General features: G+C 62.5%; 102 protein-coding genes, 1 tRNA gene, 1 other RNA gene and 1 pseudogene (1 of these 105 running past the window's edge). 42 read left to right on the top strand and 63 right to left on the bottom strand.

Going from position 1 to position 113735, the window contains the following annotated elements:
* A protein-coding gene (gene purB, locus P3T20_RS07715) for an adenylosuccinate lyase (RefSeq protein ID WP_429286600.1) crosses the window boundary here: on the bottom strand, window positions 1–912 show its 5' portion. It extends 477 nt beyond the left edge of the window; 912 of the gene's 1389 nt are visible here — the first part of the coding sequence; its start codon is at window positions 910–912; its stop codon lies beyond the left edge, outside the window.
* Between the two features lie 187 nt (window positions 913–1099).
* Between purB and P3T20_RS07710 the strand changes: the two genes are divergently transcribed.
* The 5 genes and pseudogenes from P3T20_RS07710 (at window position 1100) to P3T20_RS07690 (ending at window position 5644) form a co-directional block, all read left to right on the top strand.
* Window positions 1100–2056 carry a LysR family transcriptional regulator gene (locus P3T20_RS07710; RefSeq protein WP_429286599.1) on the top strand — a complete coding sequence of 319 codons (957 nt, stop codon included), beginning with the start codon at window positions 1100–1102 and terminating at the stop codon, window positions 2054–2056.
* Window positions 2057–2258: 202 nt separating this feature from the next.
* The gene (locus tag P3T20_RS07705; protein WP_429286598.1) at window positions 2259–3563 is read left to right on the top strand and encodes a Glu/Leu/Phe/Val family dehydrogenase; all 1305 of its coding nucleotides are present in this window, start codon (window positions 2259–2261) and stop codon (window positions 3561–3563) included.
* 291 nt (window positions 3564–3854) lie between these two features.
* The gene (locus tag P3T20_RS07700; protein ID WP_429286597.1) at window positions 3855–4748 is read left to right on the top strand and encodes a glutamate/aspartate ABC transporter substrate-binding protein; all 894 of its coding nucleotides are present in this window, start codon (window positions 3855–3857) and stop codon (window positions 4746–4748) included.
* A 36-nt stretch (window positions 4749–4784) separates the two neighbouring features.
* Window positions 4785–4922, top strand: a pseudogene (locus P3T20_RS07695) (amino acid ABC transporter permease); the annotation flags it as partial.
* Window positions 4919–5644: an amino acid ABC transporter ATP-binding protein gene (locus tag P3T20_RS07690; protein WP_074262456.1), complete on the top strand. Its 726-nt coding sequence runs from the start codon at window positions 4919–4921 to the stop codon at window positions 5642–5644. The pseudogene P3T20_RS07695 and the gene P3T20_RS07690, both read left to right, overlap by 4 nt.
* A gap of 42 nt (window positions 5645–5686) precedes the next feature.
* Here the strand turns inward: P3T20_RS07690 and P3T20_RS07685 are convergent, their stop codons facing one another.
* Entirely contained in the window at window positions 5687–6622 is a 936-nt protein-coding gene (locus P3T20_RS07685) for a class II glutamine amidotransferase (RefSeq protein WP_074262455.1), read from the bottom strand.
* Between the two features lie 164 nt (window positions 6623–6786).
* Here P3T20_RS07685 and pyrC point away from each other — a divergent pair, with 164 nt between their 5' ends.
* The 3 genes from pyrC to rnpB all read left to right on the top strand — a co-directional run bounded on the left by pyrC (window position 6787) and on the right by rnpB (window position 9274).
* Window positions 6787–7857 (top strand): dihydroorotase, encoded by a 1071-nt coding sequence (gene pyrC / locus P3T20_RS07680; protein WP_429286596.1) that lies wholly within the window; start codon window positions 6787–6789, stop codon window positions 7855–7857.
* Between the two features lie 22 nt (window positions 7858–7879).
* Window positions 7880–8737, top strand: coding sequence for a DUF3025 domain-containing protein (locus P3T20_RS07675; protein WP_429286678.1), 858 nt, complete (start codon window positions 7880–7882; stop codon window positions 8735–8737).
* 125 nt (window positions 8738–8862) lie between these two features.
* An RNA gene (gene rnpB, locus P3T20_RS07670) (RNase P RNA component class A) lies at window positions 8863–9274 on the top strand.
* 81 nt (window positions 9275–9355) lie between these two features.
* Here the strand turns inward: rnpB and P3T20_RS07665 are convergent.
* Entirely contained in the window at window positions 9356–9778 is a 423-nt protein-coding gene (locus P3T20_RS07665; RefSeq protein ID WP_074265838.1) for an OsmC family protein, read from the bottom strand.
* A 602-nt stretch (window positions 9779–10380) separates the two neighbouring features.
* Here P3T20_RS07665 and rplM point away from each other — a divergent pair.
* The 3 genes from rplM to erpA all read left to right on the top strand — a co-directional run bounded on the left by rplM (window position 10381) and on the right by erpA (window position 11779).
* Window positions 10381–10809: a 50S ribosomal protein L13 gene (rplM, locus tag P3T20_RS07660; protein ID WP_074262452.1), complete on the top strand. Its 429-nt coding sequence runs from the start codon at window positions 10381–10383 to the stop codon at window positions 10807–10809.
* Window positions 10810–10820: 11 nt separating this feature from the next.
* Window positions 10821–11213 carry a 30S ribosomal protein S9 gene (gene rpsI / locus P3T20_RS07655; RefSeq protein ID WP_074262451.1) on the top strand — a complete coding sequence of 131 codons (393 nt, stop codon included), beginning with the start codon at window positions 10821–10823 and terminating at the stop codon, window positions 11211–11213.
* A 200-nt stretch (window positions 11214–11413) separates the two neighbouring features.
* Window positions 11414–11779, top strand: a complete 366-nt coding sequence (gene erpA, locus P3T20_RS07650) for an iron-sulfur cluster insertion protein ErpA (RefSeq protein ID WP_074262450.1) — start codon at window positions 11414–11416, stop codon at window positions 11777–11779.
* 85 nt (window positions 11780–11864) lie between these two features.
* On the opposite strand, the gene P3T20_RS07645 is transcribed toward erpA, so the two are convergent.
* Window positions 11865–12998 (bottom strand): anhydro-N-acetylmuramic acid kinase, encoded by a 1134-nt coding sequence (locus tag P3T20_RS07645; protein ID WP_429286595.1) that lies wholly within the window; start codon window positions 12996–12998, stop codon window positions 11865–11867.
* 167 nt (window positions 12999–13165) lie between these two features.
* On the opposite strand from P3T20_RS07645, the gene tyrS reads away from it, so the two are divergent.
* The 3 genes from tyrS to P3T20_RS07630 all read left to right on the top strand — a co-directional run bounded on the left by tyrS (window position 13166) and on the right by P3T20_RS07630 (window position 15645).
* Entirely contained in the window at window positions 13166–14413 is a 1248-nt protein-coding gene (gene tyrS, locus P3T20_RS07640; RefSeq protein ID WP_429286677.1) for a tyrosine--tRNA ligase, read from the top strand.
* A 13-nt stretch (window positions 14414–14426) separates the two neighbouring features.
* Window positions 14427–14891 (top strand): D-aminoacyl-tRNA deacylase, encoded by a 465-nt coding sequence (gene dtd / locus P3T20_RS07635; protein ID WP_074262448.1) that lies wholly within the window; start codon window positions 14427–14429, stop codon window positions 14889–14891.
* 82 nt (window positions 14892–14973) lie between these two features.
* Entirely contained in the window at window positions 14974–15645 is a 672-nt protein-coding gene (locus tag P3T20_RS07630; protein WP_074262447.1) for a histidine phosphatase family protein, read from the top strand.
* Window positions 15646–15812: 167 nt separating this feature from the next.
* Here P3T20_RS07630 and ruvB read toward each other — a convergent pair whose 3' ends face one another.
* From ruvB to ruvC, 3 genes are all read right to left on the bottom strand, one after another.
* On the bottom strand, window positions 15813–16877 hold the full coding sequence (gene ruvB / locus P3T20_RS07625; protein WP_074262446.1) for a Holliday junction branch migration DNA helicase RuvB: 1065 nt from the start codon (window positions 16875–16877) through the stop codon (window positions 15813–15815).
* A gap of 210 nt (window positions 16878–17087) precedes the next feature.
* A complete protein-coding gene (ruvA, locus tag P3T20_RS07620; protein WP_429286594.1) occupies window positions 17088–17669 on the bottom strand; it encodes a Holliday junction branch migration protein RuvA in 582 nt (193 codons plus the stop codon).
* 90 nt (window positions 17670–17759) lie between these two features.
* On the bottom strand, window positions 17760–18302 hold the full coding sequence (ruvC, locus tag P3T20_RS07615; protein ID WP_429286593.1) for a crossover junction endodeoxyribonuclease RuvC: 543 nt from the start codon (window positions 18300–18302) through the stop codon (window positions 17760–17762).
* Between the two features lie 159 nt (window positions 18303–18461).
* Between ruvC and P3T20_RS07610 the strand changes: the two genes are divergently transcribed.
* Window positions 18462–18701: a hypothetical protein gene (locus P3T20_RS07610; RefSeq protein ID WP_074262443.1), complete on the top strand. Its 240-nt coding sequence runs from the start codon at window positions 18462–18464 to the stop codon at window positions 18699–18701.
* A gap of 157 nt (window positions 18702–18858) precedes the next feature.
* Here the strand turns inward: P3T20_RS07610 and purH are convergent, their stop codons facing one another.
* From purH to P3T20_RS07585, 5 genes are all read right to left on the bottom strand, one after another.
* Window positions 18859–20424 carry a bifunctional phosphoribosylaminoimidazolecarboxamide formyltransferase/IMP cyclohydrolase gene (purH, locus tag P3T20_RS07605; protein ID WP_429286592.1) on the bottom strand — a complete coding sequence of 522 codons (1566 nt, stop codon included), beginning with the start codon at window positions 20422–20424 and terminating at the stop codon, window positions 18859–18861.
* 57 nt (window positions 20425–20481) lie between these two features.
* Window positions 20482–20715, bottom strand: a complete 234-nt coding sequence (locus P3T20_RS07600; protein ID WP_007180440.1) for a Fis family transcriptional regulator — start codon at window positions 20713–20715, stop codon at window positions 20482–20484.
* Window positions 20712–21776 (bottom strand): tRNA dihydrouridine synthase DusB, encoded by a 1065-nt coding sequence (dusB, locus tag P3T20_RS07595; protein WP_429286591.1) that lies wholly within the window; start codon window positions 21774–21776, stop codon window positions 20712–20714. Before dusB ends, P3T20_RS07600 begins: the two co-directional genes overlap by 4 nt.
* A gap of 245 nt (window positions 21777–22021) precedes the next feature.
* Window positions 22022–23269 (bottom strand): UbiH/UbiF/VisC/COQ6 family ubiquinone biosynthesis hydroxylase, encoded by a 1248-nt coding sequence (locus tag P3T20_RS07590; RefSeq protein ID WP_429286590.1) that lies wholly within the window; start codon window positions 23267–23269, stop codon window positions 22022–22024.
* Between the two features lie 19 nt (window positions 23270–23288).
* The gene (locus P3T20_RS07585; RefSeq protein ID WP_429286589.1) at window positions 23289–24701 is read right to left on the bottom strand and encodes an aminopeptidase P N-terminal domain-containing protein; all 1413 of its coding nucleotides are present in this window, start codon (window positions 24699–24701) and stop codon (window positions 23289–23291) included.
* A gap of 198 nt (window positions 24702–24899) precedes the next feature.
* Here P3T20_RS07585 and P3T20_RS07580 point away from each other — a divergent pair, with 198 nt between their 5' ends.
* On the top strand, window positions 24900–25520 hold the full coding sequence (locus tag P3T20_RS07580; RefSeq protein ID WP_429286588.1) for a glutathione S-transferase C-terminal domain-containing protein: 621 nt from the start codon (window positions 24900–24902) through the stop codon (window positions 25518–25520).
* Between the two features lie 64 nt (window positions 25521–25584).
* Here P3T20_RS07580 and P3T20_RS07575 read toward each other — a convergent pair whose 3' ends face one another.
* The 3 genes from P3T20_RS07575 to P3T20_RS07565 all read right to left on the bottom strand — a co-directional run bounded on the left by P3T20_RS07575 (window position 25585) and on the right by P3T20_RS07565 (window position 28952).
* Window positions 25585–27195, bottom strand: coding sequence for an FMN-binding glutamate synthase family protein (locus tag P3T20_RS07575; RefSeq protein ID WP_429286587.1), 1611 nt, complete (start codon window positions 27193–27195; stop codon window positions 25585–25587).
* A 66-nt stretch (window positions 27196–27261) separates the two neighbouring features.
* Complete coding sequence (gene mnmA / locus P3T20_RS07570; protein WP_429286586.1) at window positions 27262–28407, bottom strand: tRNA 2-thiouridine(34) synthase MnmA; 1146 nt, start codon at window positions 28405–28407, stop codon at window positions 27262–27264.
* The gene (locus P3T20_RS07565) at window positions 28404–28952 is read right to left on the bottom strand and encodes an NUDIX hydrolase (protein WP_429286585.1); all 549 of its coding nucleotides are present in this window, start codon (window positions 28950–28952) and stop codon (window positions 28404–28406) included. The genes mnmA and P3T20_RS07565 overlap by 4 nt, the downstream gene beginning before the upstream one ends.
* A 187-nt stretch (window positions 28953–29139) precedes the next feature.
* On the opposite strand from P3T20_RS07565, the gene P3T20_RS07560 reads away from it, so the two are divergent.
* The 3 genes from P3T20_RS07560 to P3T20_RS07550 are packed head-to-tail and all read left to right on the top strand — an operon-like array spanning window position 29140 to window position 32075.
* On the top strand, window positions 29140–30282 hold the full coding sequence (locus P3T20_RS07560) for a Re/Si-specific NAD(P)(+) transhydrogenase subunit alpha (RefSeq protein ID WP_429286584.1): 1143 nt from the start codon (window positions 29140–29142) through the stop codon (window positions 30280–30282).
* A gap of 12 nt (window positions 30283–30294) precedes the next feature.
* Window positions 30295–30624, top strand: a complete 330-nt coding sequence (locus tag P3T20_RS07555; protein ID WP_074262435.1) for an NAD(P) transhydrogenase subunit alpha — start codon at window positions 30295–30297, stop codon at window positions 30622–30624.
* Window positions 30621–32075, top strand: a complete 1455-nt coding sequence (locus P3T20_RS07550; RefSeq protein ID WP_429286583.1) for an NAD(P)(+) transhydrogenase (Re/Si-specific) subunit beta — start codon at window positions 30621–30623, stop codon at window positions 32073–32075. Before P3T20_RS07555 ends, P3T20_RS07550 begins: the two co-directional genes overlap by 4 nt.
* A gap of 46 nt (window positions 32076–32121) precedes the next feature.
* On the opposite strand, the gene P3T20_RS07545 is transcribed toward P3T20_RS07550, so the two are convergent.
* From P3T20_RS07545 to P3T20_RS07510, 8 genes are all read right to left on the bottom strand, one after another.
* Window positions 32122–32808: a helix-turn-helix transcriptional regulator gene (locus P3T20_RS07545; protein WP_074262433.1), complete on the bottom strand. Its 687-nt coding sequence runs from the start codon at window positions 32806–32808 to the stop codon at window positions 32122–32124.
* A gap of 182 nt (window positions 32809–32990) precedes the next feature.
* On the bottom strand, window positions 32991–33377 hold the full coding sequence (locus P3T20_RS07540; protein ID WP_074262432.1) for a VOC family protein: 387 nt from the start codon (window positions 33375–33377) through the stop codon (window positions 32991–32993).
* A 140-nt stretch (window positions 33378–33517) separates the two neighbouring features.
* Window positions 33518–34804 (bottom strand): THUMP domain-containing class I SAM-dependent RNA methyltransferase, encoded by a 1287-nt coding sequence (locus P3T20_RS07535; RefSeq protein ID WP_429286582.1) that lies wholly within the window; start codon window positions 34802–34804, stop codon window positions 33518–33520.
* Window positions 34805–34875: 71 nt separating this feature from the next.
* A complete protein-coding gene (locus P3T20_RS07530; protein ID WP_429286581.1) occupies window positions 34876–36987 on the bottom strand; it encodes a site-specific recombinase in 2112 nt (703 codons plus the stop codon).
* 148 nt (window positions 36988–37135) lie between these two features.
* A complete protein-coding gene (locus tag P3T20_RS07525) occupies window positions 37136–37903 on the bottom strand; it encodes a PqiC family protein (RefSeq protein ID WP_429286580.1) in 768 nt (255 codons plus the stop codon).
* Window positions 37900–39558, bottom strand: coding sequence for an intermembrane transport protein PqiB (locus P3T20_RS07520; RefSeq protein ID WP_429286579.1), 1659 nt, complete (start codon window positions 39556–39558; stop codon window positions 37900–37902). The genes P3T20_RS07525 and P3T20_RS07520 overlap by 4 nt, the downstream gene beginning before the upstream one ends.
* Window positions 39555–40262: a paraquat-inducible protein A gene (locus P3T20_RS07515; protein ID WP_429286578.1), complete on the bottom strand. Its 708-nt coding sequence runs from the start codon at window positions 40260–40262 to the stop codon at window positions 39555–39557. Before P3T20_RS07515 ends, P3T20_RS07520 begins: the two co-directional genes overlap by 4 nt.
* Before the next feature lie 6 nt (window positions 40263–40268).
* On the bottom strand, window positions 40269–40976 hold the full coding sequence (locus P3T20_RS07510; RefSeq protein WP_429286577.1) for a paraquat-inducible protein A: 708 nt from the start codon (window positions 40974–40976) through the stop codon (window positions 40269–40271).
* Window positions 40977–41389: 413 nt separating this feature from the next.
* Between P3T20_RS07510 and P3T20_RS07505 the strand changes: the two genes are divergently transcribed.
* Window positions 41390–41950, top strand: coding sequence for a cytochrome b (locus tag P3T20_RS07505; protein ID WP_074262425.1), 561 nt, complete (start codon window positions 41390–41392; stop codon window positions 41948–41950).
* An 8-nt stretch (window positions 41951–41958) separates the two neighbouring features.
* Window positions 41959–42522, top strand: a complete 564-nt coding sequence (locus P3T20_RS07500; RefSeq protein WP_429286576.1) for a YceI family protein — start codon at window positions 41959–41961, stop codon at window positions 42520–42522.
* A gap of 128 nt (window positions 42523–42650) precedes the next feature.
* Here the strand turns inward: P3T20_RS07500 and secF are convergent, their stop codons facing one another.
* From secF to queA, 5 genes are all read right to left on the bottom strand, one after another.
* Complete coding sequence (secF, locus tag P3T20_RS07495) at window positions 42651–43601, bottom strand: protein translocase subunit SecF (RefSeq protein ID WP_074262423.1); 951 nt, start codon at window positions 43599–43601, stop codon at window positions 42651–42653.
* 18 nt (window positions 43602–43619) lie between these two features.
* Window positions 43620–45665: a protein translocase subunit SecD gene (secD, locus tag P3T20_RS07490; protein ID WP_429286575.1), complete on the bottom strand. Its 2046-nt coding sequence runs from the start codon at window positions 45663–45665 to the stop codon at window positions 43620–43622.
* A gap of 145 nt (window positions 45666–45810) precedes the next feature.
* Window positions 45811–46134, bottom strand: a complete 324-nt coding sequence (yajC, locus tag P3T20_RS07485) for a preprotein translocase subunit YajC (RefSeq protein WP_074262421.1) — start codon at window positions 46132–46134, stop codon at window positions 45811–45813.
* Between the two features lie 289 nt (window positions 46135–46423).
* Window positions 46424–47659, bottom strand: a complete 1236-nt coding sequence (gene tgt / locus P3T20_RS07480; RefSeq protein WP_429286574.1) for a tRNA guanosine(34) transglycosylase Tgt — start codon at window positions 47657–47659, stop codon at window positions 46424–46426.
* Between the two features lie 174 nt (window positions 47660–47833).
* Window positions 47834–48883: a tRNA preQ1(34) S-adenosylmethionine ribosyltransferase-isomerase QueA gene (gene queA, locus P3T20_RS07475; protein WP_429286573.1), complete on the bottom strand. Its 1050-nt coding sequence runs from the start codon at window positions 48881–48883 to the stop codon at window positions 47834–47836.
* 155 nt (window positions 48884–49038) lie between these two features.
* Here queA and recG point away from each other — a divergent pair, with 155 nt between their 5' ends.
* From recG to ubiA, 8 genes are all read left to right on the top strand, one after another.
* Entirely contained in the window at window positions 49039–51330 is a 2292-nt protein-coding gene (gene recG / locus P3T20_RS07470) for an ATP-dependent DNA helicase RecG (protein ID WP_429286572.1), read from the top strand.
* Between the two features lie 146 nt (window positions 51331–51476).
* The gene (locus P3T20_RS07465) at window positions 51477–52436 is read left to right on the top strand and encodes a LysR substrate-binding domain-containing protein (RefSeq protein WP_074265836.1); all 960 of its coding nucleotides are present in this window, start codon (window positions 51477–51479) and stop codon (window positions 52434–52436) included.
* 180 nt (window positions 52437–52616) lie between these two features.
* The gene (locus P3T20_RS07460; protein ID WP_167379403.1) at window positions 52617–52754 is read left to right on the top strand and encodes a hypothetical protein; all 138 of its coding nucleotides are present in this window, start codon (window positions 52617–52619) and stop codon (window positions 52752–52754) included.
* A 99-nt stretch (window positions 52755–52853) separates the two neighbouring features.
* Window positions 52854–54305, top strand: a complete 1452-nt coding sequence (locus tag P3T20_RS07455) for a catalase (RefSeq protein WP_429286571.1) — start codon at window positions 52854–52856, stop codon at window positions 54303–54305.
* 146 nt (window positions 54306–54451) lie between these two features.
* On the top strand, window positions 54452–54610 hold the full coding sequence (locus P3T20_RS07450; RefSeq protein ID WP_429286570.1) for a hypothetical protein: 159 nt from the start codon (window positions 54452–54454) through the stop codon (window positions 54608–54610).
* 67 nt (window positions 54611–54677) lie between these two features.
* Window positions 54678–55163 (top strand): DNA starvation/stationary phase protection protein Dps, encoded by a 486-nt coding sequence (gene dps / locus P3T20_RS07445; protein ID WP_429286569.1) that lies wholly within the window; start codon window positions 54678–54680, stop codon window positions 55161–55163.
* Between the two features lie 127 nt (window positions 55164–55290).
* On the top strand, window positions 55291–55779 hold the full coding sequence (locus P3T20_RS07440; RefSeq protein ID WP_074265833.1) for a Dps family protein: 489 nt from the start codon (window positions 55291–55293) through the stop codon (window positions 55777–55779).
* A 181-nt stretch (window positions 55780–55960) separates the two neighbouring features.
* A complete protein-coding gene (ubiA, locus tag P3T20_RS07435; protein ID WP_429286568.1) occupies window positions 55961–56824 on the top strand; it encodes a 4-hydroxybenzoate octaprenyltransferase in 864 nt (287 codons plus the stop codon).
* A gap of 132 nt (window positions 56825–56956) precedes the next feature.
* Here the strand turns inward: ubiA and proC are convergent, their stop codons facing one another.
* The 6 genes from proC to P3T20_RS07405 all read right to left on the bottom strand — a co-directional run bounded on the left by proC (window position 56957) and on the right by P3T20_RS07405 (window position 64083).
* A complete protein-coding gene (gene proC / locus P3T20_RS07430; protein WP_429286567.1) occupies window positions 56957–57772 on the bottom strand; it encodes a pyrroline-5-carboxylate reductase in 816 nt (271 codons plus the stop codon).
* Window positions 57773–57788: 16 nt separating this feature from the next.
* Window positions 57789–58487: a YggS family pyridoxal phosphate-dependent enzyme gene (locus tag P3T20_RS07425; protein ID WP_429286566.1), complete on the bottom strand. Its 699-nt coding sequence runs from the start codon at window positions 58485–58487 to the stop codon at window positions 57789–57791.
* 74 nt (window positions 58488–58561) lie between these two features.
* Window positions 58562–59788, bottom strand: coding sequence for a glycolate oxidase subunit GlcF (gene glcF / locus P3T20_RS07420; RefSeq protein ID WP_074265829.1), 1227 nt, complete (start codon window positions 59786–59788; stop codon window positions 58562–58564).
* Window positions 59789–59795: 7 nt separating this feature from the next.
* Window positions 59796–60884 carry a glycolate oxidase subunit GlcE gene (gene glcE / locus P3T20_RS07415; protein WP_074265828.1) on the bottom strand — a complete coding sequence of 363 codons (1089 nt, stop codon included), beginning with the start codon at window positions 60882–60884 and terminating at the stop codon, window positions 59796–59798.
* Window positions 60885–61072: 188 nt separating this feature from the next.
* Window positions 61073–62566, bottom strand: a complete 1494-nt coding sequence (locus P3T20_RS07410) for an FAD-linked oxidase C-terminal domain-containing protein (protein WP_429286565.1) — start codon at window positions 62564–62566, stop codon at window positions 61073–61075.
* A gap of 101 nt (window positions 62567–62667) precedes the next feature.
* Window positions 62668–64083 (bottom strand): FAD-binding oxidoreductase, encoded by a 1416-nt coding sequence (locus P3T20_RS07405; protein ID WP_429286564.1) that lies wholly within the window; start codon window positions 64081–64083, stop codon window positions 62668–62670.
* Between the two features lie 184 nt (window positions 64084–64267).
* On the opposite strand from P3T20_RS07405, the gene P3T20_RS07400 reads away from it, so the two are divergent.
* Window positions 64268–64822, top strand: coding sequence for a cob(I)yrinic acid a,c-diamide adenosyltransferase (locus P3T20_RS07400; protein WP_429286563.1), 555 nt, complete (start codon window positions 64268–64270; stop codon window positions 64820–64822).
* Between the two features lie 59 nt (window positions 64823–64881).
* Here the strand turns inward: P3T20_RS07400 and P3T20_RS07395 are convergent, their stop codons facing one another.
* The 6 genes from P3T20_RS07395 to P3T20_RS07370 all read right to left on the bottom strand — a co-directional run bounded on the left by P3T20_RS07395 (window position 64882) and on the right by P3T20_RS07370 (window position 73912).
* Window positions 64882–65214 (bottom strand): helix-turn-helix domain-containing protein, encoded by a 333-nt coding sequence (locus P3T20_RS07395; RefSeq protein ID WP_074265824.1) that lies wholly within the window; start codon window positions 65212–65214, stop codon window positions 64882–64884.
* Complete coding sequence (locus P3T20_RS07390; RefSeq protein ID WP_429286562.1) at window positions 65211–65555, bottom strand: type II toxin-antitoxin system RelE/ParE family toxin; 345 nt, start codon at window positions 65553–65555, stop codon at window positions 65211–65213. The genes P3T20_RS07395 and P3T20_RS07390 overlap by 4 nt, the downstream gene beginning before the upstream one ends.
* Before the next feature lie 235 nt (window positions 65556–65790).
* On the bottom strand, window positions 65791–66864 hold the full coding sequence (gene aroG / locus P3T20_RS07385) for a 3-deoxy-7-phosphoheptulonate synthase AroG (RefSeq protein WP_074265822.1): 1074 nt from the start codon (window positions 66862–66864) through the stop codon (window positions 65791–65793).
* A gap of 319 nt (window positions 66865–67183) precedes the next feature.
* Window positions 67184–68650, bottom strand: coding sequence for a metalloprotease TldD (gene tldD / locus P3T20_RS07380; protein WP_429286561.1), 1467 nt, complete (start codon window positions 68648–68650; stop codon window positions 67184–67186).
* Between the two features lie 97 nt (window positions 68651–68747).
* The gene (locus P3T20_RS07375) at window positions 68748–69590 is read right to left on the bottom strand and encodes a carbon-nitrogen hydrolase family protein (protein ID WP_429286560.1); all 843 of its coding nucleotides are present in this window, start codon (window positions 69588–69590) and stop codon (window positions 68748–68750) included.
* Between the two features lie 128 nt (window positions 69591–69718).
* Window positions 69719–73912, bottom strand: coding sequence for a YhdP family protein (locus tag P3T20_RS07370; protein WP_429286559.1), 4194 nt, complete (start codon window positions 73910–73912; stop codon window positions 69719–69721).
* 175 nt (window positions 73913–74087) lie between these two features.
* Here P3T20_RS07370 and glnE point away from each other — a divergent pair, with 175 nt between their 5' ends.
* Entirely contained in the window at window positions 74088–76880 is a 2793-nt protein-coding gene (gene glnE / locus P3T20_RS07365; protein WP_429286558.1) for a bifunctional [glutamate--ammonia ligase]-adenylyl-L-tyrosine phosphorylase/[glutamate--ammonia-ligase] adenylyltransferase, read from the top strand.
* A 33-nt stretch (window positions 76881–76913) separates the two neighbouring features.
* Here the strand turns inward: glnE and recN are convergent, their stop codons facing one another.
* A complete protein-coding gene (gene recN, locus P3T20_RS07360) occupies window positions 76914–78611 on the bottom strand; it encodes a DNA repair protein RecN (RefSeq protein WP_074265817.1) in 1698 nt (565 codons plus the stop codon).
* A 101-nt stretch (window positions 78612–78712) separates the two neighbouring features.
* Window positions 78713–79615, bottom strand: coding sequence for an NAD kinase (locus P3T20_RS07355; protein ID WP_074265816.1), 903 nt, complete (start codon window positions 79613–79615; stop codon window positions 78713–78715).
* Between the two features lie 308 nt (window positions 79616–79923).
* Between P3T20_RS07355 and hrcA the strand changes: the two genes are divergently transcribed.
* The 8 genes from hrcA to P3T20_RS07315 all read left to right on the top strand — a co-directional run bounded on the left by hrcA (window position 79924) and on the right by P3T20_RS07315 (window position 89867).
* Window positions 79924–80943 carry a heat-inducible transcriptional repressor HrcA gene (hrcA, locus tag P3T20_RS07350; protein ID WP_074265815.1) on the top strand — a complete coding sequence of 340 codons (1020 nt, stop codon included), beginning with the start codon at window positions 79924–79926 and terminating at the stop codon, window positions 80941–80943.
* Window positions 80944–81155: 212 nt separating this feature from the next.
* Window positions 81156–82226: a ferrochelatase gene (gene hemH, locus P3T20_RS07345; protein WP_429286557.1), complete on the top strand. Its 1071-nt coding sequence runs from the start codon at window positions 81156–81158 to the stop codon at window positions 82224–82226.
* A gap of 81 nt (window positions 82227–82307) precedes the next feature.
* Window positions 82308–82715 carry an RNA-binding S4 domain-containing protein gene (locus P3T20_RS07340; protein ID WP_429286556.1) on the top strand — a complete coding sequence of 136 codons (408 nt, stop codon included), beginning with the start codon at window positions 82308–82310 and terminating at the stop codon, window positions 82713–82715.
* Window positions 82716–83187: 472 nt separating this feature from the next.
* The gene (gene grpE, locus P3T20_RS07335) at window positions 83188–83766 is read left to right on the top strand and encodes a nucleotide exchange factor GrpE (RefSeq protein ID WP_074266210.1); all 579 of its coding nucleotides are present in this window, start codon (window positions 83188–83190) and stop codon (window positions 83764–83766) included.
* A 56-nt stretch (window positions 83767–83822) separates the two neighbouring features.
* A complete protein-coding gene (locus P3T20_RS07330) occupies window positions 83823–84248 on the top strand; it encodes a thioredoxin family protein (RefSeq protein ID WP_429286555.1) in 426 nt (141 codons plus the stop codon).
* A 214-nt stretch (window positions 84249–84462) separates the two neighbouring features.
* Window positions 84463–86424: a molecular chaperone DnaK gene (dnaK, locus tag P3T20_RS07325; protein WP_074265811.1), complete on the top strand. Its 1962-nt coding sequence runs from the start codon at window positions 84463–84465 to the stop codon at window positions 86422–86424.
* Window positions 86425–86692: 268 nt separating this feature from the next.
* Complete coding sequence (gene dnaJ / locus P3T20_RS07320) at window positions 86693–87832, top strand: molecular chaperone DnaJ (RefSeq protein ID WP_429286554.1); 1140 nt, start codon at window positions 86693–86695, stop codon at window positions 87830–87832.
* 28 nt (window positions 87833–87860) lie between these two features.
* Window positions 87861–89867, top strand: a complete 2007-nt coding sequence (locus P3T20_RS07315; RefSeq protein ID WP_429286553.1) for a chorismate-binding protein — start codon at window positions 87861–87863, stop codon at window positions 89865–89867.
* 369 nt (window positions 89868–90236) lie between these two features.
* Here P3T20_RS07315 and panB read toward each other — a convergent pair whose 3' ends face one another.
* The 7 genes from panB to P3T20_RS07280 form a co-directional block, all read right to left on the bottom strand.
* Window positions 90237–91052, bottom strand: coding sequence for a 3-methyl-2-oxobutanoate hydroxymethyltransferase (panB, locus tag P3T20_RS07310; protein WP_429286552.1), 816 nt, complete (start codon window positions 91050–91052; stop codon window positions 90237–90239).
* Window positions 91053–91089: 37 nt separating this feature from the next.
* Window positions 91090–91806 carry a deoxynucleoside kinase gene (locus P3T20_RS07305; protein WP_074265808.1) on the bottom strand — a complete coding sequence of 239 codons (717 nt, stop codon included), beginning with the start codon at window positions 91804–91806 and terminating at the stop codon, window positions 91090–91092.
* Entirely contained in the window at window positions 91803–92372 is a 570-nt protein-coding gene (gene folK / locus P3T20_RS07300; RefSeq protein WP_074265807.1) for a 2-amino-4-hydroxy-6-hydroxymethyldihydropteridine diphosphokinase, read from the bottom strand. Before folK ends, P3T20_RS07305 begins: the two co-directional genes overlap by 4 nt.
* Before the next feature lie 48 nt (window positions 92373–92420).
* Complete coding sequence (gene pcnB, locus P3T20_RS07295; RefSeq protein ID WP_429286551.1) at window positions 92421–94025, bottom strand: polynucleotide adenylyltransferase PcnB; 1605 nt, start codon at window positions 94023–94025, stop codon at window positions 92421–92423.
* Window positions 94022–94708 carry an HAD family hydrolase gene (locus tag P3T20_RS07290; protein WP_074265805.1) on the bottom strand — a complete coding sequence of 229 codons (687 nt, stop codon included), beginning with the start codon at window positions 94706–94708 and terminating at the stop codon, window positions 94022–94024. The genes pcnB and P3T20_RS07290 overlap by 4 nt, the downstream gene beginning before the upstream one ends.
* Entirely contained in the window at window positions 94701–95453 is a 753-nt protein-coding gene (hda, locus tag P3T20_RS07285; protein WP_074265804.1) for a DnaA regulatory inactivator Hda, read from the bottom strand. The genes P3T20_RS07290 and hda overlap by 8 nt, the downstream gene beginning before the upstream one ends.
* Before the next feature lie 68 nt (window positions 95454–95521).
* Complete coding sequence (locus P3T20_RS07280; protein ID WP_429286550.1) at window positions 95522–96598, bottom strand: AI-2E family transporter; 1077 nt, start codon at window positions 96596–96598, stop codon at window positions 95522–95524.
* Between the two features lie 145 nt (window positions 96599–96743).
* Here P3T20_RS07280 and purM point away from each other — a divergent pair, with 145 nt between their 5' ends.
* Window positions 96744–97799: a phosphoribosylformylglycinamidine cyclo-ligase gene (gene purM, locus P3T20_RS07275; RefSeq protein ID WP_429286549.1), complete on the top strand. Its 1056-nt coding sequence runs from the start codon at window positions 96744–96746 to the stop codon at window positions 97797–97799.
* A 193-nt stretch (window positions 97800–97992) separates the two neighbouring features.
* On the opposite strand, the gene miaA is transcribed toward purM, so the two are convergent.
* Both miaA and mutL read right to left on the bottom strand, forming a co-directional pair.
* Window positions 97993–98946: a tRNA (adenosine(37)-N6)-dimethylallyltransferase MiaA gene (gene miaA / locus P3T20_RS07270; protein ID WP_429286548.1), complete on the bottom strand. Its 954-nt coding sequence runs from the start codon at window positions 98944–98946 to the stop codon at window positions 97993–97995.
* A gap of 55 nt (window positions 98947–99001) precedes the next feature.
* Window positions 99002–101077 carry a DNA mismatch repair endonuclease MutL gene (gene mutL, locus P3T20_RS07265; protein WP_429286547.1) on the bottom strand — a complete coding sequence of 692 codons (2076 nt, stop codon included), beginning with the start codon at window positions 101075–101077 and terminating at the stop codon, window positions 99002–99004.
* Window positions 101078–101334: 257 nt separating this feature from the next.
* Between mutL and P3T20_RS07260 the strand changes: the two genes are divergently transcribed.
* Window positions 101335–102006: a VTT domain-containing protein gene (locus tag P3T20_RS07260; protein WP_074265799.1), complete on the top strand. Its 672-nt coding sequence runs from the start codon at window positions 101335–101337 to the stop codon at window positions 102004–102006.
* Between the two features lie 40 nt (window positions 102007–102046).
* Here P3T20_RS07260 and P3T20_RS07255 read toward each other — a convergent pair whose 3' ends face one another.
* Window positions 102047–102859, bottom strand: coding sequence for a mechanosensitive ion channel family protein (locus P3T20_RS07255; protein WP_074265798.1), 813 nt, complete (start codon window positions 102857–102859; stop codon window positions 102047–102049).
* Window positions 102860–103131: 272 nt separating this feature from the next.
* On the opposite strand from P3T20_RS07255, the gene P3T20_RS07250 reads away from it, so the two are divergent.
* A complete protein-coding gene (locus tag P3T20_RS07250; RefSeq protein ID WP_074265797.1) occupies window positions 103132–103752 on the top strand; it encodes a ParB-like protein in 621 nt (206 codons plus the stop codon).
* A 39-nt stretch (window positions 103753–103791) separates the two neighbouring features.
* Here the strand turns inward: P3T20_RS07250 and P3T20_RS07245 are convergent, their stop codons facing one another.
* The 11 genes from P3T20_RS07245 to tolQ all read right to left on the bottom strand — a co-directional run bounded on the left by P3T20_RS07245 (window position 103792) and on the right by tolQ (window position 113676).
* The gene (locus tag P3T20_RS07245) at window positions 103792–104163 is read right to left on the bottom strand and encodes a hypothetical protein (protein WP_429286546.1); all 372 of its coding nucleotides are present in this window, start codon (window positions 104161–104163) and stop codon (window positions 103792–103794) included.
* A gap of 278 nt (window positions 104164–104441) precedes the next feature.
* On the bottom strand, window positions 104442–105578 hold the full coding sequence (locus tag P3T20_RS07240) for a glycosyltransferase (RefSeq protein ID WP_429286545.1): 1137 nt from the start codon (window positions 105576–105578) through the stop codon (window positions 104442–104444).
* Window positions 105579–105997: 419 nt separating this feature from the next.
* Complete coding sequence (locus P3T20_RS07235) at window positions 105998–106351, bottom strand: hypothetical protein (protein ID WP_429286544.1); 354 nt, start codon at window positions 106349–106351, stop codon at window positions 105998–106000.
* A 595-nt stretch (window positions 106352–106946) separates the two neighbouring features.
* Complete coding sequence (locus P3T20_RS07230) at window positions 106947–108335, bottom strand: GGDEF domain-containing protein (protein ID WP_429286543.1); 1389 nt, start codon at window positions 108333–108335, stop codon at window positions 106947–106949.
* Window positions 108336–108594: 259 nt separating this feature from the next.
* A tRNA-Lys gene (locus P3T20_RS07225) sits at window positions 108595–108670 on the bottom strand.
* 161 nt (window positions 108671–108831) lie between these two features.
* Entirely contained in the window at window positions 108832–109581 is a 750-nt protein-coding gene (gene ybgF, locus P3T20_RS07220) for a tol-pal system protein YbgF (RefSeq protein WP_429286542.1), read from the bottom strand.
* A 15-nt stretch (window positions 109582–109596) separates the two neighbouring features.
* Entirely contained in the window at window positions 109597–110106 is a 510-nt protein-coding gene (gene pal, locus P3T20_RS07215; RefSeq protein ID WP_074265794.1) for a peptidoglycan-associated lipoprotein Pal, read from the bottom strand.
* Between the two features lie 18 nt (window positions 110107–110124).
* Window positions 110125–111417, bottom strand: a complete 1293-nt coding sequence (tolB, locus tag P3T20_RS07210; protein ID WP_074265793.1) for a Tol-Pal system beta propeller repeat protein TolB — start codon at window positions 111415–111417, stop codon at window positions 110125–110127.
* A 114-nt stretch (window positions 111418–111531) separates the two neighbouring features.
* The gene (tolA, locus tag P3T20_RS07205) at window positions 111532–112539 is read right to left on the bottom strand and encodes a cell envelope integrity protein TolA (RefSeq protein ID WP_429286541.1); all 1008 of its coding nucleotides are present in this window, start codon (window positions 112537–112539) and stop codon (window positions 111532–111534) included.
* Complete coding sequence (tolR, locus tag P3T20_RS07200; RefSeq protein ID WP_074265791.1) at window positions 112536–112988, bottom strand: protein TolR; 453 nt, start codon at window positions 112986–112988, stop codon at window positions 112536–112538. The genes tolA and tolR overlap by 4 nt, the downstream gene beginning before the upstream one ends.
* A gap of 10 nt (window positions 112989–112998) precedes the next feature.
* Window positions 112999–113676: a protein TolQ gene (tolQ, locus tag P3T20_RS07195; protein WP_074265790.1), complete on the bottom strand. Its 678-nt coding sequence runs from the start codon at window positions 113674–113676 to the stop codon at window positions 112999–113001.
* Window positions 113677–113735: the final 59 nt, after the last annotated feature.

The raw sequence follows: 113735 nt of genomic DNA, 5'->3' as shown, positions 1-113735 counted from the left end.
CATCGTCGACGAACCGATCTCGCCAGCCTTCAGACGTTGCTTGAAGTAGCCGAGCGAGATATAGCCCCACACGTCGCGGTCAAGATCCAGCAGGATCGTGTTGGCGCGCGAGACGGCGTCGAACAGTTCGGCCATATAGTCGTGCGGTTCGATCTGGATCGTGTACGGATTGAACTTGAGCTTCAGACGCTTCTCGACCACTTCGCGCGAAAACGCTTCCCAGTCGAACTCAGGATAGGCGGACAAATGCGCATTGAAGTTGCCCACCGCGCCGTTCATCTTGCCGAGCAGTTCAACGTTTTCGATACGCTCGATCGCGCGCGAGAGACGCGCCGCAACGTTGGCGATTTCCTTGCCGAGTGTGGTCGGGCTGGCTGGTTGACCGTGCGTGCGCGACAGCAGCGGTTGCGCGGCTTGCGCATGCGCGAGCGCGACGAGACGCGCGTGCACCGAACGCAGCGCCGGCACGATTACGTGCTCACGCGCACCCGCGAGCATCAGGCCGTGCGACGTGTTGTTGATGTCTTCCGAGGTGCAGGCGAAGTGGATGAACTCGCTCGCGCGTTCCAGTTCCGGCTGACCCTTCACCGATTCCTTGAGCCAGTATTCGACGGCCTTCACGTCATGGTTGGTGACGCGCTCGATTTCCTTGATGCGAGCGGCGTCGTGCGCGGTGAAGCGCTCGGCCAGTTGCAGCAGGAATTGCTCGGACGCCGCGGAGAAGCGGGGCACTTCAGCGAAACCGGCCTGCGACAGCGCGATCAGCCAATGGATTTCGACCGTCACGCGATGGCGCATGAACGCGGCTTCCGAAAGCCATTCGCGTAGGGCTTCGGTTTTCGACGCGTAGCGGCCGTCGAGCGGGGAGAGCGCGGTGAGCGCGAACAGGGTATCGGGGCGGGTGTCGGACATGATGGAGGCGTGAGCGCTCGGTGAGCAGATCGGAACGGAGGGAACCCGGAATTTTACCACCGGACGGGCATGCTCCTGATTCGCCGGCCTATTGCCGCTAACACCGGCTATTGCGTCAAACGTCGCGGCGCTGGCATCGCCCCGCTAGAATGCTGACTTCTCCTCCCCTGCCGGCCGCACGCTCCGCATGGAACTGAAATGGCTCGAAGACTTCGTTTCGCTTGCGGAAACCCGCAGCTTTAGCCGCTCTGCGGAGTTGCGGCACGTCACGCAACCCGCGTTTTCACGCCGTATTCAGGCGCTCGAAGCGTGGCTCGGAACGGAACTGATCGATCGTTCGGTTTATCCGACGCGGCTCACGGCCGCGGGCCAGGTGTTCTACGAGCAGGCCTTGGCGATGCTCTCGCAGTTCCACGAAGCACGTACGCTGTTGCGCGGACACACGGCGACGCCTGCTGCGACGATCGAGTTCGCGGTGCCGCATACGCTCTCGCTCACGTATTTTCCGCGCTGGTTGCAACGCATCGAGGCGCAGTTAGGCCCCGTGCATACCCGCCTGCGCGCGCTCAACGTGCACGACGCGGTGCTCTCGCTGGTGGAAGGCGGCTGCGATCTGGTGATGGGCTACCATCATCCGAGCCATCCCGTAGCGCTTGACCCCGCGCGTTACGACATGCTCACGCTTGGCATCGAGCCGATCAGTCCGTTCTCCGCTCCGGGCCGTGCGGGTCGTCCGCGCTACACGTTGCCGGGCACACCTGACGAGCCAGCACCGTATCTGTCGTACACGCCGAACGCGTACCTTGGCCGCATGACGGAGGTGATCATCGCCAATGCGCCGACGCGTCTGTCGCTGGACCGTCTTTACGAAACCGACATGGCCGAGGGACTCAAGGCGATGGCGCTGGCTGGCCACGGCATTGCCTTTTTGCCGCATAGTGCGGTGGAAGATGCAGTTGCCGAGGGCAAGCTGATCCGCCTCGACCGTGCAACGCGCGGCACAGTGGAAGGACAGTTCACATTGACCATGGAGATTCGTCTGTATCGCGACAAGCTCGCGGTGCAGGGCGACGATGCGCGTCACGTGCTGGCGCGCAAGCTTTGGGACACGGTCACCGGCGAACTCGCTCAGGACGCGGTGTAAGCTCGCCGCAAGCCCATTATGTGCGCTATATGCGGAGAGACGGTCGTCATTGCGACGGCGTATTGTTACGCTCTGCGCGACAGGTTTTTGCGGAATTTCAACGTTATGCACGAAAGACATAACGGGATGACCAAACGGCATTGGATTTCAAATTGGCGTTTTTCGACAATGTCGTCATTCGGTCAAAACGCTTGGAGCGTTCATGTCATCCCAACCGCAGTCCGCATCGTCGTTGCAATCCGTCCCGTCCTATCTGAATAGCGATAACCTCGGCCCCTGGGGCAACTATCTTCGCCAGGTCGACCGCGTCGCACCGTATCTCGGCTCGCTGTCGCGCTGGCTCGAAACCCTCAAGCGTCCGAAGCGCATTCTTATCGTCGATGTACCTATCGAACTCGATAACGGCACCGTGGCTCACTTCGAAGGCTATCGCGTGCAGCACAACGTGTCGCGCGGTCCGGGTAAGGGTGGTGTGCGTTATCACCAGGACGTGACGCTGTCGGAAGTGATGGCACTGTCCGCGTGGATGTCGGTCAAGAACGCAGCTGTGAACGTGCCGTACGGCGGCGCCAAGGGTGGTATCCGTGTCGATCCACGCACGCTCTCGCGTGGTGAGCTCGAGCGCGTCACGCGCCGCTATACCAGCGAAATCGGCATCATCATCGGACCGAATACCGACATCCCCGCGCCGGACGTGAACACGAACGAGCAGATCATGGCGTGGATGATGGACACGTACTCCATGAACCAGGGCCAAACGGCCACCGGCGTCGTGACCGGCAAGCCGATCGCGCTCGGCGGTTCGCTGGGCCGGCGTGAAGCAACGGGTCGCGGTGTGTTCGTGGTCGCTGCGGAAGCGGCACGCCGTATCGGTGTCGACATTGAAGGCGCACGCATCGCCGTGCAGGGCTTCGGTAATGTGGGCGGCATCGCCGCACGCCTGTTCCAGGAAGCCGGCGCGAAGGTCGTGGCGGTGCAGGATCACACGGGCACGATCTTCAAATCGACGGGTATCGACGCCGTGGCGCTGTTTGCGTACGTGGCGAAGAATGGCGGCGTGGGTGGCTTCCCTGAAGCGGACACGATCGCGAACGAAGATTTCTGGACCGTTGAGTCGGACATCCTGATCCCGGCCGCTTTGGAAAACCAGATCACCGAGAAGAACGCCGGCAAGATCAAGACGAAGATCGTCGTGGAAGGTGCAAACGGCCCGACCACCACCGCGGCGGACGACATCCTGCACGACAAGGGCATCCTCGTGATCCCGGACGTGGTGGCGAATGCCGGCGGCGTGACCGTGTCGTACTTCGAATGGGTGCAGGATTTCTCGAGCTTCTTCTGGACCGAAGACGAGATCAACCAGCGCCTCGAGCGCGTGATGCGCGAAGCGTTTGCCGCGGTGTGGCAAGTGTCGAGCGAGCAGAAGGTTTCGGTGCGTACGGCAGCGTTTATTGTCGCCTGTAAGCGCATCCTCGAAGCACGCGAACTGCGTGGCCTGTATCCCTGATCGGACAGTATCCCTTTCCCCTGTCACGCGGCCGATGCACACGGCCGCGGGTCTTCTCGACGGGCGGCATCGTAACGATGCCGTCCGTTTTTTTTTCGTTGATGCATTGCACTGGCGCATGCAACCGGGTACGCCCGAAGGGCCTGGCAAGGTACCCTGTAATGCCTTGTGCTACAGGAATAGTGTCAATTCAATTACAGTTGAACAGATACGGTTCTTTGCCGGGCTTTGCAGGGGACCGGAGTAAGCTAGGCGCGAAAAGCGCTAGCTCTGGTCGAGAGGAGATCACCTATGAAGGTCAGGAAGGCTGCGCTGCTGGTCGCGACACTCGGACTGTTCGCAGGGGGCGCGCACGCTCAGGAGGCCGGTACATTAAAGAAGATCAAGGATACGGGCGTCATTTCTCTCGGGTACCGCGAATCGTCGATTCCGTTTTCGTACTACGACGAACAGCAGAACGTCATTGGTTACTCGCACGAATTCATGATGAAGATCGTGGACGCGGTCAAGCAGAAACTCAAGACACCTGACCTGAAGACCCGGCTGACTCCGGTCACGCCGCAAAACCGTATCCCGCTGGTGCAGAACGGCACCGTCGATCTCGAATGCGGCTCGACCACCAACAACGTGGAACGCGAGCAGCAGGTCACGTTTTCAAACACCATCTTCGTGATCGGAACCCGCCTGATGACCCGCAAGGATTCGGGCATCAAGGACTGGCTGGACCTCAAGGGCAAGACGGTTGTGACGACGGCTGGCACCACCTCCGAACGGCTCTTGCGCAGGATGAACCAGGACAAGGGCATGGGCATGAATATCATCAGCGCGAAGGATCACGAGGAGGCGTTTCAGGCGCTCGCCAGCGGCCGTGCTTCCGCGTTCATGATGGACGACGCGCTGCTCGCCGGTGAGCGCGCGAAGTCGGGCCATCCAACTGAATTCGTGATCCTCGGCGCGCCGCAGTCGGAAGAAGCGTACGGCTGCATGATGCGCAAGAACGACCCCGACTTCAAGAAAGTGGTGGACGGAGCAATTGCGAAGATAGAGACCTCGGGCGAGGCGGACCAGATCTACCAGAAGTGGTTCGAATCGCCGATTCCACCCAAAGGCCTGAACCTGAACTTCCCCGAAAGCGACGCCATCAGGGCGCTTTTCAAAAGTCCGAACGACAAGCCTATCGACTAGCCGGGCATCCGTGCCGGGATGGCATCCCCCAGCCTTTTCCTTACGAACGCGAATATTGGCGACCGTGACGGCATGAATGTCGAAATGGTACTGTTCCCGGGTGCGCGTTATTCTGCGGTCCGTGGGACCGCGTCGAGCCTCGTCAAAGGTCTACAGAAAAAGGTTGCGAGATGATTTCTATCAAAGACGTTTCGAAGTGGTACGGTCAGTTCCAGGTACTGACCAACTGCTCGACGGAAGTCAAAAAGGGTGAAGTGGTGGTGGTGTGCGGCCCGTCGGGCTCGGGCAAATCGACGCTGATCAAGACGGTCAACGGCCTCGAACCGTTCCAGAAAGGCGAGATCACCATTGACGGTCAATCGGTCGGCGACAAGAAGACCAATCTGTCGAAGCTGCGCGCGAAAGTCGGCATGGTGTTCCAGCATTTCGAACTGTTCCCGCATCTCTCGATCACAGAAAATCTGACGCTCGCGCAGATCAAGGTGCTGGGCCGCTCGAAAGACGAAGCGGCCGCGAAGGCGTTGAAGCTGCTGGAGCGTGTCGGACTGCGCGCGCATGCGGACAAGTTTCCGGGGCAATTGTCGGGCGGTCAGCAGCAGCGTGTGGCGATTGCCCGCGCGCTCTCAATGGACCCGATCGCGATGCTGTTCGACGAACCCACCTCGGCGCTCGACCCCGAGATGATCAACGAAGTGCTCGACGTGATGGTCGAGCTTGCGCAGGAAGGCATGACGATGATGTGCGTCACGCACGAAATGGGCTTCGCCAAGAAGGTCGCGCACCGCGTGATCTTCATGGACAAGGGCTTGATCGTCGAAGACGATCGTAAGGAGGACTTCTTTGCCAATCCGAAGTCGGATCGGGCGAAGGATTTTCTGGCGAAGATCCTGCACTGATGCGCTGAGCGCGAGCGCCGGTTAAACGGCTGCTCGTTTGGTTCAGGACTCGAACGCTGCGGCGTCGTCTGCGGCTTCGACGTCGAGCGTAACGGATTCGAGCGATGGCGTGGGATGGATGGACGCAGTCGCCATCGCTGCCGAAGCCGACGCATCCAGCGCCGGATTGCGCAGCTTCTCGAGCACACACGGCGGTACCGGCACATTCACGCGGCCCACGACTTCGCCGTGCTGGAACATCAGCAGATCGCCGGGCTTGAACGCGGTCCACACTTCGTTGTCGGTCAGCGGCGCGGTGGCGATGACCGCGACGCGGTCTTCCGGCGTGGTGTACTTGGCGAAATCAATCGACACGTCCGCGTCGACGAGATGCGCGGTTGAGAACGGCCAGCGGCGCACGATGTAGTGCAGGTTAGTCGAGCAATGCGCGAACAAAGCCTGTCCGTTGGACATCAAAAAGTTAAATACCCCGAACTGTGTAATCTCGCGCGTAAGCGTGCCGAGCGCTTCAAACAGTTCGTTGAGCGGAGGCTGGGTGCTCGGGAAAGCCTTACGCAATCCTTGCAGCAACGCGCAGAAGGCGAGTTCGCTGTCGGTGGTGCCGACCGGCTGGTAGACGCCGGTCAGAAACGGCGAATAATTATTCAGGTCGCCGTTGTGCGCGAAGATCCAGTGACGGCCCCACAGTTCGCGCATGAACGGGTGGCAGTTCTCCAGCTGGATATGGCCTTGCGTCGCTTTGCGAATATGCGCGATGGTGTTCTTCGATTTGATCGGGTAGCGCTTGACCATCTCGGCGATCGGCGAGGTGGCCGACGATTGATGGTCGATGAAGAGCCGGCAAGCCTTGTCTTCGAAGAAGGCGATGCCCCAGCCGTCCGCGTGATGATCCGTGACGCCGCCGCGCGCGGCAAAGCCGGTGAACGAGAACGTAACGTCCGTCGGCGCGGCGCAGTTCATTCCGAGGAGTTGGCACATAGTACTGAAGCGGAGCGTCTTAACGGGGTGAACCGTTACAATGATGATTTCCAAGCATATCACCGAGCCAGGCGCGTCAAATAGCTAAATTGATCTATGTATAGGCCGTAACTTGCGGTTTGTTCACGTCAATCCTGTTGCGCCGGGCAGGTCAACTTCACGCCATGACTGCCTCCTCAGCCTCTTCTGCTTCCCCCGATTCCCTGACGCTCGCCCGTCCCGACGACTGGCATCTGCATGTGCGCGACGGCGCGATGCTGGCAGCGGTCCTGCCGCACACCGCACGCCAGTTCGGCCGCGCGATCATCATGCCGAACCTGAAGCCGCCCGTGACGACCACGGCGATGGCGCAGGCCTATCGCGAGCGTATCGTCGCGGCGATTCCGGCCGGCGTGAAGTTCGAGCCGCTAATGACGCTGTACCTCACCGACAACACCCCGCCCGACGAGATCCGCCGCGCGCGTGAAAGCGGCTTCGTGCATGGTGTGAAGCTGTATCCGGCGGGTGCTACAACGAATTCGGATGCGGGCGTGACCGACATCATGAAGTGCGCGAAGACGCTCGAAGTCATGCAGGAAACCGGCATGCCGCTGCTGGTGCATGGCGAAGTGACGGATTCGTCGATTGATCTGTTTGACCGCGAGAAGGTGTTTATCGATCGCGTGATGACGCCGCTGCGCCGTGCGTTTCCGGCGCTGAAGGTGGTGTTCGAGCACATCACGACGAAAGACGCAGTGGACTACATCCGCGAGGCTGGCGTGGCGCCGGGGTTGCTGGGTGCGACGATTACCGCGCATCATCTGCTGTACAACCGCAACGCGATCTTCCAGGGCGGTATTCGTCCGCATTACTACTGTCTGCCGGTGCTCAAGCGCGAGACGCATCGCGTGGCGCTGGTTGAGGCGGCGACGTCGGGTAATCCGCGCTTTTTCCTCGGCACGGATAGCGCGCCGCATCCGAAGGGGCTGAAGGAACATGCGTGCGGCTGTGCTGGATGCTATACGGCGCTGCATGCGCTTGAGCTGTATGCCGAAGCGTTCGATCAGGTTGGCGCGCTTGATAAGCTGGAAGGATTTGCGAGCTTTTTCGGCGCGGATTTCTACGGTTTGCCGCGGGCCGGCGAACAGGTCACGCTGCGCCGCGAGCAATGGACGCTGCCGGCCGAGGTGGCAGTGGGCGATACGCCGGTGGTGCCGTTGCGTGGTGGGGAGCCGATTGGTTGGCGGTTGATTTAAGGTTGGGGTGGGGACGGTGGTGATCTCACCCGCACCCACGCGCTCTGGCGCCAGTGCGGCTACTCAGGCCCGCAAGCCTGGCTTCGCCGATATCGACTGGTCGCTGCCGTGGTTCGCTCAGTTTGCCGGGCGTGGCGTGCGCTGGCAGCAGGCAGCGTTGATGAGCTACGCCGCGCTGCTCGCGGAAATGAATGCCGATGCGCAGCAGTCCGGCCAGACCACGGGCCGCGGTCAACGGCTCGCGTTCATCGCCCAGGACGACCTACCACCGGGCGCAGCTTACGAGGCGCATATCGCTTCGACCGGCTGTGTGCCGACTCGCCATAACCTGCACGATTTTTTCAACGCCTCGGTCTGGTTTGCGTTTCCACGGATCAAAGCGGCGCTGAACACGCGGCAATCTACCGCGATAGATCGGCTGGGCGTCGGCCCGACGCGCGGCGGCGTGCGGGACGCGCTGACCTTGTTCGATGAGAACGCACTGTTGTTCGCATGCGCCGACCCGGCGCTGAGCAGCGCACTGCGCGGCTTCGACTGGTCGACGCTATTGGTCGCCAACCGCACAGCGTGGAGCACGCGCTGCGAGGTGCGTTGCTTTGGTCACGCGCTGCTGGAGAAACTGATCGCGCCATATAAGGCGTGTACCGGCCACACATGGATTGTCGACGTCCCGGCCGAGTATTTCTCCTGGCCGAGGGCGTCGCGCGATGTGTGGCTCGACGAGGCGATTAGCACTGCTCTGTTGTCCACCGAGGAACTGACGAGCCGTCTGTTCGCGCCGCTTCCGGTGCTGGGTATCCCCGGCTGGTGGCCCGAAAACGAAGCGCCATCTTTCTATGACGATCCCGCTGTGTTTCGCGCGGGGCGTCGGGTCCGGTAACCCAAAAAACCGCACGATCATCGATCCAGGCCGCGCTCAATCGGCTTCCTGCATGTCGAGATCGCCGCACGTCTCCTTCATCCGCTCAAAGCCGTCGCCACCACTAATGTTAAAATCCCGCCAGCAAAGCAGGCTAGGCAGTCGCGGCCTCTGCGGCTTCGGCCAACGAGGGCGAGGAAAGTCCGGACTCCATAGGGCAGGGTGATGGCTAACGGCCATCCGTGGCAACACGCGGAACAGGGCAACAGAAAGCAAACCGCCGATGGCCCGGCGCAAGCCGGGATCAGGTAAGGGTGAAACGGTGCGGTAAGAGCGCACCGCGGCTGCTGCGAGGCAGACCGGCACGGTAACCTCCACCCGGAGCAATTCCAAGTAGGCAGGCTAGCATCTTCGAGATGCAGGATGGGGCCCCCGTCACGTCTGCGGGTAGGAAGCTTGAGCGCGCCAGTAATGGCGCGTCTAGAGGAATGACTGCCACGCGCGCGGCGCTTCGGCGCGGCGTGTGCACAGAATCCGGCTTATCGGCCTGCTTTGCCGCTGATTAGAAAAATGCCGGTATCCGTGAGGATGCCGGCATTTCCTTTTGGTGCTGTTCGGTGCTTTGCGTTGCCGCCTGATTCAGCCCGCGACGATATCGAACGAGTGCGTCAGTTCGGCCGTCTTGGCGATCATGATCGACGCTGAGCAGTACTTGTCGTGCGACAGGTTGATCGCCCGTTCGACGGTGGCCGGATTCAGGTTCTTGCCGGTCACGGTGAAGTGAAAGTGAACCTTGGTGAACACCTTCGGATCTTCGCTGGCTCGCTCGGCTTTCAAGGTCACCGAGCATCCGGCGATTTCCTGGCGGCTTTTCTTCAGGATCATCACCACGTCGTACGCGGTGCAACCGCCGGTGCCGAGCAGCACCATTTCCATGGGCCGCGGGGCCAGATTACGGCCGCCACCTTCGGGCGCGCCGTCCATGGCGACGAGGTGGCCGCTACCCGTTTCGGCGGCGAACGCCATGCCGTCCTGCCCCATCCAGCTTACTTTGCATTCCATCCCTGTACCCCAGCTCGCATAACTTGTATTCGAAATGCCATTGTAGCCCGAGGCTTGCGCGTTCGCCCGAGGGCACTCGGGCACGCCTTTATGCTCGTTGGCACCTTGTGTGCTGCGGTGCGGCATGGTTTGGCGGTCGGGGATTGCCCTGATCCGGTTAGGGGTTTTACTCTACTTTTTCACACCGGAAACCGCGCCAGATTGAGGCTATATATTTGATCTTAAAGAAGATTGCAGGCTAGCTGAGGGGCCATGGCGACAACCACATTATGAAATCGCATTTCGCAATGCAAATATTCTTGCGTCGCACAAGGTCGGCTCATATAATCGTTTTCATTGGTTGCCGCAGTCAGACAACCTCCGCATGTCTCCTCCACCCTCCTCCTTTGGTGGATTAAACCCGAACCGCTCGTTCGGGTTTTTTTTCGCCTGCTCGCCGGTCGCCTCAAATTTTGACGTGGGGCCGGAATTTCCTTTATAATCCAAGGCTTTTCCGCATTCGTGCCCGCGGAGGAAGAACAGGGAGAGCCTGCACGCGCCTCGATGCGCACATTACAAGCAGGAAAAAAACACTGGGCGCAGCAATTATTTTTGGATCGATCATGAAGACATTTTCCGCAAAAGCCCATGAGGTTACGCGCGAATGGTACGTGATTGACGCGACGGATAAGGTTCTCGGGCGTGTCGCCAGCGAAGTGGCACACCGTCTTCGCGGCAAACACAAGCCAGAATTCACTCCGCACGTCGACACCGGTGATTTCATCATCGTTATCAACGCCGGCAAGCTCCGTGTGACGGGCAACAAGTCCACGGACAAGAAGTACTACCGTCACTCGGGTTACCCGGGCGGTATTTATGAAACGACGTTCGGCAAGATGCAGGAACGCTTCCCGGGCCGTGCGCTCGAGAAAGCGGTCAAAGGCATGCTGCCGAAGGGCCCGCTCGGCTACGCGATGATCAAGAAGCTGAAGGTCTACGCTGAAGCAACGCATCCGCATTCGGCACAACAGCCGAAAGCGCTCGAGATCTAAGGGGAGCCCACATGATCGGTAACTGGAATTACGGCACGGGCCGCCGCAAGAGCGCCACTGCACGTGTGTTCATCAAGGCAGGCAAGGGCGACATCGTTGTCAACGGCAAGCCCATCGCTGAGTACTTCTCGCGCGAAACGTCGCTGATGATCGTGCGTCAGCCGCTGGAACTCACGAACCACGCTGTCACGTTCGACATCAAGGTCAACGTGTCGGGTGGCGGCGAAACGGGTCAAGCCGGTGCGGTTCGCCACGGCATCACCCGCGCGCTGATGGACTATGACGCAACGCTGAAGCCGGAACTGTCGAAGGCTGGCTTCGTTACGCGTGACGCTCGTGAAGTCGAACGTAAGAAGGTCGGCTTCCACAAGGCACGTCGCAGGAAGCAATTCTCGAAGCGTTAATCGCTTCGGTGTGCTCTGGCCTTCGGGCCGGGTCACTGCAAAAGCCGCCGGCGCGTTTGCGTTGGCGGCTTTTTTCGTATTTGGGCGTCATGCGGGGGCGATCGCTGCGCCTCGGAGAGAACCCATTGATTTTGTGGGCTTCGGCACGATATTGAGATCAGCCCTACAATAGCGGTTAGAAGCTTTTTTGGAGAGTTCGAATGAACGCAGTCACCGACACCCCTGTGACCGAGATGCCTAGCCCCTTCGTTTTTACCGACGCAGCGGCTGACAAGGTCAAGCAGCTGATCGACGAAGAAGGCAACCCGGAGCTGAAACTGCGCGTATTCGTGCAGGGTGGCGGCTGCTCGGGCTTCCAGTATGGTTTTACGTTCGACGAAGCCGTCAACGAAGACGACACCGTGATGAACAAGAGCGGCGTCCAGTTGCTGATCGACTCGATGAGCTACCAGTATCTGGTTGGCGCTGAGATCGACTACAAGGACGATATCAACGGCGCCCAGTTCGTGATCAAGAACCCGAACGCCACGACCACCTGCGGTTGCGGTTCGTCGTTCTCGGTCTAAACGATCGAGAATTGCACTCGCGGTACACGGAAACGGGGCTTTTAAGCCCCGTTTTCATTTGCGTGTCCGCTGTCCGGTAGAGCCCTCAGCGCGGATAAATCGCGCCCAGTACCCGCTCGCCCGCAGCGCCCGTGACGGCCGCCAGGTTGCCCGGCTCGCGGGCCACGCAGCGCATCGCCAGCCACGCGAACGCCAGTGGTTCGACCTGGTGGGGCGGCACGCCGAGCGCCTCGGTGGTCAGAACAGGCACGCCACTCACGCCGGTTTCCTCCAGTGCGCCTTGAATCGCCTTCATCAAGACCGGGTTGCGTGCGCCTCCCCCGCAGACGTAGACCGCGCGGACATCGGACGCATGCCGCTCGATCTCCCGCGCCACCGTAATAGCCGTCAGCGCAACGAGTGTGGCCTGCACGTCGGCGGGTGCGACGCCTGCGAAGCCCTGCAGTTTGGCGTCAAGCCACGCGGGGTTGAACAGATCGCGGCCGGTGCTTTTGGGCGGCTTTTGCTCGAAGAACGGTTCGTCGAGCAGCGCATGCAGTAACGGCCGGTGTACCTGTCCGCTTGCTGCAAAATGCCCGTTTTCGTCGTAAGGCTTGCCCAGGTGCCGTTGCGCCCACTCGTCGAGCAGCGCATTCGCCGGCCCGCAGTCGAAACCGCGCACACTGCCGGCTGCGTTGAGAATCGTGATGTTGCTGATTCCGCCCAGGTTGCAGACCACGCGCGTTTCGCCCGGCGCCCCGAACACGGTTGCGTGAAAGGCCGGCACCAAGGGTGCGCCTTGACCGCCTGCGGCGACATCGCGGCTGCGAAAGTCAGCGATAACGTCGATGCGGGCCATTTCCGCCAGCAATGCCGGATTGTTGATCTGGCGTGTATAGCCCTTTTCGGGACGATGCCGCACGGTCTGACCGTGTACGCCGATCGCCCGCACGTCCGCGGCAGACAGATTGCCCGCGCGCAGCAATTCATGGCAGCAGACCGTGTACCGTGTGGCGAGCGCATTGGCCGCCAGCGCCTCGCGTTCGATCTCGTTCTCTCCCGGGTGCTGCAGACCGAACAGTGCCTCACGCAGGCTCTCCGCGAAGCCGACAAACGCCTCTGCAAGCACGACCGGCGGCTTGCCTTTGGCGAATTCGACGGCGATGCCATCCACGCCGTCCATGCTGGTACCCGACATCAGTCCGAGATAGACGCCGTCCGCCGTACTCTCTTGCGCCACGTTGCTGCTCCTGTCAGTTGTTCATTGCGAACCGTCTTCGCAGATTAGCAGCGCTCGCGCCGGTGAGGTAGTCCTGGTGACGGCGGTGGAGCCGGATGACCGCTTCCCGGCCGCGCGGCGGCGCGCATCTATGGGACAATCTCCCTTTTGCGACCTCCCGTTCCAGCATGAGCACCGAGTCCACCTCCAAGCCCACTCCCGCCTTCCCGATCACCGACGAAGTCCGCCACGCGCTAGCCGTTACCAAGCGCGGCGTCGATGAGTTGCTGATCGAGGAAGAATTCGCACAGAAGCTCGCGAAGAGCGCGGCCACCGGCACGCCGCTGCGCATCAAGCTCGGTCTTGACCCGACGGCGCCCGATATCCACATCGGCCATACTGTCGTGCTGAACAAGATGCGCCAGCTGCAGGATCTCGGGCATACGGTGATCTTCCTGATCGGCGATTTCACCTCGCTGATCGGCGACCCGTCGGGCCGCAACGCCACGCGTCCACCGCTCACGCGCGAGCAGATCGAGTCCAATGCCAGGACCTACTTCGAGCAGGCTGCGCTGGTGCTGGATCGCGAGAAGACCGAAATTCGCTACAACAGCGAATGGTCGATGCCGCTCGGCGCCGATGGCATGATCAAGCTGGCGTCGCGCTACACGGTCGCGCGCATTCTCGAGCGCGAAGACTTCACCAAGCGATATCAGGGCGGCCAGCCGATCTCGATTCACGAATTCCTCTATCCGTTGATGCAGGGTTACGACTCGGTCGCGCTCAATGCCGACCTCGAACTCGGTGGCACCGACCAGAAATTCAACCTGCTGGTGGGTCGCGAGCTGCAGAAGCAGTACGGCCAGGAACAGCAGTGCATCCTGACCATGCCGCTGCTCGAAGGCCTTGATGGCGTCGAGAAGATGTCGAAGTCGAAGCACAACTACATCGGCATCAGCGAAAAGCCGACCGATATGTTCGGCAAGCTGATGAGCATTTCGGACGACCTGATGTGGCGTTACTTCGAACTGCTGTCGTTCCGCCCGATGGACGAGATCGCCGGCTTCAGGAAGGAAATCGAAGGCGGCCGCAACCCACGTGACTTCAAGGTGATGCTCGGGCAAGAGATCGTTGCGCGTTTCCATTCGCAGGCTGACGCTGAGCGCGCGCTCGAAGACTTCAATCATCGCGCGAAGGGCGGTGTGCCTGACGATATTCCGGCCGTCACGCTAACGGGTGCGCCGCTTGCGATTGGCCAACTGCTGAAGCAGGCAAACCTGGTGCCGTCGACGAGCGAGGCGCTGCGCAACATCGAGCAGGGCGGCGTGAAGATCGATGGCACGACGGTGTCGGACAAGGGCCTGAAGGTCGAAGCGGGCGAGTATGTCGTGCAGGTTGGCAAGCGTCGTTTTGCGCGCGTCACGCTAACGGCGTGATGGAGCACCGCTCATGATCGGGCTGATTCAGCGGGTCCGGCGCGCGGAAGTGCGGGTCGGCGAACGTGTCACGGGCGCCATCGAAGCGGGCCTGCTGGCGCTGGTATGCGCCGAGCGCGGCGACACCGAAGCCGCAGCCGACCGCTTGCTCGCCAAGATGCTCGGCTATCGCGTGTTTAGCGATGCGGCCGGCAAAATGAATCTCTCCGTGCAGAATATCGACGGCGCCGGCCGCGCTGGCGGCCTGCTGCTGGTGTCGCAATTCACTCTGGCAGCGGACACGAACAGCGGCCTGCGTCCGAGCTTCACGCCGGCCGCGCCGCCTGACGAGGGCAAACGTCTGTTCGACTACTTCGTGGCAGCGGCACGCGCGAAGCATCCGATTGTCGGGACTGGCGAATTCGGCGCGGAGATGCAGGTTTCGCTCGTCAACGACGGGCCGGTGACGTTCTGGCTGCAGACGCACGCCTCAACGTGACCTAACCCTTCGCACGGCTCGGAGCCGGTTTTGCGACAATAGCGTCTTGGCACAACCGGCTAGCGACGCCCACTCCCATCTCATGTCCACACAGATTCTTTTCATCCGGCACGGCGAGACCGAATGGAACCGCGCCAAGCGGATTCAGGGGTTCATTGATATTCCGCTGGCGACGAGCGGTCTCGAGCAGGCCGAGCGTCTTGCGCACCGCCTCGCAGACGAAGCGCAGCAAGGCGCCCGGCTGGATGCGATCTATTCGAGCGACCTGCAGCGCGCGCAGCAGACCGCGCAGCCTATCGCGCATGTCCTCGGCTTGCCGCTGCAACTGCGCGAAGGTTTGCGCGAGCGTTCTTACGGCGCGTTCCAGGGCTATGACCGCGACGAAATCGCCGAACGCTATCCGGATGAATACGAGCGCTGGCAAAGTCGCGACGCGGGCTTTGCGCCGCCGGAGGGCGAATCGATGCGGACGTTCTACCATCGCGTCATGGATGCGATTGCGCCGATCGTCGCCGCGCATCCCGGCGGCCGTGTTGCGTGCGTGGCGCACGGCGGCGTGCTGGATTGCGTCTACCGGTTCGCGCGTGACCTGTCGCTGGAAGTGCCGCGTGACTATGCGTTGCTCAATACGAGCGTCAATGTGGTGGACTTCGACGGTGGCAAGGCAACGGTGAAGTCGTGGGCTGACGTGTCACATCTGGACGCGCCGAGCGAGGACGACACGTTGCGCAAGATTGTTACGCCGGGGCTTTGATGGAGACTGCGCGGAAGCGGGAGTGAGGACGTTAAGCGTTCAGCGGCATGTTTGGAAACCGCGTACGACGGTGTCCTTTCCTGCAATGACCAGCCTCACTGGTTAGGCCTTAGGTGTTGACCTGGCCGCATGTCCTCGTCGGACCCTCCGACCATACGTTCGCTCTTTCAGGGTGCGCCCGAATCCCACAGATCCCGCACCGGGCTGGAAGAATCCGGCGCGGCGAGACCGAAGTGACGATACGTCAGCAGCGTAGCGACGCGGCCGCGCGGCGTACGCTGCAAAAAGCCCTGCTGGATCAGATACGGCTCCAGCACGTCTTCAATTGTGTCGCGTTCTTCGCCGATTGCCGCAGCCAGATTGTCGACGCCCACCGGGCCGCCATCGAACTTGTGCAGAATCGCCTCGAGCAGTTTGCGGTCCATCAGATCGAAGCCGACCGGGTCCACATCCAGCATCTTGAGCGCGGCGTCGGCCACGCTGGCAGTGATGTTGCCGTCCGCCTTGACCTCGGCAAAGTCGCGCACGCGGCGTAGCAGACGGTTGGCGATACGCGGTGTGCCTCGGGCGCGTTTCGCGATCTCGAACGCGCCGTCCGGATGAATCTGCGCCTGCAGTAGCGACGCCGAGCGCGTGACGATGCGCGCCAGTTCCTCGGCGTTGTAAAACTCGAGCCGCGAGACGATGCCGAAGCGGTCCCGCAACGGATTGGTCAGCATGCCGGCGCGTGTGGTGGCGCCAACCAGCGTGAAGGGCTGCAGATCGAGCTTCACGCTGCGAGCGGCCGGGCCTTCGCCGATCATGATGTCGATCTGATAATCCTCGAGTGCCGGGTACAGGATTTCCTCGACGACAGGCGAGAGCCGGTGGATTTCGTCGATGAACAGGACGTCGTTCTTTTCGAGGTTGGTAAGCAGCGCAGCGAGGTCACCCGCGCGCTCGAGCACTGGCCCGGATGTTTGCCGCAGATTGACACCCATTTCCCGCGCAATGATGTGCGCGAGCGTGGTTTTGCCCAGACCCGGCGGCCCGAACAGCAGCACGTGGTCGAGCGATTCGGAGCGGCGGCGGGCGGCCTCGATGAAGATTTCGAGCTGGCCGCGCACCTTTTCCTGCCCGACGTACTCGTCTAGCTGACGCGGACGCAACGCCCGCTCGAACGCTTCTTCGTTCGGCGATACGGGCGTGGCGGCGATGATGCGCTCGGCGGCGAGTTTGTCGGTTTCGATCATGTTTGCATTGTACCGCGTGGTGCTCGCCGCCGAAGCTGGCCGAATGGCCAGGGTGCGCTTTGGGCAGTGACGTGCGAAGCTTTAACCCGTCGCACGCAAGACGTTTCGCTGCGGCGACTCAAGCGTTATGGGCCAACCCTTGGCAGCATGGAGCGGCCTTTGAGCGACCTTCCAGCGACCTTTGAGCAGCCTCGGCCGCGGCGATTCCCGTCAGCCCTTCGAGAGCGCCTTCAATGCAAGCTTGATGCCCTCGGACACGCCGGTGCCGGCGGGCACGTTCTTGACCGCTGCCAGGGCTTCTTTCTCGGAGTAACCCAATGCGAGCAATGCGTTCAGGATATCGGAAGCGTGGTCGGACGCCGACACCGTTCCAGCCATCGAACCGAGGTCGGCCCCGAGCTTGCCCTTCAGTTCCAGCAGCAGCCGCTCGGCCGTTTTCTTGCCGATGCCGGGCACGCGCGTGAGGCGCGCCGCATCCTGTAGCGTGACGGTCTGCGCCAGTTCGTGCACGCTCATGCCGGAGAGCACGGCGAGCGCCATCCGGGCGCCGATGCCGGTGATCTTCAGCAGCTCACGGAAAGTGGCGCGTTCCTCGGCGGTGCCGAAGCCGTACAGCAGATGAGCGTCTTCGCGCACGATCATCTGCGTGAGCAGGACTACCCGTTCCCCGGTGGAGGGCAGGTTGTAAAACGTGCTCATCGGCACGTCGACTTCGTAGCCCACGCCATTGCAGTCGACGAGCAGGTGTGGCGGGTTTTTTTCCAGCAGGACGCCGGCAATGCGACCGATCATGGCGGATTCAATCGTGAGAGAAAGGGCGAGTGTAGCGCAGGGAGCGGGCAGAGCGAACGGCGGGACGGAGCGGGGTGGCCCTAACCAGGCCTAACCCACCAGACGCCCACGCCGCACCCTCAGGCCCTTCTTCGCCAGCGAGGGCGCAATACCGCCCAGCGTGGTAAGCGTGCTGCCGCCATGCGCATGGCAGATCGCCATTCCGAGCGCGTCGGCGGCGTCTGTCCCCGGCACGCCAGAGAGGCTCAGCAGACGTACCACCATCTGCTGCATCTGCTCCTTGGTCGCGCGGCCGTAGCCCACCACTGCCTGCTTCAACTGCAGTGCGGTGTACTCGGCCACTGGCACACCGCCAGCAACCAGCCCGCAGATGGCAGCGCCACGAGCCTGGCCGAGCAGGAGCGTGGATTGCGGGTTGACGTTGACGAACACCTTTTCGATCGCGGATTGATCGGGGGTGTGCTGACGGATCAGCGTCGAAATACCTTCGAAAATCGTGCCCAGGCGCGACGGCAGGTCGGCGTCAGCCGTCTTGATGACGCCGCTTGCCACGTAAGTGAGCTTGTGACCGTTCTGGTCGATTACGCCGAAGCCGGTCACACGCAAGCCGGGGTCGATGCCGAGAATTCTCATGAGATACGCTGTGAACCAGGTGCTTGCGATACTACAACGAACCGGCGGCCAGGCGGCGTTCGCGAGTTGTGGAGACGGGAATAAATAGGCTCGCTGGATTGTCCGCAACGTGGCAAGCTGAACAAAGGGCGAGATTCGCAGCAACCGGGACGTGCAAACGTGGAACGCTATCGGAATCTAAGCGGTGACTCAGGTGTCGAGGCCTACGCGCTCGGTGAGGGCTGCATCGCGGTTCGCTTCAGGACCGGCGTGATCTATTGGTACACGGAGGCGAGCGTCGGGCCGGATCATGTGGCCGAGATGACGCGACTAGCTTGCAATGGCAAAGGGCTTAGCACTTACATCAGCACGCACCCCGACGTGAGTGCCGGTTACGCCAGGAAGAACCCGGACGACTAGGATCGGGCGGCGCGCCTTGACGCAGAAAATTGCGCGTAAGAAACAAAACGGCCCGGCAGAAAATCTGCCGGGCCATTCTTTTTCAAGCCATCGAGCCTGACGTAACGCGCCAGCTTCAGAACCGCCGCGCAACCCCGCTAGCCCACGCGCAAATCAATCAATGCCGGAAGTGCCGCACACCCGTCAACACCATCGCGATGTTGTGCTCATCGGCCGCTGCGACCACTTCATCATCGCGCATCGAACCGCCCGGCTGGATCACCGCGGTCGCACCTGCTGCGACTACCACGTCGAGGCCGTCGCGAAACGGGAAGAACGCATCCGACGCCACGGCGGAACCCGCCAGCGTCAAACCCGCGTTCTGCGCCTTGATACTCGCAATCCGTGCCGAGTCCACGCGGCTCATCTGGCCCGCGCCGACACCGAGCGTCATGCCGTTGCCACAGAACACGATTGCGTTCGACTTCACGTACTTCGCCACACGCCACGCGAACAGCAGATCGTCCATTTCCTTCGGCGTCGGATGACGCTTCGTGACGACGCGCAGCTCATGCGGCTGCACATTGTGCGAATCGAGCGATTGCACCAGCAGACCGCCACCGACGCGCTTCAGGTCGAACGCGTTATGACCCTCGCCGAGAGCGATCTCCAGCAGACGCACATTCTTCTTCGCCTCGAACACCTGACGCGCGGCCACGCTGAACGAAGGCGCAATCAGCACTTCGACAAACTGCTTGGCCACGGCCTGCGCCGTTGCTTCATCCACTTCACGGTTAAAGGCGATGATGCCGCCAAACGCCGAGGTCGGATCGGTCTGCAGCGCCTTTGCATACGCTTCATTCGCATCCGCGCCCACGGCGACGCCACACGGATTCGCGTGCTTGACGATCACGCAGGCCGGCACGTCGAACGTCTTCACGCATTCCCACGCCGCGTCGGAATCGGCGATGTTGTTGTACGAGAGTTCCTTGCCTTGCAACTGCTCATAGTTTGCCAACGCACCAGCCGGCACCGACAGATCGCGATAGAACGCGGCGCTCTGATGCGGGTTTTCGCCGTAGCGCAGATCCTGCACCTTGTCGAACGCCAGATTGAACGTAGCCGGATAGGTGTTGCGCGAGGAATGTTGCAGCTCTTCGGTCAGGCTCGTCAGATAGTTCGTGATCGCGCCGTCGTACTGCGCGGTGTGCGCGAACACTTTTGTCGCGAGACGGAAGTTGGTTTTGTAGCCCACCGCATTGCCGTTCGCACGCATCTCTTCAAGCACCACCGCGTAATCCGCCGGGTCGACCACCACTGTCACATCACGGTGATTCTTCGCCGCCGAGCGCAACATGGTTGGGCCGCCGATATCGATGTTCTCGATCGCGTCTTCCAGCGAGCACTCTTCCTTCGCCACCGTCTGCACGAACGGGTACAGATTCACGACCAGCAGATCGATTGTCGGAATGTCGTGCTTTTCTAGCGCAGCCATGTGTTCCGGCAGGTCGCGCCGCGCGAGGATGCCACCGTGCACCTTCGGATGCAGCGTTTTCACGCGCCCGTCGAGCATTTCCGGGAAGCCCGTGTAGTCGGCCACTTCGGTAACGGGCAAACCCGCATCTGCGAGCAGTTTCGCGGTGCCGCCGGTGGACAGGATCTTGACGCCGAGGTCCGACAGCGATTTGGCGAAATCGACGATGCCGGACTTGTCGGAAACGGAGATGAGCGCTTGCTTGATCATGATGAAGAATGAGAAGCCGAAGGGGAGGTGGCAGGGGCGTCAGGAAACTACAATGCGCTACAGCAGACCATGCTGTTGCAGCTTCTTGCGCAGCGTATTGCGGTTAATGCCGAGATACTCGGCGGCCAGCGACTGATTGCCGCCGGCCTGCTCGAGCACCACCTCGAGCAACGGTTTTTCGACACACGAAATAACCATGTCGTAGACGTCGTGCGGATTGGAGCCGTCGAGGTCCTGGAAGTACATTCCCAGGCTGTCGCGGACTGATTGTTCGATATTGTTCTTGCTCATGCTGCTAGTCGGTCGGATTGGTCCGGCTCGCCGTTCGGGTTGACATCCTCTTCCACGTAGACGAGGCGGTCGGAGAACGCCTTTTGGGCGTCGAAGAACTCGTTGACGGCGAGCAGTTGTTCGCGCGTCGTGTCCAGCGTATTCATGCGGTGGCGGAACACATTGGCGCCAGAAAGGCCGCGAGTGTACCAGCCGATGTGCTTGCGTGCCGTGCGCACGCCTGTAAATTCGCCGTAGAACGCGTAGTGATCTTCGAGATGCTCGTTCATGACCTGCTGGATCTCGTCGATGCGCGGCGGCGGCAACAGCTCGCCGGTTTGCAGGAAATGCCCGATCTCGCGAAACAGCCACGGACGGCCCTGCGCCGCGCGGCCGATCATGATCGCATCCGCGCCGGTAGCGGCGAGCACCTGGCGCGCCTTATGCGGCGAAGTGATGTCGCCGTTGGCGACCACCGGGATGCGCACCGCGGCCTTCACGGCGGCGATGGTTTCGTATTCAGCGTCGCCGTGGTACAGGTCCGCGCGCGTGCGGCCGTGCACGGTCAGCATCGAAATGCCGGCGTCTTCGGCCAGACGCGCCACACTCAACGCGTTCTTGTTGTCGCGATTCCAGCCGGTGCGGATTTTCAGCGTGACGGGCACCGCGTCAGGGCCCACGCCCACCGCGCCTACCACCGCCTCGACGATGCGCTGCACGAGCGGTTCGTTCTGCAGCAACGCGGAGCCGGCCGCCACATTGCACACCTTCTTGGCCGGACAGCCCATGTTGATGTCGATGATCTGCGCGCCGTTGGCGACGTTATAGCGAGCCGCCTCGGCCATCATGGCCGGATCGGCGCCGGCAATCTGCACGGCGATCGGCTCGACCTCGCCCGTGTGGTTCGCGCGGCGCATGGTTTTTTCGCTTTTCCACAACTGCGCGTTCGATGCGACCATTTCCGACACGGCATAGCCCGCGCCCAGCCGCTTGCAGAGCTGACGGAACGGCCGGTCGGTCACACCCGCCATGGGGGCGACGAACAGGTTGTTGCGCAGATTGTGGGAGCCGAGAGCGGGCATGACAGGGGTGCAGCCGCGGCACATCGAATCGATGAGAAACGGTCGCAGATCACGAGGGAAAACGGCTATTTTAGCGTTAACGGATTCCCGCCACCGGACTTGAGACGCTCCTAAGCCATTAAATCTTCTATGAAAGTGCCCAGGTTCATAGACCCGCGGAACGCGAATCACCGCAAGCGGGCAGCGGGGCGAGCCGATGCACTGGCCCGGCGCACGATCCCCGCGCGATGCGATTCCTGAGCCGTCTAGCGGCGCTGTCCGAACATCATTTGGCGTGCCAGTGCGGTCTTGACCGGCGGCACGAATTCGAGCGCCGTCAGCGCGAGCCCGCGCAGCGTGCCGAGAGCCGGAATGTCGACCGTGAAGAGGCGCGCGAGCGTATCGGTGGAGCGGATCGTCAGACGCCGGTCGAGCGCACGGCGCTGGGCGAACAACGCTAGTGCGAGCGGTGTCGCACCGTGTTGCGAGAGCGCGTCGGTGAGGGCGTGGGCGTCGCGCAGCCCGAGGTTGAGCCCCTGGCCCGCTACCGGATGCAACGTCTGCGCCGCATTGCCGATCGCCGCAATCCGGCCCTTGACCAAAGTATCGAGCGCGTTCAGGCCGAGCGGGAACGAAGCGCGGCCTTTGATTTGAGTGAAGCGTCCCATCCGGTCTCCAAACGCGGTGCCGAGCTCGAGCAGAAACGCATCGTCGGGCAATTGCGCGCGGCGCGCCGCTTCCTCCGGGGCGCAGCACCAGACCAGCGCGTAGTCAGCATTGCGCGCGCCGCCGGTCGGCAGAAGCGCAATCGGCCCCTGGTCGGTGAAACGTTCCCACGCGACATGCGGGCGTGGCCTCGATACCGTGACCGTGCCGACGAGCGCCGTCTGACCGTAATCACGCGTGCCGCCGGTGCCGCCGCGTTTCTGTTGCTCATGAAACAGCCCACCTTCGGCGTTCACCAGAATACGCGTGCGCAGCGTGCGTGCGCCGTGTTCGGTTTCCACCGGCAGCGTCACGCCGTCTTCTTCTTGAACCGGCGTCTGCGCGGAGGTGGACTGGAACCAGTGCACGGAAGTCGGCCGCACAGCCTCGGCGAGCGATTGCACGATCGAGCCGTAGCGCAGCACATAGCCAAGTGCGGGCAAGCCATGCTCGGTGTGGTCGATCAGCGTACGGCCGAAATGTCCGCGTTGCGATACATGGATGTGGTGAATCGCGGTCGCGTCCGAGGGCCAGCGCAGCGGCTCCAGAATCATCCGGCTGCCTTGCGACACGGCGATTGCGCGTGGATCGCGCAAAGCGTCTTCCGGCTTGCGTGCATCGATCAGCGCGATCGACAGTCCCTGGGTCGCACTGCGCCGCGCGAGCCAACCGGCCAATGCGAGCCCGACCGGCCCCGCGCCGACGATGGTCACGTCGAAATCGAACGACGCTTCAGCAGAATCTGCGCCGCCAGTGGCGTCTTGTGAGCCGGCTTGCACAACGCCGGCTGGTTGAGAAGCGTCGTTCATGAGCGATCGGTCGGTCCGTTCAAACCGCGCGCGTGGCGCTGGCCGTTGCCTGCGCTTCCCGCATCAGCGCTTCGATCTCGTCGGCCTTGACCGGCACGTCGCGCGTCAACAGTTCGCAGCCGTTGGGCGTGACGACAGCGTCGTCTTCGATGCGGATGCCGATATGCCAGTAACGCTCGGGGACATTTTCCGTCGGGCGAATATAGAGACCCGGTTCGATCGTCAACGCCATCGACGGATGCAAGGTGCGCGACGGCAGCGCGCCTTGTGCATCGCGCGGTGCGCCGCGTTCGCGGTAGTCGCCGCAGTCGTGCACGTCCATGCCGATCCAGTGGCTGGTGCGGTGCATGTAGAAGGGCGCGTAGGCGCGCTCCACGATCACATCGTCGACGGACGAGAAGAGTCCCCGGTCGACGATGCCCGTATCGAGCAGGCCCTGCGACAACACGCGCAGCGCGGCGTTATGCGGGTCGTCGAAGGCGGCGCCAGGCCGGGTGGCGGCGACGGCGGCTTCCTGGGCGGCGAGCACGATGTCGTACAGCTCGCGCTGCGCCGGCGTAAAGCGGCCGTTCGCCGGGAACGTGCGCGTAATATCGGAAGCGTAGCCGTCGAGCTCGCAGGCGGCGTCGATCAGGATCAGGTCGCCGTCGCGGGCAATCGTGTTGCCGGCTGCGTAGTGCAGCACGCAGGCGTTGCTGCCCGCAGCGACGATCGAGCCGTATGCCGGCCCTTGCGCACCGTGTTTGCGGAATGTGTACAGCAGTTCGGCTTCGAGTTCGTACTCACGCACGCCGGCAAAAGACGCGGCCATCGCGCGGCGATGCGCCTGCGCCGAGATCTGGCCGGCACGACGCATGATCGACAGTTCGTGGCTGTCTTTGAAGAGCCGCATCTCGTCGAGCAGCGGCAGCAGGTCATGCGCGGCAACCGGAGCGGCGACGCCGCTGCGGGCTTTGCCACGCACCGCGTCGAGCCAGCGGCGCACCTTTTCGTCCAGATCCGCCGAGCTGCCGAGCGCGTAGTGCAGCGCCGGCTTGTCGGCGAGGATCAGCGGCATCTGGCTTTCGATATCTTCGACAGCAAACGCCGCGTCGAAGCCGAACGCCTCGCGGGCGGCCTCGGGGCCGAAGCGGAAGCCGTCCCAGATCTCGCGCTCTTCGTTCTTGGCGCGGCAGAACAGGATCGAAGCCGGTCCGCTCCCGCCTGCGCTGGCGTCGAGCACGAGCAGGCCTTGCGGCTCGGTAAAGCCGGTCAGGTAGTAGAAGTAGCTGTCGTGCCGGTACGGATAATCGGCGTCCCGGTTGCGCACCACCTCCGGTGCGGTGGGGACGATGGCGACGCCGCCGCCTGCCGCGCGCAGCGCAGCGAGCACGCGCTCGCGGCGCTTGCGGTAAACGTCGATGGCGAGAGTGGGTTCGTTCGGCTGGTTCATAGCGAGATTGTAGCGCCCAATTGAGCCAGGATTGCGGCGCGCACCCCCTGGCCATCTGGCCGGATAGACGTCCGGCGCGGCACACGGCAATGTTGCAATCCGTCCACAGGTCCGGCCGCCGCCAGTCCAGAAGATGGGAGCGGCCGTCTGTATCGCGGTCAACCAACGTATACTTCCGCCCAATTCCAGAAAAGGCAAATGGTGATGATGAAACTCATCGGTTCGCTCGGCAGTCCGTTTGTCCGCAAGGCACGGATCGTATTCGCCGAAAAGAAGATCGACTACAAGCTGGTGCTCGAAAACGTCTGGGCGCCGGATACGAGCATCCATGCCTTCAATCCGATCGGCAAGGTGCCGTGCCTCGTGATGGACGACGACGAGGCGGTATTCGACTCGCGCGTGATCTGCGAGTACGCGGATACGCTGTCGCCGGTCGGCAAGCTGATTCCGCCGTCGGGCCGGGAGCGTGTCGAGGTGCGCTGCTGGGAAGCGCTTGCGGACGGCGTCATGGATGCCGCCGTGCTGATCCGGCTCGAGGGCACGCTACGGGCTGAGGAACACCGTTCGGACGCGTGGCTCGCGCGCCAGCAACGCAAGATCGACGACGGGCTGGTGGCGATGTCGCAAGGGCTGGGTAGCAACCCGTGGTGTGCGGGTAGTCGCTACACGCTGGCGGATATCGCCATGGGCTGCGCGCTCGGCTACCTCGATTTCCGCATGCCGGCGCTCAACTGGCGCGAGGCCTATCCGAATCTCGACAAACACTTCCAGAAGCTGTCGCAGCGGCAGTCGTTTGTCGATACGTTTCCGGCGGACTGAGCTCGCTGCGCAGGCGTGACGGACGACGGCTTCGCCGCCTGCGTCCTCAGGTTCGTTGCAGGTATCAGGTCGCCGCGAGTTCGACCTTTGGCGCGAACGAGTCGGCGCTTGCCACCGGCCACCACTTCTCGTAGATCGAGTAGCGGTGGTTGCCGTTCAGCAGATCATTCGGCTCGAGATACTTCAGCAGATCCGACATCAGGCTCACCTCATGCGACGACACTCGCCGCACGATGTGATGCGCACGCAGTTCCGCCGGATGCTTGAGACCCGCGGCCTGAATGATCTCCTGCAGCGCGTGCAAGGTGTTGTGATGGAAGTTGAAGACGCGGTCGGACTTGTCCGGCACCACGAGCGCGCGCTGGCGCACCTGGTCCTGGGTGGCCACGCCGGTCGGGCAACGTCCCGTGTGACACGTCTGCGCCTGGATGCAGCCGACCGCGAACATGAAGCCGCGCGCCGAGTTGACCCAGTCGGCGCCGATCGCGAGGGTTTTGGTGATATCGAAAGCGGTGATCATCTTGCCGCTCGCGCCAATGCGAATCCGCGTCCGCAGGCCGATGCCTACCAGCGTGTTATGCACCAGCAGCAAGCCTTCCTGCAGCGGCACGCCGACGTGATCGGTGAACTCCAGCGGCGCCGCACCGGTGCCGCCTTCCGCGCCGTCGACGACGATGAAATCCGGCAGGATGCCCGTCTCCAGCATCGCCTTGGCGATGCCGAAGAACTCCCACGGGTGGCCGATACATAGCTTGAAACCGGTCGGCTTGCCGCCTGAGAGATTGCGCAGACGTTCGACGAATTCGAGCAGGCCGCGCGGCGTGGAAAACTCGGAGTGGGTCGCGGGCGAGATGCAGTCGCGGCCCATCGGCACACCACGCGTTTCGGCAATCTCCGGCGTGATCTTGGCGGCCGGCAGCACACCGCCGTGGCCCGGCTTCGCCCCCTGCGAGAGCTTCACCTCGATCATCTTCACCTGCGGCTCGTGCGCCTGTTTCGCGAACTTGTCGGCGTTGAAGCTGCCGTCGTCGTTGCGGCATCCGAAGTAGCCCGAAGCGATTTCCCAGATGATGTCGCCGCCGTGCTCGCGGTGATACTTTGACATCGAACCTTCGCCGGTGTCGTGCGCGAAGTTGCCCTTCTTGGCGCCGAGATTGAGCGCCATGATTGCGTTAGCCGAGAGCGAGCCGAAGCTCATCGCCGACACGTTGAAAATCGACATCGAGTAGGGCTGCTTGCGATCCGGGCCCACGACGATACGGAAGTCGTGGCCGTCGAGTTTGGTCGGCGCGAGCGAGTGGCTAATCCATTCGTGCGCTACCGCCTTCACGTCGAGCTCGGTGCCGTATGGACGGCTGTCGACGTCGTTCTTGGCGCGCTGATAGACGATGCTTCGCTGCGCGCGCGAGAACGGCCTTTCCTCGGTATCGTCCTCGACGAAATACTGGCGGATCTCAGGCCGGACGAATTCGAACATGAAGCGGAAATGGCCCCACAACGGATAGTTGCGCAGGATCGCGTGGCGTTCCTGCGTCAGATCGAACAGGCCGAGCGCGACCAGCAGCACGGGAATGATGATCCAGAACCACGACAGGTGTTGTGTCGCGGCCAGCGCCGCGCACGCGACGAGCAGGGCAACTGCACACCACATGGCCAGGTAGCGTCGAGAAAACATGGGGACTCCGTTGCAGAGAGCGGTTGACCGCTGATTGTTATCTTGCTGCGCCGCTGAGCGCGCCCCTTACCGCGCGGTCAGCAATGCAGCGCTTTGAGGTTGCCGCACGGCCGGCTGTGCAGTTGTTGCGTGTTCGATGATGCCACCGCCAAGACAGATTTCGCCATCGTAGAGCACTGCCGATTGCCCTGGTGTGACAGCCCACTGCGCGTCTTCGAAATTCAGCGCGAAGTGGCCGTCTGCCTCGCCCGAGGTGCTGAATGTGCAGGCTGCATCGGCCTGGCGGTAGCGCGTTTTCGCGCCGCACGCGAAGGCTTCGGTGGGCGGATGGCCCGCCACCCAGCTGGTATTGCCCGCGCTCAAAGAATGGCTCAGCAGCCACGAATGATCGTGGCCCTGTGCGACGTAGAGCGTATTCGACGGAATATCCTTGCCCGCCACGAACCACGGCTCGCCGCTGCCTTCCTTGCTGCCGCCCAGACCGATACCCTTGCGCTGGCCGAAGGTGTAGAACGCGAGGCCGATATGCTCGCCAACCACCTTGCCGTCTGTGGTCTTCATCGGCCCCGGCTTGGTGGGCAGATAGCGGTTTAGAAAATCGCGGAACGGCCGCTCGCCAATGAAGCAGATGCCGGTCGAATCTTTCTTTTTGGCATTCGGCAGACCGATCTGCTCGGCGATCTCACGCACCTTCGTCTTGGGGATTTCGCCGAGCGGAAACATCGTCTTCGACAACTGCGCCTGATTCAGGCGATGCAGGAAGTACGACTGATCTTTCGTGTGGTCGAACGCCTTTAGCAGTTCAAAGCGGCCTTCGACTTCGCGCACGCGGGCGTAGTGGCCAGTCGCAATGGTCTCGGCGCCAAGCGTCATGGCGTGATCGAGGAAAGCCTTGAACTTGATCTCCGCGTTGCACAGTACGTCCGGATTCGGCGTGCGGCCGGCCGAGTATTCGCGCAGGAATTCGGCGAACACGCGGTCCTTGTATTCGGCGGCGAAGTTGACCGCCTCGACGTCGATGCCAATCAGATCGGCCACCGAAACGACGTCGATCCAGTCCTGCCGGGTCGAGCAATACTCGCCGTCGTCATCGTCTTCCCAGTTCTTCATGAAAAGACCGACGACGTCGTAACCTTGCTCTTTGAGCAGCCATGCGGTGACCGACGAATCGACGCCGCCCGACATGCCTACTACGACTTTCTGCTTGCTCATGGGTTGCCTGACTTGCTTGATCGGGTGGGCCCGACCGAATGCGTATGCACGATGTCGAGCGGGAAACGCCGGCCTGCGAGGTAATCGTCGATACAGCGCATCACGAGCGGGGTGCGATGCCGCTCGGGGCACGCGCGCAACTCGTCGGCGCTCATCCACAACGTGCGGACGATATCGGGATCGAGCGCGCGGTTGGGATCGGCCGCCCCGGCACGGCCGCAATAAGTGAAGCGCAGATAAGTGGCGCCAGTCGCGCTGCCGTCCGTATTTCCACCGCCCGCATCCTGCGCTGCGGCGGCAGGGGCGGAACGCCCGAAATGCGCCATATAGACGCCTACCAGCGCCTCGGGCGTGAACGGATGCGCGGATTCTTCGAGCGTTTCGCGCACGGCCGCTTCGACGAGCGTTTCGCCCGCCTCCAGATGGCCGGCGGGCTGGTTCAGACGCAGCCCGTCGTCCGTATGTTCCTCGACGAGGAGGAAGCGTCCGTCGCGCTCGACGATGGCGGCCACGGTGACGTGCGCAGCCCAGGTTTCCGGATTCATGGGGCGGTATTTTACCGTCTATGACGGCTGGCTGCCCGGAAGCGGTCGGCTGCCCCCCGGATTGTCCCTGATTTCGGGGAACCCCCCGGTTTCGGTTACAGTGGCGTCGTTGCCGTTGCAAGTTCAAGCCGGCGTGCCTCGTCGGCAGCTCTGTCGTAACAACAGGAAGGCCGAGGAGGATTCAACGATGCACATCGGAGTGCCAGCCGAGACGCGAGCGCATGAAACACGCGTTGCCGCCACCCCCGAGACGGTCAAGAAATACGTATCGCAGGGCCACCGGGTCACGATCCAGAGCGGCGCCGGAACTGGCGCCAGCTTTCCTGACGAGGCTTTCAGCGCGGTAGGCGCGGAGATCGTCGATGCAGCCACCGCCTTCGGCGCCGATCTCGTCCTCAAGGTCCAATCGCCGACTGAGACCGAGCTGCCGCATCTGAAACGCGGCGCGGTGCTGGTGGGCATGCTCGATCCTTTCAATTCCGACAACGCGGCGAAGCTCGCCACTGCTGGTGTAACGGCATTTGCGCTGGAAGCCGCGCCGCGCACGACCCGTGCGCAGAGCCTCGACGTGCTGTCGTCGCAAGCCAACATTGCCGGCTACAAGGCCGTGCTGCTCGCCGCCGATCTCTACCCCCGCTTCATGCCGATGCTGATGACCGCCGCAGGCACGGTGAAAGCGGCGCGTGTGCTGATACTCGGCGCCGGCGTGGCGGGTCTGCAGGCGATCGCGACTGCCAAGCGCCTAGGTGCGGTGATCGAAGCCTCGGACGTGCGTCCGGCGGTGAAAGAGCAGATCGAATCGCTCGGCGCCAAGTTTCTCGACGTGCCGTATGAGACCGACGAGGAGCGCGAGGCCGCACAGGGCGTAGGCGGTTATGCTCGGCCCATGCCGCCGAGCTGGCTCCAACGCCAGGGGGCTCTGGTCCACGAACGCGCCAAACAGGCCGATATCGTCATCACGACCGCGCTGATTCCAGGCCGTCCCGCACCGACGCTCATCTCAGTCGAAACCGTGCAGGCCATGAAACCCGGTTCCGTGCTGATCGATCTGGCCGCTGGCCGTGGCCCCGAGTACGAAGGCCAGCGCGGCGGCAACTGTCCGCTCACCGTAGCGGACAAGATCGTGACCAGAAACGGCGTGCAGATCGTCGGCTTCACGAACCTGGCCTCGATGGTGGCCGCCGACGCCTCCTCGCTCTACGCACGCAACCTGCTCGACTTCCTGAAGCTGATCATCAACAAGGAAGGCGCACTTAACATCGATCTCGCGGACGACATCGTCGCGGCCACGCTGCTGGCCCGTGACGGCGAAGTCACGCGCAAGGCATAACTGGAGCCGGCGATGGAAGTCATCAACCATACGGTCATCAACCTGATCATCTTCATCCTGGCGATCTACGTGGGCTACCACGTGGTCTGGAACGTCACACCGGCACTGCATACGCCGCTGATGGCCGTGACCAACGCGATTTCCGCGATCGTCATCGTGGGCGCGATGCTTGCGGCCGGCCTGACGGTGGGCGGCACAGGCAAGTTCTTCGGGACCCTGGCGGTCGGGCTGGCAGCGGTCAACGTGTTCGGCGGCTTCCTCGTCACCAGGCGAATGCTGGAGATGTTCAAGAAGAAAGAGCCGAAGAAGCTCCCCGCAGCGGCAAAGGAGAAGGCGCAATGAGTCTGAACGTCGTCACGCTGCTTTATCTGGTTGCTTCGGTCTGCTTCATTCAGGCGCTCAAAGGGCTCTCGAATCCGAAGACCGCGCGCATCGGCAATACGTTCGGTATGGCCGGGATGGCGATCGCGATCCTCACCACCATCGCGTTGATCCTCAAGCAGGCGGCCGGACTCGGCTCGAATCTCGGGCTGGGCCTCGGACTGCTGTTTGCGGCGCTGGTGGTAGGCGGCGCGATCGGAGCGTTCGTCGCCGCGCGCGTCGAGATGACCAAGATGCCTGAACTGGTCGCCGCCATGCACTCGCTGATCGGTCTCGCGGCCGTGTGCATTGCCTATGCGGTTGTCTCGGAGCCGTCGGCGTTCGGCCTCGTGGATCCGGACAATCTGATCCCGGGGTTTCTGCCGTACGGCAACCGGATTGAGCTCTTTATCGGTACCTTCGTCGGGGCGATTACGTTCTCCGGTTCGGTGATTGCGTTCGGCAAGCTCTCGGGCAAATACAAGTTCCGCCTGTTTCAGGGTGCGCCGGTGGTATATCCGGGCCAGCATCTGATCAACCTGATGCTGGCGATCGGCATGATCGGCTTCGGCGTGATCTTCTTTCTGACGCAAGCGTGGCTGCCGTTCATCATCATGACGCTGATCGCGTTCGCGCTGGGCGTGCTGATCATCATCCCGATCGGCGGCGCGGATATGCCGGTGGTCGTGTCGATGCTCAACTCGTATTCGGGCTGGGCGGCGGCGGGCATCGGGTTCTCGTTGAATAACCCGATGCTGATCATCGCCGGTTCGCTGGTGGGGTCGTCGGGTGCGATCCTTTCGTACATCATGTGTCACGCGATGAACCGCTCGTTCTTCAATGTGCTGCTGGGCGGCTTTGGCGCGGAGGCGGGCGCGGCGGCTGCGGGCGGAGCCCAGGAACAGCGGCCGGTCAAGTCGGGTTCGGCCGAGGATGCGTCGTTCATGCTGGGCAACGCTGAAACCGTGGTGATCGTGCCGGGGTATGGTCTGGCGGTGGCACGGGCGCAGCATGCGCTGAAAGAACTCACGGACAAGCTGACCGAAAAGGGCATTGATGTGCGGTACGCGATCCACCCGGTGGCGGGCCGCATGCCGGGACACATGAACGTGCTGCTCGCTGAAGCCGAAGTCTCCTACGACATGGTCTACGAGATGGATGACATCAACAGCGAGTTCGGCCAAGTGGACGTGGTGCTGGTGCTCGGCGCGAACGATGTGGTGAATCCAGCGGCGAAGAACGATCCGAAGTCGCCGATTGCGGGCATGCCGATTATCGAGGCGTACAAGGCGCGTACGGTGATCGTCAACAAGCGTTCGATGGCGGCCGGTTATGCAGGTCTCGACAACGATCTGTTCTACATGGACAAGACCATGATGGTCTTCGGCGATGCGAAGAAGGTGATCGAGGATATGGTGAAGTCGGTGGAGTGAGGGTTGGGGCCGCAACGGTATGCGGCCTTGAACGCTGTCGCTGCAGTTAGCGCTGTTTCACCTCGACGTGCCTCAGAAAATCCGCGAGCCGTCTGCCCTCCATATCGGGGAACGGCTCGACCACCTGCAGTTCGCGAATCTCTTCGACGTCGAAATTGCGGAAGTCTCCGCGCAACTCACACCACGCGCCGATGGTCCAGCGCGCACCCCAATAAAAGAGGCCGAGCGGCCAGACGCGCCGCTCGGTTTGCGCGCCTTTGCGATCGCGATACGCAAAACTCACGATCCGGTTGCGGTCGATGGCCAGATGCAGCGCATCGACCTTCTCCGCGAATTCACCCTTGATGTGAAACGAAGGCGCAAAGATCGGCAGCCGGTCGAGCGTCGCGCGCTTGTCAGCGGGCATGGTCGAGGCGATCTTCGCCAGCGCGCCGCGGGCGCCCTTGGCGAAGCTCGCACCACCCCATGTTTCGAGCATGCGTGCGCCGGCGGCGAGCGCAGCGAGTTCGTCGACGGTGAAGGTGAGCGGCGGCAAGCTCGCCGAGCGGTTCAGGCGGTAGCCGATTCCCGCTTCCCCTTCGATCGGCACGCCTGAGAGCTGCAGATCGCGCACGTCCCGGTAGACCGTGCGCGGCGAGATATGCAGCCAGTCCGCGAGCTGTTGCGCGGTAGTCAGACGCCGGCCGCGGAGCAGCTCGGCGATCTGGAACAGGCGGTCGGCGCGGCGCGTCATCGTGGGCGTCTTGTCGTGTTGTAGTAGGGGCGGGGGTGTTGCGATCGCTTCAGCCGAAACGGAGTGGCCCGCGTCACGGGGGTTGCGAACCGGCGGCCCGCAAACGGGCATTCCCGAGATCATAGCGCCGCGTGACGCTCATGCGGTGCTGCGTGGCCGTCACCCCTGCGCGGGCCAATCGGTCAACCGTTCTTCGGCGAATGCAGCCCGATGCGGTTACCTTCGGTATCGGTAAAGAACCCGATATAGCCGATATCCTGCGGCAGATCGATGACCGGACCTTGCACCTTGCCGCCGGCCTTCTCGACGCGGCCCAGCACGGTGTCGACGTTCGGCTGCGCGTTCAGATAAACGACGACGCCATCGCCGGAAGGCCTGGCGTTGGGGCTCTGGATGATACAGCCGCCGGTGGACGGCTCGGTGTACTGAAAAATGCCGATCGGCTCGCCGCCGAAATTTTCACGCCGCAGCGTCGTGCCGAGCGTAGTCTCGTAGAAACGTGCGGCGCGCTCGAAATCGGTGACCGGAATTTCGAACCAGGAAATGACGTGGGATGCGGCTGCTGACATGACACTCTCCTTGGCATGACCCGAAGGCCCATGTGATGCGCCGGATGGCGTGATCAGGAGTGTGCGGCGGGGCTACTGACAGCGTTCTGTCAGTAGCGATTGGCTGACTGCGAAATTCTTTCCGGCCCTGACTTGCCGGCTTAAGCCGCCGGCGTATCGTTCGCCGGACGTTGCCTGACGCTGCCAGCGATCAGATCGAAGCGAAACAGCCTGCATTCAAGCGCGCCGTTGAAAAGCGGCGTCTTGGTCGATTCGCGCAACCTCAGTTGTCCCGGCAGTTTACGATCCGACGTCAGAATGAACGCGTGCCATCCGGTGAAACGCTGCTTGAGCGCGTCGCCGAGCGACTTGAAGAATTCGCTGTCCGGTGCTTCCTCCTGAGCACGGCGAAAGCTGTCGTCATCGCGGCTTTCACGGCCCGTCTCACGAAGTTCGCCACGCGCGTTGCGGCCACGCACTTCGATCCGCTCGCCGTACGGCGGATTGGCCACCAGAATGCCCGGCTCCGACGACGGCGGCGTCATGCCGCGTGCGTCGACCTGCTTGAGCGAGACCGACGACAGGCCGGCGCGCTCGAAGTTGGCGCGCGCCTTGACCAGCATGTCACCGGAAATGTCGCTGCCGAAGATCTGCAGATCGGTGCGCGACGTGCGGGCGGCGTGCTTCGCATCCAGTGCCGCGGCTTTCAACGCCTGCCACGCTTTCGCGTCGTACTGCTTGAGATTCTCGAAGCCGAAGCGCCGCTCCGCGCCCGGCGCGATATTCAGCGCCACTTGCGCGGCTTCCGCGAGGAACGTGCCGCTTCCGCACATCGGGTCGTACAGCGGTGTACCGGCGGTCCAGCCGGTCAGGCGCAGGATGCCCGCTGCGAGATTTTCGCGCAACGGCGCCGCGCCTTTATCGAGCCGCCAGCCGCGCTTGAAAAGCGGCTCGCCGGAGGTATCGAGATACAAGGTGCAATCGGTCGCGGTGAGGAACGCAAACACGCGCACGTCGGGCGCGCTGGTATCGATGTTCGGACGCGCGCCGCTCACGTCGCGCAGGCGGTCGCAGATTGCATCCTTGACGCGCAGCGTGGTGAATTCGAGGCTACGCAGCGGCGATTTGATGGCCGTGACGTCGACGCGCAGCGTCTCGTGCGCGGAAAACCACTGTTCCCAGCGCTGCTCGAGCGCGAGGTCGTAGATGTCCTGCTCGCTGCGATACGGACGATGCGCGATCTTCAGCAGCACACGGCTCGCGATGCGCGAATGCAGATTGGCCGCCATACCGGCCGCCCAGCCGCCGCGGAAATGCACGCCGCCCGGCACCTGCGCGCCCGCAGTGAACGGTGCTCCGTTCAGATGGCGCGAGGCGATTTCGGCGAGTTCGGCCGCGAGCGCGGCTTCGAGGCCGCGAGGGCAGGGGATGAAAAAATCGAAGGACATTGAAGTTGCCGGGAGGCGTTGAATAAGGCGCTATTGTACGCGGTCGGGGTGTGCTTCCCGCGCGCTGGCGTTCAATGCCCTTCGCGTGATGCGCTGACCGGCCACACCAGATCCAGCGGCCGGTGGAACACCCGGCGCCAGATCGCGCCGCGCAACGAGCGCACATAGTTGCGCCGCAGATCGCGCGAACGCACGGCCATATGAAACGCGAGCGCAAAACTGACGGCCACGTTCAGGATTGCCATGCTGAACGTGCCGGCGATGGCCCACCAGAACTCCGGCAGGTCCAGCGCGCCCTTGCCGAGCACACCGAGTGCGACGCCGATCGAACCCGAACTCAAGGTGACGTGCCGGACTTCGAAGGTGAAAGCGAAGGCGGTGAGGATGGCAGGTACGAGACCAAGCATCAGGCCCAAGGTGATATTGCCCACCACGCCGGCGACGTTGGAGCGGCAGAACCTCGCCAGCCGGGCGGCGCCAGCGACGCCAAGCGTCATCCGCAGGCGGCGGTTGTAGGTCAGCGCGTCCGCGACCCGGTGCAGCACGAACCAGTTGTCGGCCCAGCCCGCGAGCAGGCTCGACGACCACAGCAGCACGCCCGTCAGCGCCGCATAGAGCGGCGTAGGTCCGAGCAGCGAGAACGAATGCAGCGTGGCGTGGGCTTTTTCCGGCGAGATGATGTTCGTATTGAAGACGGCGTGCCACAGCAACTGCACGCCCAGCGACACGGGAAACACCAGCATCACGTTGCCGAGCACGGCGGCAGCCTGGGTGCGGATCAGCGCGACTACCGAGGTGACGAAACTGTCTACCCCTTCAGGTGTACCTGCACCGTCGAGTTCGCGGGCGATGGTCGGCGCCGTCATGGCCGGCTGCTTGGTGGCGAGCGAGAAATGCAGGAAGTGCATCAGCAGGAAGCTCGCCGCATAGTTGATGCCGGCCAGCAAGCCTTCCAGCATTGCATGCAGATGCAAGCCGGTGATCGCAAACTTGACGCACACCGTCACCACGGTGACGAGGCCGCCGCCTGCCGCCATGCGCAGCATCTTCAGATATTCGGCGCGATCGCGGGCAATGTAATGCTCGCCGGTATCCGCGCTATATTCGACCACCTTGCGTGCCAGCAACGAGAAATTGCTGCGCATCAGATGGGCGATGCTCTGACTCGCGTGATTTGCATTGACCAGTTCGGCGACGAGGCGCGAGCCGGCGTGCAGGTCGTCGGACGCCATCCAGGCGTCCAGCAGATGTTCTGCGCGCTGGATGCGCATACGCATGCGCTCTACCTGAAACACGATGTCGACGCTCACGCCGTTGCGGTACAGGTGGGTAAAGACGTTATCGGTGGCGATACGGCAGTCGTCGAGCAGCACACGCAGATAGTTGACCTCGTGCAGCAATTTGCCCGGCTCTGCGCCGCCTTCAGGCGCCTGATGGGCGGCCTCGACCGCCAGCATGGCTCGTGTGAGCCGGTAGAACGGCTGCTTTTCCATGGCGACACGCACGTCGGCGTCGCCCAGACGGCTGCGCACCGTTTGCGACAGCCCGGTGGAGCTGATCTGGCAGGTCAGGTTGTGCAGCGCCGCTAGCAGATCGAGCGAGAACGGCGCCGCCTCTCGCTGATCGCTCGCCTCCTGCTCATAGATGAAAAGCTCGCGGATACGCGTGAGCAGGTGGGTAGGTAGCGCGGCGATCCATTCGGCATCGCGCGCTGACGTGAACATCAACGTGAAGATCGCTGTCAGGTCACGGCGGTTCGGTGCTGGCGGGATCAGCGACGACTCGAAGCGCTCGAACAGTGCGCCGAAAAATGCCGAGTGCACCGGCATGCCGGCATCGCACAGTAGCGAAATGCCGTCGCTTTCGCGCAGCAGCGCACGCAGAATCCCCGCGACGTTCGCTTTCCACGCCGGGTTGCGATCCAGCACATGCAGCAGATAGCGCAAACGCGCATGCTCGCGTACCCGGCGCACATCGTCTTCGGTGGGATCCTGCGTGACAGGAGACACGACCGGCTGCACGCTTCCGTCGCGATGAATCCAGTGAGCTACCTCGATCAGCCATTCGCTGCGGTCCGCATACGGCGCGTTCTGGTCGGCAATCGCCAGCAGCGCATCGAGTTGATGGCCGCTGTTGCGCGACGCGCGCCATTTCTTGACGAAGGTTTTGAGAGAGCGAAACATGGATTGTCAGATGTGTGGCAAGGCGCACTCTTGTGGGCCGAAGCGCTCAGGATCGCTAAATACAGAGGATCCCGCAAGCTGGCCGGATGGGATAGTGCGTAGGCTCGCGGGAGACGGTCGAGTTCGCCGCGCGAGCCTCAGGCGCCGGTCAGCCGGCCGTGCGGTTGCCAGCGCCAGCGCTGTCGAGCGCAGCGCTTGGGCCGGTGGGCAACGGGCACGGCACCGTCGGCGGCATGCGCGCTTGCGTGCCGGATGCGCCTTTTGCGGCGGTACTCGTCGGCATCCGCGGCGCGGCAGCGGCCAAGGCCTTGATGCCGGCGGCGATCTGCGTAGAGATCTGCTGCACGGCCTGCCGATGACCGTCGACCAGCGCGTCATAGCTGCCCGTCACGGGCTCGTTGACGACGCTGCGGCACGTCATGATGGTTTCGCTGCGCACCGAGCGCACGCTCCACACGGCATCGATCAAGGCATGCGAACCCGGCCACGATTCGAACCGTTGCACGTTCACACTGACGCGATAGACCGGCGTGCCTTCCGGATACGGCGTGCCATACACATCGATCGTGCCCAGTTGCTGCGTGAGGTCGGTCGACAGCGCGCGGCGAACCTCGTCACCCGGCAACGAGGCCCAACGTTCCTGCTCGAGCACCTGCACCTGGGTCGGGCCAGTCTGAACCACGAGCTGGTTCTTCGCGACCTGGGACGGTACGTCGACCGGCGCTACTTCGATCAGCAGCGAAGGAGCCGAGATCGTGCCCGCGGCGCTTGGCGCGCCGTTGGCGCCCAGCGTGTAGAAATGGCTGGGCGGCGAAGACGAGCACGCCGCTACCGCCAGCAGTCCGGCACAGGCACCGAGGCACGCGGTGGCGCGGGCAAGCCCGCGCGGCGAACGGGGGAGCCGGGCAAACATCATGGTTTATCTCCTGGTTTTCCGCGCAACAGCGATTCCGGATGGCGTTCCAGATAGTCCGACAGCGCATTCAACGACTGCAGCGTGCGGGTCAATTCCTGCAGCGCCTGATGGACGTCCGATTGCAGCGGCGAGTCCTGCTGCAGCGTCGCCTCGGCCGACCCGAAGGTCTGCTTGGCAGCGGCCAGCGTATCGCGCGCTTCCGGCACCACCTCAGTATTCAGGCGCGTGAACAGCTGGTCGGCGTTCTTCAGCGAACTGTTCAGGTTCGCCCCGATCTGGTCGAACGGCACCTGATCGAGTTTCTTGGCGATATCGGCCACTTGCACCTGCAACTCGTCGAGCGTGTTCGGAATCGTCGGCAGCTCGAGCGGATCGCTATTGACGTCGACTGTAGCCGGCGGCGCCTTCGGGAAGATGTCGAGTGCGACGTACAGCTGGCTGGTAATCAGGTTGCCCGTGCGCAGCTGGCCGCGCAGGCCGTGTTGTACCAGACGCTGCAGCAGCTGCTGACCGGCCACACTACCCGGCTCCGGCGCAGTTTCGCGGAAGCGCTTGCCGAGGCGGTCAGGGTACAGGTTCATCGTCACCGGCATGGTGAAATTGTTGGTCTTCGGGTCGTAGTCGATGCCGATGTTGGTCACCTGGCCGAGCTCGATGCCGCGGAAATCGACCGTCGCTCCAACCGACAGCCCGCGTAGCGACTGATTGAAGTTCATCACCACCCGCAGCGGCACACCGTCCGGCTCGCGCATGGCGTCCGCTTCGTCTGAGCCGAGGCGGAACGTCGTGTTGTTCTGCGCCTGCGTCCCGACCGGCTGCCCGGGCGGCGACTGGAACGACAGGCCGCCGACCAGCACGGTCGCAAGCGACTGCGTGTTCAGCTTGAAGCCGCCCGAGTCGAGCCGCAGATCGACGCCGCTCGCATGCCACCAGCGCGTGTTGATCCCGACGTACTGATCATACGGCGCGGCAACGAACACCTGCATGGTCACACCGGTGCCGTCCTTGTCGAGCGAGAAGCCCACCACCTGGCCGACCTGCACGCGCCGGTAGAAGATCGGCGAGCCGATATCGATCGAGCCGAGCGAGTCGCCATGCAACGTGAACTGATGGCCCTTCTGCCCACCGGTAATTGGCGGGGGCGTTTCAAGGCCGACGAAGTCCTTCTGCGTATCCTGCGAATGACCGGCGTCCACGCCGATGTAGGCGCCGGAGAGCAGCGTGCTCAGACCCGAGACGCCGCTCGCACCGACCCGCGGACGCACCACCCAGAAGCGGCTGTCCTTGACGGCAAAGTTCTCGGCTTCCTTGGTCAACTGGACCTGGATCAGCACGTGTGAGAGGTCTTTCGAGAGCGTGATGGTCTTCACGAGGCCAACGTCGACGTCCTTGTACTTGACCTGGGTCTTGCCCGGCTCGAGCCCTTCGGCATCGTTGAAGCTGATAGTGATCTGCGGCCCTTTCTCGGTCACGGACTTGATCACGAGCGCGACGCCGATCAGTGCGGCGATCAGCGGAATCACCCAGACCAGCGACGGCAACCAGTGGCTGCGCGGCTCGATCTCGGGATCGGGCAGGTTGGGTGGAAGCGTGGGTCCGTTCGAATCGTTGCGCGGCGCGCTGGGAGCGGGCGTCGGTCCTTGCGGGCTAGTCATGTTTGGTCCTGAGTTTGTTGGGTACCGCTTTTTGCATCTTTGGCACGGCGGGCGCGCTTCGCATTCTTTGCACTTTCCGAGTTGTCCGCGCCTTCCACGTTGTCCCAGATGAGCCGTGGATCGAACTGCATCGATGCCAGCATCGTCAGAATCACCACCGAGCCGAACGCGATCGCGCCGGGCCCCGCCGTGATCACGGCGAGCGACTTGAACCGCACCAGCGCGACCGTCAGCGTGACCACGAACACGTCGAGCATCGACCAGCGGCCGATGCGCTCCACGATCCGGTACAGCTTCACGCGTTGCGTGGGGCGCCAGCGTGAGCGGCGCTGAGCCGTAATGCAGAGCAGCACGAGGATCGTGAGTTTCAGCATCGGCACCATGATGCTGGCGATAAAGACAATGACGGCCAGCGGCCAGTCGCCCGAGGTCCAGAAGTAGACGACGCCGCTCATGATCGTGTCGTCTTCCGAGCCAAGCAACGAGGAGGTGTGCATCACCGGCAACAGATTCGCCGGAATATACAGCAATGCGGCTGCGATCAGTAGCGCCCATGTGCGCATCAGACTGTCCGGATTGCGCCGGTGCAGTACCGCGCCGCAGCGCGCGCAGTGCTGTTTCGTGATCGAGCGGATGCGTGGCGCGACGCTGCCGCACGCGTGGCAGGAAACCAGGCCCGCGCGGCGCGCGGTAATGTAATTCATCGTGCGTTATCCCTGATGGGGCGCGGCGGACTGGCTGTCCACGTTCGCCGTGACCGCAGCTGCCGCGCTGTCGGCAGCCGTGCGCGGCATGGGACGCGCACGCCTTGCGTTCAGCTCGTCGGCGAGATCCCACAAGGTGCGCGGATCGAACGTGACGACCACGGCGAACATCAAGGTCAGCACTCCGAAGGCGAACAGCGCCGCTTCGGGGATCACGCGGGCGAGGCTCACCATCTTGACGATGGTGATCAGCACGCCAAGCATGAACACTTCGATCATGCCCCACGGCCGCACGAACTGGATGGCCCGCAGCACCTGGTTAAAGCCCGGCGCCACGAAGCCCGAGCGGATCGGGATCAGCACGTAGAGGAGCGCGACCAGCTCGGTGAGCGGAAACAGCGTGGTCGCGCAGAACACCATGACCGCGACGATCTGCATGTCCTCGTTCCACAACGCGACGAGCGCGCCGAACAGCGTGGTTTGCGAGGTAATGCCGTTGGCGTCCAGTTCGACGATCGGATAGCCCTGGGCGATCAGAAACGTGATCAGCGCGGCGAGCGTCATGGCGCAGATGGCGTCCAGCCGCCGCGAGATGCCGCGATAGAGCGTCGCGCCGCAACGCGGGCAGCGCGCCACCATCCGGCTGCCGAGCAGACGCGGTTTGGTGAAAAGGGTATCGCACTCGTGGCACGCGATCAGGTTGTCATGTTCCATACGGCAGAAGGGCAAAACGACATGAGCGGGAGCGTGCATCGAAGGCTTGCACGGTATGGACTGGCGAAAGAATGGCGAAAGCCTGGAGCAATAGTACCAAAGGCGCTCGCTCGTGCGTAACAGGGCTGCTTGTGCGACGTCCGTCAGGCAAAACGGCAGCACCGCGCAGCATACCCTGACAGCTGTCGGACATTTTCCGGCCCCAATTGTTCAATCCTTCTTGTTAAGCTGTATTTGACGCCGCATAGCCCCGTGCGGAACTTGCCAGCCGGCTTTTTCGGCTTGGAGTAGCATGGCGGCCTTGGCGTGCTTCGCTGTTGTCTGCCGACACTTGGCAGCCGCGTTCTGCGCAGTTCGCATAGGGGGCCTCCACCCTCGTGCGCCGCTAACCTTTCAGCTTGCGTTGAGCTTTCATGGCACCCAAACCTAACTTCGGCTCCCGCGATTCGTACACGCGAACAGCCATCGCGCTTCACTGGCTGATTGCGTTGCTGATTGTGTGCGGCTTCGCGCTCGGTTGGGTGATGACCGATATCCCCGGCTTCACGCCTACGAAGCTGCGCTATTTTTCCTGGCACAAGTGGATTGGCGTGACGGTGTTCGGGCTTTCGGTGCTGCGCATCCTTTGGCGCGCCACCCATGATGCGCCGCCGCTGCCGCGCCGGATATCGTCGTGGCAACGGGGCGCGGCCCATCTCGTGCACCTGCTGCTGTACGTGCTCATCATCGCGATTCCGGTCTCCGGCTATCTGTACAGCTCCGCGGCCAATGTGCCGGTGGTGTATCTGGGGCTCGTGCCGCTGCCGCGCCTGATTGCGCCCGATCCCGTGCTCAAGGTGTTGCTGAAAAATATCCACATCACGCTCAACTACACGCTGCTCGTCCTGTTCGTGCTGCATGTGGCGGCGGCGCTCAAACATCAGTGGCTCGATCGCGACGGCCTGCTGTCGCGCATGATCCCTTTCCTCAAATAAGGAGCGACATGAAGGTTTCGTTTTATCGCTACATGCTGGCGGCGTTTGCTGCCGCGTCCCTCAGTGCGGCGGGCAGCGCGCTGGCCCAGGTCGACATCGCGAAGAGCACGCTCACCGCGACCTCAAAACAGATGAACGTGCCGGTGGAAGGCAAGTTCGGCAAGTTCAGTGCGGACGTGAAGTTCGACCCGGCGAAGCCAGCCGAAGGCAGCGCTCAGTTTAGCGTCGACGTGGGCAGCTACGATCTCGGCGACGAGAGCTACAACGAGCAGGTGCGCGGCAAGGAATGGTTCGATGCGAAGACTTTCCCGCAGGCGACCTTTGTCTCGAGCGCAATTGCGCCGGCAGGCGGCAACCAGTTCAAGGTGACCGGCAAGCTGACCATCAAGGGTAAATCGCAGACCGTGGTCGTGCCTGTGACCGTCACGCAGCAGGGCGGAAGCGAGGCGTTCGATGGGGCGCTGACGATCCAGCGTTCGCAGTTCGATATCGGCACAGGCGAGTGGAAGGACACCTCGGTGGTGGCCGACGACGTCGTCATCAGGTTTCATATCGTCGCAGCGCGTAAGTAAGGCGTACTGCGCATCAGCATTGCCGGCAGGCACGCGCACTAGAACACTCGCACCAAACGACGGCGGTAAACAACAAAGGCCGGTTCCACTGAATCGGCCTTTGCGTTTGTTCCCGACTGTCTCGAACTTCAGACTTGTGCGCCTGCGTTCGGGTCGCTCGGGTCGTGACGTTCCTTCTTTTCCTTGATCAGGTCGTCGCGCTTCACGCCGAGCCACATCGCCAGCGCTGCCGCAACGAACACCGACGAATAGATACCGAACAGAATACCGACCGTCAGCGCCAGAGCGAAGTAGTGCAGCGTTGGACCGCCGAACAGGAACATCGACAGCACCATCATCTGCGTACAGCCGTGGGTGATGATGGTCCGCGACATCGTGCTGGTAATGGCGTGGTTGATGACCTCGATGACCGTCATCTTGCGTTCGCGGCGGAACGTTTCGCGAATCCGGTCGAAGATAACCACCGACTCGTTCACCGAGTAGCCGAGCACCGCGAGCACGGCAGCCAGCACCGACAGCGAGAACTCCCACTGGAAGAACGCGAAGAAGCCGAGAATGATCACCACGTCGTGCAGGTTGGCGATCACGCCGGCTACGGCGTACTTCCATTCGAAGCGGAACGACAGGTAGATCACGATGCCGGCCACCACGCAGGCGAGCGCGAGCAGACCGTTGGTGACCAGTTCCTTGCCGACCTGCGGGCCGACGAACTCGACGCGCTGCAACTGCACCTGGGCATCTTCACCCTTCAATGCGCCCATCACCTGATCGCTCTGCTGGGCCGAGGTGAGGCCGGCCTTGACCGGCAGACGGATCAGCACGTCACGCGAGGTGCCGAAGTTCTGCACTTGAGCGTCCGGATAGCCGAGTTTGGCGAGTGTGCCGCGCACCGGTTCGAGCGGCACCGTGGTCGGATACTGCACTTCGATGACCGTACCGCCGGTGAACTCCACCGACAGATGCAGCCCGCGATGCAGCAGGAAGAACACGGCAGCAATAAACGTCAGCAGCGAGATCGCGTTGAACACCAATGCCCGCTGCATGAGCGGTAGATCTTTGCGAATGCGGAAAAATTCCATGGTCTTGTTCTCCGGGACTCAGCGGGATGAACCCGGTTTCTGCGGCGTGTTGCCGGGGGCATTGCGACGTCGCACCGTCGGCTTGCCGGCGCGGGCCTGAGCCTGGGCCGCGGCCTTCGGCTTGGCGGCTGCTGCGGTGATGGCCCGTCCTGTGTCGGTTTCGGCATCTTCACTGCCGAGATACGCGGCAGCGGCGGCGCCTTCGACCGCTGCCGGCCTCCACACCTGGCCAATGGCCAGCGACTTCAGCTTCTTCTTGCCGCCGTACCAGAGGTTCACGAGACCGCGCGAGAAGAACACGGCAGAGAACATCGACGTCAGGATCCCGATACAGTGCACGATCGCGAAGCCGCGCACCGGACCCGAGCCGAACGCGAGCAGCGCCAGACCGGCGATCAGCGTGGTTACGTTCGAGTCGAGAATGGTCGCCCATGCATGCGCGTAACCATTCTGGATGGCCAGCTGCGCCGGCGCGCCGTGACGCAGCTCTTCACGCACGCGCTCGTTGATCAGCACGTTCGCGTCAATGGCCATACCGAGCGCCAGCGCGATAGCTGCGATACCCGGCAAGGTCAGGGTGGCCTGCAGCATCGACAGCACCGCGATCAGCAGCAACAGGTTGACCGACAGGCCAATGATCGAGACCACGCCGAACAGCAGGTAGTACGCAATCATGAAGACGGCGATGGCCGTAAAACCCCAGATCACCGAGTGGAAGCCCTTCTTGATGTTATCGGCGCCGAGGCTCGGGCCGATCGTGCGTTCTTCGATGATGTCCATCGGCGCTGCCAGCGAACCGGCGCGCAGCAGCAGCGCGAGGTCGGCGGCAGCTTGCGGGGTCGGCTGGCCAGTGATCTGGAAGCGGTCGCCCAGTTCGGACTGGATCGTCGCGACCGTCAACACCTGGCCCTTGCCCTTTTCGAACAGCACCATCGCCATCGGCTTGCCGATGTTGTCGCGCGAGACGCTCGCGACGGCCCGGCCGCCGGCCGAGTCGAGACGGATGTTGACCGACGGACGCTGGTGTTCGTCAAAGCCTGCCGAAGCGTCGATGATGCGGTCACCAGTGAAGATCACCTGCTTCCTCAACATGACCGGCGCCTGGTTGCCTTCGGTGAACAGTTCGTCGCCCGGCGGCACGGCGTCACCCGGATTCGGGTGCAGGTCGTTCGGATCGGCTAGACGCGCTTCGAGCGTTGCCGTGCGGCCGATGATGTCCTTCGCCTTCGCCGTGTCCTGCACGCCCGGCAGTTCGACCACGATGCGGTCGGCGCCTTGCTGCTGGATCACTGGTTCGGCCACGCCAAGTTCGTTGACCCGGTTATGCAGTGTCGTGATGTTCTGCTTGAGCGCCGCGTCTTCGACCGTCTTCTGCACGGCCGGCGTGAACGTGCCGACCAGCTGATAGCTGCCGTCAGGCGCCGTCTGCGTTTCCCACTGGAGCTCGCTGATGCTGCGCGAAAGCTGTTTGCTCGCCGCGTCCGCCGTGTCCTTGTCGGCGAAATTGATCACCACGGTCTGGTTGACGCGATTCACGCCGCCATCGCGGATGTTGTTGTCACGCAGCAGCGTGCGCGCGTCTGAGGCGTCCGAGTCGAGCTTCTTGTTCAGCGCGCCCGCCATGTCCACCTGCAGCAGGAAGTGCACACCGCCGCGCAGGTCGAGGCCGAGGTACATCGGCAACGCGTGCAGGGCAGTCAGCCAGCGCGGCGACGCGCTTTGCAGGTTCAGGGCGACGACAAAATTCGGGTCGTTCGGATCGCTGTTCAGCGTCTTCGACAGCAGGTCTTTCACGCGCAACTGCGTGTCGGTATCCGACAGACGCACGCGAATATTCGCGTTGCTCGACGAGTTGTCGTACGTCACGTCGGAAGCGGCGATCTGATTGGCGGCCAGCGTGGCTTCGATTTGCGACAGTGTCGACGAATCGAGCTTGACCGTTGCCTTGCCGCTCAGCACCTGCACCGCCGGCGCTTCGCCGAAGAAATTGGGCAATGTGTAGATGAGGCCGATGGCAAGCGCCACGACCATCACGACATATTTCCAGAGGGGGTAACGATTCATGGAGTGGTCCAACGGGAAAGTTGGCTCGTAAGCGATGCGTCCGGCGATGGGCGCGGAAGGCGCAGCGTACCTGTTGGCATGGATGGCATGACAGGCATGCTGGCCTCAGTTTCGCGAGGCCGCGCCGGACGCGAGAGAGCAGGCCTTACAGCGACTTGATCGTGCCCTTCGGGAGAATCGTCGTGACCGATGCTTTTTGCACGGTGATTTCCGTGCCTTCGGCGATTTCGACGCCGACGTACGCGTCGCTAACCTTGGTCACCTTGCCGACGATGCCACCGTTCGTGACCACTTCATCGCCCTTGGCCATAGCGGCGAGCATGTTGCGATGTTCCTTCTGGCGCTTCATTTGAGGGCGAATCATGATGAAGTACAGCACGCCAAACATCAGGATCAGCGGCAGGAAGCTCATCAGGCTTGATTCTGCACCGCCTGAGCCTTGAGCGAAGGCGTTGGAAAAAAACGACACGTTGGTCTCTCCGTTATAACGAACAAAAAAATCAGCCGATTATTCTACCACCGGCATTTGGTACGACGGCACGGCAAATGAGCTTTCCGATCAAGCTGTTAAAGGCTTCTTTGGGCCGTCGCGAAATGGAATTGTAATGTTCAGGTCTCGCGCCGACGGTTTCTTCGGGGGAATCCGTCGGCGGGCGCTATTGTGCGCCTTCCTTGGGTGCTTGCTTGCGTCCGCATCTTCTTTTTTGAGTTCGGGCGCCGGCAGCGAAATCTTTCAGCGGGGCTTTTGTAGAAACCCTCTAGGCGGCCTGTTCGACACCCCGTGCCCGGTTCTCGTGGAAGCGCTTGCGGAACGCCTCGAACGTCTGCGTCTCGATTGATTCGCGGATCTCGCTCATCAGTTCGAGGTAGTAGTGCAGATTGTGGATCGTGTTGAGCTGCGCGCCAAGAATTTCGCCAACGCGATGCAGATGGTGCAGGTAGCCACGGGTGAAATTCCGGCAGGTATAGCAGCCGCAGGTTTCGTCGAGCGGGCGCAGTGAGTTCTTGTGCGTCGCGTTGCGGATCTTGACGTCGCCGAAGCGGGTGAAGAGCCAGCCGTTGCGCGCGTTGCGGGTCGGCATCACGCAGTCGAACATGTCGACGCCGGCTGCCACGCCCGCTACCAGGTCTTCCGGCGTGCCTACGCCCATCAGATAGTGCGGCTTGTGGGCCGGCAGCTTCGGGCCGATGTGGTTGAGCACGCGCATCATGTCTTCCTTCGGCTCGCCCACCGACAGGCCGCCGATCGCATAGCCATGGAAGTCCATCTCCGCGAGACCTGCCAGCGATTCGTCGCGCAGATCCTCGAACATGCCGCCCTGGACGATCCCGAACAGCGCGTTCGGATTGCCCAGCCCGTTGAATTCGTTGATCGAACGCTGGGCCCAGCGCATCGACATGCGCATCGAGTCGGCTGCGTCCTTGTGCGAAGTCGGGATGTTGTTGGTGGCGTAGGGCGTGCATTCGTCGAACTGCATGACGATGTCCGAGTTCAGCACCTTCTGGATCTGCATCGACACTTCGGGCGACAGAAACAGCTTGTCGCCGTTGATCGGCGAGGCGAACGTGACGCCATCTTCGGTAATCTTGCGCAGATCACCCAGCGAAAATACCTGGAAGCCGCCGGAGTCGGTGAGGATAGGCCGGTTCCAGCCCATGAAGCGGTGCAGGCCGCCGTGCGCGCCGATCGTTTCGAGTCCCGGACGCAGCCACAGGTGGAAGGTGTTGCCGAGGATGATCTGCGCATGCATCTCTTCGAGCTCGCGCGGCTGGACTGCCTTCACGGTGCCGTAGGTGCCGACCGGCATGAAGATCGGTGTTTCGACCACGCCGTGATTGAGCGTCAAGCGGCCGCGGCGCGCCTGGCCGTCGGTATTGAGCAGCTCGAATTTGAGGCCTTTGTCGGGACGTTCGGCGGAGTTGCTGTCGTGATTGGCGCAGCTTGGACAATTGGCGCTCGAGGCGCCGGTATCGTGATTATGACCTTCGGTCATGAGAACTCCTGTGCCACCGGAGAACAGTCCGGCGCATGACATGAACGCCGCCGGGCTAGCCCCGACGGCTGGGTAAAGAAATCAAGGTGCGGCAGACTACCCCGAGCGAGCCGCGCGCGCAACGCTAGCGGACGGCATATTCGCCATGCGGATGCCTAACTACAGGGGCTCAGCTCAGCCGTCTTTGCGCGTGAGCAGCATGGCGTCGCCATAACTGAAGAACCGGTAGCGCTCTTCAATGGCATGCCGGTACGCGGAACGGATCGTCTCGATGCCCGCGAACGCCGACACCAGCATCAACAGCGTTGATTTCGGCAAATGGAAGTTCGTCACCAGCCGGTCGACCACACGAAACCTGTAGCCCGGCGTGATGAAAATATCGGTCTCGGCGGCGGTCGCGGCAAGCGGCTGGCCGGCGGTTTCGGCGTCGCGCGCGGCGGCTTCGAGCGCGCGCATCGACGTCGTGCCTACCGCGATCACCTTGTTGCCGCGAGCTTTGGTCGCGACGATCCGGTCCACCAGCGTTTGCGGCAACTGGTACCACTCGCTGTGCATCTTGTGCTCGGAGATATTCTCCACCCGCACCGGCTGGAATGTGCCGGCGCCGACGTGCAACGTGAGCGTCGCGCGTTCCACGCCGCGCTCGTCGAGCCGCGCCAGCAGCGCGTCATCGAAGTGCAGCCCGGCGGTCGGAGCAGCCACCGCTCCCGGATTTTGTGCGAACACCGTCTGATAACGGGTTTCGTCAGTCGCGTCGGGATCGTGCTCGATATAGGGCGGCAGCGGCAGCCGGCCGAACTGTTCGATCAGCGTCAGGCAGTCTTCGGGAAAGTGCAGGGTGTAGAACGGCTCAACGCGCTCGCCGACGGTCACGTCGAATGCATCCGCCAGACGCAGCGTCGTGCCGGGCGCCGGGCTCTTGCTGGCGCGGACCTGCGCGAGCGCCGTGCGCTCGCCGGTCAGCCGCTCGACCAGCACTTCGATCTTGCCGCCACTGGCCTTTTGGCCGAGGAAGCGCGCCTTCAGGACTTTGGTATCGTTGAACACTAGCAGGTCGCCTGGCGCGATGCATTCAGGCAGCTCCGCGAAGCGGCGGTCGGTGAAACGCGCCGGCGTGGCGAAGCCGTCCACTTCAAGCAGACGGCTCGCGCTGCGCTCTGGCAAGGCGGTTTGCGCGATCAGATCGGGCGGCAGGTCGAAATCGAAATCGGAAAGCGTGAACATGCGGACTGGCTGGAAGCAGGACGTGAACGAAACTGGTTTAGGCCGAAGCCGGTCGGATTAACACCGAAGCCTCGCGGCCTGCGGCTATGATTGCGGGACGCCGCAGCGGCGTTGCGAAACCTTTGAAAGCCGATATTGTACTTGCGAAGCAACCCATGCCTTTGTCCGACCGCCGTTTGCCCTCCGCTACCGACGAAGTGAGCGCCGAGCCGAAGCGCCCCGCCGCTCGTGGCAAGGGGGGCGAACTGCTCAACCCTGGGCCGTCGCAGGAAGCCAGATCGGTGAAGGCGGTCAAAGCGCCTAAAGAGACGAGCGCATCCGGCGAGGCCAAAGCGCCCAAGGGAGCGAAGGCACCCAAGGCGGCAGAGAAGCCCGCTCCGGCGCTTGCCAAAACCGCTGACAAGCTCGCCAAGCTCGGGCTCACGAGCGACATCAATCTGGTCCTGCATCTACCCATGCGCTACGAGGACGAGACCTCGTTGACGCCGATCGCGCACCTGCTGCCGGGTGGCATGGCGCAGACCGAAGGCGTGGTGTTCGATAACGAAATCGCCTATCGCCCGCGCCGCCAGTTGCTGGTCAAACTACGCGACGACACCGGCGACGAACTGGTGCTCCGCTTTCTGAATTTCTATGGCTCGCAGGTCAAGCAGATGGCGATCGGCGCACGCCTGCGGGTGCGTGGCGACGTCCGTGGCGGTTTCTTCGGCATGGAGATGGTGCATCCGGCCGTGCGCGTCGTCGATGAAGACACGCCTTTGCCGCAAGCGCTCACGCCGGTGTATCCGAGCACGGCGGGCGTCAGCCAGGCTTATCTGCGCAAGGCGATCGACAACGCGCTGTCGCGCGCGGCGCTGCCGGAATTGTTGCCCGAGGCCGTCGCCAGGACGTATCTGGATCCGCTCGGCGTGCCGCCACTGATGCAGGCGGTGCGCATGCTGCATCACCCCGGTGTCGACTCGGACGAAACGGCCCTGATGGACGGTACGCATCCGGCCTGGATACGCATCAAGTTCGAGGAACTGCTCGCCCAGCAGATGTCCCTGAAGCGCGCGCACGATGAGCGCCGCACGCGCACGGCGCCTGGCATGCCACGACGAACTGCGGACGATCCAGCCTCACTCGTGGCGCGGCTCCTGAAAGCGCTGCCGTTTTCGCTGACCGGCGCCCAGCAGCGCGTGGGCGGTGAAATCGCACTGGATCTGACGCAGCCACATCCCATGCAACGTCTGCTGCAGGGCGACGTGGGCAGCGGCAAGACCGTCGTCGCCGCGCTTGCCGCCGCGCAGGCCATCGACGCCGGCTATCAGGCCGCCTTGATGGCGCCGACCGAAATCCTCGCCGAACAGCACGCACGCAAGCTGCGCGGCTGGCTGGAGCCGCTCGGCGTGAGCGTCGCGTGGCTGGCCGGCAGTCTGAAAACCAGAGAGAAGCGCGCAGCCATCGAGGCCGCGGCGCTCGGCACCGCGCAACTGGTGATCGGCACGCACGCGATTATTCAGGATGCGGTGGAGTTCGCGCGACTTGGACTCGTGATCGTCGACGAACAGCACCGTTTCGGTGTGGCGCAGCGCCTCGCGTTACGCGCCAAGGCGCGCAACGCAGCGGAAGGCGCCCGCGATTTTCAGCCGCACCAGTTGATGATGTCCGCCACGCCGATTCCGCGCACGCTGGCCATGACCTATTACGCGGACCTCGACGTCTCGACCATCGACGAACTCCCACCCGGCCGCACCCCGATTCTGACGAAGCTCATTTCCGACGCGCGTCGCGAAGAAGTGATTGGCCGCGTGCGCGAGGCGGCGCTGACCGGACGCCAGGTCTACTGGGTCTGTCCGCTGATCGAGGAAAGCGAGACGCTGCAATTGCAGACGGCCGTCGAAACCTATGAAACGCTGGTCGCCGCGCTGCCGGAACTGAACGTCGGCCTCGTGCATGGCCGGCTTGCCCCGGCGGAGAAAGCCGCGGTGATGGACGCTTTCACCCGTAACGAAGTGCAATTGCTGGTCGCGACAACCGTGATCGAAGTGGGCGTAGATGTGCCAAATGCGTCGCTGATGGTGATCGAGCATGCCGAGCGCTTCGGCCTCGCGCAATTGCACCAGTTGCGCGGCCGCGTCGGGCGCGGCAGTGCGGCTTCCGTCTGCGTGCTGCTTTACACCGGACCGCTGTCGATCACCGCCCGCGCCCGTTTGCAGACCATGCGCGAGACGACCGATGGCTTCGAGATCGCCCGCCGCGACCTGGAAATCCGGGGCCCCGGTGAGTTTCTCGGTGCGCGCCAGTCAGGCGCGGCGATGCTGCGCTTTGCCGATCTGGAGCAGGACGGCTGGCTGATCGAACCCGCTCGCGAGGCGGCGGCCCATCTGCTGGAAAAGTATCCGGACGTGGTCACCCAGCACCTGGCGCGCTGGCTCGGGGCGCGTGAGCAATACCTCAAAGCCTGAGCCGGCGTCCGTTTGCGGGTTTTGAACAGCGCGGCGTTACGGTCGGTAACGTTTCCGGGCATTCCCTGTGCTGGGGGAGGTTGGCGAATTGGCCCCATAGGTGTATAACTGAAACCTATCGAATTCATCGCACTGATTGGTCCCCAATGACGCTCACTGAATTGAAATACATCGTCGCGGTTGCCCGCGAGCGGCACTTCGGCCGCGCGGCAGAGGCGTGTTTCGTCAGCCAGCCGACGCTGTCGGTAGCGATCAAGAAGCTCGAAGACGAACTGAATGTGCAGATTTTCGAGCGTGGCACGAGTGAAGTGAGCGTGACGCCGATCGGCGAGCAGATCGTCACCCAGGCGCAGCGCGTCCTCGAACAGACGCTCGCTATCAAGGAGATCGCCAAGCAGGGCAAAGATCCGCTGGTCGGACCGCTGCGCCTCGGCGTTATCTACACGATCGGGCCGTACCTGTTGCCCACACTCGTCAAGCAGATGATCAAACGCGTCCCGCAGATGCCGTTGATGCTGCAGGAGAACTACACGCTCAAGCTGATCGAACTGCTCAAGCAGGGAGAGATCGACGTCGCGATCATGGCGCTGCCGTTCCCCGAAACCGGCTTGATGCTGCGCCCGCTTTACGACGAGCCGTTCGTCGTCGCGCTGCCGTCCGGCCATGCGTGGGAGCATCGCAAGAAAATCGATCCGGACGATCTCAAGCAGGAAACCATGCTGCTGCTCGGCAGCGGCCATTGTTTCCGCGATCACGTGCTGGGCGTGTGCCCTGAGCTGATGCGCTTCTCACAGAACGCTGACGGCATCCAGAAGACTTTCGAAGGCTCGTCGCTCGAGACGATCCGTCATATGGTGGCGAGCGGCGTCGGCATTACCGTTTTGCCGCGCATGTCGGTGCAGGAAGTGAAGCCGCACGCAGGCGGCATCGATTCTGGCCTGCTCAGCTACGTGGCTTTTGACGAACCGGTGCCGGATCGCCGCGTGGTGCTGGCCTGGCGGAAAAGCTTTACCCGCATGCCCGCCATCGACGCGATCTGCGACGCCATCAACGCCTGCGATCTGGCCGGTGTGAGCAAACTCGAACTTCCCGTCGCGGTGAATTGAGCGTTTCAAAGCAGGCCCGGCGCCATCAGGTGCTCCGGGCCTGCCCGTATCAAAGGCCGATAGCGTCGGCCCCTATCGAATAGATAAAATTAATCAAATATAACTTTTCGATAGCATAGGTATAGTTTCCTCCATGGGTCGCCCGATTCCGATCGCGACTAACACGATATGGAGGAAATCATGACGCAGCCCCAAGCGCAGCAGCCCCAGCAAGTTTCCACCCAAAGCGCCACACCGGCGAGCCGCTTCGCCATGTCGGCGAATAGCGTGCGCACCGTCGCAGTCTCGTTGCTGGTCGACCGCGCGCTGAGCGCGTAAGACCTCGTCCGGTCGGGCGAGCTGCGCCGCGAAAAAGACGGCGCGCGGCCCACAGCCCTGTTTCCAGCCGTACAAAAAAACTCTCATCAGGAATACACGATGTCCGAAAGCAAACTTACCTCGGCAGCCGGCGCACCTGTCGCCGACAACCAGAATTCGATGACCGGCGGCGCCCGTGGCCCCGTGGTGTTGCAAGACGTTTGGCTGCTCGAAAAGCTGGCGCACTTCGACCGCGAAGTGATTCCTGAGCGCCGTGTGCATGCGAAAGGCTCGGGCGCGTTCGGCACGCTGAAGGTTACGCACGACATTTCGCGCTTCACGAAGGCGAACGTGTTCTCGCAGGTCGGCAAGGAAACCCCGCTCTTCATGCGCTTTTCGACGGTAGCTGGCGAGCGCGGCGCTGCCGACGCCGAACGCGATGTGCGCGGCTTCTCGATCAAGTTCTACACGGAAGAGGGCAACTGGGACATTGTCGGCAACAACACGCCCGTGTTCTTCATCCGCGATCCGCTCAAGTTTCCGGACTTCATTCACACGCAAAAGCGCGATCCGTACACAAACATGCGCAGCAACGTGGCGGCGTGGGACTTCTGGTCGCGTCATCCGGAATCGTTGCATCAGGTGACGATCCTGATGAGCGATCGCGGTATTCCGCAGAACTACCGTCAGATGCATGGCTTCGGTTCGCACACATTCTCGTTCATCAACGCGAACGATGAGCGCTTCTGGGTGAAGTTCCACTTCAAGTCGATGCAGGGTATCGAGAACTACACCGACGCCGAAGCGGCGCAAGTCGTTGCGCAAGACCGTGAGAGCGCACAGCGCGATCTGATCGATAACATCGATAACGGCAACTTTCCGAAATGGCGTTTCTGCATTCAGGTGATGCCGGAAGCCGATGCGCTCACGTATCGCTACAACCCGTTCGATATCACCAAGGTGTGGCCGTACAAGGACTATCCGCTGATCGATGTCGGCACGATCGAGCTGAACCGCAACGCGCAGAACTACTTTGCCGATGTGGAGCAGGCCGCCTTCACGCCGGCCAACGTGGTGCCGGGCATTGGTTTCTCGCCGGACCGTTTGCTGCAGGGGCGTCTGTTTTCGTACGGCGATACGCAGCGTTACCGGCTCGGGATCAATCACCACCAGATCCCGGTGAACGCGTCACGCGTGCAGCGTCAGCATTCGTTCCATCGCGATGGCGCGATGCGTACTGACGGCAATCTCGGTAGCACAGCGAACTACGAGCCGAATCGCTTCGGCGATTTCGCGCAGGACCGCAACGCGTCCGAACCGCCGCTGGCTGCGGGTGCCGTGGACCGTTACGACCATCGTGAGGACGAGGACTACTACAGCCAGCCGGCTGCACTGTTCCGCCTGTTCGATGCGGCGCAACGCGAACGCTTCTTCGGCAACATCGCGCGCCATATCAATGGCGTGCCGCAGGAGATCCTTGCGCGGCAGCTCGAGCATTTCCGCCGGATCGATCCGGCGTACGCAGAAGGGGTGATCGCGGCGTTGGCGACGCTCAATGAGAAAGCGAAGTAAGCATCAAACGAAGTATCACTGCGCCGGCGAATGAGGCCGGTAAGAGCAGCGGGCTCGGGCAGTCAGGCAGTACCGCCTGGGCCCTATCCGATAATCACGGTGGACGCATGGGCGTCTTGCCAGTTCGAAGTCGAAGGGGAACGGACATGGTTCATATGTTAAGCATCGGCAGCGCATGGCTCGCACGTGACGCACGGATTGTCTTTGGCGGCAACTTCTCGCGCAAGCTGGTTGGCCTTGCCATCCTGACGAGCGGTTACGCGCTGATTGCATCGCACGCGCTGCAACACCTGTCGGGTCACTAGGACTGACTGGCGGAGCGCTGTTGCGCGCACGCAGCTTTACTCCTGAACTTTTTATATGGAGGTTGTCATGTCACTTCATTCCACCCGCAATACGTTGGCCGAAGCGATTCGGCGCAAGTCTGTCGATCTGCTTAGTCAGTCGCTCGTCACCGCGATTGACGTGCAACGGCAGGCTAAGCAGGCACACTGGAACGTGAAGGGTCCGAATTTCATCGCGCTGCATCTGCTGTTCGACGAGGTTCACACCGCCGCTATCGAGTGGGCCGATCTGAGCGCCGAGCGCCTGGTTGCACTTGGTGGTACGGCCGATGGCCGGGTCGAACACGTGGCCGATAAAACGCAGCTCGAGTCGTATCCGCTGGAGTTGACGGATGGCGCCGACCACGTTCGCCAACTCTCGGCGGCGCTGGCGAAATACGGGCAGCAGACCGTAGCAGCGATCAACGAGTCAGGTGACGCTGGAGACCCGTCGACCTCCGATCTGTTCACGGAAATTTCGCGCGCAGTCGATGATTACCTGTGGAAGGTCGAAGCCCACAACTACGCAAAGTAGCGCGAGCAAGGTGCATAGGGTCTGCACATTTGTACGATAAACTGGCGGACGTTCGCAGATTCATGGTTAGCGCGTGAGCGCGCCATGCTCTGCCTGCTGTTTCGTATCACTCTTTACAGGAGTCGTCATGGCCAAAAAAGAAACCGTACAACACATCAATATCGGCATTAGCGACAAGGATCGCAAGAAGATCGCGGACGGCCTGTCGCATCTGCTGGCGGACACGTACACGCTGTACCTGAAGACCCACAACTTTCACTGGAACGTCACGGGTCCGATGTTCAACACGCTGCACCTCATGTTCGAGACGCAGTACACCGAACTGGCGCTGGCTGTCGATCTGATCGCTGAGCGGATCCGTGCGCTGGGCGTGCATGCGCCGGGCAGCTACAAGGAATTCGCGAAGCTGTCGTCGATTCCGGAAGCGGATGGCGTGCCGGCAGCGGAAGAGATGATCCGTCAGCTGGTGGAAGGCCAGGAAGCCGTGGTGCGTACCGCGCGCGGGATTTTCCCGGCAACTGAAGCGGCCAACGACGAACCGACTGCCGACCTGCTGACGCAGCGCATGCAGACGCACGAAAAGACCGCGTGGATGCTGCGCGCGATGCTGGCGTAAGCGGTCAGCGTATCTGAAGTACCGGGCCTCCCCGAATCGCATTCGTGGGAGGCTTTGTTTTTTGTGGCCCGGATACACAAGGGCATTGGGACGCACTGGCTCACGGCGGCGGCGTTCTGCGGCTTCCCTCGCGCACATACCTTAAAATGTCGTCACTGCCCGCACTTGACGACGCCCGCCCATGTTCGCCCGACTCCCTTTGTATCTGCGCCTCGTCCGCATGGACAAGCCAATCGGCAGCCTGCTGCTGCTGTGGCCGACGCTCAACGCGCTGTGGATCGCGTCGGACGGGCACCCGCCGATGTCGCTGCTGGCGATTTTCGCGCTCGGCACGGTGTTGATGCGCTCGGCTGGCTGCGCGATCAATGATTACGCGGACCGCGATTTCGACCGCTATGTGAAGCGTACCGAGAACCGTCCCATCACCTCGGGCAAGATCAAGGCGTGGGAGGCCATCGTGCTCGCGGTTGTGCTCGCGCTCCTGTCGTTTCTTCTGATCTTGCCGCTCAATACGCTGACCAAGGAACTGTCGGTGGCGGCGCTGTTCGTCGCGGGTTCGTATCCGTTCACCAAGCGTTTCTTCGCGATCCCGCAGGCGTATCTGGGCATTGCGTTCGGCTTCGGCATTCCGATGGCGTTTGCCGCCGTGCAGGATCACGTACCGATGCTTGCCTGGCTGATGCTGCTGGCCAATGTGTTCTGGTCGGTGGCGTATGACACCGAATACGCGATGGTCGACCGCGACGACGACATCAAGATCGGCATCCGCACTTCGGCGCTGACCTTCGGCCGCTACGACGTTTTCGCGATCATGCTGTGCTATGCGCTGACGCTCGGGATTTATATCCGGATTGGTCTCACGCTCGGTTTTGGCTGGTTGTACTGGCTCGGCTGGGTGGCTGCCGCGGGCTGCGCCGTCTACCACTACACGCTGATTCGCGACCGTGACCGCATGGCGTGCTTTGCCGCCTTCCGTCATAACAACTGGCTGGGCGGGGCGCTGTTCGCGGGGATTGCCGCACACTACGCCGCGGCCTCGTTCTGAGCGCTCTCCACTTGGCGCTTCACCGCGCCAACGCACGCCGAAGGGGACTTCCTGCGGCGCGAAGGACCTGCGGCGCCGCAGTGTTTTCGTAAGAACCCGGCGCGGGTCGGCGCGGCCAGCAGCAACGCCGCTTTATTGCTTGCCGAACTCGTCGCCCATTTCCTTGGCGCGTGCATCGGCCGCCAGCACGCCGCGCACAATCGCTTCCTTGATCCCACTTGCCTCAAACGAAACGAGCGCCGCTGCAGTGGTGCCGCCTTTTGACGTCACCCGTTCGCGCAACACGCTGGGCGGCTCGTCTGACTGGGCCGCCAGTTGCGCCGCGCCGGTGAACGTCGCAACAGCCAGCGCGCGGCCTTGCGCTTCGTCCATGCCGAGCTGGCGCGCGGCTTCCTGCAGCGCTTCGATGAAGTAGAACACGTAGGCCGGGCCGCTGCCCGAGATGGCGGTTACGGCGTCGATCTTCGCTTCATCGTCGAACCAGACGGTCTGGCCCACGGCGCCTAACACTTGAGTCGCCAGTTCACGATCCGCAGCGTCGACGCTGCCAGTCGCCGAAAGACCTGCCACACCCATGCCGATCAGCGCCGGCGTATTGGGCATCACACGCACAATGCGTTGATGGCCGTTGAGCCAGCGCGACATATCGGCGGTGCGAATCCCCGCAGCGATGCTGATGACCACCTGCGTCGCGCCCAGATGCGGCGCCAGTCCTTCCGCTACGACTTTGAGAACCTGCGGCTTTACGGCTAGCACGATCGCGTCGAACGGCGCGAGCGCGGCATCTGCGGCTGCGCCCGTGCGAATACCGAATTGCTGCTCGTTGCGCTTGCGCGCTTCTTCGTTGGGGTCGATCGCGTAAAGGTCGGCCGGCGCGACGCCGTGCCTGATCAGACCGCCGATGATTGCAGCGGCCATATTGCCGCCGCCGATGAAGGCAATTTTCATGATGTTCCGGGATGGTTCAGTGAGAGTAGTCGCGGGCGCCGAAAATCGCGGTACCGACGCGCACGATCGTTGCACCCTCGAGCACTGCGGCTTCGAGATCGCTCGACATGCCCATCGACAGCGTGTCCAGTTCGAGCCCATCGGCGCGTAGCTGCTCGAAGAGTTCACGCAACTGCCGATGCGGTACCCGCTGAGCGTCGATGGTTTCGGAGGGCTCGGGAATCGACATCAGACCGCGCAGGCGCAGTTGCGGCAGCGCGGCGATAGCGTGTGCGGTTTCTGCAGCTTCCGCCGGTGTCACGCCGGCCTTCGACGCTTCGCCGCTCACGTTCACCTGCAGACATACGTTCAGCGGCGGCAAATAGGCAGGGCGTTGTTCAGCGAGCCGTTGCGCAATTTTCAGGCGATCGACCGAATGCACCCAATCGAAATTTTCCGCAACCGGGCGCGTCTTGTTCGATTGCAGCGGCCCGATGAAATGCCATTCGAGTGAAGCGCGCAGATTGGCCAGCGTTTCGATTTTCGTCAACGCTTCCTGCACATAGTTCTCGCCAAACGCATGCTGTCCGGCCGCATGTGCGGCGCGGACATCTTCGGCGGGAAACGTTTTCGAAACCGCGAGCAGGGTGACCGAGCGCGGGTCGCGTGAGGCGAGTTGCGCGGCGAGAGCAATGCGCTGCTGAACCGCGGCGAGGTTGTGGTCGAGATCGGGCATGAGAAGACGTCAGAAGAAATCTGCGCAGAGACGATGTACCCGATTATACGGACCCGCGCTCCCCACTTTGCCCTTCACGCGTACAGCATATGCTCGACCAGTTCGATCCAGTGCGCCACCGGCGTCGATGTGCCGCTTTGCAGATGGGCGATACAGCCGACGTTGGCCGATACGATCACCTGTGGCTCCTGAGCCTGCAGCTTTTCCAGTTTCTGGTCGCGCAGCGCGTACGATAGCGCAGGCTGCGTCAACGAATACGTGCCGGCCGAGCCGCAGCATAGATGGCTGTCGGCCGGCAGGCGCACTTCGATGCCGAGCGCAGTAAGGAGGTGTTCGACCTTGCCGCGCAACTGCTGACCGTGCTGCAGGGTGCAGGGCGGGTGGAACGCTACGGTATGCACGGAGCGGCGGCGCGTCACCGCGACCAGCGCTTCCTCGAACTCAGGCAGAACTTCGGAGATATCACGCGTCATTTCCGTGATGCGCTGTGCTTTCCCGGCATACGCCGGATCGTCGCGCAGCAGATGTCCGTATTCCTTGACGGTCGCGCCGCAGCCGGAGGCGTTCATCACGATGGCCTCCGCGCCTTCTTCGACATGCGGCCACCAGGCGTCGATATTGGCGCGGATATCGTCGAGTGCTTCGTCGTTGTAGCCGAGATGCAGACGGATCGCGCCGCAGCAGCCGGCTTCCGGGGCCACGATCGTCTCTACACCGAGCGCATCCAGCACGCGTGCCGTGGCGATGTTGACGTTCGGCATCATCGATGGCTGTACGCATCCTGCGAGCATCAGCATCTTGCGCGCGTGCTTCCTCGCCGGCCATTCGAGCGGCCGCTGGCGCGCCGGCACCTTGTCGCGCAGCTTCTTGGGCAGGAACGCGCGCACGTGCTGGCCGAGCCGCATGGCCGGCGTGAACAGTGCGCTATTCGGCACGACGCTCGCCAGCACGCGCCGCAACATCCGTTGACCGAAGGGCCGCGTCACCTTTTCTTCCGTGATCTTGCGGCCGATTTCCACCAGCCGTCCATACTGCACGCCCGACGGGCAAGTGGTCTCGCAGTTGCGGCAGGTCAGACAGCGGTCCAGATGCGTTTGCGTACTACGGGTCACCTCCGCGCCTTCGACCATCTGCTTGATCAGATAGATGCGTCCGCGCGGGCCGTCGAGCTCGTCGCCGAGCAACTGGTAGGTGGGGCAGGTGGCCGTGCAGAAACCGCAATGCACGCACTTGCGCAGGATCGATTCTGCTTCGATGCCGTCAGCGGTGTCGCGAATGAAGTCGGCGAGGTTGGTTTGCATCGCGCGCTCAGAAGTCGGGGTACAGCCGGCCGCGATTGAAAATGCGGGCTGGGTCGAAAGCGGCCTTCAGGCCACGGTGGATTTTCATTAACGGTGCGGGCAGTGGTGTGAACACTCCGGCGCTGCGGTCATAGTTTTGCCCGGTGCGGAAAATCGTTGCGTGGCCACCGGCCTGTTTGGCGCTGATGCGCACGGTTTGCGCGTCGGTGTCGGTAATCCACCAGCGCTGGCCGCCGCCCCATTCCATCAGCTGGGCGCCGGGTAGTTGCAGCGGCTCTGTAATGGATGGCAGCGCGAGGCGCCAGAGCGCAGCCTTCGGCGCGATGGCCGCGAAGAAGGGATCCGTTTGCTCACGCAGTCCAGCCCAGAAACGTTCGGCCTCGACCGCGTCGACGACTTCGCCGCCGAGCGCCGAGCGCGCCGATTTGACCGCCGCTTCGGCGCCGCCGAGGCGCACGGCGAGCGTGCCGTGGCGCCAGGCGCTGGCCGTAATCGGCAAGGGGCGGCCGCCCCACTCATTGAGCTTGCGGACCGCGTCGGTGCCGTTCATGTCGAACTTGAGGGTGGCTTCGGCCTGCTGCAGCGGCAGCACCTTGATCGACAGCTCGAGGATCAGTCCAAGCGTGCCGAGTGAGCCAGCCAGCAGCCGCGACACATCGTAGCCGGCCACGTTCTTCACCACCTGGCCGCCAAAGTGCAGCACCTGGCCCTGACCGTTCATGATGACCGCGCCGAGCACGAAGTCGCGCGGCGCGCCTGTCGATGGACGGCGCGGCCCGGCGATTCCGGCCGCAATGCAGCCGCCGAGGGTGGCGCTAGGGCCAAAATGGGGTGGTTCGAAGGGAAGCATCTGGGCGTGGTCGGCCAGCGCGGCCTCGATCTCTAGCAACGGCGTGCCGGCACGCGCCGTGATGACCAGTTCGGCCGGATCATAAGAAATGATGCCGCGATGCGCACGCGTGTCGAGGATGTCTCCCTCCAGCGTCTGCCCGTACCAGTCCTTGGTGCCACCGCCGCGAATGCGTAGCGGTCGGCCTTCGGCGGTGGCCGAACGGATACGTTCGGACCATGCGGCGACGGTGTCGTCCTCTTCCATGTTGTCCTGCGTCGTTGTGTTTTGCTCGATTGTACCGGTCGGGGACTGACTGACAACCCGGAGCGGACCCCTAGCGGGTTGTCCGGAGGCTGGGGCCGGAATGGCGAACGGGGCGGCCTGCGGGGAACGCGTGTCCGCTCGCCGCGCCTTCCACGCTTGCCGATGCCACCCGCCGTCTGTCGGAAGCCTTAGAACCGCGGCAGGTCTGGATGCGGCAGTAACCCGCCGCGAACGTGCATCTTGCCGTATTCGGCGCAGCGCGCCCGCGTCGGGATACCTTTGTCGGGGTTCAGCAAGCCGGGCGGATCGAAAGCCCGCTTGACCGCATGGAACGCATCGCGCTCTTCGGGCGAGAACTGCACGCACATCGAATTGATCTTTTCGATGCCCACGCCATGCTCACCCGTCACGGTCCCGCCCAGTTCGACGCAGGTTTCGAGGATGTCGCTGCCGAACGCTTCGGCCCGGTGCCACTCGTCCATATCGTTGCCGTTGAACAGGATCAGCGGGTGCATGTTGCCGTCGCCGGCATGGAAAACGTTCATGCAGCGCAACTGATACTTCTTTTCCATTGCTTCGATGCGTGCGAGCAGCGGTCCGATACTGCGGCGCGGCACGGTGCCGTCCATGCAGTAGTAATCGGGTGAGATGCGGCCCGCGGCCGGGAACGCATTCTTGCGTCCGGACCAGAAGCGCAGGCGTTCCTGCTCGGAGCGGGAGATCTGGATGCGCGTCGCGCCCTGTTCGCGCAACACCGCCGTCATTCGGACGATTTCGTCGGCCACTTCTTCAGGCGTGCCGTCCGATTCGCATAGGAGAATCGCCGCAGCGTCCAGATCGTATCCGGCCTTGACGAACTCCTCGACGGCGCGCGTCGCGGGTTTGTCCATCATTTCCAGTCCGGCCGGAATGATGCCCGCCGCAATGATGCCGGCGACTGCATCTCCGCCTTTCACCACGTCGTCGAAACTCGCCATGATGACCTGCGCGGTCTGCGGCTTGGGGATCAGCTTGACGGTGATTTCGGTGACGATGGCGAACATGCCTTCGCTGCCGATCATTACAGCCAGCAGGTCGAGGCCCGGCGCATCGGGGGCGAGCGAGCCGAACTCGATCACTTCGCCTTCCATCGTAACGGCCCGCACGCGCAGCACGTTGTGCACGGTGAGGCCGTACTTGAGGCAATGGACCCCGCCGGAATTTTCCGAGACGTTGCCGCCGATCGTGCATGCGATCTGCGAGGACGGATCGGGCGCGTAGTAAAGGCCGTAGGGCGCGGCTGCCTCGGAGATTGCAAGATTGCGCACGCCCGGCTGGACGGTCGCGGTGCGCGCGTACGAGTCTACTTCCACGATCTTGCGGAAGCGCGCCAGCGATACCACCACACCGTGACGGATCGGCATCGCGCCGCCCGACAGCCCCGTGCCCGCGCCGCGCGGGACGATGGGCAGGTCGAGCCGATGGCAGATCTGCACGATTCGCTGCACTTGCGATTCGGTTTCCGGCAACGCGACGGCGAGCGGTAGCCGGCGGTATGCCGCGAGGCCGTCGCACTCGTAGGCGACGGTGTCTTCCTCGCGGTACAGCAGGCAATGGGTCGGCAGCACGGCCATCAGTGCCTGCACAACCTCGCGTTGGCGCTGCGCGAGCACTTCAGCCGACAGCTCGGCGGGTGCATTCATGGTTCCTCTCCTCGTACTCCGGTGCGCCGGGCGCGCGGCTTTGCCGCGCGAGGTATGACAAGTGCCAGCAGGGGCGGCCTATAGGGTGATCTATCGATGCCCTAAGCGGCCCACGCGAAAATCTTGCCGGGATTCATGAGGTTACGCGGGTCGAGCGCATGCTTGATCGAACGCATGGTATCGACGGCGACCTCACCGTGTTCTTCCAGCAGGAAGCCCATCTTGTGCAAACCGACCCCGTGTTCGCCCGTGCAGGTGCCGTCCATGCGCAACGCGCGCTGCACGATGCGCTGGTTGAGCCGCTCGGCTTCCGCTAGCTCTTCGGGCTTGTTCGGGTCGATCAGGATCGCGACGTGGAAATTGCCGTCGCCCACATGACCGACGATCGGGCAGGGCAGCGGCGAGGCCAACAGGTCCTGCTCCGTTTCGACCACGCATTCCGCGAGCCGCGAGATTGGCACGCAAACGTCAGTGGTGACCGCGCGGCAGCCGGGCTTCAGTTGCAACATTGCGAAGTAGGCGTTGTGCCGGGCGTTCCAGAGACGGCTGCGGTCTTCCGGACGGGTGGCCCATTCGAAGCCTTCTCCGGCGTTTTGCGCGGTGATTTCCTGCACCGTTTCCGCCTGTTCCTTCACGCCGGATTCGGTGCCGTGGAATTCGAAGAAGAGCGTGGGCGCCTCGCGCAGCGTGAGATTCGAATGGCGGTTGATCGAACGGATGGCGAGCGAATCCACGAATTCCACGCGTGCAATCGGCACACCCATCTGGATGGTCTCGATGACGGCGCGCACGGCGTCGCCCATCGAAGGAAACGTGCACACCGCCGCCGAGACGGCTTCCGGTTGCGGATAAAGCCGCAAGGTAATTTCGGTGATGACGCCGAGCGTGCCCTCCGAGCCGACAAAGAGGCGCGTCAGGTCGTACCCCGCCGACGACTTCCGTGCCCGTGTACCGGTCTTGATGACGCGGCCGTCAGCCAGCACCACGGTGAGGCCGAGCACGTTCTCGCGCATCGTGCCGTAGCGCACGGCGTTCGTACCCGAGGCGCGCGTTGCCGACATACCGCCGATACTGGCATCCGCGCCGGGATCGATCGGGAAAAACAGACCCGTGTCGCGAAGCGCTTCGTTGAGCTGCTTGCGTGAGATGCCCGGCTCGACGGTGACGGTAAGGTCTTCCGCGTTGATCGATAGGACCTTGTTCATTTCCGACAGATCGATCGACACGCCGCCCTGTACCGCCAGCAGATGCCCTTCCAGCGACGAACCGTTGCCGTAAGGAATGATCGGCACGTCGTGCTGCCCGCATAATCTGACAATGGCCTGCACCTCTTCCGTATTGCGCGCGAAAACCACGGCGTCAGGCAATTGCGGATCGAACGGCGATTCGTCGCGGCCATGATGGGCGCGCACGGCTTCGGCAATCGAAACCCGCTCGCCAAAGACAGATTTAAGCGAAGTGAGGAGTTCAGCGGGGAAGGGGCGGCGCAAGGGTGCCGGCGGCGCGGGATGATTCACAAGTGTCTCCTGAAGACGGGCTTGGCGTCTGTAGCTTCTGATTCATTTTACGCCGAACACCGGGCTTTACGCCGAACCGCGGCACCTCGCCGGCTGGCCGAACCTATAATGGCCGCGATATCGGGATCGGCATCGGGCAGGCCGCCACGCGGATGCATCCCACACTGAAAGGACGGCACATATCATGGGTCACCGTTTGAGCAAGATTGCCACCCGGACGGGCGACGACGGCACCACGGGTCTCGGCGACGGCCGCCGTGTCCGCAAGGACGAGGCGCGGATCACAGCCATTGGCGAAGTGGACGAACTGAACTCGAATCTCGGCGTGTTGCTGTGCGAAAACCTGCCTGAGAACGTGCGCCTGGCGCTGACCGCCATCCAGCACGACCTGTTCGACCTAGGCGGCGAACTTTGCATTCCGGGCCACACGATCATCACGGACAAGCATTTGGCCCAGCTCGATGGCTGGCTTGATGACTACAACGCGACATTACCGCCGCTGAAGGAATTCATCTTGCCTGGCGGCTCGCGTTCAGCGGCGCTTGCGCATGTGTGCCGAACGGTGTGCCGCCGGGCCGAACGCGCCATCGTGGCGCTTGGCCAGAGCGAGGCAATTAATGCCGCGCCTCGTCAATACGTGAACCGCCTGTCCGATCTGCTGTTTGTGCTGGCGCGCGTGTTGAATCGCGTGGATGGCGGCAGCGATGTGCTCTGGCAGCACGAGCGCGGCGCGAAGTAAGCAGCCTAGGCGCAGCGATAAAGACGCGAGGTGCGCGACGACGGCAGGTGCGAAGCGCCTTAGCCGATCTCCAGCGTGACCGGCTTGCCGATCCGGCTCATCATTTCGACCAGCGTATCGATGGTGAACTTGGTGGTCTTTTTGTTGACCACGTCCGACACGCGCGGGCGCGACACCTTCAGGATCTCGGCGGCATCGGCCTGCTTCAGATGGTGTTCGTCGATCCATGTAGACAGTTCGGTCATCAACTGTTCCTTGAGGAGCCGCGTGTCGTTGATTTCCTTTTGCGATACGGCGTGCAGCTGTGCGGCTTCCTCAGCGGGGAAACCCAGCTCGAGGAACAGGTTTGCACCCGGTTTCGTCACATGACGGATTTTGGTGTCGATGGTCATTGATATGTCCTTGTCTCGTTGATCACTGCGCGATAGCGCGCCTCAGCAATATCCCGGTCGTGCCGGCTCGTGACCTCGCTCTGTTTCTGGAAGCAGTGCAGCACGTAAATGGCTTCCACGAACTTCGTCACGTACATCACGCGGTAAATACCGTTCGCTTCACTGATACGGATTTCACGCGTACCGGAGCCGACGATAGCAAACGGTTTCCAGTCGTCAGGGTCGAGGCCGGCCTGAACTTTACTGGGTTGGAAACCGGCCTTCCGGCGTGCCTCGTCCGGAAAGGCCAATAAATCGTCAAAGCTGGAACCCATCCAGCAAATTTCTTTGTCCCACTGCATGCACGTCCTTGATGTATAAAATTGTATACCAATCCCCCAGAAGCAGCAAGATGCATCTGCTTCCACCATGGGTAGTGACAGTACAAGGACGTGACATAAACGAACATTCAGCCGGATGGCCAGTGCAAAGGCAAACGGCCCAACCGACGTAGGCCGGTTGGGCCGTTTTGGCAGGCAGACGATCGCGCTTGCGAGCTTGCTAATGCGCGCAGGCGAGCACGCGGTCGATCTCCGCTTAATTCCCGCTGCCGCGAGCGACGCGGCGCTGCTTGACCGCTTCGGCCAGGCCTTCCAGCACGCCGAGACTTTCGTCCCAACCGATGCAGGCGTCGGTCACGCTCTGGCCGTAGGTTAGCTCGCAGCCTTCTTTCAGGTCCTGGCGGCCGGCCACCAGATGCGATTCCACCATCACGCCGATGATGCGCTCGTCGCCACCGGCGATCTGGCGGCCAATATCTGCGCACACCGGAATCTGGTTCTCGTGCTTTTTCGAGCTATTGGCGTGGCTCGCATCGATCATCAGACGCGCCGCGAGGCCTGCCTTGCCGATATCGGCGCAGGCGCCGTTCACGCTGTCCGCGTCGTAATTCGGCGTCTTGCCGCCGCGCAGAATGATGTGGCAGTCCTCATTGCCGGCCGTCGAGACGATCGCGGAGTGACCGCCCTTCGTCACCGAAAGGAAATGGTGTGGCTGCGATGCGGCCTTGATGGCATCGACGGCAATCTTCACGTTGCCGTCGGTGCCGTTCTTGAAGCCCACCGGGCACGACAGGCCGGAGGCCAATTCGCGATGCACCTGCGACTCGGTCGTGCGCGCGCCGATTGCGCCCCACGAGATCAGATCGGCGATGTATTGCGGGCTGATCATGTCGAGGTATTCGGTGCCGGCCGGCAGGCCGAGTTCGTTGATGCGCAGCAGCAGTTCGCGCGCGGTGCGCAGACCGTCGTTGATCTTGAAGCTGTTGTCCATATGCGGGTCGTTGATGAGACCCTTCCAGCCCACCGTTGTGCGCGGCTTTTCGAAGTACACGCGCATCACGATCTCGAGCTCGCCCGCGAAGCGCTTGCGCTGTTCGACCAGACGTCCCGCGTATTCGAGCGCCGCCTTGGTGTCGTGGATCGAGCACGGTCCGATGATGACGATCAGGCGGTCTTCCATGCCGTGCAGGATGCGGTGCATCGACTGGCGCGAATGGTAGATCAGCTCGGACACCGACTCTTCGCAGGCGAATTCGCGGATCAGATGGGCGGGCGGTGTGAGTTCTTTCAATTCTCGAATTCGGACATCGTCAGTGTTGTGCGGGGGCATGGTGGTTCTCCAGGATTCAATTCGTAGCGTGCGTGTTGTGTTCGCTTGGGGCGAAAAAAAACCGCCAGACTCGCTGGCGGTTTTTCGGGAATTTCGGGTGCCTTACGTGCACTAACACCCCTCTCGATCCGCCAGCGGTCTGAGATGCCAGAAAAAGTAAAAATAAAACTTGGCGGACATGGCGAAGTAAGGTCGTGCGTCAAAAAGGGTGGTTGACTTTATAACCCGGGTAGTCTCGATTGACAACCGGTGGGCGCTAAAAATGCGGATTATCCGCATACTTCGTGAAAAATTTGCACGAAGTATGCGTTTTTGGCGATCAGGCCGTGCCGCCCACCGTCATCCTCTCGATGCGCAGGGTCGGTTGGCCAACGCCCACCGGCACGCTTTGACCTTCCTTGCCACATACGCCGACACCGGAATCCAGCGCCATATCGTTGCCGATCATGCTGACGAACTTGAGCGATTCCGGGCCGCTGCCGATCAGCGTCGCGCCCTTCACCGGATACGTCACCTTGCCGTCTTCGATCATGTAGGCCTCGGACGCCGAGAATACGAACTTGCCGTTGGTGATGTCGACCTGACCGCCGCCGAAATTCACCGCGTACAGGCCGTTTTTCACCGAGGCGATGATTTCCTGCGGATCCTTGTCGCCGTTCAGCATGTAGGTGTTGGTCATGCGCGGCATCGGCAGGGCGGCGTACGACTCGCGGCGCGCGTTGCCCGTCACCGGCATCTTCATGAGGCGGGCGTTCAGCGTGTCCTGGATATAACCCTTCAGGATGCCGTCCTCGATCAGCGTGGTGCACTGGGTCGGATTGCCTTCGTCGTCGATATTGAGCGAGCCGCGGCGGTTCGGCAGCGTGCCGTCGTCGACCACCGTGACGCCCTTGGCCGCGACCCGTTCGCCGATGCGTCCCGCGAACGCCGACGATCCCTTGCGGTTGAAGTCGCCTTCCAGACCGTGGCCGATCGCTTCGTGCAGCAGCACGCCGGGCCAGCCCGGTCCCAGCACGACGGTCATTGCGCCGGCCGGGGCCGGGCGGGCGTCGAGGTTGACCAGCGCAGCATGCACGGCGTCATCGACGTACTTCGACAACACGGCGTCCGTGAAATAGCCGTAATCAAAGCGGCCACCGCCGCCGCCGCTGCCGATCTCGCGGCGGCCGTTCTGCTCAGCGATCACCGTGACGGAGACACGCACCAGCGGCCGGATGTCCGCGGCGAGCGCGCCGTCGCTGCGCGCCACCAGCACCACGTCGTATTCGCCGGCCAGACCCGCCATCACCTGGGTGATACGCGGATCGCGGCTGCGCGCCATCTGTTCGACGCGCTCGAGCAGTTTGACCTTGGCGGTCGCGTCGAGCGAATGCAGCGGATCGGACGGCAGATACAGGTCGCGTCCGGCAATGCCGGTCAGCGAAGGGGCAACCTTGATCTTCTGCTTGCCGCCGCCGGCCTTGGCGATCGAGCGAGTGGCGAGCGCGGCCTGGCGAATGGCCTCGGGCGACAGATCGTCCGAGTAGGCAAACGCGGTCCGGTCGCCCGAGACGGCGCGTACGCCCACCCCTTGATCGATGCTGAAGCTGCCAGATTTCACGATACCTTCTTCAAGGCTCCAGGCTTCGCTGCGGGTGGCCTGGAAATACAGGTCCGCGTAGTCGATGCGGTGCGTGAAGATTTCGGCGAGCGTGCGTGACAGCAGAGCTTCGTCGAGGCCGTAGGGCGTGAGGAGCACGTCCTTGGCAGTGGCGAGATTACGGATACCGGGTTCGATGATGTTCATGCGAAGTGTCTTCTGCTCGATACAAAGGGGTTCGGTTGGCGCACGCGCATCACATACATGGGTGGGCGGCGTCGGACTTTCAATGTCTGGTGCAGTTTTAACTCGTCAGTACGCGGTGACGCCAGGCCGGCAGGCTCTGCCGGACTTCGTCGATGCGTGCCCGTTCGAGATTGCCGGCCACCACGCCGGCACCTTCCTCGCGTACCGCGACGATCTCGCCCCACGGGTCGATCAGCATGCTGTGTCCCCATGTGCGGCGGCCGTTCTCGTGCTTGCCGCCTTGCGCCGCAGCGAGCACGTAACACTGGTTCTCGACGGCGCGGGCGCGCAGCAGCATTTCCCAGTGCGCGCGGCCGGTCGTGTAGGTGAAAGCGGAAGGCACCACGATCAACGCGCAATCGCCCAGCCGGCGGTACAGCTCCGGGAAACGCAAATCGTAGCAGACCGACAGGCCGACTCTTCCGAACGGCGCCTCGAAGGTGCGGACCTCGGAGCCCGGGCGGATGGTGCGCGCTTCGTCGAACGATTCTTCACCTTTTTCGAAGTTGAACAGGTGAATCTTGTCGTAGCGCGCGGCTTCCTCGCCCTTTGGGTTGAATACCAGCGTGGTATTCAGGACGCGGTTCGCTTCGGGCGCCGTGATCGGCAATGTGCCGCCTATTACCCAGACGCCGTGGCGGCGCGCCGCGTCGGAAAGAAAGCGCTGGATCGGGCCGTCGCCATAGGGTTCGCGTACGCTGAGCTTGTCGGTGTCCTTAAAACCCATGAAACAGAAGTATTCGGGCAGCAGGACGAGCTGCGTGCCGTCGGCAGCGGCCTCGGCAATGAGGCGTTCGGCTTCGGCGAGATTGCGGTCGCGATCCGGCGTGCTCACCATCTGCAATGCGGCGACGCGGAAGGACGGGCTAAGGGAGGGGGGATTGGCGTGTTGTTCGCTCATGAGCGTTTCGAAGACTCCCGGCTGGGCAACGCCGACCGCAGGCGCTGCATACGTCGATCAAGGCTGTACCGCCGCCGCTTCGCCACCGCGGGACCACTGAACCCGGCGATATGGGCTCGCTGCGGGGCTCACTGCGCTTCCACGGTCGAAGCCGGCAGGTCCATCTTACCGCGATCGCCGCGCACCCGCTCGACGTGGGGTTTTGACCATGAACCGGTGATGGCGTAGTCCATTGCGAACGCCTTGGAAATCGACTTCGACAGCGCGAAGTCCGCCACCAGCGCAGCGAGGCCGAACAGCGGATTGATCACCGTGGCCGCCACCACGCCAGCGCCCGCGCTGACGGTCGGCACGATGTGCACGTGCAGGTCCTGGGTCTCTTGCGCGAGATCCACCGAGCCCGCCATCTCGGCGCGGGCCGGGGCGGTCACCATCCTGAAGTTGTCGGTGCGGCCGATGCCGTCGCTGATCTGTCCGGTTCCGGTCACGCTTTCAAACGGCAGACCTTCGCCGATCACGTCCTTGAAATTGAGCGTCGCAAAGCGCGCAAGGCTTTGCAGGCTCAGCACGCCCAGCAGCTTGGCGACGCCCGGATCGACCTTGAGAATCTGGCCATGGCGCATGTCGACGGCCAGGTTGCCGTTCAGCGTCGGATAGTCGATGCGGGTCGGGCCGCCGCGCCAGACGACCTTGCCCGACAGCGTGCCGCTACCGCCCTTGAGCGTGCGCGGCTGGCCGAACTGCTGGAGCAGCGCGCCGGCATCCTTGATATCGAGCTTGAAGTCGAACACGGTGCGCTTTGGCGTGTCTTCGTCGGCATTGGCGCCGAGCTGCGTCGAGGTGCGCCAGTTGGCGGTGGCGGTCAGCGTGGCAGCCGGGTTGGTGATGTCGAGCTTGTCCAGCTGCCAGACCGGCACGCCGTCTTCCTGGAAGTTATGCGCGTCGACTTCGAGACTGCCGATGTTGTGGTCGCGCACGATCAGTTCGTTCACCACCAGATCGATCGTCGGCATATTCTGCGCCGGGGCCGAGATCGCCTGGCCGAGCAGATCGTTTTCGGTGGCAGACGGAATCACCAGGCGGGCGAGACGGGCCTGCAGTGTCCCCGGCGAACCTTTGACGGGGCCGGGCAGCCAGGCCACGTGTCCGGAAACCTGATTCGAGGCGATGTTGGCCTGCCAGTTGCCGTTGTCCCGCGATGCGCCGACGATCACGCTTTCCCAGTGGCGCTTGAGCAGCGTCAATGTGCCGATATGCACGGCAAAGCGGTTCGGCAGGAACTGCGTAAGCGTCGGGTTGGGGGCGCTCGCCGGAGTGCCGGGCGGCGGGGGCGTTTCCTTGCTGCGCATCTGGGTCACCAGGGCGCGCCATTGATCCGCGTCGAACGCGTCGATGTCGACCGCGGCGATCACGCCTTCGCTCGGCAGTTCAGCCGGCTTGTTGACGCCGACTGCGCCGACCACCACCTCCGGCGGCTGGCCCGGCGTGTGGCGCAGCAGGTAGGTGGCGGCTATCGGGCCGAACTTGAGGTCGGCGCGTTGCAGGCCGGCGTCGCTTTCCGGGGCGGCGGGCTTGAAGGTGAAATGCAGCGGCATCGGTTGGCCGAGCGGCTTGTTGAACGGCGCGGGGAAATCGAGCGCGAGGCTGGTCAGGTCGGAGTTGGCCGTGACATTAGGCAGGCGCCCCTTGGCTCCCGTTACGTTCAGCTCGTAGGGCGCGCTGCCGTTCATGCGCGTGAGTACCTGGGCGGCTGGTCCGTGCAGATTCAGGCCGCGTGCTGCGTCGACGGCAATGTGGCCGTTCAGATCAAGCGCGTAAGTGCCGTTGTTCTGCACACCGCCGTTGGCGTGCACGTCACCGCCCATGAACTGGCCGCTCAAGTGATCGAGCTGGGCGGTGTGTTCGGTGAAGTGAACCTTGCCGGTCAGTTGCGACAGCGGCGGCACGTTGTCGGTGCTGAGACGGTTGTTCTGGAAGCCGATTGCACCCTCGACGGCGATGTGCGGTTTCGGCGTACGCGGCACTGTCAGCTTCAGTGCTAGCGACGCGGGCCCTTCGGCCTGTACCTTTTCGCCGACATGCTTCGAGAGACTGCCGAGCGAACTCGCATTGACGTAGTCGAGCATGTCGGCGAGCGGCCCGTGTCCATCGCCGTTGATGACCAGGCTCGATGCCTTGGTGCCCAGATCGTCGATCTTGCCGCTGACCTTGCCGAGCGCGACGCGCTTGTAGTGCGCGCGATCGACGTCGAAGCGCAGCACGTTCTCTTTCAGCGAGAAGGTGCCGTCGATACCATCCAGCGGCGGCCACACATTCGGCGTCACGCCGTCTTTCATCATGCGCGGCGGGAACGGTGACGGGTCGAACTTGCCGCCCTTGAACGGCGCCACGATCTGGAACACGCCGGCAGTTGGGTCGCGCGAGTAGGGGAATTTGGTGAGATCGCCGTGTATCTCGATCACCCCGCCGCGCGAGATGCCGGCTTGCAGCCCGTGACCCAGGTAGGTGCGCAGCTTCTCGGGGATGCTGGTGGGCAGGTAGCGGACGATCCGCGTGACCTGGGCGTGCTCGAACTTCGCCGTCAGGTCGAGCGAGCCGCGACCGTGGCCGGGATTGCTGTAGTTCGCGGTCGCCGAAGCGACCGCATCCGCATTGGCGACGCTCAGTTCCGGGACGGTAATGGCAAACGCCTTGTGGGCTTCACCTGGCGCCGCCGGCTTGACCGTCCAGCTGCCGCGACCCTTCAGGCGGTCGAATCTGAGGCGCGGGTTATCGAAAACACCAGGCAGCGTAAGGGCCACGTTGTTGGTGTCGATGCTCATGGCGCCATGATTTTCGTCGGCGTCGACGCTACCCCACAGATTCTCCACGCCAGGCAAGCCGGCCCGCGGGTGACCCAACGGGGTGAGCCCTGGCGGCGGCTCCTGGGCCGCGACGCTGATGCCCTGCAGGTCCGCCTTGAAGCGGTAGCGCACGATCGGCTCGGCGCCCCCTGCATTACGTTCGCTGGCCGCCTCGCCGGATTCGGGCCTGGCCCGTTCGACCTCGATCAGGTAGTTCGCCACCAGGCCGCGAGGATCGAAGCGCACCAGTTCATTCAGCAGATGTCCCGAGAGCGGGAGCGCACGACTGAATTCGGCGAGTATGCCGAGATCGACACGGTCGCCGGTCACGCTGAACAACTGGCCGTGCTGTACCGATGCGCGGCGGTAGTGGCCGCTTAAAGTGGTGAGGGCCAGCGTGCGGGTGAGCGGCGTGCCGTCCTCGAGCGGCGGCTGGCCGAGTTCCGCGTGCAAGTGGTTCAGTTGCAGCGTGTAGTCGTCCGGCCCCGTCTCGACTTTCCAGGAAAAGCTCGCGACCGGCACGTCCAGGCGCGGCTGGGTCGGCCGCACGCGCAACGAGATATCGGAGCCGCTCAGCTCGCCGCTCGCCGAGGTCGTCCGGCCTTGGGCGAAGTCGATCCAGATAGCGTTGTCGATCCGGCCCGCGAACGTCTCGATCGGGAAATCCATGTAGTGAGCTAGCGCGGGCAGATCGACCGGGCCGGTCGACACGTAAGCCTGGCCGGTCCAGTTGATCGGCTTGCCGATAGCCGACAAAGGCGCATGTTTGAAGTACACGCGGAAATCGAGCGGGCCATGCAGGACCCGGCCGTCCGGCGGCGCCTGTAGCGCGAGGTGGTGGTTATAGCCGTCGTTGAGAATGGCCAGACGAATGTTCTGCAGCGCAAGTTCAGGCGCATCGTGGCGTGCGTCGTGCCACCTTAGCGTGCCGCCGCGCAGCACAATGGCCTGCTGGCGGAGTAGCCACGAGCTGAAGGTGTCATTGCCGGTATGGGTGCTCGGCGCCACAACGCCGGCGACCGAGAGCGAGCCGTCGCTGCCGCGCTCGATCAGCACATCAGGCTGATTGACGATCAGGCTCGAGAGGATCGGCTTGAATTGCCACAGCGAACTCCACGAGACCGTGGCGGTCGCATGCGGGATGTTCAGCCCGACCTTGCCCTCGCGGTCCCGGATCATCAGGTTGGTGACGTCGATGCCGGGCTGGAAACCGGTCCAGTGCGGCGCCAGTTTGCCAATAGTGAGTTGCGCGTGGATCTTCTCGGAGACGAGGGTTTCGATGCGCGGCCGGAAAGAATCGACATACGGCAGCAAGCCGTAACGCAGACCCATGAACAGAGCCGCTGCAATGAAATAAACGACGAGCGCGATCCCCAGCAGCACTCTCAGGGTGTGGCGCAGCACCACGTGGTGGTCGCCGCTCACTGACCTGACTTGTCCGGCTTCCTGTTGCGCGGCGGATTCGTTTCGCTCGGACATGCTGCGGCGGGGATGGGCGTATGGTAGTTTTGCGATCTGACGACGAAATGTAACACACGGGCCAGTCGCGACGAATATCCTTCAAAGCCTGTGCCCATGCCGTCTCGCGACCTGTGCGACGCGGCGCCTGGCTCCGTGATGAGATGGATACAGCAACGAACGATCCACACCTTTGATGACCCAAGCCACACTCCTGAGTTCCAGCTATTCACATTACGCAGCGCGCGCGCTGGCGGCTCGTCCCGAACTGGCCGAACGCATTGCGACCTTGGCTGCAGAACCCGTCACGCGCGAACGGATCGAAGCCCGCTTCGACGATCTGTGCGCGGCGTTGGCGAGTTCCGCCGATGGTTCGTTGACCGAAGAGGGTCTCAAATGCGCGCTTCGTCAGTTACGCACCGAGGTGTTTTGCGCGGTGATGGAGCGAGATCTGGCTGGGCGCGCCGATGTTGCGGAAGTCACCGGAGCCATGACCGATCTGGCCGAAACGACCATCCAGCGGGCGATGGCGGTGCTCTCCGCCGATCTCGAAATGCTCTACGGCGAGCCGCGCGGCCCCGAGGGCGAGCGTCTTGCGCTCGGCGTGGTCGGAATGGGCAAGCTGGGTGGACGCGAGCTGAACGTATCGTCTGACATCGACCTGATCTTCATTTACGAAGAAGACGGCGAGACCGCTGGCGGTCAGCGTCCGGCGATTGCCACACAGGACTTTTTCACGCGTCTCGGCAAACGCCTGATCGCCGCGCTAGCCGAAGTGACTGCCGACGGTTATGTATTTCGCGTCGATATGCGGCTGCGGCCGAACGGCGATTCGGGGCCGCTGGTGTGTAGTCTTGGCATGCTCGAAGAGTATTTTTACGTGCAGGGCCGCGAGTGGGAGCGCTACGCCTGGATCAAGGGGCGGCTCGTGTCCGAAGGCAGTAGTGACGCTGCACGCCGCATGCAGAAGCAGCTCGATGCGATCTGCACGCCGTTTATCTATCGCCGCTATCTGGACTTCGGCGTGATCAGCGCGATCCGCGCGCTGCATCTGCAGATTCGCCAGGAGGCACAGCGCCGTGCCTCGATGCGGCCGGACAAGGCCGACGACATCAAGCTTGGCCGTGGCGGCATCCGCGAGATTGAATTTAGCGCCCAGGTGTTCCAGTTGATTCGCGGCGGCCAGGACGCGGGCCTGCGCGTGCGGCCGACGCTCACCGTGCTGCGCCACGCCGCAACGCATGGTCTGATCGCGCCGGTCGTGTGTGTGGGGCTCTCGCAGGCATATCGGTTCCTGCGCGAACTCGAGCATCGGCTGCAGTATCGCAATGACGCGCAAACGCATGCGATGCCGGTGGATCCGGAAGAGCGCGCGGCGCTGGCCCATGCGATGGGTTTCGACGATTACGCGGCGCTGATGGTGAAGCTCGACGCGCATCGCGAGATGGTCGAGCAGCAGTTCGACCAGATTTTCGCCGACAAGGTGAACGGCCGCGACGGTTGCGGTGCGCCGGAAGACGGTGCCGCGGTGTGGGTCTGGAGTAGCGCGCTGGCCGACGATAGTGCGGAAGCTGCGCTGCAGGCGCGCATCGCCGAACTGGGAATTCCCGAGCCCGCCGAGTTGCTCGCGCGCCTGCGCGCCGTGTGGAATTCGTCGCGCTACGCGGGGCTTGCGGAGCGTAGCCGGCAGCGCTTCGATATTGTCGCGCAGCGAGCGCTCGAAGCCGCGCGCACGTTGGAGCCGCCCGCGCGGCGTGGCGACACGGTGGCGCGCTTCTTCGACCTGCTCGAGGCCGTGAGCCGGCGCGGCGCGTATCTGGCGCTGTTGACCGAATATCCGCAGGCGTTGCACCGCGTACTGTCGGTGCTGGGCGCCTCGCATTGGGCGGCCGGTTATCTGATCCGCCATCCGCAACTGCTCGACGAACTGCTCGATGACGAAGCGATTGCGAGCCCGTTCGACTGGGCCGAGTTCAAGCGCACGCTGCGCTTGCGCCTTGCCGCGGCGGACGGCGTCGAACAACAGATGGATTTGCTGCGCCATGCGCACCAGGCTGAAGTGTTCCGCATCCTGCTGATCGATCTGGCCGGCAAGCTGAGCGTGGAACACGTGAGCGACCGGCTCTCCGAACTGGCCGATGCCGTGCTCGACGTGACGCTCGAGGCAGTCTGGAAGCAACTGGCCAAACGTCATCGCGAGGTGCCGCGTTTTGCCATCATCGCGTACGGGAAACTGGGCGGTAAGGAACTGGGCTACGCGTCGGACCTCGACCTGATCTTTCTCTACGACGACCCCGACGATGCGGCCGCCGACGTCTATTCCACCTACACGCGGCGTCTGATCACGTGGCTGACCATGGCGACCGGTGCGGGCACGCTGTTCGACGTGGACCTGCGGCTGCGGCCGAACGGCGAATCGGGACTGCTCGTCACCGATCTGGACGCGTTCAGGCGCTATCAGCTACGCGAGGGCGATGCGGCTAATACGGCGTGGGTGTGGGAACACCAGGCGTTGTCGCGGGCACGCTACTGCGCGGGCGATGCCGAGATTGGCGCGAGGTTCGAAGCGATCCGCGAGCAGGTTCTGACCACGCCGCGCGAGGCCGGGCCGCTCGCCAAAGAGATTGTCGAGATGCGCGAACGTGTCGAGGCCGGCCATCCAAACCGTACCGAGCTGTTCGATCTGAAACACGATCGCGGCGGGATGGTGGATATCGAATTCACCGTTCAGTATTGGGTGCTGCTGCACGCTGCGCGTGACCCCGAGCTGATCCGCAATACCGGCAATATCGCGTTGCTGCGTGAGGTGTCGCGCTTTGGGATGATGAGCGAGGAAGAGGCCGAGACGGTTGGCGCGGCTTATCGCACGTATCGCAAGCTGCAGCACAGGTTGAGGCTCGACGGGATGGAGAAGGCGCGCGTCGAGCCGGAGACCGTCGAGGCGGAGCGTGCGGCTGTGCTGGCGTTGTGGAAGCGGGTGTTTGGGTGACGCGAGGGCGGGGGGCGCTGTCGTAACTGCCGTCTACGCCGCCAGCATTTCCTTCGCGTGCTTGCGGGTGGTGGCGGTGATCTCCAGCCCGCCGAGCATGCGTGCCACTTCCTCTATCCGGCTGGCCTTGTCGAGCGACGTGACGCTGCTGACCGTGCCGCCTTTCTTGTCCGATGCCTTGGCCACCTGGAAATGATGGTCGCCGCGCGCTGCCACTTGCGGCAAGTGCGTAACACATAGCACCTGGCGAGCACGTCCGAGTTGATGCAGCAGACGCCCGACTACTTCGGCGACGCCACCGCCAATACCGGTATCCACTTCGTCGAAGATCAGGGTGGGGGTCGGGCTGGCGGCGCTCGCAATCACAGCGAGCGCGAGGCTGATCCGCGCTAGCTCGCCGCCTGAAGCGACCTTGGCGAGCGGCCGGAGCGGCACGCCGGCGTGCCCGGCAACGCGGAATTCCACCTGTTCGAGGCCATGCGCTCCCCCTTCCGGCAGCGCGACGAGTGCGACCTCGAAACTGCCGCCTTTCATCGACAGTTCCTGCATGCCCGTGGTGACCGCCGAGCCGAGCGCCTTGGCGGCCTTGGCACGTGCTTTGGACAGCTGTTTGGCATCGGCCAGATAGGCTTCCTTTGCTTTGGCCTCGGCAGCGTGCAGGCTGTCCAGATCCGCGGCGGCGTCCAGTGCGGCCAGTTGCGCGCGACGCGCGGCGTGTTCCTCCGGCAGCGTCTGCGGCTGCAGACGGAATTTGCGCGCGGCCGAATGCAAGGCGTCGACGCGTCTTTCGATCTGGGCGAGCCGGTCGGGGTCCAGTTCGAGCCTTTGCGCGTAGTGGCTCAGCGAATAGGCAGCTTCCTGCAGCTGGATTTCAGCAGGCTCGAGCGCAGCGAGCGCATCGTTTAACGCCGGATCGATTTCCGCCAGGTCGCGCAGCTTCGAGACGATCGATGCCAGATGCGTGATCATCGCCTCGTCCGACTCGGAGAGGGCGTTGAGCGCTCCCTGCACGCCTTCGATCAGGTTGGCCGAATGCGACAGACGGTTGTGTTCTGCATTGACCTCTTCCCATTCACCCGGCTGCGGGGCGAGCTTGTCGAGTTCGGCCAGTTGCCACGCGAGCCGCTCTCGCTCGAGTTGCAGTTCGCGGTCGCGCGTTTTGGCTGTTTCGACCGCCTGTGCCCGGTCGCGCCAGGCGCGCCAGGCGCGGCTCACCGCGGCAGCCTTGTCGACCAGTCCTGCGTGCGTATCGAACAGCTCACGCTGCGCATCCGGGCGCATCAGTAACTGGTGGGCGTGCTGTCCGTGAATGTCGACCAGCATTTCGCCGACCTCGCGCAGTTGCGCGAGCGTCGCCGCAGTGCCGTTGATGAAGGCACGCGAGCGGCCGTTCGCATCCACCACACGCCGCAGCATGACGGTCTCGTCGTGCGAACCGGCGCCGTTTGCACCGTGCGTACTATTCGTGCCGCTCGCCGAGCCTAACGCCTGCTCGTCGAGCCACTGATCCACCTGAGCGTGCGTTTCGAATTCCGCGGTGATATCCGCGCGGGCCTCGCCGGTGCGCACGACGCTTGCATCGGCGCGGGCGCCAAGCGCGAGTGCCAGGGCGTCGATCAGGATCGATTTGCCGGCGCCTGTTTCGCCCGAGAAAACCGTGAAGCCGCTGTCGAATTCAAGGTCGAGCGCGGCGACGATGACGAAGTCGCGTATCGAGAGGTGGCGAAGCATGGAGGTCGTCTGGTAGCTTGGGTTACCGGCTGCGGCCAGGTGCTCAGGGTTAGCTCAGGATCGGCGCAGTGTTCGTTCAGGATTCAGGATTCGGGATCGGTTCAGGGCTTGATGTCGTCTTCGTGCGACGGGTATTCATTCCAGTGCAGCTTCTTGCGCAACGTCGCGTAATGGCTGTAGCCGACCGGGTGCAGGAGCGGCACGGTATGGCGTGAGCGGCGCACTTCGATCTTGTCGTTGTGTTCGAGCGCGGTAAACGACTGCATGTCGAAGTTGACGTTGACGTCGCGGCCGGAGACGATCTGGATGCTGACCTTTGAGTCGTCCGGCAGCACGATGGGGCGATTCGACAATGCGTGCGGCGCAATCGGCACCAGCACGATGCCTTGCAACTGTGGATGCAGGATTGGCCCGGCTGACGACAACGCGTAGGCGGTCGATCCAGTCGGCGTGGCGACGATCAGTCCGTCCGAGCGCTGGTTGTACATGAAGCGGCCATCCACGGCCACGTGCAGCTCCGCCATTCCCGAGAAACCGCTGCGGTTGACCACCACGTCGTTGAAGGCCAGCGCGTGGTAGATGGGGCTGCCGCCGCGCATGATGCGCGCTTCCAGCAACATGCGTTCCTCGCGCTCGAAATTGCCGCTCAGCATCTGCGGCACGAGTTCCTGCATGGCTGAAATCGGGATGTCGGTGATGAAGCCGACCCGCCCATGGTTGATGCCGATCAGCGGCGTGCGGTACGGCGCAAGCTGGCGGCCGATGCCGAGCATCGTGCCGTCGCCGCCCAGCACCACGGCCACGTCGGCGCGGGCGCCGATTTCCGCGGGGCGCAGGGCGGGGTAGTCGGTAATGCCGATCTCCGCAGCGGTGTCCGCTTCGAACACCACGTCGAAGCCGCGCCTGGCGATGCACGCGGCGAGCGCGGTCAGCGGCTCGCCAATGCCTGGCGTGTTGTTGCGCCCGACGAGCGCGACGGTCTTGAACTGACTGGTAACTTGCATGCCGGCATTACACCATAGGTGAGGGCTGAAAAGAACCGTCCGCGGCCACATGGGTGGCCGGCGCCACGCGGGCGCGCCTGTCGGGCTGCAGGCCCGTGCCGGCCGGCCTGCGCAGGATTATCGGCAGAATGATGAACTCCTCGTGACAGCGGGATGGTATGCGTTGCGTCGAACCCGCAGGTGCGGGTTCGCGCCAGGGGTTGTGCGGGCAAACCGGCACATGCAGCCCATGCCTCGCCAACGAAGGCGTGAACGCTGTTATTGTTAGCGCTCGCGGTCGTCGCGTCATTAAGCTAAACTTTTCCGTCATGCTAGATCCCCGCGCACAAACCCTCCTCAAAACGTTGATCGAGCGATATATCGCTGAAGGTCAACCGGTCGGCTCGCGCACGTTGTCCCGCTACTCCGGTCTGGAGCTGAGCCCGGCGACGATCCGCAACGTGATGTCCGATCTGGAAGAGGCGGGGCTTGTCATCAGCCCGCACACCTCGGCGGGCCGCATTCCAACGCCGCGCGGCTATCGTCTGTTTGTCGACACGATGCTCACAGTCGAGTCCGCGGCGGACGAGGAAGCGGTCACCCGTACCGTCAAGACCACGCTGCAGGCGGGCGAGCCGCAGAAGATCGTTGCAGCGGCGGCGAGCGTGCTGTCCAGCCTGTCGCAGTTTGCCGGCGTGGTGCTGACCCCGAGGCGCAGTCACGTCTTCAAGCAGATCGAGTTCATGCGCCTGTCCGACAAGCGCATCCTGCTCATCATCGTCACGCCCGAAGGCGACGTACAGAACCGCATCATGGCGACGCAACGCGATTTTTCGCCGTCGCAACTGGTGGAAGCGTCCAATTACATCAATGCGCACTTTGCCGGCCTTTCCTTCGACGAAGTGCGCCGGCGCCTGCGCGAAGAGATCGACGAGCTGCGCGGCGACATGACCACGCTGATGCACGCCGCCGTCAAGGCCAGCACAGATGAAGCTGACGCCGGCGAGACCGTGCTGATCTCCGGCGAGCGCAATCTGCTCGAAGTGGCCGACCTGTCTTCGGACATGGCGCGGCTGCGCAAGCTGTTTGATGTATTCGACCAAAAGACCAGCCTCCTTCAGTTGCTCGACGTATCGAGTCACGCCCAGGGCGTGCAAATCTTCATTGGCGGCGAGTCGAATCTCGTGCCGATCGAGGAAATGAGCGTCGTGACCGCGCCGTATGAAGTGAACGGCAAGATCGTCGGTACGCTCGGCGTGATCGGGCCGACGCGCATGGCCTACAACCGTGTGATTCCGATTGTCGACATCACCGCGCGCCTGCTCTCGCTGACGCTCAGCCAACAATAAGCGTCTGCGCCCCGGTACCGCGGCACGTTTCATTGCCTTGCCATTGCCCGCATCTCCGTCGGGCAGGAGCCCGAATTGCATGCTGCAAATGATGCGATGCGGCGCGCGGCTTGCCAATCGGCCGAATGGCCAGGTATCGGCTGCGGACCGCCCCGCTATAATGACTCTCACCTGAACCGATTTCCCGCTGTACGCGGCTAGCCCTGTTGCCTATGCGTTTCGATCTCGAGCGGCCATCGCAACCCGCCACATCTCATCGTGTTGCGGTTTTGCTGATCAATCTGGGCACGCCCGACGCACCGACGCCACGGGCCGTGCGGCGCTACCTCGCGCAGTTTCTGTCCGACCCACGTGTCGTGGAGATTCCCGCGGTCCTCTGGCAGGTGATCTTGCGGCTCCTGATCCTGCCGGTTCGCGGGCGCTCGTCGGCCAAGAAATATGCTGCGGTATGGACACCGGAAGGCTCGCCGTTACGCGTGTTCACGGAGAAGCAGGTGGAAGGTCTGCGGCATCTGCTGCAGTTGAACGGCTACACGGCGATCGTCGACTACGCCATGCGCTACGGCATGCCAGGCATCCCGGACATGCTGAATCAGCTCAAGCTGGCGGGTGCCGAGCGCGTCCTGCTGGTGCCGATGTATCCGCAATACTCGTCGTCGACTACGGCTACGGCATTCGACGCTGCATTCTCGGCGCTCAAACGCATGCGCAACCAGCTGGAAATCCGCACCATCCGCCAATATGCCGATCATCCGGCGTATATCGCGGCGCTGGCGGCGCAGGTACACCAGTACTGGCATGCCCATGGACGCCCGGATTTCGCGGCCGGCGACAAGCTGGTGCTGAGCTTCCATGGCGTTCCCAAACGTACGCTCGATCTCGGTGACCCGTATCACGACCAGTGCCAGCAAACGGGGGCACTGTTGATGCAGGCGCTCGGGCTGACAACGGTGGAGTGCCGCGTCACGTTCCAGTCGCGTTTCGGCAAGGCTGAGTGGTTGCAGCCCTATACCGCGCCGACGCTCAAGGAGCTGGGCGCGGCGGGGGTGCGCCGCGCGGATGTGTTTTGTCCGGGCTTTACTGCCGATTGCCTGGAAACTATTGAGGAAATCGGCATGGAAGTCCGCGACGAGTTCGTCCATGCGGGCGGCAAGGAGTTTCACCGCATTCCTTGCCTGAACGCCTCGCAGGCGTGGATTGCGGCGCTGGGGGAGATCGTCGCCCAGAACCTGCAGGGCTGGCCGGTGCAGGTGGCCTCCGCGCAAGGTACGGTGCCGGCGTGAGACTGGTTGACGGAATCGTTTTCAACGCGCTTGATGCGCAACTTGCGACGCCGCTTCGTACATAGGGCGCCAGACTAGCTGATGAACTACAGGATTTCGACCGAACCCGGCGCGCGCCTGCGCATCGACAAGTGGTTATGGGCAGCGCGTTTCTTCAAGACACGCTCGCTGGCAGCGGATGCCGTTGACAAAGCTCACGTAAGGATTGGCGGTGCTGCAGTCAAGCCGGCCAAGGAGGTGCGGGTCGGCGATCTCGTCGAAATCGAGATCGAACGCATCGTATGGCAGGTGGAAGTACTGGGTGTGTGCGACGTGCGCGGCCCGGCGAGTGTGGCGCAGACGCTTTATGCGGAAACCGAGGAAAGCAAGGTGAAGCGGCAGATGGAGCAGGAGCGGCGTAAAACGTATCGCGAGCCGGCCGCCGCTTTGCACGGGCGTCCGACCAAGCGCGACCGGCGCACTATCGACAAACTTTCAGGTGGGGATTGAACAGTTGTTCCATCGTCGCGTGCACGCCGCCATATTCGGTCGTGCTGTCGTTGACGGCCCCGGACATGCAGATGGTCGTGGTTCCCGCTACGAGCACCAAGGCGACCACGGATATTGCGAAGGTCAGTTTCACGGTACTCCCCCGAAATGATGCTGGACGAACGCGCGATGAGTTAAGTGAAGTGGTATATACCAGGTTAGGGTAAACGTGCCTTCCCGGGTGGACAGCTGAAGTTTAGGTCAGTCCACGAGGCCGCTCAATCTCTATCTGATTAATGGTTGTAACGAGGCATTTCTGCCGCACTGTTGCGGTGCGAAAAGTTCCTTTTGACCGCTTGAAATCGTGCTTTGAGACCCAAACTCAGTAGGCGATGAGCGGTGGTTTGTGTGGCGTTTCTGCAACGCTCAAGCGGGCCTTTCAGAGCACCACGCGGCCGCCCTTGGCTTTAACTTTTTTACGACTTTCAGCGACATGGAAAACACGCAAGAGAATCCGACGAGCCAGAATCCCACGCCCGCCGAAGAAGCCGCGCGCCAGGCTGCCGAGGCCAACGCAGCTCAGCCGGAAGTCAACCCGGCTGAAGCTGCTCCGGCCGGCGCCGAAGCCGCGTTGGCCGAAGCGCAGACCAAAATCGCCGAGTTGCAGGAGAGCTTTCTGCGTGCCAAGGCCGAGACCGAAAATGTGCGCCGGCGTGCGCAGGAAGATGTCACCAAGGCTCACAAGTTCGCGATCGAGAGCTTTGCAGAGCATCTGCTGCCTGTAGTCGACAGCCTCGAGGCCGCCGTCGCCCACTCGTCCGACGACCTGCAGAAGGTTCGTGAGGGTGTCGAGCTGACGCTGCGCCAGTTGAGCGGTGCGCTTGAGAAAGGCCGCGTCGTGGCGATCAATCCTCCGGCAGGCGAGAAGTTCGACCCGCATCGTCACCAGGCTATTTCGATGGTTCCGGCCGAGCAGGAGCCCAACACCATCGTCTCCGTGCTGCAAAAGGGTTACGTGATCGCCGACCGCGTGCTGCGCCCGGCGCTCGTTACCGTCGCCCAGCCGAAGTAAGTCGAAGTAGACCTCAGGCATCGCTCAGGCGCTCCCGGGCAGGCATCCCCGCTATCATGGCCAACCTTCCCGTCGATTCCACGGCTTTTGCCGTGTTCGAGATGCAGGAATTGAGCGCAGAGTCGTTCGACGCCGCGCTCGAAGCGGTTGGCGATGAGGTGGCGGTGGTGTTCTTCTGGGGACTCGACTGCTTCAACTGCGAAATAGCGAAGAAGGCGATGCTGGCGCAGCCCGACGCGATTCGCGCGCTCGGGCTTAGATGGTTTCACAGCAACGTCTACGAGCACCGTGAGTTGGGCCGCCGTTTCATGCTGCATGGCGTGCCGACGTGGTTCTTCTTTCATCGTGGCAAGCGGCTTGGCCGGGCGACTGGCTGGCACGGCCTCGGGCAGTTCGAGGCAGCGGTGGCAGCCGCGCGGGGGAAGGTTGCCGCAAAGGCCGTTTCAAAGGCGATGGATGGCGTGGCCGGTACTGGCGGTTAGCCGGGGTGGCAACAAGTCGGGCAATCCCCGGCAACGCCAATCCCGAAGCCGCAGGCGATTGAAAAAAATTAAAGACCGCATTGCATTCAAGGTCTTGAAAACGATGCAGACGCACTTATGTTGAGTGCAGGTTTGAATTGAAGGCGGGTTGCCTTGCCGCCAGATGGGCACAAGGCAACCTACCGCAGCGATCAAAGTCAGGAGATTAGTAAAAATGGGCAAAATCATCGGCATCGACCTCGGCACGACCAACTCGTGCGTGGCGATCATGGAAGGCAATTCGGTCAAGGTGATCGAAAACTCGGAAGGCGCGCGCACCACGCCGTCGATCATCGCTTACATGGAAGACGGCGAGATTCTCGTCGGCGCGCCTGCGAAGCGTCAGTCGGTCACGAACCCGAGGAACACGCTGTACGCGGTCAAGCGCCTGATCGGCCGCCGCTTCGAAGAAAAAGAAGTGCAGAAAGACATCGCGCTGATGCCGTACAAGATCGTCAAGGCCGACAACGGTGACGCCTGGGTCGAAGTGCGCGATCAGAAACTGGCTCCGCCGCAAATCTCGGCTGAAGTCCTGCGCAAGATGAAGAAGACCGCTGAAGACTACCTCGGCGAGCCGGTCACCGAAGCGGTGATCACGGTTCCCGCGTACTTCAACGACAGCCAGCGTCAGGCCACCAAAGATGCGGGCCGCATCGCCGGTCTGGAAGTCAAGCGCATCATCAACGAACCGACCGCAGCTGCGCTCGCGTTCGGCCTCGACAAGAACGAAAAGGGCGACCGCAAGATCGCCGTGTATGACTTGGGCGGCGGCACGTTCGACGTCTCGATCATCGAAATCGCCGACGTTGACGGCGAGAAGCAGTTCGAAGTGCTCTCGACGAACGGCGATACGTTCCTCGGCGGTGAAGACTTCGACCAGCGCATCATCGATTACATCATTGGCGAGTTCAAGAAGGAACAAGGCGTCGACCTGTCGAAGGACGTGCTCGCGCTGCAACGCCTGAAGGAATCAGCTGAAAAGGCCAAGATCGAACTGTCGTCGAGCCAGCAGACCGAAATCAACCTGCCGTACATCACGGCAGACGCGTCGGGTCCGAAGCACTTGAACCTGAAAATTACGCGTGCGAAGCTCGAAGCGCTGGTGGAAGAACTGATCGAACGCACCATCGAGCCGTGCCGTCTGGCTATCAAGGACGCTGGCGTGAAGGTTGGCGAAATCGACGACGTGATTCTCGTCGGCGGTATGACGCGTATGCCGAAGGTGCAGGACAAGGTTAAGGAATTCTTCGGCAAGGAACCGCGCCGTGACGTGAACCCGGACGAAGCCGTGGCCGTGGGCGCCGCGATTCAAGGTCAGGTTCTGTCGGGTGACCGTAAGGACGTTCTGCTGCTCGACGTGACCCCGCTGTCGCTCGGCATCGAAACGCTCGGCGGCGTGATGACGAAGATGATCAACAAGAACACCACGATCCCGACGAAGCACGCACAAGTGTATTCGACGGCCGACGACAACCAGGGTGCCGTCACGATCAAGGTGTTCCAGGGCGAACGCGAAATGGCAGCCGGCAACAAGTTGCTGGGCGAGTTCAACCTCGAAGGTATTCCGCCCGCACCGCGCGGCGTGCCGCAGATCGAAGTGAGCTTCGACATCGACGCGAACGGTATTCTGCACGTCGGCGCGAAAGACAAGGCGACCGGCAAGGAAAACCGCATCGTCATCAAGGCGAACTCGGGTCTGTCTGAAGCCGAGATCGAAAAGATGGTGAAGGACGCCGAAGCGAACGCTGAAGAAGATCACAAGCTGCGCGAACTGGCCGATGCCCGCAACCAGGGCGACGCACTGGTCCACAGCACGAAGAAGGCGCTCACCGAATACGGCGACAAGCTGGAAGCGGCTGAGAAGGAAAAGATCGAAGCAGCGCTGAAGGACCTCGAAGACACGCTGAAGAGCGGCTCGAGCGACAAGGCGGCGATCGAAGCCAAGATCGAAGTCGTGGCAACGGCCTCGCAAAAGCTCGGTGAGAAGATGTACGCCGACATGCAGGCTGAGCAAGGTGCAGCAAGCGCAGCGGCCGGTGCCGCGGGCGCAGCGCCTGGTGGTGCCTCGGCCGGTGGTGCAAGCCAGCCGGAAGACGACGTGGTCGACGCCGAGTTCAAGGAAGTCAAGAAGGACTAAAGCCAGGTCGCCATCTGACCGTAAAGCCGCACACAGCAATGTGTGCGGGTCGGCTGCAAAACGGTTTGTGTCCGTCTGTGAGGGCATAAACCTGCAAAGCGGTTATCGCGCCTGGTGAGCCTTTTTGGGCTCTCCGGGCACATTTGTTTTATGGAGGGCGTTGCTCAATTCGTGCAAACGAGGGGCGAGCAACGGCCGGACGAGTCGTAAGACTCCAGCATTCAAGAGGAGCCGCCGTGCCTTGCTGCGCGGCGGGCGTTGAACCGATATGGCGAAACGGGATTACTACGAGGTTCTGGGCGTCGCAAAGAACGCGAGCGACGACGAAATCAAGAAGGCTTATCGCAAGCTGGCGATGAAGCATCACCCCGACCGCAATCCGGGCAACAAGGATGCGGAAGAGCATTTCAAAGAGGTGAAGGAAGCCTATGAAATGCTGTCGGACTCGCAGAAGCGTGGGGCGTACGACCAGTATGGCCATGCAGGCGTCGACCCGAATATGGGCGGTGCCGGCGCGCAGGGCTTCGGCGGATTTGCCGACGCATTCGGCGATATTTTCGGCGACATCTTCGGCCAGGCGGCCGGCGGCGCTGCACGTGGCGGTGGCCGTGGCGGTCCGCAGGTGTACCGCGGTGCCGATCTGCGCTACAGCATGGAAATCACGCTGGAACAGGCCGCGCACGGCTACGACACGCAGATCCGTGTGCCGAGTTGGGTGTCGTGTGAAATCTGTCACGGTTCGGGCGCGAAGCCCGGTACCAAACCGGAAACCTGCCCCACCTGTAACGGCGCGGGTTCAGTCCGGATGTCGCAGGGCTTTTTCAGCATTCAGCAGACTTGCCCGAAGTGCCACGGCACGGGAAGCCACATTCCCGATCCGTGTGTGAATTGCCACGGCGCTGGCAAGGTCAAGGAAACCAAGACGCTGGAAGTGAAGATTCCGGCGGGTATCGACGACGGCATGCGGATCCGCTCGGCCGGTAACGGCGAGCCGGGCATCAACGGCGGTCCGTCGGGCGATCTGTACGTCGAGATTCATATCAAGCAGCACTCGGTGTTCGAGCGCGACGGCGACGATCTGCATTGCCAGATGCCGATTCCGTTCACAACGGCGGCACTTGGCGGTGAAATCGAAGTGCCGACGCTGGCGGGCCGCGCGAGCTTTACGGTGCCCGAAGGCACCCAGTCGGGCAAGACCTTCCGTCTGCGCGGCAAGGGCATCAAGGGGTTGCGTTCGAGCATTGCAGGCGATCTGTATGTGCACGTGCAGGTCGAGACGCCGGTCAAGCTCACCGAGCCGCAGCGCGAGCTGCTCCAGCAGTTCGAGAAGTCGCTGGTCGAGGGCGGTGCGCGTCACAGCCCGCAAAGCAAGAGCTGGTTCGATCGTGTGAAGAGCTTCTTCGATTAATGGAAGTTTGAAGTTGGTGGCGGGCAAGATGGTGGATGATCGCGACGCCGTGTTTGCATTGCTCGACGATTGCCACGCGACGGCGGCGCGGCGCTCGAGCCGCCTTTACACGCGGTTTTTGCATGAGCGTGTCTGCGTGGATACGGAGCAGCTCGATGCGGTATGCGATGCGGTGGCCGCTGATTTGCGGCGTGGTCTGCATGCCGTAATGCTCGGCGATTATGAGTTCGGCCGTCAGCTTGTGCTGCACGGTGCGCGGTCCGCCGGCGGCCAGTCCCGCCAGTCAGAGAATAAAACGCAGCGTGACGATGCCACGCTGCGTTTTTTATTGTTCGAGCAATGCGCGAAGCTCTCGCGTGACGAAGCCGACGCGTGGCTGGTGCAACGCGACGGCGGCGCGGAGCAACCGTCGGTGGCGGGTACCACCGCCGCGCGCGCCAGCGTCGATCTGGCGCAATTCGAAGCAGCCATCGCGGCGATTCATCACGCGCTTAGTATCGGCGATTCCTATCAGGTCAACTACACGTACCGGCTCAGGTTCGACGTCTTTGGCACGCCCGCTGCGCTGTATCGCCGGCTGCGGGCGCGGCAGCCGGTGTCGTATGGCGCGTTGGTCGCCTTACCCGGCGACCGTTGGGTGTTGTCGTGCTCGCCGGAGCTGTTTGTCGAGAAAGCGGGTGTCACGTTACGCGCGCGTCCGATGAAGGGCACCGCGCCACGTACCCCGGACGATCCCGTCGCCGACCTGCATGCCGCCGAGTTTCTCGCCAACGATCCGAAAAATCGTGCGGAAAACGTGATGATCGTCGACCTCTTGCGCAACGATCTGTCACGAGTCGCCGAGACGGGTTCGGTCAAGGTGCCAGCGCTGTTCTCGGTCGAACCGTACGCGTCGGTGTGGCAGATGACGTCGACTGTAGAGGCGAGGTTACGTGCCCAGACTTCGTTTGCGGACGTGCTGCGCGCTTTGTTTCCGTGCGGATCGATTACCGGTGCACCGAAGCATCGGACGATGCAGTTGATCGACAGGCTTGAAACCTCGCCACGCGGTTTGTACACCGGCGCGATCGGCTGGCTCGATGCCGCCAGCTACGTCGCAAACGCTTCTTCAGATTCGGCAAACGCGTCCGATGTCTCAGATGCCTCGGGCGTGACAAACGACTCGCACGCTCCAGAAGCGGCGAGCGCCTCAAACCACACCCACAACATCTGCGGCGACTTCTGTCTGTCCGTCGCGATTCGCACCTTGACGCTTGATGCGCCGGACAGCAGAACCGGCACCCGTAGCGGCAGCATGGGCGTTGGCGCGGGCATCGTGCTCGACAGCGTTGCCGCTGACGAATACGCGGAGTGCCAGTGGAAAGCGAGATTCCTCACTAACGCCGATCCAGGCTTCGAGCTATTCGAAACGATGTACGCGACGCGTGAGGACGGTGTCCGCCACGTGGCGCGCCATTTCGCACGGCTTGCGGCGAGTGCGGCGTGGCTCGGTTTCAGGTTCGATGAAGCGGATTTGCGCGAGCGAATCGAAGCGCAGTGCGCTGCGCTGTCAGCCGGAGTACCGCATCGCGTACGACTTGCTCTCGCCAAAGGTGGCGCGGTGCAGATTAGCGCAGCAGCGCTGACGCCACTGTCCGACGATGTCGTCGGCGTACTGCTCGCCCCCGATCACGGTTTCACGGCCACCCAGGCGAGCGACATGCTGTTGCATCACAAAACCACGCGCCGGGCGGAATACGACCGCGGCTGGCGCAACGCCGAGACCCTGGGCGCGTTCGACACGCTGTTTTTTAACGAGCGCGGCGAGTTGACTGAAGGCGGCCGTTCGAATGTATTCGTGAAGCTGGATGGGCGTTGGTGGACGCCGCCGTTATCGTCAGGCGTGTTGCCTGGGGTGATGCGAGGAGTGCTGCTTGAAGATGCGGAGTTGGATGCGCAGGAGCGTGTCCTGACGCGCGCTGACGTATTGAATGCAGAGGCGCTTCTTATATGTAACGCGTTGCGGGGCGCCTTACCGGCGCGTGTCGCAGGGTAGGATCCGGCCACGACGACAGGCTCGCGAGGTTCGTGTACGGCAGCAGGCCGGTTAGGCGGCCGCTCCGCCAGAGCAGGTCGCGCTGCGTGTAAGGGAAGTAGCGCGGCGCTGAGACAAGCGTCATTCAAGCGCAGCAGATGCGCAACAGGCGCGCCACCCAGTCGATCAGGCGTACATGCCACGTGGATCGCGGCATGTCGGTGAGGTGCAAAGCGTGATCGCGGATTCCCGCGACGTTGATCAGGCAAATGGGGCCCATGAACGTTTCTCTTCGGTTTGCGGCGGGGCCGCGTAAATGAACCGAAGAAGATAGACGTCCAGGTATTCAACGAAAATCGGACGGGTCTCAAACCGGATGGGACACCAATCTCAAAACGTATGTTCCGGGCCGGGGAACGAGCTGTCCTTCACCGCGCGCACATACGCTTCGACGGCCGCGAAAATGCTCGGCTGTCCCTGCATGAAATCTTTGACGAATCGCGGACGCTTGCCGGGGAAAATCCCGAGCATGTCGTGTAGCACGAGCACCTGCCCCGAGCATTCCACCCCCGCACCAATGCCGATGGTCGGAATCCGCAACTGCCTGGTGGCTTCGGTGCCGAGCTGAGTCGGGACCGCCTCGATCACGACCAGTTGAGCACCCGCGTCCTGGATAGCGAGCGCATCGCGTAGCAACTGGCTTGCGCCGGCTTCCGTCTTGCCCTGCACCTTGAAGCCGCCGAACGCGTGCACCGACTGTGGCGTGAGGCCAATATGCGCGCACACCGGAACGGCCCGCTCCACCAGGAAGCGCACCGTATCGGCGAGCCATTCGCCACCTTCCAGCTTGACCATCTGGGCGCCCGCGCGCATCAACTCCACGGAGCTGGCGAACGCCGTCTCCGATGTGCCGTAGGTGCCGAACGGCAGATCGGCGACGACCAGCGCCGACGGGCGTGCCCGCGCAACGCAGGCCGTGTGATACGCGATTTCTCCGAGCGTGACCGGCAGCGTCGTCGTCTGGCCTTGCAGCACATTCCCTAACGAATCGCCGATCAGCAGCACGTCGATGCCCGCGCGGTCCAGCAGCGCCGCAAAGCTCGCGTCGTAACAGGTGAGCATGGCGATCTTTTCGCCCGCGTCGCGCATTGCCTGCAGTTTCGGAACGGTAATGGCGTTCCTACTCGTTTCCTGCAAATAGCTCATGGGGTGTTCCGTTGGAAAAGGAGGAGGGCACCGTCGCTCAGAGCGACGTGCCTTTGACAAAGAATTCCTTGCGCCCGCGCATCGTCTCGATGCGTTCGACGAGCAGCGCAAGGTCCGCGTCCGAGTCGAGCGGATTCAGGTGTTCGGCGTTGACCGTCAGCACCGGCGTGCGGTCGTAGTGATAGAAGAAGTCGTTATACGCGTCGCATAGGGAGTGCAGGTACGCGTTCGAGATCTGCAGCTCCATTGGGATCGCGCGTTTCTGGATCCGCGCAAACAGCACTTCCGGGCTGGCCTGCAGGTACACCACAAAATCCGGCGCTGGGGCGGTGCCCGGACTTCCCGCGGTGGTTCCGCGTGGGGTCTGTGCATCGATCTGCTTTGCGAGTGCGCGGTACAACTGCCATTCGTCTTCAGGCAGTGTCAACCGGGCGAAGATCTCGTTTTTCTCCGTCATGAAATCGGCGATCAGCGCTGTGCCCGCCGCGTACGCTGCCGCAACCTCCTGCGCCTGTTGGGCACGCTGAAGGGCAAAGTGCAGTTGCGCGGCCAGCGCGTAACGCCCGGTGTCGCGATAGAAGCGTTCGAGAAACGGATTGTCCTGTGGCCGCTCGAACACCGGTTGCATTGACCATCGTTCAGCGAGGCGTCGTGCCAGCGAGGTCTTGCCAACCCCGATCGGCCCTTCAATCGCGATATAGCGAAACGGCGGGCGTAGCTGGGGGGCGGTGACCGTCAGCGGAGACGTGCTCATGAGCAACCGCCTTTGGTGGATTTGCCGCTAGTGCCGGCTTCGCTATCACTGCCGCCACTCAACGCATTGAGCACCGGACACTGACAGGGCGACTTCATCTTTTCGATACGCTGATCGGCAACGGCCGCGAGAAACGCGTCGGCGCGACCGTGTTGTGGAATCGTCAAGTCAGGGTCGACTTCGACGAGCGGCACCAGTGCGAACGCGCGCTCGATCAGACGCGGATGCGGCACGATCAGATCCGGTTCCTCGATCGAGTAGTCGCCGAACAGCAGAATGTCGAGATCGAGCGTGCGGGGGGCGTTCCGAAACGGCCGTTCGCGGCCGAAGTGCAGTTCGATCTTGTGGCACAGCGCCAGAAGATGCCGGACCGGCAGCGTGGTATCGAGCTTCACGACGCAGTTGTAGTAGTCGTCACCGCCCGCGTCGATGGGCGCAGTGCGATACAGGCTCGACTTGGCGAGCACGGTGATGGTGTGCTGTTGGGCGAGACACACTACCGCGTCTTTCAGGGTCTGGCGCGCATCCCCGAGATTCGCGCCGAGGCCGAGATAAGCAACCGTCATGGCATAACTTCCTGCGACTATCGTTCGACGGCGAGCAACATGGCCGCGTCAGTCTTCGTGTGAGCCTTCGTGACTCACGTCGTCTGCTGCGCGCTCCACGGTCGCACCGCCCTCCATTCCGTCGCCCGGTTTGCGGTTTCTGGCGCCACTGCTGCGCCTCCGGCGTTTTTTGGGGCTCCGGTCCTTCCCGCCTTGCGTGAGTAATGTCTCGCGCGCGACGGCGTCTCCTTCGATGAACTCCGTCCACCACGCACCGACCGACTCTTCGAGTTCGCCCGATTCGCAGCGCAACAGGAGGAAATCATACCCCGCTCTAAATCTTTGGTGTTCCATCAGCTTCAGCGCGCTGCGGCCCGAGCGTTTTTCGAGGCGCAACTGCAGGCCCCAGATCTCACGCATATCCGACGAGAAACGCTTGTGGATGGCGAGTTTCTCGGTTTGCATGTCGAGCACTTCGTCCATCGCCCGGTGCAGCGCAGGCACCGGATATTCGCCGTTTGCCTCGAACGCCTGCCAGCGCTGCTGCACGTCGTGCCACAGCAGGGTAGCGAACAGGAAGCCGGGCGAAACCGGCTTGCCGGCGCGCACACGGTTATCCGTGTTGGTGAGTGCGAGCGTGATGAATTTCTCGCCGTGCGGCTGTTCGAGCACTACGTCGAGCAGCGGCAGCAGGCCATGATGCAGGCCTTCCTGGCGCAGGCGCTGCAGACAGGCAAGTGCGTAGCCCGACAGCATCAGCTTGAGCATTTCGTCGAACAGACGCGCAGCCGGCACGTTGTTGATCAGATCCGCCATTTCCTTGATCGGCGCGCGAGTCGTGTCTTCGATCTCGAAGCCGAGCTTGGCGGCAAAACGCACCACGCGCAGCATGCGTACCGGATCTTCGCGGTAACGGGTGGCCGGATCGCCGATCATGCGCAGGAGGCGGGCGCGCATATCGGCCATGCCGTTGTGATAGTCCAGCACGGTTTGCGTGGCTGGATCGTAGTACATCGCGTTGATCGTAAAGTCGCGGCGGGTGGCGTCTTCGTGCTGCTCGCCCCAGACGTTGTCGCGCAGCACGCGGCCGCTGGCGTCGACCGCGTGGGTGCGGCGGTCCAGTTCATCGCGCTTAAGTCGCCGCGGCGGGGCGGCGTCGGCGGCGGGAGGATCGACCAGGGCGCGGAACGTCGAGGTTTCGATGATTTCCTGACCGAACTGCACGTGCACGATCTGAAATCGCCGGCCGATGATGCGCGCGCGGCGGAACAGCTTCTGCACCTGCTCGGGCGTGGCGTCGGTGGCGACGTCGAAGTCTTTCGGCGCGATGCCGAGCAGCAGGTCGCGTACGGCGCCGCCGACGATAAATGCCCGGTGGCCGGCCTGCTGCAGCCCCTCGGTGACGCGGATAGCGTTCCTCGAGATCAGCGCCGGGTTGATGCCGTGAACGTCAGCGGGAATGATCACCGGCACGTCGGGCTCGGGTGCGGCCTTGGTGGTGTCGCGTGACGCCGCCGGTTTGCGGCGCGGTCTGGCCGTAGAGGTAGTGCTGCTGGCGTCGCTATGGCCGGTTTTTGCCGGGGCGCGGGACGCTTCGTCTGCTTCGGAGGGGGCGGTGTTGTCAGCGGGTGCCGGATCCTGTCCGAACAGCTTACGGATAAATTTTTTGATCACGTGGGTTGAAAGAGTTCGAGGATGCGCCAGCCGTGTGCTTGCGCATGAGCGCGCAGCGTGTCGTCCGGATTGGTCGCAATCGGGTCAGTGACCTTTTGGAGCAGCGGGATGTCGTTATGCGAATCGCTATAGAAATAGCTGCGCTCGAAGTCCGACCATGTCTTGCCGAGCGAAGCGAGCCACGCCTCGGTACGGACGATCTTGCCTTCCTTGTAGCTGGGTGTGCCGGTGGGACGGCCGGTGTAGTCCGAGTGCGGCTGGCCGTCCACGGTTTCCGCTTCGCAGGCGATCAGTTTGTCGACACCGAACACGGCGGCAATCGGGCCGGTGATGAATTCGTTGGTGGCAGTGACCATGCAGCACAGGTCGCCCGCGTCGCGATGCTGGCGCACCAGTTCGAGCGCGACCGGCACGATGGTGGGCTTGATCACTTCGTGCATGTACATCTGGTGATACTCGGCGAGCTGCGCGCGCGAGTACTTCGCGAGCGGCGTCAGCATGGCGACGAGATAGGCGTGAATGTCGAGCTTGCCGGCCTTGTAGTCGGCATAGAAACGGTCGTTTTCACGTGCGAAGTTTTCGGCGTCGACCATGCCGTGCTTCACCATGAAGCGGCCCCATTCGTGGTCGCTGTCGGTGGGGATGAGCGTGTGGTCGAGATCGAAGAGTGCGAGATTAGCCATGGGGGCCTATTTTACTTGAAGCGGCTGCAACGGTTGCCGTTCTCGACTCTTCAGTGTCCGCCGGGGATGCCAGCATGGCGCGCAGCAGCGGCAGGGTGACCGCCCGTTTCTGTTCGAGCGAGAAGCGATCGAGCGCGTCCAGCAAGGCCATCAGGCTGGGCATGTCGCGCCGGAAGTGAGTGAGCAGGTAGGCCGGCACGTCGTCGGCGAGCGCGATGCCGCGTTCACGGGCGGCGTGCTTGAGCACGGCAGCCTTGACGTCGTCGGGCAGCGGCGCGAGGTGAAACACCAGACCCCAGCCGAGGCGCGTGCGCAGGTCTTCACGTACCGCGAGGCCGATCGGCGCCGCATTGCCGGCCGCCACCAAAGCGCTGGTGGGATGCGCACGCACTTCATTGAAGAGGTTGAACGCGGCGATCTGCTGGGCGCCGGACAGGCCGTCGCAATCGTCGATGGCGTAGAGCGCCACGCGCGGGTCGAAGGCAAACGCGGCGAGACTGCTCTGGGGGCTTGCAAAGCACGCGTGCCCGGGCTGTGCCTCGTGGACCAGCGCCTGCAGCAGATGGGTGCGGCCGCTGCCCGCCTCGCCCCAGATGTAGAACGAGCGATCAGCCACGGGTCCGGCTGCGAGCGCACTTTCCAGCCCGCGCAGCCGCGTGACCAGCTCTGCGTTGGAGCCGGCGAAGAAGTTGTCGAATGTCGAGGGCGGCGGGGTGCCGAGATCGAGCGTCAGTTGACGAAGCACAGTAGTAGAAACCGGTAATGAGAACCGCGGGTAGCCGTTGAGCGCTTGGGTCAGTTAGCCAGGGATCGTCAGTTCTTGTAAAGCGTGCTCGACAGATAGCCTTGCCGCAATTCGCGCAGGGCCACCGACAAGATCGCGCTAACGGGCAGCGCCAGCAACACACCGAAGAAGCCGAATAGCTGGCCGAACGCGAGCAAGGCGAAGATCACGGCGAGCGGATGCATGCCGATGCGTTCGCCGACGAGGCGCGGCGTCAGGAAGAAGCTCTCGAGAATCTGCCCGACGCCGTAAATCACCGCAACCGCGCCGAAGCCATACCAGTCGCCGAACTGCAGCAGCGCGGCGATCAGCGCCAGAGCGAGGCCGGTGGCATAGCCGATATACGGAATAAAGACCGCGACGCCGGTGAAAATGCCGATCGGCAGCGCGATCTCGAAGCCGGCGATGGTCAGTGCGATCGCGTAGAAGACGGCCAGCACGGCCATCACGAGCAGCTGGCCGCGCAGGTACTGGGAGAGCATCCGATCCATGTCGCGGGCAAGCTGCACGGTCTTTTCGAGCCAGCGGCGCGGCACGAAGCCCTCGGCGCGCTCTAGCATGCGGTTCCAGTCGTACAACAGGTAGAACAGGACCAACGGCACCATCACGACGTTGCCGATCACGGTCATCATGACGTTACCGCTGGTGCGGATCGAGGTCCATGCGTAGAGGGCGACGGTTTGCGCGCTGCCTTCGAGCTGATTCATCACGAGATCGCGGATGCTGGCGAAGTCGAGCGAATCGGCGAGGCCGAGCAGGGCCAGTTTGGGTTGCAGCCAGGCGCTAACGTGCGTGAACAGCACGGGTACCTGCAGTTTGAGTTGCGGACCTTCCTTCTGGATCACGACCAGCACCAGCAGGATCATGATAGTAAGGAGCACGGTGAAGACCAGCATCATCAGCAGGGCGGCGAGGGCGCGCGGCACGCGCCGGCGCACCAGCCACGCGACGCCAGGCTGGAGGATGTAGGCGAGAATGGCGCCGAGCAGGAACGGCGTGAGCACCGGGCTGAGCAGCCAGAGCAGGATGCCGAGGCCGAGCGCGATAGCGACCCAGATGAAGGCGCGGCGCTGATACGGTGTCAGAATCGAGGAGTTCTGCTGCAAAATGGATTTCCTGAGGTACGACGCGGGTGAATATGTCCGGCCAGGTGGCCGGCAACCCTGTATGGGACCAGAGTAGGCGCTGAAGCGCCAACTCTGGATCGGCATCGGGTAAAATCGCATTTTACCGACCTTCTTGCTCCTCCCCATGAATCAACCGAAATCCGCCCCTGACGCTCAAGGTCTGTCGTATCGCGACGCCGGCGTGGACATTGACGCGGGCGACGCCCTTGTCGACGCGATCAAGCCCTTTGCCAAAAAGACGTTGCGTGACGGTGTGCTGGGCGGCATCGGCGGGTTTGGCGCGCTCTTCGAGGTGCCGAAAAAATACCGCGAACCGGTACTCGTCTCGGGCACGGACGGCGTCGGCACGAAGCTGAAGCTGGCGTTTCATCTGAACAAGCATGACACGGTCGGCCAGGATCTGGTGGCGATGAGCGTCAACGATATTCTGGTGCAGGGCGCCGAGCCGCTGTTCTTCCTCGACTACTTCGCCTGCGGCAAGCTGGACGTCGGCACGGCATCGACGGTCGTGAAGGGCATCGCACAAGGTTGCGAACTGGCTGGCTGCGCGTTGATCGGCGGTGAAACCGCGGAAATGCCGGGCATGTATCCGGATGGCGAATACGATCTGGCCGGGTTTGCGGTTGGCGCGGTCGAGAAGAGCAAGATTATCGACGGCAGCACGATTACCCCGGGTGACGTGGTGCTGGGTCTGGCTTCGAGCGGAATTCATTCGAACGGATTCTCGCTGGTGCGCAAGATCATTGAGCGGGCGCAGCCGGATCTGTCGGCGGACTTTGACGGCCGTTCCCTGGCCGATGCGTTGATGGCGCCTACACATATCTATGTGAAGCCGCTGCTTTTGCTGATGGAGCAGGTTGCCGTGAAGGGAATGGCGCATATCACCGGCGGTGGGCTCGTCGAAAATATTCCGCGAGTTTTGCGGGATGGATTGACTGCTGAGCTCGATCATCGGGCCTGGCCGTTGCCGCCGCTGTTCTCGTGGTTGCAGAAGCATGGTGGTGTGGCTGACGCGGAAATGCACCGCGTGTTCAACTGCGGGATCGGGATGGTTGTTGTGGTTGCTGCTCAGGATGCAGATAAGGCTATTGGTCTTTTGACCGCCGCCGGTGAGCAGGTTTGGAAGATCGGCTCTGTGCGTAATAGTGCTGAGGGTGAGGCGCAGACTGTGGTGGTTTGATTTTTTTGGCCTGCGCGGCGCTTTGGTGGTTGTTCTCGCTGCTTGGGCCTTTCCTTCCATTCCCGGTGGTCTATTAGCGTCGCCCCGCACAGGGGCAACACAAGCAAACCGATAAGAATGCAAGGAGAGGCCAGCCCCAAAAGAAAAAAACCAAGGCGCCGCAGGCAAACCCTCCGCCTTAGGGGCAAAAAAATCACCGCCCAATCATCCCCTCAACAACCCCCAAAACCTGCTCAACCGAATCCCCCGCACAACAATCCACAACAATCCGTTCACTCATCCCCCGCAGCCACGTAAGCTGCCTCTTACACAACTGCCGGGTAGCAAAAACCCCCTTATCCCGCATGGAAGCAAAATCCCCAACACCATCGAGATACTCCCACGCCTGCCGATACCCCACACACCGCATCGACGCCAACCCCGGATGCAAATCCCCCCGCGCCCGCAGCCGCTCCACCTCATCAATAAACCCGGCAGCCAGCATGGCATCAAACCGCTCAGCAATGCGTGCATGCAAAACACTGCGATCTGAAGGCTCCAGCGCCACCGGCACAAAACGCCACGGCAACGCCAAGTCGTCAACCTGAGCAGGCGCAGCCAACAACTCGGACATCGGCTGCCCCGTCAACGTGAACACCTCCAGCGCCCGCTGGATCCGTTGCGAATCATTCGGTGCTAGCCGAGCAGCTGTGACCGGATCGACCTCAGCCAGCCGCGCATGCAAAGCCGGCCAGCCGTCACGCAACGCGTGCGCATCGAGCGCGGCCCGCACTTCGGCATCAGCCCCCGGCAGGTCGTTCAAACCCTGTGTCAACGCCTTGTAGTACAGCATCGTGCCGCCCACCAGCAACGGTACCCGCCCACGCGCCGTAATCTCACCCACCAGTCGCAACGTATCCGTGCGGAATTGGGCGGCGGAGTAGGTATCGGCGGGATCGACGATGTCAATCAGATGGTGCGGTACGCGCTCGCGCTCTTCCGCCGTTGGCTTTGCCGTGCCGATGTCCATCTCGCGGTACACCAGCGCCGAATCCACGCTGATGATTTCCACCGGATGTCGCGCGGCCAGTGCCAGCGCAGCGGCGGTCTTGCCGGAGGCCGTCGGGCCCAGCAGGCAGACAATCGGAGTGACAGGGCGTTGCGTCATGAATGGCGGACCCGCAGCGCCTGCGGCTGCGGTATTAACTTGGCGGCGCGCAGAGTCATTGACCGCGCATGAACAGTCGATCGAGGTCCGATAGCGTCAGCTGATACCACGTCGGGCGTCCGTGGTTGCACTGGTCCGCGCGCTCTGTTGCTTCCATCTGGCGCAGCAGCGCGTTCATTTCATCCAGCGTCAGACGCCGGTTCGCGCGCACCGCGTGGTGGCAGGCCAAGGTACCAAGCAGTTCGTGCTGACGCTCGGTCAGGACCCGCGAGCCGCCGTATGCGTGCAGATCGGTCAGCACCGCCCGGGCCAGCGCCTGGAGGTCGGCGTCCTTGAGCAGCGCCGGGACCGCGCGGATCGCGAGTGTCGTCGGCGACAGCACCGCCAGATCGAAGCCGAGTGCATCGAGTGTCTCGCGCTCTTCCTCCACCGTGCCGATTTCGACCGGGTCGGCCTGCATCGACAACGGAATCAGCAACGGCTGCACCGCAATCGCCCGGTCGGCGAGCGCATTCTTGAACTGCTCGTACAGGATCCGTTCGTGCGCCGCGTGCATGTCGACGATCACCAGCCCCTGGGCGTTCTGCGCCAGCACATAGATGCCATGGATCTGGCCAAGAGCGAAACCAAGTGGTTGTTCATCCGCGCTGTGAAATACCGCGTTGCCCGCTGACGGCGGGGCGAAGAACGATGGCGTATCCGCACCGGAATCGCGTGCTTCCAGCGTGGTCGTGCCCTGCGCTGTCCCGACGCCGTTGTCCTTGCGGCCGCCGAATAATGCATCGTAGAGCGCAAGCGGTTGAGCGACCGGCAGCGTGCCTTGAGTCATGCGTGCCTGACGCAGCCAAGTGTTGCCCGCCTGGGCTCCGAAACCATTACCGCCGCTGTTGCTGCCCCCGCCGGCGCTACCGCCCAAGCCATTCGCTCCGTACCCTGCGCTGCTAGCGCCAAGGCCGCCACCGGCGCTCCCGCCGGCGCCCGCACCTAAGCCACCACCGCCTGCTGCGGCTCCAAACGCCCCCGAACCGCCCAGCACCGGCTCAAGATGCGCAGCATGACCACCCGCGGTGGTCTCCGGCGACGCTCCTGCATGCCGCGCCAGCGCCCGCTGCACGGCGTGGAAGACGAACTGATGGATCGAGCGCGAATCGCGGAAACGGACTTCGATTTTCGACGGGTGCACGTTCACATCGACGCCCTCAGGGGGCAGGTCGAGAAACAGCACATACGACGGGTAGCGATCGCCGTGCAGCACGTCTTCGTAAGCGGCGCGTACGGCGTGCGTCAGCAGCTTGTCGCGTACGAAGCGGCCGTTGACGAAGAAGTATTGCTGATCGGCCCGGCCGCGGCTGGCGGTGGGCAGGCCGGCGCAGCCATAGACCGCCAGCGGTCCGGCCGATTCGTCGAGCGGCAGATGAGCCGTGGCGAAGGTCTCGCCCATGATCTTGCTGACGCGGGTGGCCGGATCGCTGGCGTTCCAGTGTTCGACCGCGCGGCCGTTGTGCAGCACCGAAATCGCTACGTCTGGCCGCGCCAGTGCGGTGCGGCGGATCATTTCGAGGCAGTGGCCGAGTTCGGTCTGCTCGCTCTTCAGGAATTTTCGGCGCGCGGGCGTATTGAAGTACAGCTCGCGTACTTCGATCGTCGTACCCTGCGTACCGGCCGCTGGGCTCAGCACGCCGGTTTGCGCTTCGATGCGCATCGCGTGCCGCGCTTCGGCCGTGCGGCTGGTGATGAACAGCTCCGACACCGACGCAATCGACGCCAGCGCTTCGCCACGAAACCCGAGCGTACCGACGGCTTCGAGTTCGGCGAGCGTGCGGATCTTGCTGGTGGCGTGGCGCATCAGGGCGAGCGTGAGTTCGCCTTCCGGGATGCCGCAGCCGTCGTCGGTGATCGAGATGCGCTTGACGCCGCCTTCGTCGAGCAGGATGCGCAGCGTCTGCGCACCGGCGTCGATGGCGTTCTCCAGCAACTCCTTAACGACCGACGCCGGCCGTTCGACCACCTCGCCGGCGGCGATCTGGCTGATCAGCAGGTCCGGCAGAGGTTGGATGGCCCGCAACGGACGTAGGACGGGCGCCACAGCCTGGGCGGCGGGATCGACAGGCGTTTCGGAGAATTCGGACATGGCGAAATTATAGCGACTTGCCGGGAAGCGGCAGGTAACCCGCTACGTCCACTGAGCGCGGACTCATCTCCCGCGTGCTTGCTGGCGTCCGGTGTGCGTCTTCGTCCGCAGTTTTTTTATCGTAGCCGGGCACTTTCGGTATCATGGCGCGGTCAATTTTCGGCGCCTTCGGGCCTCGGATCGTTGCCCATTTCATCTCATGGCACGACGGCCTGCCCATTCCGCCGCTCGCACCACTCGCTCAATAAGGGACGCTTTTGGACACGCTGCTGCAGTTCGTGAATCTTGTCTTGCATATCGACAAGTTTCTGGGGGTTTTCATTCAACAGTACGGTGCCTGGGTGTATGCGGTGCTGTTTCTGATCGTGTTCTGCGAAACCGGGCTCGTGGTGCTGCCGTTTCTGCCGGGCGACTCGCTGCTGTTCATCGGCGGCGCGTTCTGTGCGAGTGGCGAAATGAACCTCGGCCTGCTGATTCTGCTGCTGCTGGTGGCGGCGGTCGGGGGTAATACGCTTAACTATCTTATCGGCAGGGCGATCGGACCCAAAGTGTTCGACTCGCATATTCCGCTGCTCGAGCGCTTCCTCGATCGGGCAGCGCTGCAAAAGACCCACAACTTCTACGAAAAGCATGGCGGCAAGACCATCGTGCTTGCACGTTTCATCCCGGTGGTGCGCACGTTTGCACCGTTCGTCGCGGGCGCATCGCAGATGACCGTGAGCCGCTTCCAGTTGTTCAACTTCGTGGGTGCGTTGTTCTGGGTGCTGCTGCTGGTGCTGCTTGGGTACTTCTTCGGCAACATCCCGTTCATTCGCCAGTACCTGAACGTGATCGTGCTGGTCGGTATTGGCGCTGCGGTTGTGCCCGTGCTGCTCGGCGCATTATGGAAGATGCTGCGCAAGCCGGCGCCCAAAGCGGGTGGCCGCTAGGTTCCAGCTCACGACAGCAGAAGTAGCGCTCGCTCCGGACTTAGTTCGCGGCGCGCCGCACGAGTGGCGTTTCCGGCGTCGGGAAGCCCGCTTCGCGGAAGGTCTCGATGATGGCCCGGTTAGTGTCGAAGTAGACCTGCCAGTAGTGGTCGGTATGCGTGTACGGACGCACGCATAGCAACGGACCTTCCGGTGTGAAGGAGAGCACTTCGATATCCGGCGCCGGACTGTCCGCGACGTTAGGAATCTTGACGATCGCCGCCCGCAGTCGATTAGCCGCGTCGATCGGATCGACGCCGTTAGCGATCTTCGCCGTCAGCTCGACCCGACGCACCGGCAAGACGCTGTAATTAGAGATCGTGTCGGAGAAGATCTTGTTGTTGCCGACGATCGTGGTGACGTTGTCCGGCGTGATGATGGTGGTGCCGAAGAGGCCAAGCTCCTGGACAGTGCCCGTTACGCCGCCGGCCATGACGAAATCGCCGACTTTGAAGGGGCGCAGCACCTGCATGAAGATGCCGGCCGCGAAATGGGCGAGCAGGCCGCCCCACGCCGTGCCGATGGCGAGACCGAGGCCGGCGAGCAGCGCTGCGAACGAGGTGGTCTGGACTCCGAACACCTGCAGGATCGCGAGGATCAGCAGCAGGTTCAGCAAGGCGCCGAGGATCGAGCCGAGATAGTGCGCGAGGGTGGGGTCGACGCGTCCATTGCGCGACAGCAGCTTGCGTAGCAGGCCGGTGATCACGCCGATCACCCAGCGGCCAATGATCCACAGCACAATCGCGCCGAGGACCTTGGTGCCGAGGTCGATGCCTCGGGTCATGAGGAAGATGCGTACGGTGTCGAGATTCAAGATGGCCTCGCTCGGGTCGGTTGCGCGTGACTGATGACGAAAATACTTCGATTCAACACAGTAGATGCAATGCCAGATGAGGAGCGAGATCCTTTCACTCTCGGTCTTCGCAAGTTATAGCCGACGGCTCGCGCGTGCGCAAGGACCATTCCTGCCCGTATGCGAAATGGTTCGCGGGTATTAACGGCGCGCGTGATCCGCGCTATTGTTTCCCGCGAGTTTCCCGCGAAAGTTTCCCTTGAGATTGATTTAACGATTTGATGAGGTAGACCATGGTTCCAAACAGAGACGTTCATTTGATCCCGGCAAACCTCGCGGCGCTGCGGCCTACCCAGATGACGGTGGGCTATCGCGAGGTCACCTTGAAGCGCGATCACTGGAAGACGTTGAACAAGAAGGAGCGCAGCGCAGCAATCGACTCGCACTCGTTTCCTGCTGTGCTGGGGCCGGAGAAGCTTTACTACATCGTCGACCATCATCACCTCGGACGGGCGCTGCTCGAAGAGGGTGTGAAGCAAGTGAAGGTGATGGTGCTGAAAGATCTTTCCTGGCTCGACTTTGAGATCTTCTGGCGCATGATGGAACACAACCAGTGGGTCCATCCGTTCGGCGCCGACGGCTCGCGTTACGAATACGAACACCTGCCGAAGGAGATCACCGAAATGACGGACGACCCCTATCGCAGCCTCGCCGGCGAGCTACGCAATGCTGGCGGCTATGCGAAAGATGCGACGCCGTTCAGCGAATTCCTGTGGGCCGACTTTCTGCGGCCGCGGGTCCCGGCGAGCAAGATCGCGAAGAACTTCGCGAAGGCGCTCGATCTTGCGAAGGCGCTAGCCCATAAGCCTGAGGCGCGTTATCTGCCGGGCTGGTCCGGTGTGATCAAGGCCTGAGGAACGGGGCGGTCCGATGCCGGCGCGACTGATGCGCTACTACATTGGCAGATGGGACTCGGTGTAAGCCGAAGTCCGGATGACCAGTACGTCGTCGGTCTTGGCCTTCGCCCTGCGGACTCGCGTGCGGCTGGCGCAGTAAAGCGCGAGCGCACAGGCAAGTGCATAGGCGCTCGCACGCTCGGCGAATGCGCTGGGCGTGCTGAATTGGCCGTAACGACTCCGTGCGTCTGCGAATACCAGAAAGGTCAAAGCCGCATCGAACACCAGGGCGGTCGACGCCAGCAAGAGGTACGCATAGCCGCCGTTCAAGGCGAGATCCGGCCGGGCGAGATTGCATAGGTGACACGCGACCAGCAGCGTTGCGAGGATCACGAGGTTCGCGGTCAGATCGAACAGAAAGTTGCTCATGGTATCGGAATGAAAGCGCGGGTTTTTCGGCTGTGCGGTTGCGTGTGTCGTGCTGCGGCAAGAATGCGCAACATACTGCCGGCTCACTGGACGCGATCATTGCATGTCTTGATGTCTCGATAAATGAGAAACTTCGGACTCCGATTGAGTTAATTTTTGAGAGTGCCGTAGGTATTTGCGTTGCTTGGGTGGCATGTTCTTATAGAGAGGTTCTGGTTTTCTGTCGGGACGGAGCGCTGCGACGAGGGGGCGAGCGCGTGATCCACGCCGGTGACGCTCTATCGTTCGATCGCGTTATCGACGATCGCCGCGAGTCGCTGGCCTAAGGTCGGTGAGTTGAGTTGCTGATATTTCGAAAACGCGCGGGCACCGATCGAGCGAATCGACTCGGGCGGCAGGTCCCAGATTCTTTCCAGAGCGGCGGCGAGTGCGGCGGCGCCGCCGTCACGGGGATAGCGGAAGCCGGTCATCTCGTCTTCCACATACTCCGGCTCGGGTCCCATGTGCAGTTCGAGCTGGTCGTGAACCAGCGGCGGCAAACTCAGTCCGAACATATGGACCACGCTGAGGCCGGCGTCGCCGGGATAGCAGCCGATCCGGCAAGTGCGGCTGATCGAGGCAATTTCGTCGTCGTCGAAAATGGCGCCGTGCCAGATCAGGGAAGGGCTATTCGCATGGATACTCTGGAGCCGCTCGCGATGCTCGCCATCGCCTACCAGATGTAGCACGATGTCGTGACCCTTGTGGTGCAATAGCTCGACCGCCTCGATCAGGCATTCGACGTTTGAGCCGTTGCGCAGCCGTCCCAGAAACAACACGCCCCGCTCTTTCCCGTTCTTCTCGACGGGGCTGACGGTTCGTGTCACGCGTAGCGAATTGTCCGCGACAATCAGCTTGGAACTCGGGCACCCGATGCGCTCGAGCGACAGTCTTGACGCTTCCGAATAGCACACATACCGGCTCGACAAGGCGACCGCCGCCCGATAGCAGACCGTGCGCGCCAACCTAGGTCTGGCGTGCCGGTACAGCCCCTGACCATGGATGACCACCGGCACACCTAAGGCTCGCCCCGCAAGCAACGCAAGCCACAGCGACAGATAGGACATGTCTGCAAAGATCAGCACGGCGGCAGGACGCACGCGCACGATCTCCCCGAACACGCGCGCCTGAAGCTTGATCCGCCGCGTGAATATATGGGTGATGCCGGTCTCCACGAATTCGTCGCAAGCGGGTGCCTCGCGTGAAAAGCCGCGCGACTCGATCCCAGTGGAGTTCGCAAATACCCTGACCTTGAACAGTCGGCTGAGCGTGTCGATGACCTCGATGCGATAGCGCGTCACCAGCGGCTGCACGTAAAACACCGTAAGTTTCGCCCGCGACGATGCGCGGCCAAGCGTCACCGGTGTATCGCTCATAGTGTCCTCACCATTTTTGTGCATCTGCCCGACACACCTGGAAACCAGGTCGCCTCTGCGGGCAATTGCTTTCGATTACTAACTATCTGCGCTTGCCGTGCGCGCTTGATCGGCTGACTGGCTGGCGAGGGCGTAACCGGTCATGGCCTCGTTTTGTGCAGATGCCCGCATGCTAGCAGCGTAAAAAATGGCACAAGAGCAGTGAGCGGAGAGAGGCGAATGTTAGGCGTCGTTTGACTGGGTGATGCAATCAGGAGGACAATGAACAGGAATTTAGTACTGCGAATGTATAGATATGTTGACTGATTCGGAAATTGCGACTGTCGCGCAAGTGCGTGAATGACGGTTGCCAATCAAGGAGCCGCAGCAGTGACGGTGCGAGGTATGTGAAGCCACCGAAGTCCGCATGGCCGACTCCATCACAACTGGCGAAACCCGCTGCTTGGGGCTGTGCCTCGCGGTGACATGTCCTGCAGATCCGCCATGACCTCGCACACTTTGGTGTAGACATCGTGCAGCGGTGCGTCCGCGACTGAGTCCTTGAACTTGCCGTAGTTGATGTGGAAGACGTGCACTGCGATGGTGTCCGCGACTATCCGGCGGGGAATGAAGGCCCTGAACCGATAGACGCGCCCCGGCAACGTGATGACCTCAAAGCCGTTGCCGAACACGGTCTCGATATCACCGGCGCGACGTGCTCGCACGGTGAGCGTGGCCGGGTTCGCCGCGTTGCTGACTATCGAAAGAAACGCATTGGAAAGCAAAAGCCGCATCGAAGCCTCCGTGCACTTGCGCCGCGGTTAATGGGTTAGCTGCAATTCAATAAATCCGCACCTAATTCACTTCCCAACTGCGACAGAATTTCGCTGGTAATACGCGCCGCTTTCACAAAAAGCCGCATGCACGCTTCCAATCAGCGTCATTTTCATGAGCTGATCTGTATTTGCCAGGAACGTGCGTATTCCGTCGTTTACTCAAAAGGCAGTAAATTCGCAATTTGCGTAATTCCGAATCGCCGTGGATGGAATGCGTATCGACAAAGATGACGGCGAGCCGCTCCCAGTTAGCATCGACACTTTGGACTTAAAACGGTCACAAAAAAATGTTTCAAAATTATGTCCGAATGGAATGCCCGGGTTGCCTGTCAAGCCGTAGCGGCAGAGTGGTGCATCGGCACTTGTTTGAATCGATTTTTGTTGATATTTGGTGCGAGATATTGCGGGCGCACTAATTTGGTTAGATATACACGGACGTCGGAATTGGCACGGAGTTGAGTGGCCTTTAAATCTTCGCAGGCGTTTCTCGACGTGCGCCCACTGGGAGACTTCTAAAACGATTGGCGCAGATCCGTCGAACGATCGCGAATCTTTACAACTGCTGGAGCTTTTTGGCGTGCTGTCGCTTCAAGTGCTTTTGCTTGTACATCATTGCGTCGGCTCGCGAAACCAGTTGCTCGAACGATTCGTCTATAGTCAGATCACTGCTTGCTTCACCGACGCTGTAGCTGATCGGATAGCGTCTGTCGGCGCCCTGGTTCATGGCCGCGGCGCTTTCATCCATGCGCGCCATGGCAATTTTTGCGTTGACGCCATCGTCGTGGATAACGACAGCAAATTCGTCGCCACCGATCCGCGCGACGATGTCAGAACCTCGAAATGTGCTGCGAAGCAACGTCGCTATTTCCACGAGGAATTGCGATCCCGCTTCGTGACCAAAACTATCGTTGACCTGCTTTAAGCCGTCGAGATCGAAGAACAGAACAGTCAGAGCAGACTGGTCCCGTTGCGCCTGCAGTACCGCTTGCTCGCCGAGCAGGTTAAATCCACGACGGTTCAGGACTCCTGTCAGTTCATCGGTGAGCGACATGTCACGGAGATCGCGCTCGAGCGCATTGATACGCCCGGCCATCAAGATAACCAGAGCGAACAACGCAATCGAGATAACCGATGCGCTCAATGCTGCAGCGTAGGGCGCGGACAGCCAGCCCTGCCGCGTCGTATATGCACTGCCACTTACCATCAGGAACGGCAGGAACAGCGCGAATGGCAGAACGGCTCGTGCGATGCGACTGCCTATTCCGATTCCCAAAAGAACGGAAAAATGACCACTTTCTGCCCGACGGCCGACTTTAACGAAAACCAGTAGCGCCATGCAAACAAGGGTATGAGGCGACGTTCGTGTGTCGGCCGACTGACCAAAAAGCCCTGCTGCTCCAAAACAGTACCCGGCAAGAATCACCAGCGTCAGAACCACGATCGCAAGGGTGAGCACGTCGACCATGTTTGAGATCGGACTTTTGCGAGCGCGGGCAAACAGCGATGTCACGCCAAGCAGTATAAAAAACACCGACGTTTGCAGAGCCATGCGCCCGGGGATGGTCGATGTCGGATCGGCGGCCAGCAGGATATCGAATCCGCTTGTCTTTCCGGTCAGATGCTCAAACAACACCGATCCGGCGATGACGACGATCGCTGCGGCGAGAATGCGTCCCAGCATCAGGTGACGGGCGGTTTGCCTGTTTCGGGACAACGTCAGGTTGCCAGTTGAAAGCAGCAGGCATAACGCGGTATTGGCCTTCATAAGCGACCAACCGTGGGGGAGCAGTGTAGCCAAGGCGGGAATCAGCCAAGCGCAGAGCACGGTCCCCGCGGTCAGGGCAACGAGCGCAAGGGAAACCATCTGAAGAGAGGCGAGCCGGGCGATGACCTTGAGGTCGGGCCGACTGGATAACGTTTTTAACGGGTCGGCTGCGGGCATTGGGACGAAATCACTATGCTAGAAACCTTACTTGAGTGTGCCGGCCGAGTGTAGCGGTTTCAGCGCTGGAAGGCAGAGGCAAGGCGGCGGGTGAAGGGGCTTCGCAAGGTTCTGCTTCGGTACGCGTGCGACAAGCGCTCACGCGAGAGGAAACACAATTACAACGATCGAACTGGATTTGTGTCGACCCAAATGCGTACGCGGTTCAGTAAAATAGAAAAGGGCTTACATGCATGCGCATGTAAGCCCTTGAATCTTTTGGTAGGCCGTACGGGATTCGAACCTGTGACCAACGGATTAAAAGTCCGCTGCTCTACCAGCTGAGCTAACGACCCAAAAGAGAAGCGGAATTATAGCGATACGGCGTGCCGCCTGTCAACCCGGCCGCTGTCGCGCAGAAAAACGAAAAGCCCAGAGCAACGGCTGCCCCGGGCTTTCCGGCGAGAGGCGCGCGTGACGTTTAATTCGACACTACGCGTTTGCTGCGAGCTGCAAATTACTTGATTTGCGACAACTTGCCTTGCGCCGACTGAGCGACGTCCGAGCTGCCGTATTGCGCCACGATCTGCTCGAGGGTCTTCTTTGCTGCTGCTTTCTGACCTTGTTCGAGCTGATTGTTGGCAATCGCGAGCAGCGCTTCCGGCGCACGCGGATGCTGCGGGTAATTCTTCACAACGCCTTCCCACGTAGCCGTCGAGCCCTTGTAGTCACGCAGTGCATACAGTGCGTTGCCGAGCCAGTACTGCGCGGTCGGCTGATAAGGGCTCTGCGGATACTTGGCGATGAAGCTGCGGAAGGAGGCCGCCGCACTCTTGAAGTCGCCATTGCGGAACTGCGTTGAGGCCGCATTGAACGCATCCGTCTCGCCAGGCTGTACCGTGCCGTCTACACCGTCCACGGTCTGCTGCTGCGGCTCGAATTTCTTGAGCCGCGTGTCGAGATCGGTGTAGTAGTCCTTCTGCTGCTTTTGCACTGTGGCGAGCTGGTTTGCCATGTCCTCGTTCTGTCCGCGAAGCGTCGCGACCTGCTGGTTGAGCTGATCGAGGCGGTTGGACTGATCGAGGATGGTCCGCTGCGCGGCCGACAACTGACTCGACAGGCTATCGGTCTTGGTACGCAGATCGAGAATCGCCTGACGGGCTTGGTCGTCGTCGAACATGCCGGCGTGAGCCGGCACGGCCGTCAGGGCCGAGCCCACCACGCAGGCGGCTGCAGCAAAGCGCAGCCAGGAGAAACGTTGCGTCATACGGCTCATCACCTATTACTGTTGGTAGACGAGATCAGCGCGGCGGTTTTGTGCCCACGATTCTTCGTCATGACCGGTTGCCTGCGGCTTTTCCTTGCCCAGACTCACGGCTTCCATCTGCGAATCCGGCACGCCAAGCAGCGACAGCGCGCGACGGACAGCTTCAGCTCGCTTCTGGCCGAGTGCCAGGTTGTACTCGCTCGTGCCGCGTTCGTCGGTGTTGCCCTGGATCAGCACGTGACGTTCCGGATGTGCCTTCAGATAACGCGCGTGTTGTGCCAGCAGCGACTGGTATTCGTCCTTGACCGAGTAGCTGTCGAAGTCGAAGTAGATGCTACGCTTGGCGAGCGGGCTGTTCGGATCGTTCAGCTCGTCGACGTTCACCTGTGCGACTGCATTCGGGTTCGGTTGAGTTGAGACAGCGCCGCCCTTATTGGCGTTCTCGTCGAGCTTGACGCCCGAATGACATGCAGCGAGTGCACCGACCAGCAATGCGGCAAATACGATACGAAGTTTAGACATCATTGTTACTCTCCTTGTGTGTTATTGCATAAACGGGCCCCAGGACGGCTCGCGAACGACGCCGCCCTGAACGGACAGGACCTGCCGAGTGCGACCGTCGGTCGATACTGCGGCCAACACGCCACGGCCGTTCACCTGTGTGGCGTAAAGAATGTACTGACCATTCGCCGCGAAGCTCGGCGATTCGTCATGTGTTGTGTCGGTCAGGCCGGTTGCGGAACCGGACTGCAAGTCCTGAACATACAGCTTGAAAGCGCCGCCCACACGCGAGATATAGGCGAGCTGCTTGCCGTCCGGGCTCACGCGCGGGCTCGTATTGTAGCTGCCCGTGAACGTGACCCGCTGGGCCGCGCCGGCGCTTTCGCCCTGGGCCGGCATCTTGTAGATCTGCGGTTGACCACCACGGTCGCTGGTGAAATAAATCCACTGTCCGTCAGGAGAGTAGTTCGGTTCGGTGTCGATCGAGCTGCCTTGAGTCAGCCGGCGCAGACCGCTGCCGTCCGCATTGACGGCGAAAATCTGCGTGTTGCCGGTGCGCGAAAGCGCCACAGCCAACGTGCGTCCATCCGGCGACCAGGCCGGCGCACTGTTATTTCCCTTCTGGTCCGAAACGATCACGCGACGGCCCGTGGGCAGATCGTGGATGTAGACGATCGGCTTTTTCTTTTCGAAGGATACGTAGGCGACCTTCGTGCCGTCAGGCGACCAGGCGGGCGAGATGATCGGCTCGGGGCTCGACAGCGCGATGTGCGCATCCTGGCCATCCGAATCGGAAATCTGCAACTGGTAGCGGTTGCCGGTCTTGATGACGTAAGACAGACGGGTGGCGAACACGCCGCGATCGCCCAGCAGCTTCGCATAAATGTAGTCGGCCACCTTATGCGCGCTCATCCGCAGGCCGCTTTCAGGGCTCACCAGCACGAGGCCACCAAGGCTTTCGCCCTTGACCGTGTCGTACAGTTTGAAGCGCACTTCGTACTGACCGTTCGGCAGATGGTTCACGCTGCCGGCCACGAACGCGTTGGCGCCCTTGGCCTTCCAGCTGCCCAGATCGACCGAATCGGTTTCCGAAACGGGCGCGCTGCCGGCGTCGACGTTGGTGAATTTGCCGCTGCGTTGCAGATCCTGGCGCACGATCGTGCTGACCTGTTGCGGCGAGTTCGCTTCATTGGCGAAATTCGCCGTCGCGATGGGGAACTGGGTAGCTCCGACGCCCGTAACGAGGACGTTAAGTTGGGCGTGTGCTGCGCCGCCCGCTGCAATCAGGCACGACGCCACCAATGTCCGCAGGCCTAGCTTGGTCATCAAAGTCATGCTGTATGGATTCCCAAAAAATACGATTTCTATCACGGTATGACAGCAGACAGACCGGGAAACTCTCAATTCGTTCCCGGAGACGCCCCGCTGGACGGGGCGTTGGGCCTGCTATCAACCAGCCGGGCGTAAGGTAATCTTGAAGCTCGACGGCGTTTTACCATCAACATCGACCGGCATCGGATCGGACGCCCTGACGGCTCGCTCAGCGGCTGCATCCCACTGGGGATTGCTGCTGGGACGGGTGACCGTCACGTCCAGTAGCGTGCCCGTAGGCGAGCAACGTACGGAAATTTCGGTTTCCAGACCTTGCGTATCACCCGACCAAACGATGTTGGGCCGCACGCGCCGTCTGACCTTGTCCGCATACCCCGGCGAAGTCGACGTGCCGCCGGAGCCGCTACCGGTGCCGCTCTTCGCAAGACCGTTGCCCGTCGAGCCTTCGCCCCCGGCCATACCTTGCATCTGTGCAAGCCGCGCACGACGCTCCTGATCGAGCTTCTTCGCTTGCGCTGCGTCGGCCGCCGCTTTAGCCGCCTTCGCCGCCTTCTGCTCATCAGCCTTCTTTTGCGCGTCCGCCTGGGCCTGCTGTTGCTGCTCCTGCAGTTGCTGCTGCTTCAACTGATCCTGCTTTTGCTGATCAGCCAATTGCTGCTGCTTGAGCTTGTCAGCCTGCTGCTGTTGCTGCTTCAGCTTGGCGGCCTGAGCTTTCTGGGCGGCCAGCTGCGCAGCCTGGTCGGCGAGTTGTTGCTGGCGCTTCGCATCGGCCTCCTGCTGGGCTTGCAGCTGCTGTCGCTGCTGTTCGGCAAGCTGGGCCTGGCGTGCGGCTTCCTGCTGCTGACGTTTCTTTTCCTGCAACGCAATATCCGCCTGTTCATCAGGCAGCGGCGGAGCAGGGGCTACCGGCACCGGAGGCGGCGGGGGCGGCCGCGGCGTCGTGACGTCGGGCACCTCCGTCCACAGTTCGGCTTCGGCGCCCGCCGGCGTGCTGTTCTGCCATTGAATGCCGTGGTACAGAAAGAACGCAAGCAGCGCATGCATCACCAGCGCGAGCGCGAACGCTCGCCAGGTACCGCGTTCACGCGGCGGCTGGAGCGGGTAAGTGGAATTCTTGCGGATCATTGCGATTTGACGAGCAGGCCAACGCGCTTGACGCCGCGAGCCTTCAGGTCGGACATCACGTTCATCACGGCTTCGTACTTCACCGTCTTGTCAGCGGCGATCACAACCGGCTGGTCCGGGTGCGACTGCTCGCGGTCGGTGACGAAGCTATCGAGATCCGCCCGCGTCATGCTTTCCTGCTGCATGGCGCCATTGTCGTCTTTATATTTGACGTTCATGTTGCCATCTGCGCGGATATTCACAACAACCGGCGGTGTCTGCTGTTGCGGAGCGGCCCCGCCGACGGTAGGCAGATTGACGATCGACGGTGCGACGAGCGGCGCGGTCACCATGAAGATCACGAGCAGCACGAGCATCACGTCGATATACGGCACGACGTTGATGTCGGCCATCGCGCGGCGCGAACGGCTGCCGCGCATACTGGAGGAGCGACTGGAGGAACCGGCCATCGTGGACTCCTTAGTGCGCCTGACGTTGCAGGATGTTCGAGAATTCTTCGATGAAGGTCTCGAAGCGGATCGCCAGACGGTCGATGTCGTGCGCGTAACGGTTATAGGCCACCACCGCCGGAATGGCGGCGAACAGGCCGATTGCCGTTGCGGTCAGCGCCTCGGCGATACCTGGCGCGACGTTGGCGAGCGTGGCCTGCTGGACGTTGGCGAGGCCGCGGAACGCATTCATGATCCCCCAAACCGTGCCGAAGAGACCGATGTACGGACTGACCGAACCCACCGAGGCGAGGAACGCCAGATTGGCTTCGAGCACATCCATCTCGCGCTGGAACGCGGCGCGCATCGCGCGGCGGGCGCCGTCGAGGATCAGGCCCGGGTCGTTAAGACGCTTTTCCTTGCCCTTCAGGAATTCGCGCATGCCGGACTCGAAGATGCGTTCGAGCGCACCGATCGTATGGCGGTTGTTCGCAGCGCTTTGGTAGAGCGCCTGCAGGTCGCCACCGGACCAGAAATCGCGTTCGAAACGCTCAGTCTGCGCGCGTGCGCGGCGGATCGCAAACCACTTGCGGAAGATGAAAGTCCACGACAGCAGCGACAGCAGCAGCAACAGTGCCATCACTGCCTGGGCCAGCAGACTCGCATTAAGAACGAGAGAAATGATCGATAGATCTTGTGTAGTGTTCATATAGGTTCGCTGTAACGTCCCGGAAGGGGGCGTCCGGCTGCAAGGTCAGTCGAAGCTTG

This window comes from Paraburkholderia sp. GAS206C, from assembly GCF_050435645.1.
GTDB classification, from domain to species: domain Bacteria; phylum Pseudomonadota; class Gammaproteobacteria; order Burkholderiales; family Burkholderiaceae; genus Paraburkholderia; species Paraburkholderia phenazinium_B.
The sequence above is the reverse complement of the archived record's forward strand: the minus strand, read 5'-3'. Positions and strand labels throughout refer to the sequence as shown.

What these genes read in the sequence shown, in the direction of transcription:
- P3T20_RS07710 (WP_429286599.1), top strand. Translation starts at nt 1,100, where the DNA reads ATGGAACTGAAATGGCTCGAAGACTTCGTTTCGCTTGCGGAAACCCGC.
- P3T20_RS07705 (WP_429286598.1), top strand. Translation starts at nt 2,259, where the DNA reads ATGTCATCCCAACCGCAGTCCGCATCGTCGTTGCAATCCGTCCCGTCC.
- P3T20_RS07700 (WP_429286597.1), top strand. Translation starts at nt 3,855, where the DNA reads ATGAAGGTCAGGAAGGCTGCGCTGCTGGTCGCGACACTCGGACTGTTC.
- P3T20_RS07690 (WP_074262456.1), top strand. Translation starts at nt 4,919, where the DNA reads ATGATTTCTATCAAAGACGTTTCGAAGTGGTACGGTCAGTTCCAGGTA.
- P3T20_RS07685 (WP_074262455.1), bottom strand. Translation starts at nt 6,622, where the DNA reads ATGTGCCAACTCCTCGGAATGAACTGCGCCGCGCCGACGGACGTTACG.
- pyrC (WP_429286596.1), top strand. Translation starts at nt 6,787, where the DNA reads ATGACTGCCTCCTCAGCCTCTTCTGCTTCCCCCGATTCCCTGACGCTC.
- P3T20_RS07665 (WP_074265838.1), bottom strand. Translation starts at nt 9,778, where the DNA reads ATGGAATGCAAAGTAAGCTGGATGGGGCAGGACGGCATGGCGTTCGCC.
- rplM (WP_074262452.1), top strand. Translation starts at nt 10,381, where the DNA reads ATGAAGACATTTTCCGCAAAAGCCCATGAGGTTACGCGCGAATGGTAC.
- rpsI (WP_074262451.1), top strand. Translation starts at nt 10,821, where the DNA reads ATGATCGGTAACTGGAATTACGGCACGGGCCGCCGCAAGAGCGCCACT.
- erpA (WP_074262450.1), top strand. Translation starts at nt 11,414, where the DNA reads ATGAACGCAGTCACCGACACCCCTGTGACCGAGATGCCTAGCCCCTTC.
- tyrS (WP_429286677.1), top strand. Translation starts at nt 13,166, where the DNA reads ATGAGCACCGAGTCCACCTCCAAGCCCACTCCCGCCTTCCCGATCACC.
- dtd (WP_074262448.1), top strand. Translation starts at nt 14,427, where the DNA reads ATGATCGGGCTGATTCAGCGGGTCCGGCGCGCGGAAGTGCGGGTCGGC.
- P3T20_RS07630 (WP_074262447.1), top strand. Translation starts at nt 14,974, where the DNA reads ATGTCCACACAGATTCTTTTCATCCGGCACGGCGAGACCGAATGGAAC.
- ruvB (WP_074262446.1), bottom strand. Translation starts at nt 16,877, where the DNA reads ATGATCGAAACCGACAAACTCGCCGCCGAGCGCATCATCGCCGCCACG.
- ruvA (WP_429286594.1), bottom strand. Translation starts at nt 17,669, where the DNA reads ATGATCGGTCGCATTGCCGGCGTCCTGCTGGAAAAAAACCCGCCACAC.
- ruvC (WP_429286593.1), bottom strand. Translation starts at nt 18,302, where the DNA reads ATGAGAATTCTCGGCATCGACCCCGGCTTGCGTGTGACCGGCTTCGGC.
- purH (WP_429286592.1), bottom strand. Translation starts at nt 20,424, where the DNA reads ATGATCAAGCAAGCGCTCATCTCCGTTTCCGACAAGTCCGGCATCGTC.
- P3T20_RS07600 (WP_007180440.1), bottom strand. Translation starts at nt 20,715, where the DNA reads ATGAGCAAGAACAATATCGAACAATCAGTCCGCGACAGCCTGGGAATG.
- dusB (WP_429286591.1), bottom strand. Translation starts at nt 21,776, where the DNA reads ATGCCCGCTCTCGGCTCCCACAATCTGCGCAACAACCTGTTCGTCGCC.
- P3T20_RS07590 (WP_429286590.1), bottom strand. Translation starts at nt 23,269, where the DNA reads ATGAACGACGCTTCTCAACCAGCCGGCGTTGTGCAAGCCGGCTCACAA.
- P3T20_RS07585 (WP_429286589.1), bottom strand. Translation starts at nt 24,701, where the DNA reads ATGAACCAGCCGAACGAACCCACTCTCGCCATCGACGTTTACCGCAAG.
- P3T20_RS07580 (WP_429286588.1), top strand. Translation starts at nt 24,900, where the DNA reads ATGGTGATGATGAAACTCATCGGTTCGCTCGGCAGTCCGTTTGTCCGC.
- P3T20_RS07575 (WP_429286587.1), bottom strand. Translation starts at nt 27,195, where the DNA reads ATGTTTTCTCGACGCTACCTGGCCATGTGGTGTGCAGTTGCCCTGCTC.
- mnmA (WP_429286586.1), bottom strand. Translation starts at nt 28,407, where the DNA reads ATGAGCAAGCAGAAAGTCGTAGTAGGCATGTCGGGCGGCGTCGATTCG.
- P3T20_RS07565 (WP_429286585.1), bottom strand. Translation starts at nt 28,952, where the DNA reads ATGAATCCGGAAACCTGGGCTGCGCACGTCACCGTGGCCGCCATCGTC.
- P3T20_RS07560 (WP_429286584.1), top strand. Translation starts at nt 29,140, where the DNA reads ATGCACATCGGAGTGCCAGCCGAGACGCGAGCGCATGAAACACGCGTT.
- P3T20_RS07555 (WP_074262435.1), top strand. Translation starts at nt 30,295, where the DNA reads ATGGAAGTCATCAACCATACGGTCATCAACCTGATCATCTTCATCCTG.
- P3T20_RS07550 (WP_429286583.1), top strand. Translation starts at nt 30,621, where the DNA reads ATGAGTCTGAACGTCGTCACGCTGCTTTATCTGGTTGCTTCGGTCTGC.
- P3T20_RS07545 (WP_074262433.1), bottom strand. Translation starts at nt 32,808, where the DNA reads ATGACGCGCCGCGCCGACCGCCTGTTCCAGATCGCCGAGCTGCTCCGC.
- P3T20_RS07540 (WP_074262432.1), bottom strand. Translation starts at nt 33,377, where the DNA reads ATGTCAGCAGCCGCATCCCACGTCATTTCCTGGTTCGAAATTCCGGTC.
- P3T20_RS07535 (WP_429286582.1), bottom strand. Translation starts at nt 34,804, where the DNA reads ATGTCCTTCGATTTTTTCATCCCCTGCCCTCGCGGCCTCGAAGCCGCG.
- P3T20_RS07530 (WP_429286581.1), bottom strand. Translation starts at nt 36,987, where the DNA reads ATGTTTCGCTCTCTCAAAACCTTCGTCAAGAAATGGCGCGCGTCGCGC.
- P3T20_RS07525 (WP_429286580.1), bottom strand. Translation starts at nt 37,903, where the DNA reads ATGATGTTTGCCCGGCTCCCCCGTTCGCCGCGCGGGCTTGCCCGCGCC.
- P3T20_RS07520 (WP_429286579.1), bottom strand. Translation starts at nt 39,558, where the DNA reads ATGACTAGCCCGCAAGGACCGACGCCCGCTCCCAGCGCGCCGCGCAAC.
- P3T20_RS07515 (WP_429286578.1), bottom strand. Translation starts at nt 40,262, where the DNA reads ATGAATTACATTACCGCGCGCCGCGCGGGCCTGGTTTCCTGCCACGCG.
- P3T20_RS07510 (WP_429286577.1), bottom strand. Translation starts at nt 40,976, where the DNA reads ATGGAACATGACAACCTGATCGCGTGCCACGAGTGCGATACCCTTTTC.
- P3T20_RS07505 (WP_074262425.1), top strand. Translation starts at nt 41,390, where the DNA reads ATGGCACCCAAACCTAACTTCGGCTCCCGCGATTCGTACACGCGAACA.
- P3T20_RS07500 (WP_429286576.1), top strand. Translation starts at nt 41,959, where the DNA reads ATGAAGGTTTCGTTTTATCGCTACATGCTGGCGGCGTTTGCTGCCGCG.
- secF (WP_074262423.1), bottom strand. Translation starts at nt 43,601, where the DNA reads ATGGAATTTTTCCGCATTCGCAAAGATCTACCGCTCATGCAGCGGGCA.
- secD (WP_429286575.1), bottom strand. Translation starts at nt 45,665, where the DNA reads ATGAATCGTTACCCCCTCTGGAAATATGTCGTGATGGTCGTGGCGCTT.
- tgt (WP_429286574.1), bottom strand. Translation starts at nt 47,659, where the DNA reads ATGACCGAAGGTCATAATCACGATACCGGCGCCTCGAGCGCCAATTGT.
- queA (WP_429286573.1), bottom strand. Translation starts at nt 48,883, where the DNA reads ATGTTCACGCTTTCCGATTTCGATTTCGACCTGCCGCCCGATCTGATC.
- recG (WP_429286572.1), top strand. Translation starts at nt 49,039, where the DNA reads ATGCCTTTGTCCGACCGCCGTTTGCCCTCCGCTACCGACGAAGTGAGC.
- P3T20_RS07465 (WP_074265836.1), top strand. Translation starts at nt 51,477, where the DNA reads ATGACGCTCACTGAATTGAAATACATCGTCGCGGTTGCCCGCGAGCGG.
- P3T20_RS07460 (WP_167379403.1), top strand. Translation starts at nt 52,617, where the DNA reads ATGACGCAGCCCCAAGCGCAGCAGCCCCAGCAAGTTTCCACCCAAAGC.
- P3T20_RS07455 (WP_429286571.1), top strand. Translation starts at nt 52,854, where the DNA reads ATGTCCGAAAGCAAACTTACCTCGGCAGCCGGCGCACCTGTCGCCGAC.
- P3T20_RS07450 (WP_429286570.1), top strand. Translation starts at nt 54,452, where the DNA reads ATGGTTCATATGTTAAGCATCGGCAGCGCATGGCTCGCACGTGACGCA.
- dps (WP_429286569.1), top strand. Translation starts at nt 54,678, where the DNA reads ATGTCACTTCATTCCACCCGCAATACGTTGGCCGAAGCGATTCGGCGC.
- P3T20_RS07440 (WP_074265833.1), top strand. Translation starts at nt 55,291, where the DNA reads ATGGCCAAAAAAGAAACCGTACAACACATCAATATCGGCATTAGCGAC.
- ubiA (WP_429286568.1), top strand. Translation starts at nt 55,961, where the DNA reads ATGTTCGCCCGACTCCCTTTGTATCTGCGCCTCGTCCGCATGGACAAG.
- proC (WP_429286567.1), bottom strand. Translation starts at nt 57,772, where the DNA reads ATGAAAATTGCCTTCATCGGCGGCGGCAATATGGCCGCTGCAATCATC.
- P3T20_RS07425 (WP_429286566.1), bottom strand. Translation starts at nt 58,487, where the DNA reads ATGCCCGATCTCGACCACAACCTCGCCGCGGTTCAGCAGCGCATTGCT.
- glcF (WP_074265829.1), bottom strand. Translation starts at nt 59,788, where the DNA reads ATGCAAACCAACCTCGCCGACTTCATTCGCGACACCGCTGACGGCATC.
- glcE (WP_074265828.1), bottom strand. Translation starts at nt 60,884, where the DNA reads ATGGAAGAGGACGACACCGTCGCCGCATGGTCCGAACGTATCCGTTCG.
- P3T20_RS07410 (WP_429286565.1), bottom strand. Translation starts at nt 62,566, where the DNA reads ATGAATGCACCCGCCGAGCTGTCGGCTGAAGTGCTCGCGCAGCGCCAA.
- P3T20_RS07400 (WP_429286563.1), top strand. Translation starts at nt 64,268, where the DNA reads ATGGGTCACCGTTTGAGCAAGATTGCCACCCGGACGGGCGACGACGGC.
- P3T20_RS07395 (WP_074265824.1), bottom strand. Translation starts at nt 65,214, where the DNA reads ATGACCATCGACACCAAAATCCGTCATGTGACGAAACCGGGTGCAAAC.
- P3T20_RS07390 (WP_429286562.1), bottom strand. Translation starts at nt 65,555, where the DNA reads ATGCAGTGGGACAAAGAAATTTGCTGGATGGGTTCCAGCTTTGACGAT.
- aroG (WP_074265822.1), bottom strand. Translation starts at nt 66,864, where the DNA reads ATGCCCCCGCACAACACTGACGATGTCCGAATTCGAGAATTGAAAGAA.
- tldD (WP_429286561.1), bottom strand. Translation starts at nt 68,650, where the DNA reads ATGAACATCATCGAACCCGGTATCCGTAATCTCGCCACTGCCAAGGAC.
- P3T20_RS07375 (WP_429286560.1), bottom strand. Translation starts at nt 69,590, where the DNA reads ATGAGCGAACAACACGCCAATCCCCCCTCCCTTAGCCCGTCCTTCCGC.
- P3T20_RS07370 (WP_429286559.1), bottom strand. Translation starts at nt 73,912, where the DNA reads ATGTCCGAGCGAAACGAATCCGCCGCGCAACAGGAAGCCGGACAAGTC.
- glnE (WP_429286558.1), top strand. Translation starts at nt 74,088, where the DNA reads ATGACCCAAGCCACACTCCTGAGTTCCAGCTATTCACATTACGCAGCG.
- recN (WP_074265817.1), bottom strand. Translation starts at nt 78,611, where the DNA reads ATGCTTCGCCACCTCTCGATACGCGACTTCGTCATCGTCGCCGCGCTC.
- P3T20_RS07355 (WP_074265816.1), bottom strand. Translation starts at nt 79,615, where the DNA reads ATGCAAGTTACCAGTCAGTTCAAGACCGTCGCGCTCGTCGGGCGCAAC.
- hrcA (WP_074265815.1), top strand. Translation starts at nt 79,924, where the DNA reads ATGCTAGATCCCCGCGCACAAACCCTCCTCAAAACGTTGATCGAGCGA.
- hemH (WP_429286557.1), top strand. Translation starts at nt 81,156, where the DNA reads ATGCGTTTCGATCTCGAGCGGCCATCGCAACCCGCCACATCTCATCGT.
- P3T20_RS07340 (WP_429286556.1), top strand. Translation starts at nt 82,308, where the DNA reads ATGAACTACAGGATTTCGACCGAACCCGGCGCGCGCCTGCGCATCGAC.
- grpE (WP_074266210.1), top strand. Translation starts at nt 83,188, where the DNA reads ATGGAAAACACGCAAGAGAATCCGACGAGCCAGAATCCCACGCCCGCC.
- P3T20_RS07330 (WP_429286555.1), top strand. Translation starts at nt 83,823, where the DNA reads ATGGCCAACCTTCCCGTCGATTCCACGGCTTTTGCCGTGTTCGAGATG.
- dnaK (WP_074265811.1), top strand. Translation starts at nt 84,463, where the DNA reads ATGGGCAAAATCATCGGCATCGACCTCGGCACGACCAACTCGTGCGTG.
- dnaJ (WP_429286554.1), top strand. Translation starts at nt 86,693, where the DNA reads ATGGCGAAACGGGATTACTACGAGGTTCTGGGCGTCGCAAAGAACGCG.
- P3T20_RS07315 (WP_429286553.1), top strand. Translation starts at nt 87,861, where the DNA reads ATGGTGGATGATCGCGACGCCGTGTTTGCATTGCTCGACGATTGCCAC.
- panB (WP_429286552.1), bottom strand. Translation starts at nt 91,052, where the DNA reads ATGAGCTATTTGCAGGAAACGAGTAGGAACGCCATTACCGTTCCGAAA.
- P3T20_RS07305 (WP_074265808.1), bottom strand. Translation starts at nt 91,806, where the DNA reads ATGAGCACGTCTCCGCTGACGGTCACCGCCCCCCAGCTACGCCCGCCG.
- folK (WP_074265807.1), bottom strand. Translation starts at nt 92,372, where the DNA reads ATGACGGTTGCTTATCTCGGCCTCGGCGCGAATCTCGGGGATGCGCGC.
- P3T20_RS07290 (WP_074265805.1), bottom strand. Translation starts at nt 94,708, where the DNA reads ATGGCTAATCTCGCACTCTTCGATCTCGACCACACGCTCATCCCCACC.
- purM (WP_429286549.1), top strand. Translation starts at nt 96,744, where the DNA reads ATGAATCAACCGAAATCCGCCCCTGACGCTCAAGGTCTGTCGTATCGC.
- miaA (WP_429286548.1), bottom strand. Translation starts at nt 98,946, where the DNA reads ATGACGCAACGCCCTGTCACTCCGATTGTCTGCCTGCTGGGCCCGACG.
- mutL (WP_429286547.1), bottom strand. Translation starts at nt 101,077, where the DNA reads ATGTCCGAATTCTCCGAAACGCCTGTCGATCCCGCCGCCCAGGCTGTG.
- P3T20_RS07250 (WP_074265797.1), top strand. Translation starts at nt 103,132, where the DNA reads ATGGTTCCAAACAGAGACGTTCATTTGATCCCGGCAAACCTCGCGGCG.
- P3T20_RS07245 (WP_429286546.1), bottom strand. Translation starts at nt 104,163, where the DNA reads ATGAGCAACTTTCTGTTCGATCTGACCGCGAACCTCGTGATCCTCGCA.
- P3T20_RS07240 (WP_429286545.1), bottom strand. Translation starts at nt 105,578, where the DNA reads ATGAGCGATACACCGGTGACGCTTGGCCGCGCATCGTCGCGGGCGAAA.
- P3T20_RS07235 (WP_429286544.1), bottom strand. Translation starts at nt 106,351, where the DNA reads ATGCGGCTTTTGCTTTCCAATGCGTTTCTTTCGATAGTCAGCAACGCG.
- P3T20_RS07230 (WP_429286543.1), bottom strand. Translation starts at nt 108,335, where the DNA reads ATGCCCGCAGCCGACCCGTTAAAAACGTTATCCAGTCGGCCCGACCTC.
- ybgF (WP_429286542.1), bottom strand. Translation starts at nt 109,581, where the DNA reads ATGACGCAACGTTTCTCCTGGCTGCGCTTTGCTGCAGCCGCCTGCGTG.
- pal (WP_074265794.1), bottom strand. Translation starts at nt 110,106, where the DNA reads ATGATGTCTAAACTTCGTATCGTATTTGCCGCATTGCTGGTCGGTGCA.
- tolB (WP_074265793.1), bottom strand. Translation starts at nt 111,417, where the DNA reads ATGACTTTGATGACCAAGCTAGGCCTGCGGACATTGGTGGCGTCGTGC.
- tolA (WP_429286541.1), bottom strand. Translation starts at nt 112,539, where the DNA reads ATGATCCGCAAGAATTCCACTTACCCGCTCCAGCCGCCGCGTGAACGC.
- tolR (WP_074265791.1), bottom strand. Translation starts at nt 112,988, where the DNA reads ATGGCCGGTTCCTCCAGTCGCTCCTCCAGTATGCGCGGCAGCCGTTCG.
- tolQ (WP_074265790.1), bottom strand. Translation starts at nt 113,676, where the DNA reads ATGAACACTACACAAGATCTATCGATCATTTCTCTCGTTCTTAATGCG.